Source organism: Treponema denticola, assembly GCF_024400535.1.
GTDB classification, from domain to species: domain Bacteria; phylum Spirochaetota; class Spirochaetia; order Treponematales; family Treponemataceae; genus Treponema_B; species Treponema_B denticola_C.
In genome coordinates this window covers 1268771-1384113 of record NZ_CP038800.1, presented here as the reverse complement: position 1 = coordinate 1384113, position 115343 = coordinate 1268771, and the positions used below count along the sequence as shown (strand labels likewise).

The 115343-nt window shown below is 37.1% G+C and carries 108 protein-coding genes, 1 tRNA gene, 1 other RNA gene and 1 pseudogene (1 of these 111 cut by a window edge); 19 read left to right on the top strand and 92 right to left on the bottom strand.

Annotated features, from left to right (window positions below):
- From obgE to E4N78_RS06320, 31 genes are all read right to left on the bottom strand, one after another.
- Positions 1–826: the 5' portion of a GTPase ObgE gene (obgE, locus tag E4N78_RS06470; protein WP_255812218.1), read on the bottom strand. It extends 323 nt beyond the left edge of the window; only the first 826 of its 1149 coding nucleotides appear in the window; it begins with the start codon at positions 824–826; its stop codon lies beyond the left edge, outside the window.
- 69 nt (positions 827–895) lie between these two features.
- Positions 896–1147, bottom strand: a complete 252-nt coding sequence (rpmA, locus tag E4N78_RS06465; protein WP_002669471.1) for a 50S ribosomal protein L27 — start codon at positions 1145–1147, stop codon at positions 896–898.
- 29 nt (positions 1148–1176) lie between these two features.
- On the bottom strand, positions 1177–1548 hold the full coding sequence (locus tag E4N78_RS06460; RefSeq protein WP_255812217.1) for a ribosomal-processing cysteine protease Prp: 372 nt from the start codon (positions 1546–1548) through the stop codon (positions 1177–1179).
- A gap of 5 nt (positions 1549–1553) precedes the next feature.
- Positions 1554–1865: a 50S ribosomal protein L21 gene (gene rplU / locus E4N78_RS06455; RefSeq protein ID WP_255812216.1), complete on the bottom strand. Its 312-nt coding sequence runs from the start codon at positions 1863–1865 to the stop codon at positions 1554–1556.
- A gap of 160 nt (positions 1866–2025) precedes the next feature.
- Positions 2026–3693, bottom strand: a complete 1668-nt coding sequence (locus tag E4N78_RS06450; protein WP_255812215.1) for an ATP-binding cassette domain-containing protein — start codon at positions 3691–3693, stop codon at positions 2026–2028.
- Positions 3680–5386: an ABC transporter ATP-binding protein gene (locus E4N78_RS06445; protein ID WP_370645013.1), complete on the bottom strand. Its 1707-nt coding sequence runs from the start codon at positions 5384–5386 to the stop codon at positions 3680–3682. The genes E4N78_RS06450 and E4N78_RS06445 overlap by 14 nt, the downstream gene beginning before the upstream one ends.
- Before the next feature lie 9 nt (positions 5387–5395).
- Entirely contained in the window at positions 5396–6697 is a 1302-nt protein-coding gene (gene rodA / locus E4N78_RS06440) for a rod shape-determining protein RodA (RefSeq protein ID WP_255812214.1), read from the bottom strand.
- Positions 6694–8547, bottom strand: coding sequence for a penicillin-binding protein 2 (gene mrdA / locus E4N78_RS06435; RefSeq protein ID WP_255812213.1), 1854 nt, complete (start codon positions 8545–8547; stop codon positions 6694–6696). Before mrdA ends, rodA begins: the two co-directional genes overlap by 4 nt.
- The gene (gene mreD, locus E4N78_RS06430; protein ID WP_255812212.1) at positions 8544–9053 is read right to left on the bottom strand and encodes a rod shape-determining protein MreD; all 510 of its coding nucleotides are present in this window, start codon (positions 9051–9053) and stop codon (positions 8544–8546) included. Before mreD ends, mrdA begins: the two co-directional genes overlap by 4 nt.
- 1 nt (position 9054) lies before the next feature.
- Positions 9055–9918, bottom strand: coding sequence for a rod shape-determining protein MreC (gene mreC / locus E4N78_RS06425; protein ID WP_255812211.1), 864 nt, complete (start codon positions 9916–9918; stop codon positions 9055–9057).
- Positions 9919–9927: 9 nt separating this feature from the next.
- The gene (locus E4N78_RS06420) at positions 9928–10962 is read right to left on the bottom strand and encodes a rod shape-determining protein (protein ID WP_255812210.1); all 1035 of its coding nucleotides are present in this window, start codon (positions 10960–10962) and stop codon (positions 9928–9930) included.
- Positions 10963–10979: 17 nt separating this feature from the next.
- Complete coding sequence (locus E4N78_RS06415; protein ID WP_255812209.1) at positions 10980–11915, bottom strand: tetratricopeptide repeat protein; 936 nt, start codon at positions 11913–11915, stop codon at positions 10980–10982.
- A gap of 17 nt (positions 11916–11932) precedes the next feature.
- An RNA gene (gene rnpB / locus E4N78_RS06410) (RNase P RNA component class A) lies at positions 11933–12284 on the bottom strand.
- A gap of 4 nt (positions 12285–12288) precedes the next feature.
- The gene (locus tag E4N78_RS06405; protein WP_255812208.1) at positions 12289–13119 is read right to left on the bottom strand and encodes a zinc ribbon domain-containing protein; all 831 of its coding nucleotides are present in this window, start codon (positions 13117–13119) and stop codon (positions 12289–12291) included.
- Between the two features lie 28 nt (positions 13120–13147).
- Positions 13148–15010, bottom strand: coding sequence for an RNA polymerase sigma factor RpoD (gene rpoD / locus E4N78_RS06400; RefSeq protein WP_255812207.1), 1863 nt, complete (start codon positions 15008–15010; stop codon positions 13148–13150).
- On the bottom strand, positions 15003–16790 hold the full coding sequence (gene dnaG / locus E4N78_RS06395; RefSeq protein ID WP_255812206.1) for a DNA primase: 1788 nt from the start codon (positions 16788–16790) through the stop codon (positions 15003–15005). Before dnaG ends, rpoD begins: the two co-directional genes overlap by 8 nt.
- Positions 16791–17135: 345 nt before the next feature.
- Entirely contained in the window at positions 17136–18839 is a 1704-nt protein-coding gene (locus E4N78_RS06390; protein ID WP_442267886.1) for a S1C family serine protease, read from the bottom strand.
- Positions 18832–20871 carry a tetratricopeptide repeat protein gene (locus tag E4N78_RS06385; RefSeq protein ID WP_255812204.1) on the bottom strand — a complete coding sequence of 680 codons (2040 nt, stop codon included), beginning with the start codon at positions 20869–20871 and terminating at the stop codon, positions 18832–18834. The genes E4N78_RS06390 and E4N78_RS06385 overlap by 8 nt, the downstream gene beginning before the upstream one ends.
- A 10-nt stretch (positions 20872–20881) precedes the next feature.
- Positions 20882–22249 (bottom strand): tRNA lysidine(34) synthetase TilS, encoded by a 1368-nt coding sequence (gene tilS, locus E4N78_RS06380; protein ID WP_255812203.1) that lies wholly within the window; start codon positions 22247–22249, stop codon positions 20882–20884.
- 149 nt (positions 22250–22398) lie between these two features.
- Positions 22399–23013: a 50S ribosomal protein L25 gene (locus tag E4N78_RS06375; RefSeq protein WP_255812202.1), complete on the bottom strand. Its 615-nt coding sequence runs from the start codon at positions 23011–23013 to the stop codon at positions 22399–22401.
- Positions 23014–23084: 71 nt separating this feature from the next.
- A tRNA-Gln gene (locus E4N78_RS06370) sits at positions 23085–23157 on the bottom strand.
- 77 nt (positions 23158–23234) lie between these two features.
- Complete coding sequence (spoVG, locus tag E4N78_RS06365; protein ID WP_255812201.1) at positions 23235–23522, bottom strand: septation regulator SpoVG; 288 nt, start codon at positions 23520–23522, stop codon at positions 23235–23237.
- 69 nt (positions 23523–23591) lie between these two features.
- Positions 23592–24449 (bottom strand): 4-(cytidine 5'-diphospho)-2-C-methyl-D-erythritol kinase, encoded by an 858-nt coding sequence (ispE, locus tag E4N78_RS06360; protein WP_255812200.1) that lies wholly within the window; start codon positions 24447–24449, stop codon positions 23592–23594.
- Positions 24450–24546: 97 nt separating this feature from the next.
- Entirely contained in the window at positions 24547–25788 is a 1242-nt protein-coding gene (locus tag E4N78_RS06355) for an SGNH/GDSL hydrolase family protein (protein WP_442267885.1), read from the bottom strand.
- 138 nt (positions 25789–25926) lie between these two features.
- Positions 25927–27411 carry an MBOAT family O-acyltransferase gene (locus E4N78_RS06350; RefSeq protein WP_255812198.1) on the bottom strand — a complete coding sequence of 495 codons (1485 nt, stop codon included), beginning with the start codon at positions 27409–27411 and terminating at the stop codon, positions 25927–25929.
- Positions 27412–27439: 28 nt separating this feature from the next.
- On the bottom strand, positions 27440–28066 hold the full coding sequence (locus E4N78_RS06345) for a periplasmic-type flagellar collar protein FlbB (RefSeq protein ID WP_255812329.1): 627 nt from the start codon (positions 28064–28066) through the stop codon (positions 27440–27442).
- Positions 28067–28342: 276 nt separating this feature from the next.
- Positions 28343–29407: a protease modulator HflC gene (gene hflC / locus E4N78_RS06340; RefSeq protein ID WP_255812196.1), complete on the bottom strand. Its 1065-nt coding sequence runs from the start codon at positions 29405–29407 to the stop codon at positions 28343–28345.
- A 4-nt stretch (positions 29408–29411) separates the two neighbouring features.
- A complete protein-coding gene (gene hflK / locus E4N78_RS06335; protein ID WP_255812194.1) occupies positions 29412–30368 on the bottom strand; it encodes an FtsH protease activity modulator HflK in 957 nt (318 codons plus the stop codon).
- A 48-nt stretch (positions 30369–30416) separates the two neighbouring features.
- Entirely contained in the window at positions 30417–32543 is a 2127-nt protein-coding gene (locus tag E4N78_RS06330; RefSeq protein ID WP_255812192.1) for a ribonucleoside triphosphate reductase, read from the bottom strand.
- A 29-nt stretch (positions 32544–32572) separates the two neighbouring features.
- Complete coding sequence (nrdR, locus tag E4N78_RS06325; RefSeq protein WP_255812191.1) at positions 32573–33037, bottom strand: transcriptional regulator NrdR; 465 nt, start codon at positions 33035–33037, stop codon at positions 32573–32575.
- 131 nt (positions 33038–33168) lie between these two features.
- Positions 33169–34932, bottom strand: a complete 1764-nt coding sequence (locus tag E4N78_RS06320; protein WP_255812190.1) for an ATP-binding protein — start codon at positions 34930–34932, stop codon at positions 33169–33171.
- A gap of 146 nt (positions 34933–35078) precedes the next feature.
- On the opposite strand from E4N78_RS06320, the gene E4N78_RS06315 reads away from it, so the two are divergent.
- The 5 genes from E4N78_RS06315 (at position 35079) to E4N78_RS06295 (ending at position 38948) form a co-directional block, all read left to right on the top strand.
- A complete protein-coding gene (locus E4N78_RS06315) occupies positions 35079–35519 on the top strand; it encodes a hypothetical protein (protein ID WP_255812189.1) in 441 nt (146 codons plus the stop codon).
- A complete protein-coding gene (locus E4N78_RS06310; protein ID WP_255812188.1) occupies positions 35519–36688 on the top strand; it encodes a hypothetical protein in 1170 nt (389 codons plus the stop codon). Before E4N78_RS06315 ends, E4N78_RS06310 begins: the two co-directional genes overlap by 1 nt.
- Positions 36689–37091: 403 nt before the next feature.
- Complete coding sequence (locus E4N78_RS06305; RefSeq protein WP_255812187.1) at positions 37092–38027, top strand: IS110 family RNA-guided transposase; 936 nt, start codon at positions 37092–37094, stop codon at positions 38025–38027.
- Between the two features lie 4 nt (positions 38028–38031).
- A complete protein-coding gene (locus E4N78_RS06300; RefSeq protein WP_255812186.1) occupies positions 38032–38178 on the top strand; it encodes a hypothetical protein in 147 nt (48 codons plus the stop codon).
- 74 nt (positions 38179–38252) lie between these two features.
- Positions 38253–38948, top strand: a complete 696-nt coding sequence (locus E4N78_RS06295; protein ID WP_255812185.1) for a FecR family protein — start codon at positions 38253–38255, stop codon at positions 38946–38948.
- On the opposite strand, the gene E4N78_RS06290 is transcribed toward E4N78_RS06295, so the two are convergent.
- Genes E4N78_RS06290 through E4N78_RS06275 form a run of 4 tightly spaced genes read right to left on the bottom strand, consistent with a single transcriptional unit; the run spans position 38907 to position 43406 of the window.
- Positions 38907–39527, bottom strand: a complete 621-nt coding sequence (locus tag E4N78_RS06290; RefSeq protein WP_255812183.1) for an IMPACT family protein — start codon at positions 39525–39527, stop codon at positions 38907–38909. The genes E4N78_RS06295 and E4N78_RS06290 overlap by 42 nt on opposite strands.
- Positions 39524–41095, bottom strand: coding sequence for a ComEC/Rec2 family competence protein (locus E4N78_RS06285; RefSeq protein ID WP_255812182.1), 1572 nt, complete (start codon positions 41093–41095; stop codon positions 39524–39526). Before E4N78_RS06285 ends, E4N78_RS06290 begins: the two co-directional genes overlap by 4 nt.
- Positions 41089–42261 (bottom strand): hypothetical protein, encoded by a 1173-nt coding sequence (locus E4N78_RS06280; RefSeq protein WP_255812181.1) that lies wholly within the window; start codon positions 42259–42261, stop codon positions 41089–41091. Before E4N78_RS06280 ends, E4N78_RS06285 begins: the two co-directional genes overlap by 7 nt.
- Positions 42258–43406, bottom strand: coding sequence for a PilZ domain-containing protein (locus E4N78_RS06275; RefSeq protein ID WP_255812180.1), 1149 nt, complete (start codon positions 43404–43406; stop codon positions 42258–42260). Before E4N78_RS06275 ends, E4N78_RS06280 begins: the two co-directional genes overlap by 4 nt.
- A 32-nt stretch (positions 43407–43438) precedes the next feature.
- Here E4N78_RS06275 and E4N78_RS06270 point away from each other — a divergent pair, with 32 nt between their 5' ends.
- Complete coding sequence (locus E4N78_RS06270; protein WP_255812179.1) at positions 43439–43933, top strand: CPBP family glutamic-type intramembrane protease; 495 nt, start codon at positions 43439–43441, stop codon at positions 43931–43933.
- Here E4N78_RS06270 and E4N78_RS06265 read toward each other — a convergent pair.
- The 9 genes from E4N78_RS06265 to E4N78_RS06225 are packed head-to-tail and all read right to left on the bottom strand — an operon-like array spanning position 43923 to position 56076.
- Positions 43923–45848, bottom strand: coding sequence for a motility associated factor glycosyltransferase family protein (locus E4N78_RS06265; RefSeq protein WP_255812178.1), 1926 nt, complete (start codon positions 45846–45848; stop codon positions 43923–43925). The genes E4N78_RS06270 and E4N78_RS06265 overlap by 11 nt on opposite strands.
- A complete protein-coding gene (locus tag E4N78_RS06260) occupies positions 45829–47691 on the bottom strand; it encodes a penicillin-binding protein (RefSeq protein ID WP_255812177.1) in 1863 nt (620 codons plus the stop codon). The genes E4N78_RS06265 and E4N78_RS06260 overlap by 20 nt, the downstream gene beginning before the upstream one ends.
- On the bottom strand, positions 47679–48215 hold the full coding sequence (gene lepB / locus E4N78_RS06255; protein ID WP_255812176.1) for a signal peptidase I: 537 nt from the start codon (positions 48213–48215) through the stop codon (positions 47679–47681). Before lepB ends, E4N78_RS06260 begins: the two co-directional genes overlap by 13 nt.
- Before the next feature lie 14 nt (positions 48216–48229).
- A complete protein-coding gene (locus E4N78_RS06250; RefSeq protein WP_255812175.1) occupies positions 48230–49777 on the bottom strand; it encodes a helicase HerA-like domain-containing protein in 1548 nt (515 codons plus the stop codon).
- A gap of 10 nt (positions 49778–49787) precedes the next feature.
- Positions 49788–51086 (bottom strand): metallopeptidase TldD-related protein, encoded by a 1299-nt coding sequence (locus E4N78_RS06245; protein ID WP_255812174.1) that lies wholly within the window; start codon positions 51084–51086, stop codon positions 49788–49790.
- Positions 51086–52513: a TldD/PmbA family protein gene (locus E4N78_RS06240; RefSeq protein WP_255812173.1), complete on the bottom strand. Its 1428-nt coding sequence runs from the start codon at positions 52511–52513 to the stop codon at positions 51086–51088. The genes E4N78_RS06245 and E4N78_RS06240 overlap by 1 nt, the downstream gene beginning before the upstream one ends.
- Positions 52514–52557: 44 nt before the next feature.
- Positions 52558–54585 (bottom strand): transketolase, encoded by a 2028-nt coding sequence (tkt, locus tag E4N78_RS06235; RefSeq protein WP_255812172.1) that lies wholly within the window; start codon positions 54583–54585, stop codon positions 52558–52560.
- 21 nt (positions 54586–54606) lie between these two features.
- On the bottom strand, positions 54607–55668 hold the full coding sequence (locus E4N78_RS06230; protein WP_255812171.1) for a hypothetical protein: 1062 nt from the start codon (positions 55666–55668) through the stop codon (positions 54607–54609).
- A 3-nt stretch (positions 55669–55671) separates the two neighbouring features.
- On the bottom strand, positions 55672–56076 hold the full coding sequence (locus tag E4N78_RS06225) for a hypothetical protein (protein ID WP_255812170.1): 405 nt from the start codon (positions 56074–56076) through the stop codon (positions 55672–55674).
- A gap of 138 nt (positions 56077–56214) precedes the next feature.
- Between E4N78_RS06225 and E4N78_RS06220 the strand changes: the two genes are divergently transcribed.
- Positions 56215–56664: an ASCH domain-containing protein gene (locus E4N78_RS06220; protein WP_255812169.1), complete on the top strand. Its 450-nt coding sequence runs from the start codon at positions 56215–56217 to the stop codon at positions 56662–56664.
- A gap of 372 nt (positions 56665–57036) precedes the next feature.
- A complete protein-coding gene (locus E4N78_RS06215) occupies positions 57037–57456 on the top strand; it encodes a hypothetical protein (RefSeq protein WP_255812168.1) in 420 nt (139 codons plus the stop codon).
- 154 nt (positions 57457–57610) lie between these two features.
- On the opposite strand, the gene E4N78_RS06210 is transcribed toward E4N78_RS06215, so the two are convergent.
- Positions 57611–57973: a helix-turn-helix domain-containing protein gene (locus E4N78_RS06210; protein ID WP_010691033.1), complete on the bottom strand. Its 363-nt coding sequence runs from the start codon at positions 57971–57973 to the stop codon at positions 57611–57613.
- Positions 57942–58208: a hypothetical protein gene (locus tag E4N78_RS06205; protein ID WP_255812167.1), complete on the bottom strand. Its 267-nt coding sequence runs from the start codon at positions 58206–58208 to the stop codon at positions 57942–57944. The genes E4N78_RS06210 and E4N78_RS06205 overlap by 32 nt, the downstream gene beginning before the upstream one ends.
- A 127-nt stretch (positions 58209–58335) precedes the next feature.
- On the opposite strand from E4N78_RS06205, the gene E4N78_RS06200 reads away from it, so the two are divergent.
- Complete coding sequence (locus E4N78_RS06200) at positions 58336–58767, top strand: bacteriohemerythrin (RefSeq protein ID WP_255812166.1); 432 nt, start codon at positions 58336–58338, stop codon at positions 58765–58767.
- A gap of 48 nt (positions 58768–58815) precedes the next feature.
- Here the strand turns inward: E4N78_RS06200 and E4N78_RS06195 are convergent, their stop codons facing one another.
- Positions 58816–59760: a DMT family transporter gene (locus E4N78_RS06195; RefSeq protein WP_255812165.1), complete on the bottom strand. Its 945-nt coding sequence runs from the start codon at positions 59758–59760 to the stop codon at positions 58816–58818.
- Between the two features lie 35 nt (positions 59761–59795).
- Positions 59796–60938, bottom strand: coding sequence for a hypothetical protein (locus tag E4N78_RS06190; RefSeq protein WP_255812163.1), 1143 nt, complete (start codon positions 60936–60938; stop codon positions 59796–59798).
- A 205-nt stretch (positions 60939–61143) separates the two neighbouring features.
- On the opposite strand from E4N78_RS06190, the gene pbpC reads away from it, so the two are divergent.
- Entirely contained in the window at positions 61144–63423 is a 2280-nt protein-coding gene (gene pbpC, locus E4N78_RS06185) for a penicillin-binding protein 1C (RefSeq protein ID WP_255812162.1), read from the top strand.
- On the opposite strand, the gene E4N78_RS06180 is transcribed toward pbpC, so the two are convergent.
- Positions 63420–64715, bottom strand: coding sequence for an L-cysteine desulfidase family protein (locus E4N78_RS06180; protein WP_255812161.1), 1296 nt, complete (start codon positions 64713–64715; stop codon positions 63420–63422). The genes pbpC and E4N78_RS06180 overlap by 4 nt on opposite strands.
- A 70-nt stretch (positions 64716–64785) precedes the next feature.
- Positions 64786–65883: a formylglycine-generating enzyme family protein gene (locus E4N78_RS06175; RefSeq protein ID WP_255812160.1), complete on the bottom strand. Its 1098-nt coding sequence runs from the start codon at positions 65881–65883 to the stop codon at positions 64786–64788.
- Positions 65884–66053: 170 nt separating this feature from the next.
- On the opposite strand from E4N78_RS06175, the gene E4N78_RS06170 reads away from it, so the two are divergent.
- The gene (locus E4N78_RS06170) at positions 66054–66968 is read left to right on the top strand and encodes an alpha/beta hydrolase (RefSeq protein WP_255812159.1); all 915 of its coding nucleotides are present in this window, start codon (positions 66054–66056) and stop codon (positions 66966–66968) included.
- Between the two features lie 7 nt (positions 66969–66975).
- Here E4N78_RS06170 and E4N78_RS06165 read toward each other — a convergent pair whose 3' ends face one another.
- From E4N78_RS06165 to brnQ, 14 genes are all read right to left on the bottom strand, one after another.
- Positions 66976–67365, bottom strand: a complete 390-nt coding sequence (locus E4N78_RS06165) for an outer membrane protein assembly factor BamD (protein ID WP_370645028.1) — start codon at positions 67363–67365, stop codon at positions 66976–66978.
- A gap of 168 nt (positions 67366–67533) precedes the next feature.
- Complete coding sequence (locus tag E4N78_RS06160) at positions 67534–68895, bottom strand: OmpA family protein (protein ID WP_255812156.1); 1362 nt, start codon at positions 68893–68895, stop codon at positions 67534–67536.
- Positions 68896–68912: 17 nt separating this feature from the next.
- On the bottom strand, positions 68913–70238 hold the full coding sequence (locus E4N78_RS06155) for a LysM peptidoglycan-binding domain-containing protein (RefSeq protein ID WP_255812155.1): 1326 nt from the start codon (positions 70236–70238) through the stop codon (positions 68913–68915).
- Positions 70199–71242 (bottom strand): tetratricopeptide repeat protein, encoded by a 1044-nt coding sequence (locus E4N78_RS06150; protein ID WP_255812154.1) that lies wholly within the window; start codon positions 71240–71242, stop codon positions 70199–70201. The genes E4N78_RS06155 and E4N78_RS06150 overlap by 40 nt, the downstream gene beginning before the upstream one ends.
- Before the next feature lie 65 nt (positions 71243–71307).
- Entirely contained in the window at positions 71308–71757 is a 450-nt protein-coding gene (locus tag E4N78_RS06145; RefSeq protein WP_255812153.1) for a YaiI/YqxD family protein, read from the bottom strand.
- The gene (locus E4N78_RS06140) at positions 71754–72053 is read right to left on the bottom strand and encodes a cell division protein ZapA (RefSeq protein ID WP_255812152.1); all 300 of its coding nucleotides are present in this window, start codon (positions 72051–72053) and stop codon (positions 71754–71756) included. Before E4N78_RS06140 ends, E4N78_RS06145 begins: the two co-directional genes overlap by 4 nt.
- 6 nt (positions 72054–72059) lie before the next feature.
- On the bottom strand, positions 72060–72500 hold the full coding sequence (zapB, locus tag E4N78_RS06135) for a cell division protein ZapB (protein WP_255812150.1): 441 nt from the start codon (positions 72498–72500) through the stop codon (positions 72060–72062).
- A gap of 1 nt (position 72501) precedes the next feature.
- A complete protein-coding gene (rplT, locus tag E4N78_RS06130) occupies positions 72502–72861 on the bottom strand; it encodes a 50S ribosomal protein L20 (protein WP_002668132.1) in 360 nt (119 codons plus the stop codon).
- 30 nt (positions 72862–72891) lie between these two features.
- Positions 72892–73092: a 50S ribosomal protein L35 gene (gene rpmI, locus E4N78_RS06125; protein ID WP_002668131.1), complete on the bottom strand. Its 201-nt coding sequence runs from the start codon at positions 73090–73092 to the stop codon at positions 72892–72894.
- Between the two features lie 25 nt (positions 73093–73117).
- Positions 73118–73645, bottom strand: a complete 528-nt coding sequence (gene infC / locus E4N78_RS06120; protein WP_044957732.1) for a translation initiation factor IF-3 — start codon at positions 73643–73645, stop codon at positions 73118–73120.
- Between the two features lie 109 nt (positions 73646–73754).
- Positions 73755–75155: a tRNA (N(6)-L-threonylcarbamoyladenosine(37)-C(2))-methylthiotransferase MtaB gene (gene mtaB, locus E4N78_RS06115; RefSeq protein ID WP_255812148.1), complete on the bottom strand. Its 1401-nt coding sequence runs from the start codon at positions 75153–75155 to the stop codon at positions 73755–73757.
- Between the two features lie 3 nt (positions 75156–75158).
- Positions 75159–75734 (bottom strand): tetratricopeptide repeat protein, encoded by a 576-nt coding sequence (locus tag E4N78_RS06110; RefSeq protein WP_255812147.1) that lies wholly within the window; start codon positions 75732–75734, stop codon positions 75159–75161.
- A 55-nt stretch (positions 75735–75789) separates the two neighbouring features.
- Positions 75790–76167 (bottom strand): bactofilin family protein, encoded by a 378-nt coding sequence (locus E4N78_RS06105; protein WP_255812145.1) that lies wholly within the window; start codon positions 76165–76167, stop codon positions 75790–75792.
- Positions 76167–77555: a branched-chain amino acid transport system II carrier protein gene (gene brnQ / locus E4N78_RS06100; RefSeq protein ID WP_255812144.1), complete on the bottom strand. Its 1389-nt coding sequence runs from the start codon at positions 77553–77555 to the stop codon at positions 76167–76169. The genes E4N78_RS06105 and brnQ overlap by 1 nt, the downstream gene beginning before the upstream one ends.
- A 276-nt stretch (positions 77556–77831) precedes the next feature.
- On the opposite strand from brnQ, the gene E4N78_RS06095 reads away from it, so the two are divergent.
- Positions 77832–78596, top strand: a complete 765-nt coding sequence (locus E4N78_RS06095) for an Rpn family recombination-promoting nuclease/putative transposase (protein ID WP_255812143.1) — start codon at positions 77832–77834, stop codon at positions 78594–78596.
- Positions 78597–78831: 235 nt separating this feature from the next.
- Here the strand turns inward: E4N78_RS06095 and lepA are convergent, their stop codons facing one another.
- A complete protein-coding gene (lepA, locus tag E4N78_RS06090) occupies positions 78832–80637 on the bottom strand; it encodes a translation elongation factor 4 (protein WP_255812142.1) in 1806 nt (601 codons plus the stop codon).
- Between the two features lie 148 nt (positions 80638–80785).
- On the opposite strand from lepA, the gene purL reads away from it, so the two are divergent.
- Genes purL through E4N78_RS06075 form a run of 3 tightly spaced genes read left to right on the top strand, consistent with a single transcriptional unit; the run spans position 80786 to position 85076 of the window.
- Positions 80786–83632, top strand: a complete 2847-nt coding sequence (purL, locus tag E4N78_RS06085; protein ID WP_255812141.1) for a phosphoribosylformylglycinamidine synthase subunit PurL — start codon at positions 80786–80788, stop codon at positions 83630–83632.
- 26 nt (positions 83633–83658) lie between these two features.
- Complete coding sequence (locus E4N78_RS06080) at positions 83659–84216, top strand: TIGR01440 family protein (protein WP_255812140.1); 558 nt, start codon at positions 83659–83661, stop codon at positions 84214–84216.
- Positions 84210–85076, top strand: coding sequence for a hypothetical protein (locus tag E4N78_RS06075; protein ID WP_255812139.1), 867 nt, complete (start codon positions 84210–84212; stop codon positions 85074–85076). Before E4N78_RS06080 ends, E4N78_RS06075 begins: the two co-directional genes overlap by 7 nt.
- A 33-nt stretch (positions 85077–85109) precedes the next feature.
- Here E4N78_RS06075 and E4N78_RS06070 read toward each other — a convergent pair whose 3' ends face one another.
- Positions 85110–86711 carry an ATP-binding protein gene (locus E4N78_RS06070; RefSeq protein WP_255812138.1) on the bottom strand — a complete coding sequence of 534 codons (1602 nt, stop codon included), beginning with the start codon at positions 86709–86711 and terminating at the stop codon, positions 85110–85112.
- Between the two features lie 136 nt (positions 86712–86847).
- Here E4N78_RS06070 and E4N78_RS06065 point away from each other — a divergent pair, with 136 nt between their 5' ends.
- The 4 genes from E4N78_RS06065 (at position 86848) to E4N78_RS06050 (ending at position 91915) form a co-directional block, all read left to right on the top strand.
- Positions 86848–87696: an RnfABCDGE type electron transport complex subunit B gene (locus tag E4N78_RS06065; RefSeq protein WP_255812137.1), complete on the top strand. Its 849-nt coding sequence runs from the start codon at positions 86848–86850 to the stop codon at positions 87694–87696.
- 1 nt (position 87697) lies between these two features.
- Entirely contained in the window at positions 87698–88582 is an 885-nt protein-coding gene (era, locus tag E4N78_RS06060) for a GTPase Era (protein WP_255812136.1), read from the top strand.
- 387 nt (positions 88583–88969) lie between these two features.
- Positions 88970–89680 (top strand): DNA-binding domain-containing protein, encoded by a 711-nt coding sequence (locus E4N78_RS06055; protein ID WP_255812135.1) that lies wholly within the window; start codon positions 88970–88972, stop codon positions 89678–89680.
- A 156-nt stretch (positions 89681–89836) separates the two neighbouring features.
- Entirely contained in the window at positions 89837–91915 is a 2079-nt protein-coding gene (locus E4N78_RS06050; RefSeq protein ID WP_255812134.1) for a hypothetical protein, read from the top strand.
- A gap of 91 nt (positions 91916–92006) precedes the next feature.
- Here the strand turns inward: E4N78_RS06050 and purH are convergent, their stop codons facing one another.
- The 26 genes and pseudogenes from purH to E4N78_RS05920 form a co-directional block, all read right to left on the bottom strand.
- Entirely contained in the window at positions 92007–93608 is a 1602-nt protein-coding gene (gene purH / locus E4N78_RS06045) for a bifunctional phosphoribosylaminoimidazolecarboxamide formyltransferase/IMP cyclohydrolase (protein ID WP_255812133.1), read from the bottom strand.
- A 19-nt stretch (positions 93609–93627) separates the two neighbouring features.
- The gene (gene purN / locus E4N78_RS06040; protein ID WP_255812132.1) at positions 93628–94212 is read right to left on the bottom strand and encodes a phosphoribosylglycinamide formyltransferase; all 585 of its coding nucleotides are present in this window, start codon (positions 94210–94212) and stop codon (positions 93628–93630) included.
- Positions 94213–94225: 13 nt separating this feature from the next.
- A complete protein-coding gene (locus E4N78_RS06035) occupies positions 94226–95839 on the bottom strand; it encodes an ATP-binding protein (protein ID WP_255812131.1) in 1614 nt (537 codons plus the stop codon).
- 4 nt (positions 95840–95843) lie between these two features.
- Entirely contained in the window at positions 95844–98612 is a 2769-nt protein-coding gene (gene secA, locus E4N78_RS06030; RefSeq protein ID WP_255812130.1) for a preprotein translocase subunit SecA, read from the bottom strand.
- A 65-nt stretch (positions 98613–98677) separates the two neighbouring features.
- On the bottom strand, positions 98678–99343 hold the full coding sequence (locus E4N78_RS06025) for an HD domain-containing protein (RefSeq protein ID WP_255812129.1): 666 nt from the start codon (positions 99341–99343) through the stop codon (positions 98678–98680).
- A gap of 11 nt (positions 99344–99354) precedes the next feature.
- Entirely contained in the window at positions 99355–99645 is a 291-nt protein-coding gene (locus E4N78_RS06020) for a DUF2087 domain-containing protein (RefSeq protein WP_255812128.1), read from the bottom strand.
- Positions 99646–99659: 14 nt separating this feature from the next.
- Positions 99660–100379 carry an HAD family hydrolase gene (locus E4N78_RS06015; protein ID WP_255812126.1) on the bottom strand — a complete coding sequence of 240 codons (720 nt, stop codon included), beginning with the start codon at positions 100377–100379 and terminating at the stop codon, positions 99660–99662.
- Between the two features lie 101 nt (positions 100380–100480).
- On the bottom strand, positions 100481–100843 hold the full coding sequence (locus tag E4N78_RS06010) for a class I SAM-dependent methyltransferase (RefSeq protein WP_255812124.1): 363 nt from the start codon (positions 100841–100843) through the stop codon (positions 100481–100483).
- A 155-nt stretch (positions 100844–100998) separates the two neighbouring features.
- Positions 100999–101640 carry a GNAT family N-acetyltransferase gene (locus E4N78_RS06005; protein ID WP_255812122.1) on the bottom strand — a complete coding sequence of 214 codons (642 nt, stop codon included), beginning with the start codon at positions 101638–101640 and terminating at the stop codon, positions 100999–101001.
- A gap of 139 nt (positions 101641–101779) precedes the next feature.
- Positions 101780–102238, bottom strand: coding sequence for a hypothetical protein (locus E4N78_RS06000; RefSeq protein WP_255812120.1), 459 nt, complete (start codon positions 102236–102238; stop codon positions 101780–101782).
- Between the two features lie 123 nt (positions 102239–102361).
- The gene (locus E4N78_RS05995; protein WP_255812118.1) at positions 102362–102658 is read right to left on the bottom strand and encodes a GNAT family N-acetyltransferase; all 297 of its coding nucleotides are present in this window, start codon (positions 102656–102658) and stop codon (positions 102362–102364) included.
- Between the two features lie 9 nt (positions 102659–102667).
- The gene (locus E4N78_RS05990) at positions 102668–102910 is read right to left on the bottom strand and encodes a GNAT family N-acetyltransferase (protein WP_255812117.1); all 243 of its coding nucleotides are present in this window, start codon (positions 102908–102910) and stop codon (positions 102668–102670) included.
- A 128-nt stretch (positions 102911–103038) separates the two neighbouring features.
- The gene (locus E4N78_RS05985) at positions 103039–103509 is read right to left on the bottom strand and encodes a hypothetical protein (RefSeq protein ID WP_255812116.1); all 471 of its coding nucleotides are present in this window, start codon (positions 103507–103509) and stop codon (positions 103039–103041) included.
- A 239-nt stretch (positions 103510–103748) separates the two neighbouring features.
- Positions 103749–104240, bottom strand: a complete 492-nt coding sequence (locus E4N78_RS05980) for a hypothetical protein (protein ID WP_002683304.1) — start codon at positions 104238–104240, stop codon at positions 103749–103751.
- 52 nt (positions 104241–104292) lie between these two features.
- A complete protein-coding gene (locus E4N78_RS05975; protein ID WP_255812115.1) occupies positions 104293–104817 on the bottom strand; it encodes a DUF1697 domain-containing protein in 525 nt (174 codons plus the stop codon).
- Positions 104818–105147: 330 nt separating this feature from the next.
- A pseudogene (locus E4N78_RS05970) lies at positions 105148–105255 on the bottom strand (BrnA antitoxin family protein); the annotation flags it as partial.
- A gap of 271 nt (positions 105256–105526) precedes the next feature.
- Positions 105527–105847 (bottom strand): type II toxin-antitoxin system RelE/ParE family toxin, encoded by a 321-nt coding sequence (locus E4N78_RS05965; RefSeq protein ID WP_255812114.1) that lies wholly within the window; start codon positions 105845–105847, stop codon positions 105527–105529.
- Complete coding sequence (locus tag E4N78_RS05960) at positions 105847–106092, bottom strand: type II toxin-antitoxin system prevent-host-death family antitoxin (RefSeq protein WP_002669519.1); 246 nt, start codon at positions 106090–106092, stop codon at positions 105847–105849. The genes E4N78_RS05965 and E4N78_RS05960 overlap by 1 nt, the downstream gene beginning before the upstream one ends.
- A 2445-nt stretch (positions 106093–108537) precedes the next feature.
- Positions 108538–108930, bottom strand: a complete 393-nt coding sequence (locus tag E4N78_RS05955; protein WP_255812112.1) for a hypothetical protein — start codon at positions 108928–108930, stop codon at positions 108538–108540.
- Between the two features lie 187 nt (positions 108931–109117).
- Positions 109118–109837, bottom strand: a complete 720-nt coding sequence (locus E4N78_RS05950) for an HNH endonuclease (RefSeq protein ID WP_255812111.1) — start codon at positions 109835–109837, stop codon at positions 109118–109120.
- Positions 109838–109954: 117 nt separating this feature from the next.
- Positions 109955–110911: a hypothetical protein gene (locus E4N78_RS05945; RefSeq protein ID WP_255812110.1), complete on the bottom strand. Its 957-nt coding sequence runs from the start codon at positions 110909–110911 to the stop codon at positions 109955–109957.
- Between the two features lie 4 nt (positions 110912–110915).
- Positions 110916–112217, bottom strand: coding sequence for a hypothetical protein (locus E4N78_RS05940; RefSeq protein ID WP_255812109.1), 1302 nt, complete (start codon positions 112215–112217; stop codon positions 110916–110918).
- A gap of 89 nt (positions 112218–112306) precedes the next feature.
- Positions 112307–112492, bottom strand: coding sequence for a hypothetical protein (locus E4N78_RS05935; RefSeq protein WP_255812108.1), 186 nt, complete (start codon positions 112490–112492; stop codon positions 112307–112309).
- 103 nt (positions 112493–112595) lie between these two features.
- On the bottom strand, positions 112596–113126 hold the full coding sequence (locus E4N78_RS05930) for a hypothetical protein (RefSeq protein ID WP_010697544.1): 531 nt from the start codon (positions 113124–113126) through the stop codon (positions 112596–112598).
- A 250-nt stretch (positions 113127–113376) separates the two neighbouring features.
- Positions 113377–114084, bottom strand: a complete 708-nt coding sequence (locus tag E4N78_RS05925) for a hypothetical protein (protein WP_255812106.1) — start codon at positions 114082–114084, stop codon at positions 113377–113379.
- 158 nt (positions 114085–114242) lie between these two features.
- Entirely contained in the window at positions 114243–115271 is a 1029-nt protein-coding gene (locus E4N78_RS05920) for a hypothetical protein (RefSeq protein WP_255812105.1), read from the bottom strand.
- Positions 115272–115343 lie beyond the last annotated feature (72 nt).

Genomic DNA, 115343 nt, shown 5'->3' with positions numbered 1-115343 from the left:
TCTTTTGGGCCAATTCTTTTGAATAGCTTTCCAGTTCTTTACAAAGAATACCGTAGGCCTTTAAATAATTATCGTCTGAAAGGTCTATTAAAAAGGCGAGACCTGCCGAACGGGATATGTGCTTTAAAAATCTTATGCCGAGTCCTATACCCTCGGAAGCTCCTTCAAGGATTCCCGGTATGTCGGCAATGATGACATCCCTTTCTTCGTCTACACGCAAAACTCCGAGGTTCGGAATTTTGGTGGTAAAGGGATAAGGAGCGATTTTAGGCCTTGCATTTGTAAAATAATCGAGAAGAGAGGATTTTCCCGCATTAGGGAAGCCTACCAAGCCTATATCGGCTATTATGTTAAGCTCTACGATTATTTCCCTTGTTTCCCCTTCTTGTCCGGGAAGGGCAGTTTTAGGAGCCTGATTGGTGGAGGTCTTAAAATGACAGTTTCCCCAACCGCCGTTTCCGCCTTTGAGAAAAACAAAGCGGCCTTCTTCCGCATCTCCAAAGTCCAAAATAGTTTTGCCGGTTTCAGGGTCTTTTATTACACAGCCGGGAGGAAGAGGGATTACGCAGTCATCTCCTTTTTTACCGAAGCGCTGAGAGCCTTCCCCTCCTCCGCCGTTTTTTGCCTTGTACACTCTTTTATGTCTCAAATGAACTAAAGTTCTCATATTACGGCGTATTTCAAAGATAAGGTCTCCGCCTCGGCCGCCGTCCCCTCCTGAGGGACCACCCATAGGAACATATTTTTCCCGTCTAAAGGCAATACAGCCGTTGCCGCCCTTTCCTGAGGAAACCCTTATTTTAGATTCATCTGCAAATTTTACCATAATTGCTCTTTTTTCCTACAAAAAAAGCCGGCAAAAACCGGCTTTTTTATACATTAACTCGAAGCCAAATTATTTTGCTTCGATAGATGCGAGTTTTCTACCCTTTCTTTCATGGTAGGTAACTACACCGTCAGCTTTTGCAAATAATGTATAGTCTTTTCCGCAGCCTACATTGTTCCCCGGATGGATTGAAGTACCTCTCTGGCGAACCAAAATTGAACCGGCCGATACCTCTGTTCCGCCGTAAACTTTAACACCCAAATATTTAGGATTGGAATCTCTTCCGTTTTTTGCACCGCTGCCGCCCTTTTTACGTGCCATAATAATCCTCCAAAAAAATTATCAAAATCTTACTCTATCTGTAAATCCAAACAATCGGGATATTCGGCCTCGATGGCCATCAAACCTATTGTTAAAAATTCCAGTAAATACTGCAATCTGGGCCTATCTTCCTCCGAAAAAGCTGTTACCTTTGCCGAAAGATAGCCCGGATTATCAGCCTGTATTTCGGCCTTTAAGCTTGAACTCTCTTTTTGAACCGAGCTTAAGCTTAAAACAGCCGTTTTAAGCAAAATGGTAACGGCGGCACAAACTATATTGCCGCCTTTTTCCGGCTTGCTTTCATTATCGCCAAAATCAGCGTGAGTGCCGCTGGCGTGGCCTGACGATTCAAAGGCCGAAAAACAGTTTTCAGCATTTGAAATAAGCCGAATTTTTACCACTTTTCTTATCCGACAATATTGTCAACAGTAATACAGGTATGTCCCTGTCTATGTCCTTGGGTTCTGTGGTAGTTTTTCTTAGCCTTGTGCTTGTAAACAATAACCTTTCTTTCTCGGAAAGAATCGCCTACTGTGACAGAAACCTTAGCTCCGCTTACATAGGGAGTTCCTACAGTAACCTTATCTCCATCGCTGATCAAAAGAACGGTGTCGATGTCGATTTTGCTTCCGTTTTCTGCAGAAAGCTTATCAACTACGAGTTTTACCCCTTTTTCAGCCTTATACTGTTTGCCTTTATACTCAATAAGTGCGTACATCTTTATACCTCATAAAAAAATCTTTTGCCGGCATATTAACGGGTTTATACCGGACAAATTTAAACACTAGGAACGAAGTATACCAAAAAACCGCATAAAATGTCAATAGGCCGCATTGACTCTATTTAAAGGATTAGATAGCCTTCGGCTTAACGCCCGTCTAAAACTCAAGCTGTTTTATCCTCGGAATCATTTCAAGATTTGGTTTGCGGTTGCTTATTTCGATTACCGTTAAATCATCGAGAACGGCGATGTCTTTGCGAATTTCGCCTGCGAGACCGGAATCGACGGCAGTAAAGCAATCGTCTAAAACTACAAGTTTAGTCTTACATAAAAGAGCCCTTGCAATTCCGATGCGTTGGGTTTGTCCGCCGGAAACGCCTCCCGTTAAATTACCGACTTTTGTTTCCAAGCCGTTGGGCATAGTTTCCAGATCTTTGTCTAAGCGGGTAATTCTTAAAACTTTTTGGATTTCCGCTTCGGTAATCTTTCCTTCCTTTTCAGAGCTGACACCGAGTAAAAGATTTTCACGCAAGCTTGCGTTAAAAATTTGCGGGGTCGGCGGAACATAAACGGCAAGGGGCGAAACAAAAATCGCTTCGGGATTTTCTATTATTTTTCCATTTAAGATTATTTCACCGCCGGTTTTTTTAGTAATTCCCAGCATGGACTTTATCATAGAACTTTTTCCCGAAGCAACGGCACCTGTAATAAAATAATACTCCCCGCCGTAAATATCGAACGATTTTTCTATTTTAAAATTGCTCTCGGGATACTCCACACAAAGATTTTTGACAACAATGGACTCGATATTATATTCTTGCGGAATTTTCATATCAAGCTGTGCATCCTCGTTTTTAGCTTTTGTATAAATATCTTGAACACGCTCCAGAGAAATTTTTGTTTGTTTTACGCTGACAAAAAAATCCGAAACAGAAGATGCAAAGTTAGATAGTGAAACAGATAAGCTGATAAAAAAAGCAAGATCTCCCACAGAAAAATTAATAGTCTCGATGTTTAAAGCAATAAAAATCAACATTGCCGAAGTAATCAGCTGATGCCCCAATCTAAAAAGTGATTTAATTAAAGAGCTGCCGATATTTTCCTGAAGAGCGGCTTTTGCAGCTTTTTGATTTATATTAAAATAAGCATCTATAAAGTTTTGATTTTTATAATCGGTTTTTATTTCTTGGGTGGATTGTAATGCGGCCGTTAAAAAACCTGAAGTCGCCGCAACCGCTTTGAGACTGTTTTCACGCCAGCGTTCTACCTTTGGAAGCAGCAAAGTAATAATCCCAATATTAAAAGCAATTAAAAAGAGAGCAATAAATGTAAAAGTTACATTAACGGAAAACATTAACACAACTGTTACTATAGCAACGACTAGCGATGTAGAAAAATGCGGAAAAGATCCTGTGAGTAAAAAAGAAAGTTGATCTATATCTTCACGGAATTTATAAGCGGTTTCCCCGATTGCTTCAGAAGTATCAAACTCTTTCGGTTGTAATATAATTGCCCGAAGCATTTTACTTACAAAAGGTTTTTTTATTTTTGTTCTAAAAAGCCATCCCATATTCATAGTTATATATGCAAAAGCTGTAAACAAAAATCCGGTCGCCATCAAAATAATAATAAACCAAACACCCAATGGCAAATCAATTTTATTTTCAAAAAGAGAAAACATTTGCTTTTCGATAAATGCAGGAAACAATCCGGCAGTAAACTGAAGCAAAAAAGCCGAGACCATTGCCGCCAAGAAAAAAAACGGATGCCGTTTTATAACTTTTAAGTTGACTGATAATAAGGATTCTGGTTTAATTTGTTTCATTTGCTCCTCCTTCGGAGAGGTTAGCTTTTTCTCCTTGAGATAATTTTCCATTCTCAAATAAAAATTTTACATTTGTTTTTTCTAAAGTTTCAGTTCTGTGGGCAATTATAATTGCCGTTTTGTTTTCTATAAGCTCATTAAATGCAAGCTGAATTTTTTCCTGCTCAGTGTTATCAAGTTTTGCAGTGGACTCGTCCAAAATAATAATTTTACTTTGTTTTAAGAATAACCTCGCACAAGCTAAAAGCTGAGTTTCTCCACCGGAAAAATTTGCCGCTCCGTCTTCACAAATATAATCTAAGCCTCCCGGTAGAGCCATAATTTTTTCATACATTCCGCTTTTCTTTAAAGCTTCTTTTATTTGCTCATCAGAAATGCTTTCGTCAAACATGCGGATATTATCCCGAATGCTTGCATAAAAAAGAACAATACTCTGACTAACATATCCGATATTTTCAGCAAGCGATTTTTGACTGAACTCATTTAATGGAACACCGTTTAATAAAATTTCCCCGGACTGAGGTTCGTAAAGCTTTAATAAAAGCTTTACAAGAGTCGATTTTCCGCTTCCCGTTCTTCCCTGTAAAGCACAATGATCTCCGGCATTTATTTTAAAACTTAAATTATCTAAAATCAAATCCCGCTCATCATAAGCAAAGGAAACATTTTTAAACTCGACACTGTATGTTTTATCATCGAGAGTTTTATTCCCAAAAGAAATATGGGGCTTTTCAATGTATAATTTAAAGACTCTATTTATCCTTGCACCAAGTCCTTGAAATGTAGTTGCATTTTGAGCGAGCATTTCAAGCGGCCATTCTAAAAGCACAAAATAATTATATAACATAAAAGTTTTACCGAGGCTTAGCTTCGCATCTTTTAGTAAATAAAACAAGATCACAACCAAACATGATTTTTCAATAAATGTTATAGCTTGGCTTAACATCATCGTAAAAGTAAAAAGTCTATAAAATTTTTTTTCATTTTTAAAAGATGTATCATGTAAGCTGTCTGACTTTTCAAGGATTTTACCTTTTGCGTTTAAGCTGTGAAGCTCTTCTCGTCCTGTAATACTTTCCGTAACAAGGGCATTAACCTCTGCCATGTTTTTTCGCACAGTCTCAAGAGAACTAGTATCTTTTTTAGATTGACGCAACATCATAATAATACTGATAACGGAACAAAGAACAAAAATACATCCTAATAGAACGGAATTAAAAAAAACAATTATTAAAATGCCCGATAGAATAATAATATTCGAAATTATATCAAGCACAAAAGTAGAAATATTATTTGAAAGAATTAATATATCTCCTTCAACACATTCTACCAATTCACCGATAGGATTATTATGATAAAACCCCATATCCAATTGCAAAAGATTTTTTAGCATATCGGAACGCAGTGCTTTAGTTAAACTCCAAGAAAGCTTTTGCATAAAAAAATTGCGGAAAGCATTTAATACCTCTACAAAAAAAACAAATGCCAAGTAAAAAAGAGCAATTACTAAAATGCTTTTTGTCCCAAGTCCGCCTGAAACTCCGTCTATAAACTTTTGAAAAAGCTGAGGTATGTACAAAGTAAGCCCAATATGAGAAAAAAAGAATAAACATAAACTCGCAAAAAGTATTTTATGCCTAAATAAAAAAATTTTAAAGTACGAAATAAACGATTTATGTGGTGTCATGATCATACAATACCTTTATAGCTGCCTTAAGTTTATTCCGATAACTACTCCTATAGAAATCATTGCCATCCAAAGAGAAGACCCTCCATAGGATAAAAATAATAACGGGATACCGGTAATAGGCATAATTCCCATAACCATTCCTACATTTACAAAAAAATGGAAGAAAAACATAGATAAAATACCGGAAACAATCAACTTACCAAAAAGATCATCACATCGCTTTATTGAAATAAAGAGTCTAAAAAACACTATACTGTAAAGAAAAAATACAAAAAGACCGCCTAAAAAGCCCCACTCTTCCGATAGAATACTAAATATGAAGTCCGTACTTTGCTCCGGCAGGTAACGGTAATGACTTTGTGTACCCATAAGATAACCTCTTCCGGTTAAGCCCCCTGAGCCTATCGCTGTAATAGACTGAATAATATTCCATCCGTGTTTTAGAGGATCAACTTCCGGATCCAAAAAAATAATTAAGCGCATCATCTGGTATTCTTTTAAAGCCCTCACTCCAACAATAGAGCCTGCAAAAGATAAAGTAATTATTGAAAGGACATAGGCAATCCAATAATAATATCGTTTTTTTAGTAAAACATTTCCTATCATTGCAATGACCGTCGATATCCCCATTGCAAATAGTATGATAATTGAAATTTGAGAACGCTTTAGAAGATTTGTCATAACATGACTTGTTTTTAAAATTACCTCCTCCCAAAGAGGCATAAGAGTAAAAACAATCGTCAAAACCCCAAGAAAAAATACATATAAAATAAAACGCAAGGGAATACCCGAAATAAAACACATTATCAAAAAAATCGGAATATATACACTTGCAGTTCCAAGATCAGGCTGTTTTAAAATCAGAGCAACCGGAACAAGCATTATTATAATAGCTTTTATAAACCGCTTAATAGGGGCTTCATTTTGGGATTTATCCAAATAGTAGGCTAAAAAAAGAATAAAAATCAGCTTTATAAATTCGGAGGGCTGAATACCTAAATTTTTAAAACCTATCCAGCTTCTTGCATTATGCCGAACAGCTCCAAAGATGCTAGTATAAAGAAGTAATAATAAGCCTAATAAATAAATTAAAAATGTTCTATCTTTGATACGCCTATAGTCATAAATACAAGAAAGCAAAAGCAAAAGAACTCCGGTGGATACCCATAAAATTTGTTTTATATATTCCTTAGAAACAAGGTTACCGCTTGAGTTGATACCGGAAGAATAAATAAAAAGGATACCGATAAATGACAAAGAAACAACAGCCAAAAAGAGTAAATAATCAAAGTTGGTAATTTTACGTATGTTCATTCACTCCTCCGTATAACTGCCGGAAGATGTCTAAAGCCCAAATAATCAATAGTTTCATCATATGTTTGATTTGCAAGAGTTCCGTGTAAAATTATATTAGCGGCATAAGGAGCCCACCACTCCCACTCATTTACAGCTTCAACAATAACGCAGACAACTACCATATCTTCAGGAGGGGCATCATAAGGTCCATAAGCGACCATCCAAGAATGCCATCTATCCTGTAGACCGACCTCAGCGGTTCCTGTCTTACCGGCAAACCGGAACATAGGATTTTTCATAGGTATCCTAGCCTCCCCTTGTATTGTAACAAGATTCATAGCCTGCCTTACCTGCTCAAAAATTTCCCGGCCTATATTTTCTTTATGTAAAATTTCCGGTTCTATTTTCTTTATGACCTCTCCGCTTGCAGGATCTCTTATTTCCTTTAAAAGATGAGGTTTATAAATCACCCCATTGTTTATAACCATACAAGCCATATTAGCAACCTGCATCGGAGAAGCCAGGGTAAAGCCCTGTCCTATAGACATATTCATAGTATCTCCATTAAGCCATTTTTCATGGAAGCGGCGTTCTTTCCATTTGGGGGATGGGACAAACCCTTCAGATTGGCTAGGTAAGTCCACTTCCGCCGATTGCCCCAGACCGAAACGCTTTGCATAATCTACAATTTTCTCAACCCCTAAATAATCACGGCAAACCGTCCAATAGTAAACATCACATGACTTTGCCAAAGCCTCGTTTAGCGCAAGCTTTCCATGACCGGGTTTTCGTATATGACAGCGGAATACGCGGTTTCCATATTCTATTTCTCCCAAGCAAGAAACAGTGGCCTCCGGAGAAAAGGCTTTTTCATTTAATATTGCGGTATTCATAATAACCTTAAATGTAGAAGCAGGAGGATAAGCTGCATCTATGGCTCTATTTAAAAGAGGCTTATTCGGATTATCAAAAAGTTCTTTTGTTAAAGAGCTTGTATTTTCTTTACCGAAAATATTTTGATCAAAGAAAGGATAGGATACCATCGCTAAGATCTCGCCGGTTGCAGGTTTTAAGGCTATAGCAGCTCCTATCCGTGGACCCAAAGCATCTTCTGCAAGCTTTTGAATTCTCTTATCAATCGTAAGTATAAGATTATTTCCCATTTTAGGCGGTGTTACGGCAGTAGTATTTTCAATATACCTGCCTTTAGCATCTACCGTGCGGTACTCAACCCCATCAGTTCCCCGTAAGATTTCGTCATATTGTTTTTCAATTCCCGCTTTTCCGATTATGCTGTTTGAGGTATAGCCTTTGTTATAAAAACGAGTCAATTCATCGGCAGTGATATCACCTACATATCCTATTATGTGAGAAAAAGAGCGGGTATCTACATAATTTCTGACAGGTTTAGAATGCCATGAAACACCGGGAAGATCATCAATACTTTCTGCAACCTGTACTATTGTCGTATAATCGACATTGGACTTTACTTCTATGGAGCGAAAGTCTTTTCTTATGCTTGCCGGTAATTTTTTTTCTATCTGAGAGACGGGAATTTTTAATATAGAACTTAGGCGGTTTATTACAGTATCAAAGTCTTGACGGGGAACCTCGCCCGGAACAATATCAACAGCAAATGAATCTATGTTTAAAACCATAGGCGTATTTGCTTCTCTATCAAAAATTTCTCCGCGCTGAGCCGGAATCAAAGTTGTGCGTTTTGATATATTTTGAGACTTTTGCTTAAATTGATCTCCATAGATAATCTGCATTGAAAAAAGTTTATAAGTGTACGCTATTAAAATAAAAAATACAAAAATTGAAAATAATCTAAGCCGATAATTTAATGAATCTTCGTTGTTTTTCATACATTACCATATTCCTTTAATTTAAAAGCTTGAGGAAATAAATTGAAAAATAAAAAGACCAGAGGAGAAAAAATAATATTTATAGTAATTTCTAAAACAAAATCAATAGACAAAATATTATAGGTATGTATGTTTTGTCCAAAAAAAAGCTTTAAAACAAAAAGAAGTAAGGCTTTAAATAAAAAGCTAAGCCCGCCTAAAACACAAGGAAAAATTATTTTATTTAAATTATATAAACCGTAAAATCTTCCTACAAAATATCCTGCCAATGTAAAGATAAAAGAATTAAGACCTATAGGCGCTGCCGATAAAAAATCCGACAAAAAACCGGCAATAAAACCGCAGACTAAACCTGTAAGGGATCCGTTTGAAATAGCTATATAAATAACTGTAAGCAAAGCCAAATCGGGTAAAACCATAAAAAAAGATATATGAGAAAATATAGCTGTCTGGAGCAAGCTTATAAAAAAGACACTTAAAGAAGTCCAAAAAATAACTTTTTTCAATTTAAAACTCCTTCTCTATTTTTGAAGTATCCAACACAAAAACATATTCCAAACAGGAAAAGTCAATTATAGGCTTTATGTATAGTTCAAGAGAAGACTCATAATCATGTGTTTTAATTTTTGAAATAAAGCCTATCGGAATATTTTTCGGAAAAATTGAAGAATCATCAAACCCCGAAGTAATAATCTTATCACCGACCTTTATATCGTCTCCGGCTCTTTTCTTTATATACTTCATAATTAAAGGAGAATCATCGTTACCTTGTCCGCTTACAACTCCGCGGTGTTTTACCAAATCAACCTTTGCTGCAACATGACACTGATAGTCATATATCGGTATAATCATCGAGGAACCTCTGCCGACTTGTACAATCTTTCCTACAAGGGCCATATTTCCATCTTGAAAAGCTATAACAGGCATGTCTTTTTTTATGCCATGTTTTGCTCCCCGATTGATAATCATTCCGGAATAAAGAGCGTTTGGATCATAACCTATTATTTCTGCAGGAATATTTGAAATTTGAACAGTATCGGTAAACTTAAGAAGAGTACGAAGTTCTTCATTTTCTCTTTTTATATCTGCATTGGAGCGCTCCAAAAGTTCGTATTTTTCAAGCTGTTTTGAAAGTTCATTATACTTGGATTTTAAATCCCACAACTCCCGAACAGCTGCAACGCTTTCTCCCACAAAAGAGGAAACATTATAAACAGCCTTTTCGGTTCCGGCACTGACTGAAAAAGCCACACGCTTAAAATCCAAAATAAAGGATCCTCCTGAAAAAGCCATAAAAACCGATGATATCAGAAGAAATATAATTAAAAGAAAAACCTCAAGATTCAATTTAAGAGAAAGTTTTTTCTTCATGCCGGCATCTTAATCATTTAAACTGTCATAAAGGCTGCGGTCAACAGTCATATCTCTAAAAACTTCGTAATATCTTCCGGCTCCTATAGCAACACAATCCATAGGGTTTTCTGCCAATATTACGGGAACGCGGGCTTCTTTAGCTATAAGCTTAGGTAAGCCTTTTAATAAAGAGCCTCCGCCGGTCATCACAATACCTCTTTCAACAATATCAGCTGTAAGCTCAGGAGGTGTCTGCGCCAAAGTTTTTTTAATTTCTTCAACTATTTGAGTAACAGGTTCTTTTAAGGCTTCTCTAACCTCAACCGAATCTATTTCCAAACGTCTGGGAAGACCTGTTATAGCATCGGTGCCTTTAATTTCGACCTTTTCAATTGTCTTTTCAGGGGATGCATTTCCAATACTTATCTTTACCCTTTCTGCCGTTTGTTCTCCTATTATCAGGTTATCGACCGAGCGGACATGCTTAATAATGGCTTGATCAAATTCATCGCCGCCTACACGGATAGCATTTGTTACAACCATACCGCAAAGCGAGATAACCGAAACTTCGGTTGTCCCTCCTCCGATATCGCATATCATATTACCGGCCGGCTCATGAATAGGAATATTAGCTCCTATCGCCGCAACCAATGATTCCTCCAAAACCTTAACATCTCCGGCTCCGGCCTTCATAGCACTTTCATAAACGGCCTTGCTTTCAACATCCGTAATACAGCTTGGAATACCTATAACCATTCTGGGTTTTATCAAACGATGTTTAGGTAAAATCTTAGAAACAAAATAGCGTATCATTTTTTCGGTAGTATCCATATCGGCAATAACACCGTCCTTTAAAGGGCGTATAGCCACAATATTTCCCGGTGTTTTCCAAAGCATCCGTTTAGCTTCCGAACCGACAGCAACAACTCTTTTTGTGCCTCGTTCAACAGCAACGACAGAGGGCTCGTTTACAACTATCCCTTTTCCGTTAGCATAAATAATGGTATTACAAGTTCCCAAATCTATACCTATATCAGTTGAAAATCTTTTAAAAAAGCCCATATTATCCCCCAAAAATTTTATAAATTTAGTTTAACCCGTGTCTTTGGATGCAGAGGATCAAGTTTTAATGCCCTCCTCCATTCGGCACGCGCCTTTATCATATCACCCTGAAGTTCATATATCACACCTAAACCGTAATGAGCATCCGCAGATGTGCTATCTTTTTCTAGGATTATATTAAATTCTTTTGCAGCTTCTTCTATTTTATTCTCTTCAAGAAATAAACTACCTAATAGATATCGGCATTTTAATTCTAAAAGTGTATCCTTCGTTTTATCTATGGTTTCAAATAAATACAGCTTTGCATTTTGTTTATCCGAAATTTTAATATAATTTTCGGCAAGAGCAAAAAAAAGTAAATCGGAAGGTTTATCGGCAAGAGCCTCAGTAAAAGCCTCAACAGCCCTCTCAGGATCTCCTAAAATTGAAGCCGACATGCCTCGGAATTCGGATAGGTCCTTAAACTCTTCTCCCGAATCATGTGCGATATCCAGATATTTTAATGCAAGATCTGCATAATAATAACCCTTTTGATAATAAGCCTTACCGAGTACATATGCAATCTTAGGTTGATAAGCCTTTGAAACTCTATACATGGCCTGCCTAAGATTTAAAATTGAGTCATTCAAATAGGAATAACTTATAGAAAAATCTGTCTGTTCCGCAAAAATATAATAAGCCGCAAAGCCTCTTAAAGCTAGAGCCTCTCCGTCATAGACCCGTTTCTTTAAAATACTTTCCGTCTTTTGATATACATTTTCATAATTTTGTGCGTTCCAATCGGCGTAGACTTCTTTCATTGAAGGGATATCTTTATAATTTTTTCTATAAACATATAAAGCATAGGCAGCGGCAAATAAAACCAAAAGAAAAAGTATAAAAATTAAGAATTTCTTTGAGCCTCTTTTTTTATTTGAGAAATTTCTATGTTGTTCTTCCTTTAAAAATTTCATTTTCCGCTACCAAAAATATAAAAAGGGATTAATAAGCCGGATTCTGTTTCTGTAAAACAGACGGAACCATCTTTCTTAAACCAGCTTTACAGCAAGTTTTTATCGCGGTTAACCCGTAAATTAAGAATCGGAGATTCTTTACTGCTTAACCTTGCTCCCGATGAGGTTTACATTGCCGTTTCCGTTACCGAAAACGCGGTGGGCTCTTACCCCGCCCTTTCACCCTTACCGCAAAATGCGGCGGTTTACTTTCTGTTGCACTGTCTGTAAACGGAAACTTTAATTTCCGTTCCCCGGCCGTTAGCCGGCATCGTTTCCGAAGGAGTCCGGACTTTCCTCTGCAAATGCAGCGGTTCCCTTAATCCCTAATTTTCTAATCATCATCTCCGTTTTCTTCAAGACTTGAAAAAAAATCGTCATTTGACAAATCATCCAAATCGGCCAAGCCTCCCATATCAGAGTCATTAAAAAAGGCTTCTTGTTCAGTCGTCAACTCAGATTCCTCATAGAACAAAATACGGCTGCAATAAGGACAAAATTTTATATCCAGACCTGACCTAACCTCATTCACAAACTGAGCAGGCAAAATCATATGACAGCCCATGCAGACATTTCCCTGAATAGAAACTATACCTACGCCCTGTTTGTTTTTGATGATCCTGTCAAACTTAAACATAGTTTCATCGCTCAAACCCGGAGAAAGTTTTTTTTCTTCTTCTTTCAGTTCTTCTACCTTATTTTGTTTTTCAGCTACTTCCGAGTCAAGCATGCTTTTATTTTCTTTTAATTCCTTTTCGGTCTGTTCAATCAGTTCTTCTTCCTGTTTAATGGTTGTATCTAAAATTTTAAACTGGCCTTCAAGTCTTTGCAATTCTTTTCTTATCGTTTCAGTCTTGTTGGTGGATTCATCGATTTCCTTTTGTAAAATTTCATATTCACGCTGGGTTTCGATATTATCCATAGCCTTTTCGGCCTTTTCCCTCTTTTGTTCAGCTTCAAAAAGATCTGCTTTTAATACGGCAATACATTTACGCAGCTCTTCATATTCGCTGTTCTTATCAATATAGCCGGACTTTAATTTTTCCAAAAGTTCTTCTTGATTTGTAAGAGCTTTTGGAGCATCCAATATTTCGGTTTCAAGTTCGTTCTTTCGAGCAAGAATATCCTGCAAAGCTCTCAGTTTTTCCAGTACATCATTATCCATAAACTACACCCCTTTGATTATCAACAAATCAATTATCAAGATAATCTTTTAATTTTCTGCTGCGCTTGGGATGGCGTAGACGCCTTAATCCCTTGGCTTCTATCTGCCTTATTCTTTCGCGTGTTACATCAAAATACAGCCCCACTTCTTCAAGAGTAAGAGGATAACCGCCTTCTATACCGAAACGCATTTTTAAAACTTCCTGTTCGCGATCGGGTAAGCTTGAAAGGACCATTTCAAGCTGCTCTTGTAATAAAGTAAGTTCGGTACGGTTTGAAGGGTTTTCTACACCCTTGTCTTCTATTAAATCTCCTAATAGAGTATCTTCTTCTTCGCCTATCGGAGTTTCAAGAGAAATAGGCTCGCGGGCAACATTTTTAACCTGCTTAACCTTTTCGATAGACCAGCCAAGCTGTGATGCTATTTCATCATCATTAGGTTCCCTGCCGAGCTTTTGCATCAACTGACGCGACTCCCTGTTTACCTTATTTATTTGCTCAATCATATGAACCGGAACACGAATTGTGCGGGCCTGATCCGAAATAGAACGGGTAATAGCCTGACGTATCCACCAAGTAGCATATGTAGAAAATTTATAACCTTTACGATACTCAAATTTTTCGACAGCTTTGATAAGGCCTATATTTCCTTCCTGCACCAGATCAAAAAACTGCAAACCTCTATTGATATATTTTTTAGCAATAGAAACTACAAGCCGTAAGTTTGCATTTATAAGCTTATCTTTTGCATTTTTAAGCATTACTTGACCGTTTCTGATTTCAGCTGTAAGATCGATAACCTCATCAACCTTTGCTTCAAAGTCATATTCTACCTTACGTATTTTTCGGGTTAAAATTTGAATTTGTGTATAAATATCTTTAAGTTCATTAGCTGAAATATTAAGTTCAGCTTCAAGCTTTTCCCTTTCTCTGGGAATTGCAAGACGTTTCCCCAGTTTTCTTAAATCGGCATAAGTTTTAATACCCAGCTGTTTTTCTTTACGCTCTTTTTTATTTTCATAATCCCGAACTTTCTCGGTAGCTACAAGGAAACGGTCGGAAATCTTTTCAATTTCCTCCGATTCTATGTGAATCCGTTTAAGGCTGTTAAAAATTTTTTTACGCAAAGCTTGAAGTTCAGGATTTTCTAAAAAGCTTTCTAATGTTTCACGGTCGTAGCAATGTTTTTTAAGAGCAACATATTGCTTTATTTCGGAATATATATTTCTTAAACCATCTCCATAAACCTGTTTGAGCCTTTTTTTTTCTGCCATCTCTTCACTAAGCTCTTTGCGGGGCTTGTTCGATTCAGCCGGATCCAACTTTGAAAAGGCCTTTTGTCCGATGACAAAAAATTCAGGAATTAAAATTCCGGAATTTTTAATAACTTTTTTTATTATAGCCTCTCCATCCTCCATACTTTTTGATAAAGAAACCTCTTCATCGGCAGTCAAGAGTTCTTCTTTACCTATCTCTTGTAAATAAAGTTTTATAGGATCATCAACACCTGCTTCATGTGCCGTTCTTACCAATTTTTTTGAAACTTCATTATCGGCTTTTTCTTTTTCTCCATAAGAAGTCCCAATATCTTCAGAGTAGTCCGCTTTTAAATCTATATCCTCATCATCTTTATAATCATCATCTAATAATTGGTCATCATCATCTTCATCGGTTGAAAATTCGGATTCTGTCTCTGAATTATTTTCAGAAACTCCCTCATTTTTTATTTGAATGCCTGCAGTTTCTAAAATATCCAGAATATCCGGTATAGTTTCCGGAGACATTAAGTCTTCGGGCAATAGATCGTCAAGATCACTCAATCCTATTGTGCGTTTTCTTTTGGCATATTCTAAAAGTTTAATAACCGCAGGATTTTTTTCGAGATCAGTCATACACCTTTCCCTTCAAGTTCTTTAATTGAATATCTATACTCCGCTTCTCTTCCATTAATTGATTTGTCAAGTTTATAGTATCGATACCCTTTTCTCCATGTAATAATCTAAGTCTGCCTATAATTTTGTCTCTTTGTTTTTGCAGAATGTTTTGTTTTATAAAATTTATGCCGTCATCAACTATTTTTTCAGACTTATCGGCGAATTCGCCTTTAGAAATTGTTTGCGAAATAATTTCTTTTAGCTTTTCATCACCGCATCTGTGCATCAGATTTGCATAAGTATAGGCACCTTCTCTATAACATTCTTCTAAAACAATAAACAAATACTTGGCATAAAAATCCTCAAAGTCATCGGAGCTCAATTCGGAACGCAAACGAGAAAACAGATCGATATTTGCCGCCACTGCAAGTACCAATCGTAACTCGGCATTCATTCTTATATTTATCGGCTTTTGTTTTACTTCGTCAACGATATGCCTTAGAGCTTTTTTTTCGCGGTTAATATAATCGCCGAAAATTGCTTGTTGACTGACACCAAAGGCCGATGAAAGCTTAGAAATCGCAGACTCTCTTTGAATATCGGATTCTAAAACCTCGATATACGGAAACAAAAAGGCTATAGCCCTTGCCTTACCTTCCGGACTGCTTATATCAAATCTCATGGACGCAATTTGTATAAGATAATCGTCATCGAATATAGCACATTCCAAAAGAAATTTCAAGCCGTCTTTTCCTTTTTTTTGCAAAATTTCGGATGGATCCTTACCGTCTTTTATATATAAAATCCGCACATTAAGTCCTAAGCCTCGGCAAAGTTTAATTGCTTTGTAGGAAGCCTCCTGTCCTGCTTGATCGGAATCAAAGGCAAGGTAAAATGTATCGGCAAAGGACTTTAAGAGTTTTACCTGTTCTTCGGTAAGGGCCGTCCCTAAAGGGGCTACGGCATTTTCGATTCCTGCCTGAAAAAAGGCTAAAACATCCATGTAGCCCTCACATAAGATTACCGATTTTGATTTTCGAATTTCGGGTAAGGCATGATGAAATGCAAAAGCCGTTTCTCCCTTCTTATATTGAGGCATATCGGAAGAGTTTAAATATTTAGGTCCCTCCCCTTCTAAAATGCGGCCGCCGAAGGCTATTGTTTTACCGTGACGGTCGCAAATCGGAAACATCAGCCTATCCGAAAAAAAAGCGATATTTTTATAATTTTTAGAAAAAAGGCCGGTTTTGGCCAGCAGGGCTTCAGAGTAATTTTTTGATAACAAAAATTTATAAAGCCAATACCTATCTTGAGGAGCGTAGCCCAGATTAAATTTTTCGATTATTTCGGGAGAAACATTACGGGAAAGGAGGTAGTCAAGGGCTTTTTTTCCTAGAGGATTTTGAGTTAAAAGAAAATGGAAGCTCCCTGCGACCTTGTCATAAAGCTCTAAAATATCATCTTTAAGTTTTGCATCTTCATCAGGAACATAGGAGCCGCCCTCATAGATAACCTCGATGCCTGCATTTTTTGCAAGCCGCTCTACGGCTTCCATAAAGGAAAGCTTTTCCATTTCCATCAAAAAGTTGATTGTTCCGCCCCCCTTATGGCAGCCGAAACAATAATACATCTTTTTATCGGGAACGACATTAAAAGAAGGAGTTTTTTCGTTATGAAAGGGACAGCAGCCCCACCAATTTGCCCCCCGTTTTTCCAAGCGGGTATAGTTCTCGACAAGGGATACAATATCTGTCATTTCGGTTACTGCATCGACTGTTTTTGAACTTATCTTAGGCATTTAACTCTCCTTAAGTTTTTTTAATTAAGAGATTTTACTATAAAGAGGCTTAAAAATCAAGGACTGATGTTTTATAAATTGTAAGAGGTTAGATTTAAATAAACCGCGGAGAGCGCGGCGAGCGCAAAGAACGGGTAAGAATGGATTATTATTGATAGCAAGTATTACTTTATAATCGAAAATATATAAAATTCCCCCTGCGTTCCCTGCGGCCGCTGCGGTTAAATTTTATAAACCGCGGAGGGCGCGGCGAGCGCAAAGGAGTGGTAAGAATGGATTATCTTATTAACAAGCGGAATTTTCTAATTCAAATATATATTACCTAATAATAAAAAGTTTCCATGTTTAAAAGAAAAAAGGATTATCAAGATAGGTACTCAAAATCATAAAGCTATCCATATAGCCGGCTCTAACTTTTTTTGTATAAATACGCACATGGATAATTTCTTCATTCTCATCGTCCCACTTTTTTCCGTTAAGTTCAATATAATCGTTTATACCGAAAGCGTTTTCTGAGGCATAACTTCCCGGTATTACTTCGGCGATACGGTAGGTATTTTTTTTACCCAAGGATTCAAGCTTAATGCCGAAGACGGGAAGCATGGATCTATCTATACTGTCTTTTTTAAAAACGGAATTTCCCGGATATAAGGGGCGTTCGGCACATAAAACAGGCCAAGTTTTTTCTTCATAAATACCTGCCTCATTTTTTTGATAGCCCTTAATGCTCACAATTGTTTCGGGAGCGATTGAGAGTAAATAGGCCTGTATTTCTTCAACCGAATTTACAGAAAGGCCGTTAATGCCGCTTATTATAGTTCCTTCTTTTATGCCGGAAACCGCAAATGGGCCGTCAGGAAGAACATAATTTACAAGAACACCGTTTGGAACACCGTTCGGAACTCCGTTTAAAATCTTTGAATTATCTTTTTGCTCTTGACCGTGGCAGCCAAGCCAAGAATGCCTGACTTCTCCGCCCTTATATAAATCGGGAAGAATAGATTTTAAAAGCTCTACAGGGATTGCAAAATTAAGGCCTTCGTTTCTTTCAAGGCCTGCAAATACTACGGCTTGTACAAGGCCCTTATCATCCACTATAGGACCGCCCGAATTCCCATGATTGACGGCAGCATCTATTTGCATTATATCCACCATCGAAAAAAGCCTTCGGTACTTTGCCGATACTATACCTGAGGTAAGGGTTTTTTCCAAACCAGCAGGAGAACCTATCGCATAAATACGGCTTCCGACTCCTAAGTCATTTGAAGAGCCCAGATTAAAAATAAATTTGGGAGAGTATTCCGTCTTTACCAAGGCTAAATCAAACAATGGATCCCAGCTCACAACCTTTGCAGGAATCTTTATATTGGGATTATCCGGGGACTTTATATAAAGCCGCGAATAACCCTTATATTTTTTATCGACTTCACTTTGAATAACATGGTAATTTGTAATAAAATATCCTCTCTGGTCTATAAAAAAACCTGAACCGATAATTATATCAGCGTAGGCAAAACCTTTTTCAATACGAGAGCCTCTATCTACCCAAACAGTAAGAGTACCTTTAATCATTTCTTCTATATTTTTAGGAAAAGAGGCTGAACTGCCTGAGATAGGATTTTTTTTATTTTGTAAATTTAAAAGGGGAATATCCGAATTTTTTTTCCAAAGAGTATTCCTCTCTTCAAATATACGCTCTTCAGTCCATTCCGAAGGCCGTTTTCCTATCGCAGTAAGGGATCTAAAATACCGTATAGCTTCATCCCAGTTTTTTTCATTTATGCTGTTAAAAAAAGCAGATTCAGCTTGTTCCAAAGCTTTTGATCTAATATCATCAACCTCTTCAAAATCCTTCGTATTAAGATAAAGAATCTGAGAGCGTACCAAAGCATCGGTTATTTTACCGGACTTCAAAAGTTTTTCGGTATAAGTAGTTTGATACAATATACTGGACCTATCCGAATAATCTACATATAAAGGCTTTTGGGTAGATGAACATGAAATAAAAAATAAAAACAAAAGAGAAAAACTTATATAGACTTTATTCATTAACGATTTCTGCAAAAATAAATCCTCCCGAACGCACAGCATAAACCTCGATATCGTTTACGCTAAACATATGCGAAACAACCGGAAGAGCGCTTTGGTTAAATATTTCTATAATTTTTTGGTTTACTTTTTCAATATTTGTAGGACTTCGGTTAAGCCAAAATATATTTCCACTATTGGAAGATATAATTCCAAGAGTTTCTTTCCCGTCAAATAATTGGACAGGTCTGCCGTTTTTATAGCTGACACGGATTTTTTTATTTAGCTTGGGATGAATCCATTCGGTTTTAGAGTCTCCATTTTTATATTGTGTATATGTAATTTCAAAAGAACCGTCTTCATCACTGTCCCAAACCTTTATAACCGAACCGTCTTTTTCGTAAGACTCGGAGTACTCGTATAATTTATTTTTATTTAGGTCAGTATCTATCTTTTTTAATACACCCTTTGAATCATATCCAACTCTGGTTTCAAAGTATCCGTCCCCATCTTTATCTACAATTTCAAATGCCGGAAAACCGTTTCTATAATTTGTTTGCGAATACGGATTTCCAAAAACTTTAATCTCTGCTTTTATGGGGACTCCTTTTTCAAAAAAAATCTTCTTTACTCCCCCGTCAATATATGAAGTATCTTCTTCAGAAAAGACTGAAGAATAAACTAAAGTTCCTTCATGTAAATTTTTCACTTTTTTATTAAGCTTTAACGAAAAAAAAGCATGTTCTTTTTGATGAGACCCGTATAGTCTTAAATTTAATTCTTTTAAGTCTATTGGAGCCCAGTTTAAATCCTTAGGGCGCATAGTATATTTTATACCGTCTTTTGTAAATGTCTTTATGGAAGGGTAAATATCATAAACCGCCGAGTATTCATTTTTTTTACCGTAAATTATGGACGGAATCCCAAAGTTACATTCTACAGTATATTCCGGGTATCCTGTTTGAAGACTATCGAATTCTGCACACCAAGGCCTTCCATCTTTATAATAAATTTTAGAATCGATAATCATGTCTCCGTTTTCATCATCCACAATCAAACCGTCATAAACGGTTAGAAAATTTTTGATCTCATTCCTAAGCTTTGAATTTACAACTAAGCGTAAAAGTTCAACTAAATGAGATTCATAAATAGCATTGGTAAGCATGAACTCTTTTAAAATCGGATTAAAATAATAAACTTTTATAGCCATGAATTCATTTACGGCTGTCTGCTCATCGATTATCCCATATCTAAGACATAATAAGGTAGAATAAGAACGGTTATATAGGTCATCAATATCATAAGACTCACTAAAAGGCAGATACATACTGCGGTATAATTTTAAGCGTCTAATATTTTCATCGGATCTAGTTTCAAAAGGACTTGCAAGCAAAAGCAATGACGGATCTTCATCCTGCCATGCATATAACCTTGAAATTATATGTTCCGCCAATTTTTTCCCAAAAAAACTGACCCTTTTTCCGCGCTCCCTTAAAAAAAACAATTTAGCAAAGCGGGAATCAAATGCCCATCTATCCATAGCCTCGGATATTAAGCGTTTTGCTTCTGCATCTCTCCCAAGACCGTAAAGAGCATCTGCTTTTATATAATCCCCATCAGACGATTCAAATGGTAAAAGAGAGACAAGCTCTAAGGCTTCCTTGTATTTTAGTGTCATGCAATTTATTTTAGCAGCCAGAAGCCGTCCTGTATTTATATCATATAGGCGCCAAATCATCCCATCTGCACATGCCGCTTCAGCTTTTTCTAAGATATCCTCATTAGGATAGTTCAGTTTTAAACTGCATATAGCCTGCATATATAAAAAATCTGCCGTCTTAGGATCATAAACCTCTCCAAGCTGGGCTTCAAACAAAGCTTCCTTCCATTTTTCTTCGGTAAAAAGCTTAGCGGAATTCTGCAAGCATGATAGGGCAGCAGATAAATTTACCCCCTCAGTTTGATTTGCATAAATACCTATACAAATTAAAATAAAAAAAGCACATAATCTATGCTTGAGTTTAAAATACTTGAATCTACAGGAATATTTCATCTCTTTACTCCTAACTTCCTACAACATACCAATTTTTTTTGCCGAAAACGGCTCCGTATATACCTTTAACTACCCCGCCCTCTTCGATTATCGGCAAAATATTTCTATTTTCATAGTCTATATTCCACTCATTTATAACCTTTTTTACCGATTTTTTTGAGCCTGAAGATGTCTCAATTTCATCTCCAAAGAGGCGTGAACGTACACAAAAAGGAGGCTTAAAAGGACCTATACCGCAAGTTTTATCGCTTTCATGAATCAAATAAAAACCTTGAGCCTCTTTTATGGAAGTAAACGATCCTGCAGGCGTATCAAATTTTCCGGGCATATCTACCCAAACGGAATAGCCGATCTCTTCGGACCTTTTCTCTTGATTTTGTTTAAAAAGGAATAAAACATCATTTTCTTTTTTTGCACAAAAGCCTCCTGAAAAAACTATTGTTTTTTCATTGGAAACATGCATAAGGTCATCAAAAACAGATTGAGGAATTCTTCTTTTTCCTTTCAGCATAATTAAACCTTCTTGAAGAAATTTATACTTTAAAATATCCTCAAGTCTTATAAAAAAAAGAAAATCACAACAGCAAAATAGTCCGTATTTTTCATTTTTTTGCAAAGTCCAAAATCCTATTTTCTTTTTTGCCTTATAAGAATCGGCAAGAAAATTGTTTTGAGCCTTTATTTTATTTAAAGTTTTTTCCAATCCGCTTTGCCAGCCGTCAAAGCAAAGATTTAAAGCGGGGATAAGGTTATGACGAATTTTATTTCTTAAATAGGAAGCTTCCATATTACTTGAATCTTCCCTCCATAAAATTTTCTTTTCTTTTAAGTATTCTTCTATTTCGTATCTACTGATATTAAGGAGAGGTCGTATAAATCTCCCCCGTTTAAAAGAGATCCCCATCAGAGATTCAGGATCAGAGCCTTGAAAAAGCCTCATCAATACCGTTTCATAATAATCATTTTTGTTATGAGCAGTTAAAATATAGCCGGCATTAAACTTATCAGCGGCTTTTTCAAATTCCTTATACCTTAAAAAACGGGCAGTATCTTCAATCCCCGTCTTTCTGATGCGGGCTTCCTCCAATATTTTATTTTTAGGAATCTCAGCCAAAATACATGGACACTTATTTTTACAAAAATCTAAAACAAAGGAGGCATCCCCTGAACTTTCTTTTTCAGGCCGGATATTGTGATTTACAGTCAAAACAAAAATTTCAGCATTTATTTTTTCTCGCAAGTCCAAAAAAGCAGAAAGCATGGCCATGGAATCGGCTCCGCCCGAAACAGCTAACAATATTTTTATGGGCTCATTAAACTTTTTACCGATTAAGGAGGAAAAATTTTGAAATACCTTTGTTAAAAATGATTTTGCCATACGATTATGCATAGATTTTACATAATTTACAAAAATGGTCAACTCATAAAGAAAATCATTTTTAATATAATCAAAAGAGCATAAAAAACCTTCCGATTTAGAAATTAAACCGAACCGGAAGGCTTTTTATATAAATTTAAAAATAAAAATTATTTTTCTTCTTCAGAAGGAGCAGCTTCAGCGGTCTCCTCTGCAACGGGTGCTGAAGTTTCAGCAGCAGCAAACTTAATTGCAGCTACGGTTATATCATCGCTTGTCAAAACCGTAACAGCTTCAGGAAGTTTAATATCACGAACATGCAAGGACTGGTTTACATCGAGAGATGAAACATCTACAACAATTCTAGGCGGCAAATTTTTAGGCAAACATTCCAATTCAAGTTCTGTAATACCTGTTTCCAAAATACCTCCATGGCGAACACCTTCAGGAGACCCTTGCAGCTTGATTTTAACCTTTGTGCGGAGAGGCTTACCTCGTTCTACTTCATAAAAGTCTATATGTTTAATCTTATCTGTAACAATATCATGTTGAAAATCTTTAATAAAAACTTCATAATCTTTTCCGGAAGCGTTTAATGTTACTATAGTACTCTCAGTAACAAGCTTAAACAGCCTCATAAATTCTCCTTCATCAACATCAAGAGAAACGGATTTGCCGTGCCTATCATACATTACAGCTGGAATACGGCCTGCTTTTCTCATTTTTACAGCAGCACTTTTACCGTATGCCGATCTTTCATTTGCATTTAACAGTCTCTGTTCCATAATACCAGAACTCCTCTAATACCAAGTATTTAGTTTGCAACAAGTCCTCTACTAAAAAAGCGGACTCAATACTGGGACGGTAGGATTCGAACCTACGGAATGACGGCACCAAAAGCCGTTGGCTTACCACTTGCCGACGTCCCAAAATATATACAAAATGCAAAACTGCAATTGTATCCAAAGTAAGAAAAACTAACATTCAACAAAAGCTAACGCTTAATTTAATTTTCCTGCAGCTCAGTTTTTTCAGAAAGCGGAGGAGCTTTTTCATAAGCATCCAAAACGGCTTTTGTCATCTTTTCCCGAAACTCAGAAGTTATCGGATGAGCTATATTCTTAAACTCACCATTACTTAACTTTCGGCTCGGCATTCCAATGTACAAACTATCACTGCCCTCAATAACCCTCACATTATGAAGGATAAAGCAATTATCAAATGTAATATTAGCATAAGCCTTTAAACTACTCCCAGGACTAATTCGTTGAATACGGACTTCTGTAATTTCCATAAAGCGTCTCCCTTGCATAATAATATTTGGTAAATATCTCTACCTACCAATATTTTACTACGCTTTTTATCAGAACGCAAGTAACAAGAAGAAAAAACATCTGCTATATTGCTCTAAAAGAAAAGAATAAGCATTTTTTACAGTTTTTTCATCCTTAAAAAGTCCGAAAACTGAGGAACCCGCCCCGCTCATAAGAGCAAAATCGGCCCCGTAAGTCAAAAGGTCTAGTTTTGCCTTTTTTATCTTAGGGTATTCTTTAAAAAGAACATCTTCAAAAGTATTAAAAAAAGGCCATTCACGGCAATCTTTGCCGCAAAAAAGCTCAGGATCAAAAGTAGGATTAAGGATTTCCGAGTCTTTTCGGTCCAAAAGTTTATAAGCCCTTGGAGTTGAACTCTTTATCTCCGGATAAAGCAAAATACCGAAATAACTGCTCGAAGTTATGGATATCGGCTTTATCTTATCTCCCCGGCCTCTTATAATTGCCGATCCGCCATGCAAAAAAAACGGAACATCGCTTCCTATATTCAAAGCGGCAGCCTTTAAATCTTCACTGCCTAAACCAGCAGAAAACATATCATTAAGTCCATGCAAAACGGCAGCAGCATCGGAAGAACCTCCCCCGAGACCGGCTCCTTCAGGTATTCTTTTTAAGACCTTAATGGAAATGCCGTCTTTAATACCGGTAAGATTTTTAAACTCTTTATAAGCTTTTGTAATCGTATTGTCCTCAGGCAAAGCCGTCAAAGGGGACAAAACATTACAAAAATCATTATCCGGAACCCTTTCAAGTAAAAGCTCATCGGCAAGAGAAATCGGAGCAAAAACACTTACAATATCGTGAAATCCGTCGCTTCTCTTTCCTAAAACTTCTAAATGCAGATTAATTTTTGCATGAGCTCTAAGGCTGATCGCACTTTTAATCATGTCTTAAGCATTATATCCAATTATAAAGTTTTGTCAATACAAAATAATAGAAATTTATGTAATTTATAAGAGCATTTTAAGCTGTTTTAGTGTATAATTAAGGCGTACAGGGCTCCAGATCCCAATCCTTATAAAGCAGCTCTAAAAACGGCTGCATAACATATTCGCCGCCTGAAACCGTATAATGATGCCCGTCATCTTTCATAAGCCTTATTTTTTTACCCTCGGCGGTTTTAAGGCTATCGGTATAAGGAACCCCTTCTCCGGGAGCGACACTGCTTAGAGAAAATTTATTAAGGATTAAACTCGAATACTCCGATGCTATTTTTTTATGTAAGTCTTCAAGATAGAGTAATTGGGCATTGTATATTTTATCCCGTACAATAGGCATTCCCAGCCAATACACTTTTTTTGTGTTTGCAAGTAAAACATTCAAATGAGTTTTTATCTTATCCCTATAAGCCGATTCCCAGTCTTCGGTTTCTTTTACAAGGACTTTGCCGTTATCCGCGTAAAAATTTTGATAATCATTCATTCCTAAAAAAATGACGGCGATATCATAGGGTTCGTTTTTACTTTCTTCAAAAACATTCTTTAACTTTTTAGGCCAGTTATAATAATCGCTTCTTATAAAACCTGAAGAATGAACCGAAATTTCTTTTACCCTTATGGAAGAGCTTTGACCTGTAAGCCTTAAAAAGCCAGCTGCTATACTGTGCATCTGAGAATCGCCTACCATTAAGATACGCAAGGGTTTTTCTTGATTATATGTATATATTTTTTTTACAACTTTTTCTTCTTTTTCAGGATCTGCTTCCGGCTGAACTAAGGTCTTGGCCTGCTCAAGTTCTTTTTGTTTTAAAGATAAGGCTTCTTTTTCTGCATTCAGTTTTTCCAGCTCTGCTGTCCGCTCTTGTTCAAGCATCTTTAATCTATCCAAAAGATTGTTTAAATTTTCAAGTTTTTTTTCAAGCTTGTCGACTGCATCTTTTAAAGCCTCGGTATCCTTGTTTACTGCCATTGAAGCAGCCAAACTTTCTCTTGTCTTTTCCAATTCATCCGATATATCTTTTATCGATGCTTCTTTTTTAGAAACGGCTGAGGAAGGAGATGCAATATCTGAATTTATATCCATATTATAAAAAGAATCCCAATCGCTTAAACCTTCTAATTTTGCAATACGCAAAAAAACAGCCCTGGAAGCCGGAATTAAAGCATCTAACTTAGTTTTTTGAGATATATCGGAAATAGGACTAATAAAGGCTTGATATAGTTTTGAAATATACGGATTTTTAATTTTTAATGTAAAACTTTCTAAGGATTTGCCCAAAAGCAGCATAAATAAAAAAACGGATAATAAAAAAAATAGAATACCCTTATTCGGAGAATAAAATCCGGCCCTTTTATTTTTAAGAGGAAATAAGGCTTTTATTTTTTGTATTCCATTTTTTAACTTCATATCTTAAATTACTCCAAATTAAAAGGCAAAATAAATAAACGGCGGAATGCCCGAGGTTGACACCGTATAAAGAAAGACAAAAAAAAGTACGGTAATTATCACCTTAATAATCATCGGAAGATGTGTATAAATTGTAAAAGTTTTTTTTCTTAAGTTCTCGGATGGAATTTGTAAAATAAGGCCTGCAAAAAATACCAAAAGGATAAAGGGCCTTATAATTTGAAAAGGTTTCGAAAAATCTGACAAAGCTCTTAAATATATCCCCAACTCTGAAAGTGAAGATGAAAAAAAGACAAGCCAGCTTATATTGATAAATATAAATACACAAATAACTCTTAAAGCATTTAAAACCTTATTCCCTTCGGCTTCGCTTTTTCCGGCTCCTAGAGATCTATCATCCATTTTAAAAGATTTTGTTTTTTCGTAAAATATTCTTTCTATACACAGCATAAGCCCCTGCATAGCTCCCCAAATAAGAAATGTCCACGAAGCCCCGTGCCAAAGGCCTGCGATGAGCATCGTAAAAAAAAGCGCAAAGAGGGCTCTGGCAAGGCCGAAGCGGGAACCGCCTAAGCCGAAATAAAGATAATCCCTAAGCCAAGAAGAAAAACTTATATGCCATCGTCTCCAAAACTCTGATATTGACCTTGAAATATAGGGACGGTTAAAATTAGCAGGCGTATTAAACCCTAAAAGAATACCTATGCCTATTGCCATGTCGCTGTATCCCGAAAAATCTGCGTAGATAATAATCGTATAACATAGCACTCCAAAAATAAGCTCCCATGTATTATAAAACGAAGGATTTGCAAAAATTTTATCGGTAACGAGTATGGTCAAAAAATTTGAAATTATCATTTTTTTATATAAACCTGAAATCAAGAGCACAATTGCACGGTCAAAGGCTATGGGTTTTGCTCCTTTTTCATTATCACAGTTAAGAGCTCGAGGAAGGTCTTTAAAAAAATACTCGGCCTGAACAATCGGCCCCGAGGACAGCTGGGGAAAAAACGAAACATAAAGCAAAATATCCCAAAAAGATTTTACATGCCTTATCTTACAAAGGTAAATATCGAAGACATAACTCATGCATCGGAAAGTATAATAAGAAATTCCTACAGGCAGCAAAAGAGACCAAGAGCGTATATTCGTTAAAAACGGGGAATTCGTATACATATCAGGAAAAAATTGATTTAGATATAAAAGCAATCCATAAAGATATTTAAAAAATCCGAGATATAAAAGATCCAAGATACAAATAATAATAAGGATAGCCTTACGCGGAGCATAATCTTTTTCCTTATCGAGAAGAAAACCGTAAAAATAATTTATAAGAGTAAAACCAAAAAGCAGAATACAAAAACGCCAATCCCACATCGCATAGAAAAAATACGAAGCGGCTGTCAAAAGGATTTTCCGTTCTTTTTCTTGCCTAAAAATATACCAATACAAAAAAAAGACTAAGAGAAAAAATAGGGAAAACGAAATCGTCGGAAAAAACATTTTTTAACTTTAAAACTTAAATTTCCGATTACGGGAAGGTAACAGGCTTATTTGCCATCTTACGCTGAATCTCTGCTGCCCTGGAAGCCGGCATCAAAGAAAACCAATAAGCAACCGAAGAGTTTTTACCTTCTTCTGAGGCTATTTTTTCTACAGCCCTAAGCACATCAATTATATCCTGATCGTCCATAGCTATAAGATTTGAAACGGCTTTTTCAGGGGGCATACCGTTTATATATTTCGCGATTTGGATTATGTTCGCCTCACGGGCATCCCGCTCTACAACCAAAAGATTAAAGTTCTTTTCTTTTTCTTCTATAGCCAGCCTGCGGTCATCAAGCTCTTCGGCAACCTGTTTATTTTCATTTTCCTGAGTTTGAACATCTTCTTCCCGCTTATCTAATTCCTGAGAACGCAGCTCTAAAGCCATCAAGCGTTTTTCATAGCGGTCGTTTTCCAAATTGGCCATATCATCGGCATCTATGGGAGCAATACCCTCAGGCGTTTTTAAACCGAAAAAGGAGTAAATAGGAGAAAACAAGCTCCTTGAGCTTATCAGGCCTAAGTAATCAAACCATAATAGGCCTCCGAAAACAAGTAAAACAATCAATATCAAAAGAACAATAATACGTCCTATAGTTCCGCTTCTTCTCAAAATTTTAACCCCCATAAAACCTTTTTGCAGGAAACATCAGAGCCTTTCGGCTCTGTTCTGCAAGGAAATTTTTCATCGTATCCGCTAAAGCGGATAGCGAATCAATTTGCGAAAAGAGTTTTTTCAAGTAGTTTTGCTTTATGCAAAACTACATAAAATAATGCGATGTTTTGTGCTTTGCACAAAACTCGAAGATAAACAGTGAGGCACCATTTGTGCCGAACTGTTTATCATCCCCCCTATTTCTATATAATATCGGAAAAACTTCTTCTAATGTTAATGCCTATATAGGTACTGAAAATATTCCATATCTGTTGAGAGGACTTTTTCAGTTTCGGGCAAGGAATTTTTATAAATTTCCATGCTTTTCCAAAAGCTGTAGAATTCGGGGGACTTACCGTAACTTTCGGCATAGATTGCAACAGCCTTTGCATCGGCATCTCCCTTTATCCTTTCTGCCTCGGCATAAGCTTGCGACAAGATAGTCCTTTTTTCGTTTTCCAATTCGCCTAAGATTTTAAGCTTTTCACCGTCGCCTGTAGACCTAAAGGTTCCGGCAATCTGATTCCTTTCTTTTATCATGCGGCTGAATACGGAATTTTCAAGCTCATCCGAATACTTAATTCCTTTAAAAATTAGGTCAACCACTTCCAAGCCGAATTCACCGAGCTGGCTATTGGCCTTTGCGAGAATTTCATCAGCCAGAGTTTCCCTGCCCTTTTTTATCACAGGAAAGTTTACTTTTTCCGTTTTTAAGGAACCGAGGTCAACTTCGGCATTTTCAAGGTTAAACTCTTCCGTGGTTTTACTTTCATTTATAATATTTGAGCTTCGTACAACATCGGCAAGACTGTTTACCGAAATAATATCTCTAACCGATGAATCTACAATATCCGAAAGGCGGGAATAAGCACTATCATAAGTTGTAAGGGATTCGTAAAACTTTTTTACGTCAACTATACGCCATCGGCTGGTAGTATCTACTCTAAGATATTGTTTTTCTAGGGTAAGAATCTTTTGAGGATCGCCGTCCAACCGCAAGAGTTTTGCCGTGTATTTGTTTACCGTATGAATCAAGGGCATTTTAAAATGAAGCCCAGCCTCTTTTTCCGTTTTTACTACAGCTCCGAATTTCGTTATAATGGCAACATTGCCTTCATTTAAAATATAAAACGGCTTTAGGAAAAAAAACAAAATAATGAGTATAACCACAAAGAAAAACAATCCGAAACCTTTTTTATCTTTTTTTGCTTTTTCAGGTTTTATCTTATTTTTGGAAGAAAGATTTTCAAATTTTACATCTTCAGTGTTTCCGTTTTCGGTATTTTCATAGTTTTCCATAAAATCAATTTCCTCCCTTATTTAATTCTTTTAAAGGTAAAAGGTTTTTTAAGTTTTTGTCTATTAGGGTAATATTTTCATTATTTTTAAAAATAGAATCAAGAGTTTCAAGGTAGAGCCTTCTCCTCGTAATATCGGGAGCCTTTACATATTCCGAATAAACGGCGTTAAAACGGGCAACATCTCCGTTTGCCTTGTTTATTCTTTCGGAAGCATAGCCCCTCGCTTCTTCAATCATTTTTTGAGCCTCACCCTTTGCCTTAGGAATCTCTTTATTGTAGGCTTCCTTTCCCTCGTTTATGAGCCTATTCATATCCTGAATCGCTATATTGACATCCTCAAAGGCAGCTTGAACTTCATGAGGCGGAACAATGTTTTGCAATTGTACCGATGAAACGGAAATTCCAATGCCGATCTGCTTATATTTTTCGTTCATTTTTTCTTGTGCTAAAACTGCAATGCTGTCACGATCCAAGCTGATTATGTCCATTATAGCTCTGTCCCCTACCAAGCTGTTTACAACGGATTTTGAAATATCTCTGACGGTTTTATTTCTTTGATCTTCTTCAACATTAAAAAGCCAAGCCTTAGGGTCCACTATTTTATACTGAATAACCCATTCAACATTTATGATGTTTAGGTCCCCAGTAAGCATTGAAGATTCACTTAAAATGGAATTTTGGTACTCGCTTCTTTCACTCGATCTTGCAGTGCGAAAGCCGAATTCTTCCTTTTGAACGGTTTTAACCGGAACCTTATAAACCTGATCTACAAAGGGAATTACAAAGTTAAGCCCAGGTGAAAGGGTATTTGCATATTTACCGAAACGGGTAACAACTCCGTTATCCGTTGTAGGGATAACCTTTATTCCCGAAAAAGCTATAAGAGCAATTACGACAAGTATTATTACCGTACGTAAAGCTCCTAACATCTTTGAAGGATCAACCTTTTTTTGCTTCATTTTTTCCTCCATGAAGAATTTATTTTTTTAACATTTCTTCTAAAAACCTTAAATTTTAGAAGAAGCATTCAAGACCTCAGCCCTTTCTTTTTCAAGCTCGGCCAGTTTCAGTTCAAGTTTTGCCTGTTTTTCACGCTTGCAATAAGGGCACTCAAAATGCTCGCCCTCAAGATAGCCGTGAACAGGACATATCGAAAATGTAGGCGAAACCGAAAAATAGGGAATACGGTAATTGTTTGCAACAGCCTTAACCAAATCCCTGCAAGATTCCCAATCCTTGATAGATTCACCCAAGAATATGTGAAAAACCGTACCTCCCGTATACTTACGCTGTAAACTTTCTTGATGATCCAAGGCTTCAAAAACATCGGTAGTATAGGCAACGGGAAGCTGGCTTGAGTTGGTGTAATAAGGCTCGGCATCTCCCGAACTTATTATATCGGGGAACTGATTTTTATCGTGGCGAGCCAGTCTGTAAGAAGTACTTTCAGCCGGAGTTGCTTCAAGATTGAATAAGCTGCCGGTTTCTTCTTGGAAGTCGGCAAGGCGGTTTCTCATATAGGTTAATACCTTTTCGGCAAAAGCCTTTCCCCTAGGGCTTACAATATCCTCGCCTAAAAAGTTTAGGCAGGACTCGTTCATACCGCAAATTCCTATAGTCGAAAAGTGATTGTTTAAATGATGTAAATACCTCTTTGTATACGGGAAAAGGCCGCCCTCCAAGAGCTTTTCGATTACCTTCCGCTTTATCTCAAGGCTTTGCTTTGCGATGTCCATGAGGTAGTCCAAGCGGTCAAAGTAGTCCTTTTCGGTTTTTGACAGGTACCCGATTTGAGGCATGTTTATCGTAACTACCCCTATGGAACCCGTAAACTCATCGGAGCCGAAAAGGCCTCCTCCTCTTTTACGCAATTCCCTTTTATCGAGTTGAAGACGGCAGCACATGGAACGCACATCCCCGGGATTTAGGTCGGAATTTATAAAGTTTTGAAAATAGGGTGTACCGTATCGGGCAGTCATCTCAAAAAGCAGTTTTGCATTCGGACTTGACCAGTCAAAATCGGAGGTTATATTGTAAGTGGGAATTGGATATTGGAAACCGCGTCCTGCGGCATCTCCTTCAAGCATAAGCTCAATAAAGAGCTTATTTATCATATCCATTTCTTTTTGACAGTCGCCGTATGTAAAATCCTGTGTTTCTCCGCCGACAACAGCCTTTTGGTTTGCAAGGTCGGGCGGACATACCCAGTCCAAGGTTATATTCGTAAAGGGAGCCTGAGAGCCCCAGCGGCTGGGAGTGTTTACACCGTAAACGAAGCTTTGAAGGCACTGTTTTACGTTGGCTTCACTCATATTATCTTTTTTTACAAAGGGAGCCAAATATGTGTCAAAGGAGCTGAAGGCTTGAGCTCCGGCCCACTCGTTCTGCATAATGCCTAAAAAGTTGACTATCTGCTGAATAAGGGTCGACAAATGCTTAGGCGGCTTTGAGGTAATCTTATCAGGAACCCCGCCCAAACCTTCGTGGATAAGCTGCCTAAGGGACCAGCCTGCACAGTAGCCTGAAAACATTGAAAGGTCATGAATATGAAAGGCTGCCGTTATATGGGCTTCGGCAATAGCCGGTGTATAAATATTTTTAAGCCAATAATTTGCCGTAATAGTACCGGAGTTATGAAGAATAAGACCGCCTAAAGAAAAGTTTACGTTGGCATTTTCTTTTACGCGCCAGTCGGATTGGCTTAAATAGCCGTCCATGGTGCTGTTTATATTCAGCATGAGGCTTTCTGCATCCCGTACGGCCTCCCTCTTTGCCCTGTACAGGATATAGGCCTTTGCAAGACGGGCTTCCTGCTGTTCAATTAAAACAAGCTCTACAACATCCTGAATCTCTTCTATTGCCGGAATAGAATGGGCATAACGGGATGCCATAATATTTTTAAGCTTTTCTTCGACCTTATCGGTTAAAAACACAGCCTTTTCATCGTTGGGACTGCCTTCAACTGCGGTTATAGCCTTATTAATAGCTTTTTCTATTTTTTTACGATTATACGCCTCAATTTCTCCTGAGCGCTTTACTACCGAGCGCAAGATTTCAGGCTTTGCCTTCTCCATTGTCCCTAAAAAGGACTTCCATTCAGGAAAAACCGTTTGATTTGTACTTTTTTCCTCCATAACTTTTAATACCTCCCAATTTATTTACATTATTTAGTTATTTTTCGAACCTTCTTTACCTCACTAACAAATTCATCTAAGTTGCTGAATTGCTTATAAACGGAGGCAAAGCGAATATATGCTACCTTATCTACGGAATATAAATGAGATAAAACCATTTCGCCTAAAACAGTAGTTTCTATTTCTTTGTTAAGGCCTGAATTTAAAATAGCCTGATCTTCAATTTCACTTACTATATTTTCAATTATATTTGATGAAACAGGCCTCTTTTCAAGGGCTCTTTCAATACCTTTTTCAAGCTTTTTACGGTCAAAGGGTTCCCTGCGGCCGTCCTTTTTGATAACCATAAAGGGTTTTTCTTCAATATGCTCATAGCTTGTAAAGCGGTATCCGCAGGCAAGACATTCCCTTCTTCTGCGTATACAGTCCCCTTGAGCCAGAGTTCTTGATTCCATAACCTTATCATCGCAGCTTCCGCAATGCGGACATCTCATATTTTATTTACAGGATGCCTAAAAGCCGGCATCCTTCCCTCCCAAAAATAGCGTATCTAATTATACACTACAGAATAACACACTATATATAGCGTGTCAAGCCGATATTTGATTATTTTTCACTTTATAAATTATTTTTCGCCTAAAAGCTGCTTTATCTCGAAAATTTCCGAGGACATGGCAGAGCGCTGCATAGATTGATACTTTTTCGGAACCATCTCCTTGCTTGTACATTCAATTGCTGCAACAAGGTTTTGCAGCTCTATCTCATAAGGATAAGAAGGCGGAATAAAGTCAGCTATAGTTTCTTCCAAGTCCTTTTGTATAACCATTGCCCTGCCTTCTACAGTGGCATTCATCTTAGCACGCACTAAAATAGCTTCTATATCCGCACCGGATACATCGAATTTAATCTTTTTTATTATCGAATTTAAATTTACATCATGGAGCTTGATGCGGAGCTTTCTTTGAAGGGTTTCAAAAAGGTCGAGCCTTTCGGCATCGGTTTCGGGGTAAAAAAGAGCCAGATGTTCTTCGGCCCTGCCCTGTCTTTTTAAGTCGACGGGAATCAGGTCGGGGCGGCAGGTAATCAAAAACCAGATTATCTTTCCCCTATAAGCCGTATTTCCCATAAAATTTGCTATTTGAGCAAAAACCCGTCCCGAAGTACCGGATATATCGTTAGCGGTGCGGTTTCCGAGCACAACATCGGCCTCATCTATCATCACAGCCACAGGCGACATAGCCCTCAAAATATTCAGCACTTTTTCAAGATTCGATTCGGTTGCTCCCTGCCATTGGGAGCGGAAATTGCGTAAACGCACCATAGGAATACCTATTTCGCCCGCAAAGGCCGACACTATAAATGTTTTCCCTGTGCCTATAGGCCCGGAAATAAGATAGCCCATAGGAAGAACATCGGTTCGGGCAGCCTTTAAAGCCTTTGCCGCAATTTTAAAGCGTTTTTTTACAAAGTCATGACCTGAAACAAGGGATAGGTCATAATCCGTATCTATAAATTCCAAGAGGCCTCCGGCCTCATTTTCGATAATTTCCCTTTTTTTGGTTGCCAAATAATCCAAACTTATAGGCTTGTCGTCCTGATAAGACTCTCCTACAAGCTGGTAGAGATTTAATAGGTTTAAACCGGAGGTTAAAGCGCCCATTCTTTCAGGACTCAAGCCCCGCTCGGCTAAAAGGATTTCCTCGGTACGTCTTAAATGTTCTAAAAAATTAACCCTTACGGCTGCATCAGGCAGGGGAATACGCACCTTTATTGTAGAAGGAGAAGCTGTAAGGCGGGGATTTAGGTCTGTCAGGTTTTCGGTAAGCATTATTATCGAGATATCTTCCCGAGTAAAAGAAGGCTCATGGGACCATCTGTTTAGGGTAACAAGACAGTACCTATCGGTTTCATCCAAATTTCCGATCTCATCGGCAGGAATTATGGTTTCGGCATAATCTACGATAAGAACAATCCTCAAATTCTTGCCGAAATTTAGAACAAAATACCTTTCAAGGTAAGAAAAAGCCTCCTCAGGATCGCGGGATAAAAAGTTTTCGGGAGGTACATCAGGATAAGTCGTATGCATTGTCTCAAGATAAGCTCTTTCCATATCGGAAGTACAAAAAGAAATACCGCCCGACTTATCGTAGTACACTATTATATCCTGATTTCCAAATAAAACTTCGGAAATATAGTCCCTTATTTTTACAAATAAAAAATTATGTCCGTATTCGGTTATTTGATGGGGTAAAAAATCCCTTATATTTCCATGTACAAAGTAAAGGTTTGCCGTTTTTGAGCAATATTTTCTGGAAAGCTCCTGAGCCCATTCCGGCAAAATATCTATATAGGCACTATTTTCTTTAATCAGCTGTTTTCCCGCTGCCATAATCCCTCCCGCCTTATAATCACCATACAACAAAAAAAATAAAATTTCAAGAAGAAAATAATTTCATTTTTTTTATATTTTGATTGTTGTTTTCTATTTTTTGTGATATACTTTATATAAGTAAAACTGTGATAACAGGAGGCGGTATGAAAAAAATATCAACAATTCTTATATATTTAGTTATTGGAGCAATTCTTTTTGCTCAATCAGCAGAAAAGGTGGATGAGATTTTGCAGGCTAAAACTTTGACAATAGGACAGGCTTGTTACCTTGTAGGAACAGCAACCAGCGAGGTTAATGATACCGATTCTTATCAGGCTGCTTTCGATAAATTTAAGGACCTTAAAATGTTTGAAAATAAAAAACATGATGAGCCGATAAGGTTTGATGAATTTTCTAACTTGGCTTTGCAGTATTCTTCTATAAAGCATGGCTTATGGTATGGGATTGCAAAAAATCCGCACTACGCTTTTAGACAGCTTAAAACAATGAAGCTGATTCCCCATAAAACGGTTCCGTCTTCACATATTACGCCGTTTACCGCAATTAATCTATTGGCCAAAATAATGCCTAAGGAGGATAGATAATGAAAAAAGTAAAGTTATTTATATCTTTGTTTTTAGCTATTGCATTAAACATTTCAGCCTTTGAAGGAGGCGGAGTTTTTAAAACAGGACTCGGATTTGACCTTAGCAAAGACAAAATAAATTTATCTCATTTCGATAGCCTATCTCTTTGGGCTAAACAAAATATTGATAAAGAAGGAAATTATAATTTTGCTATTCAGTCTTCATATTTGTTTAATTTAAAAAAAACTATAAAACCTGATGGAAAACTGGATTTAGATCATATTCTTAATTTGGATATGCTCAAATTCTCGTTCCTATTTCCCATAGGTAATGACAGTTTGACCATTGATGCCGGCAGGTACAATATTTCTGATATAACAGCTGTAATTTTAAATCAAAACATCGATGGTGTATATATAGCATACAAAAAAACTAATTTTTCAACATATTTTAACTTAGGATATACGGGGCTCTTAAACGCCTATATAAATCCCACCAATGTTGCGGGCATAATGTCAATATCAAAATCAAAGGAACAAACAAAAATTTACAATCTTGCACCGTCTTTTGTCCATATATCCGCTTTGTTTCATATTCCTTTTCAATCATTGCGTCATGCAATTGACATTGATTTAAACTCGTTCATTGCAACACAAAATCCAAAGGCAACGAACAATTATGTCTCCATATCGGTAAACGGACCTATAGTGAAAAATCTTTTTTATCTTACCTCAGCGTCGGCTTCAATCATAACAAGGAATAACAAAAAAGATCCTCAAATAGGTTTTTTTCTATCGGGAGAAATTAACTACTATTTTGAAAAGTATAGTTCAAAAGTAGGCTTAAAAACTCAATGGTTTTCAGGAGGAGAACTGGCATTTAAATCTTTTACACTTTCAAATGCTTCAAAAGTGGGATTTATTGAAAATAGTGATTTATTAAAAATCGGATTAAATGGGAGCATCAAGCCTATAACCGATCTATTCTTAAATTCGGAATTCAATATTATAACTCATGGATCGCCTCAAGCCAAGGGAAATGACTTTCTGAAAGGGTTTGAATGGGCAACATCGGTAAATTACGCAATACTGCAAGATATAGCAGTAAGCGGTGACCTAGGTATGTTCATAACAAAAAATGGAAATGTTAATGCCCGATTTGGTTTAAAGGGTATAATTTCCTTCTAAGATTTTTATAGGAGATATGATAAACAGCTCGGCAGGAATTCTGCCTCACTGTTTATCTGACGAGTTTTGTGCTTTGCACAAAACATCGCATTATTATATGTGTGTGCTTTCCGGCACACACTTGAAAACACTTTTTTCGCAAATTGATATTTGCTATAAAAAGTTTTTATAGGAGGTATGATAAAATAGTAAACAAACAAACGGTAATGTGATAAACTGAACTAAAAAGAAGTTCAGTGGAAACCAGGCAATAGTTCGTCATGTTTAGTGGAGGCAATGACCTCCGAATGGGAGAATGAAGAGCTTTTGCCGCATCATACAGTAGTCGTTAAAGACTGAATGGGAGATTGGAATATATTACCGAAAAGACTTTCCGCTGAAACACAAAGGGAGGGAGGTCGAAATGACATTTTTTATTGGTGTGGATTTGCACAAAACACAGTTTACAGTTCATGTAAGAACGGAAGAAAGGTCTGAAACCCTAAATCAGATAAGACAATATAAAACTGATGACAAAGGTTATGCCGACTTTATGACAAGAATAAAAGCTTACAAAGAAATCGGAGCTGTTGTAAAAATTGGAGTTGAATCAACAGGGAACACCCGTTTTTTCAAACACGAGGTAGAAAAGGCAGGAGCAGAAGTTACAGTCATAAATACTTTGAGGTTCAAGGTTATAACCGAATCTGCTAAAAAAACGGATAAGCATGATGCTTGTACAATTTCAGAGTTTCTATCAAAAGACATGCTGCCTGAAAGCTATCTTTGCAGTAAAGAAACGGAGAATATCAGACGTCTTTTAAAGTCGAGAGAAAGATTGGTTCGCTCTATAGTGGGACAAAAGAATGAAGTGCATGCTCTTTTGGTAAGCATGGGGCTAAAAGATGAAAGCCGGAGCCTGCAAAGTAAAAAAGGACGCCAGAAAGTTCTGGACGTCCTTGAGTCGAATAACGACAACGTGCTCGAGGCACAATCAGTACAACTGATGTTTGAAATTATAAGGCAAATGGAAGAAAGTGTCAAGATAATAGAAAAACAACTTACAGAATTGACAAAGGATGATCAAATGGTAAATCGTCTTTTGAGTATACGAGGTTGTGGAAAGATAACGGCATGGACCATAAGAGCCTATACTGAGGATATGGGAAGGTTTGCAAGTGCAAAAAAATATGCAGCCTTTGCGGACTTGTTCCATGGGTGTCTGATTCTAATGAAAGTATTAGGCATGGAAAATTACGAAGCGAGGCCCGCAGGAATTAAGAGTGAGCTTTGTACAATTGGTAATGGGTATAAGACGTTGCAAAGATACTGCCTGTTGGCGTTTAATGCAGCGTTATGAATATATGAAAACACATAAGGGCAGCGGAAAGTCAATCATAGCCGCTGCGAGGAAGTTGGCAGAGATTGTATGGGCAATGCTCAGCAATAAAGAAGATTTTGACTGTGAAAAGATGAAAGGAACATACAACCGTATGAATCTTGCAGTTTAATTTTTATCTGCCATCTATTTTAATTTTTTTTAAGAAAGTCGATTTTGTTTGTTGACTTTTTATGGGAGAAAAAGATGAAAAAGGTATTTTTTATTATTAGTTTGGTTTGCTTTATTTTAACTCCGCTTTTAGCGATTAGCGGGGAGGTTGTTGTAGTCAAGGGAAAGGCTGAAATAAAGCAAGGCGGAAAATGGATTCCTGCAAAGGCAGGAAACAAAATAACATCGGGACTTACGATTTCAACAGGATTTAAATCCGAACTGACTTTAAAGATTGACGGTTCCGTTATTACGGTTAAACCTATGACAAGACTTACAATTGAAGAAATTGCCGAAAAGAATGAAACCGTTTCTTCAGAAGTCTATTTAAATGTAGGTTCAGTAAAAGCCGATGTAAAACCGGCGTCAACAAAAAAGGTTGAGTTTAAGGTAAAAACACCTGTTGCAACGGCTTCTGTCCGAGGAACATCCGGCGAGATCGGCTCTGACGGCCTTTTAATCGGAACAAGCGGATCATGGTCCTATGTCAATAACGATGGAATTGAAACAAGGGTAAATATCGGAGACTCCGTTATTATAAGCGATACAGGTATGGTAACCCCAGCTCAAAACATTAAAGCCAATGAGGTTTTATCGGAGTCTGTAAAAACTCTGGCTGAAGCGGAAGCTAACTTTCAAACGCTTACTAACCAATCCCTCAGCATTGAAGAAGCAATGAATATAGCAGCTTCAGTTTCTGCAATCTCTTTGAGTATAGGTTGGGAAGACTAAACTTATACCGCCCTTTGAAGTATTTTTTATAAAAGCTTCAAAGGGTGTTCTTTTATCTAAAGGAATTTGACCGTTTATTGTTACTTTTTCACCGTAATCGGCTTGTAACATTTCAACCGAAAATTCATCAAGACCGCGTTTTAAATTTTTCCACTCGGAATAAGAACATTCAAATTGAAAAGGCTCTTTTTTGATAAGCTCTTCGGTTACAGCCTCGGTTAATACAAGTTTTGCAGAATCAGAATAAGCTTTTACCAAACCGCCCGTTCCCAAAAGGGTGCCGCCGAACCAGCGTGTAATTGTAAGCATTATGTTTGTGATTCCTGAACCCTTGAGCACTGCAAGAGCCGGTCTGCCTGCTGTTCCCGAAGGTTCACCGTCATCGGAACAGCCTAAGACTTCTCCGTTTTCGCCCGCAACAAAGGCATGGACTACATGACGGGCATCTTCATATTTCTCCTTTTGGCTTTTTAAAAGATCTCTAGCTTCAGCTGCCGAATTTATAGGAAAAATTTCGGCTAAAAATCTTGAGTTTTTTACGTTGAGCTCACTTGAAGCATATTGCATTAAAACTTTCATTTTAAAAGATTCTCTCTTCGTTTTAATTTTCTATCAGCATAAAACATAGAAATTAGACCGGCCGTAAAGGGGAGTATCGCAAAAGTCAAGCAATCAAAAAAAGAGTCTGCCGTCATCAGAGGAAAAAGGGCAAAAATTCGAATAATAAAAAATATCAAGTTATAAAAACCATTTAAAAAGTAAGAAAAAATAAAGCCGGTAAATGGGAATAAAAGAGAAATAAAAATTGCCCCTAGGCCTAAGATTAAAAAGGCAGATATCAGGGGACTTACAATAACAGAGGCAATTATACCTACGGGTACCAGAACTCCTATTTTGCTTATTACAATTGGAGCGGTAAAGGTTTGAGCTCTTATTGAGGCCGAAAAACTTCCCAATATTTTAGGAGGTATTTTTCCGTTTAAGATATCATGTACTGCACTTCCAAAAAGTAGTATACCGGCCAAGGCTCCGTAAGAAAGCATAAAGCCGAGACTTAGGGCATCATCAGGCTTTACGGCAATATGAAAAATAAGCATCGTACATAAAACAGAAATCATCTGAGGCTGAAGACCCAAAGACTTTCCTATAATAATTAAAATCATCATGCCGAGAGCACGGTTTAAAGATGGCGCCGCTCCTGCAAACCAAACAAAAAGTATAATCGAAATGAGAGAAAACTTTATCGCGAGGCTTTTTTTTCCGAATATTGTTCCCATTTGAACCGCAGTTAAGCTTACCAAAGAAACATGCATACCGGAAAGAGCCAAGACATGAGCAAGTCCTGCATTTTTAAAGGCTTCCGAAACAGGAAAAATCAAAAAATCCCTGTTTGCAGAAAGGAGGGCTAAAAGCAAGGCACCTGCACTCCCCCACCCTGACAATAATCTCATCAGATAAAACCGCAACAAAGCCCTGAATCTTAAAACGGCCGATCTCCAGCCTAAAAATTCGGGAACGAATTTGTCTCCAAAAAAGGCCAAGGGGCTCACACCGTTTTTCTTTTCTCCGAAACGGCCTGAAGCTTCAAATATTACACCCTTAGAAAAATTATGTAAAGCTTCTTTTCTTGAACCGGCCTTATAGACGACCTTGTAGGTCGAAATACCAAAAGCATTATTTTGCAATATCATGTCAGAAGGAAAAAATATTTTTATATTCCCCTTTGCTGAGAATTTAGCTCCGTTTTTATAAGATAAGGATATAAGTTTAGCATTTGCAGCATAGTATTTATCACCTGCAGGATAGGCTTCTCCCGTAAGCTCAGCTTGAAGGCTTTCAACATTATTTACTTCTGCAAGAGTCAATGGGGCGGCATATATAAAAATAAGGCGTAAGACAGCAATAGATCCTATAACAAAACCAGCAAAAATAAGCTTAACCTTATTTTTTAAGAAAAAAAAGGTCAAAAAAAGTACAAAAGAAAATAAAATAAAAAAAATTAAGATAATGCGCAATAGAAACCCGTCAAAATACGGCTCAATAAAGCAAAAAAAATAAAATGTTAAAACTGCAGCTAGTGCAGATACGACAATCGGTTTTAAAACAAAAAGATTGTGAAAATTTTTTAATTTTTTCTCATTTACCACTTTAACTCCTCTATGGCATCTCGAGAAGCTTGTTTAACCGTTTCAGAATAGTTTAAATATTCAATATACAATAGATAGTCAAATGCGGTTTTATCTCCAAGCTTTCTCAAAGCCGTAATTACACTGAGCACTAAGGGCTCATCGTATTGCTTTGTTTTTTCGGTTTCCGAATTTAACACACCTAAAAATATTGACAAATTTTGAGAACATTCGATTGTACCCAAATTTCCCATACAATCGATTATCGAAATAAGCAGCTCATTTCCCCTATCAGCTGATTTGCGTAAACTTTGAGCATAATAGAAAAATTTATTTACTTGCGGCGATGCCTTACTCCATTTTAATTCAGATAAAACGGGCAAGGTTTCGGCAATCAAATTTTCCGCATCTTGAAAATCATAGCCTTTTAGATTTTTAAGGCCGTAATCAATTACAAGCTCAGTAATTTTACCCAACTCGGCACTTTCAATACGCTTATTCTCTTTTGCCAATAAATACAGTGTCCATATATATTGTATATTTTTTTGACCTGTTTTGGCTAAAATTTCATCAAAATAATTAAAAGAAATATTATTTAATGCTGTTTTGACGGTATTTTTTAAATTAGTGCTTACAGGATAAAACAGGGTATTAAATAAAACATTAAACGAAGACGGATCGGCAAAATTGCCTAAAACCTCAGCATAAACGGTCAAGATATTTATATTAAATGTCTTACCTGAAACGAGACCGGATAATCCGTCTTCATAAAGAGAGTTTAAATAATCGATAAAGACAGAATCATTTTTGACAAGCTTACTTAAACTTCTTAAACACGCAATTTGAAAATCCTCATTTTCAACTGTAGAAAACAAATAACGTATATTTGGAGCCGATTTCAGCTCACCTAATTCTCCAAGCTTGCTGACTGCAATTATTCCTATATTCAGCAAGCGGGTATCGTTTTTTAATATTGAATAAGAATTTTTTATATATTCAACGGCATCTTTATATAGCGGAATTAAGCCTTCATCATCGGATTCCAGAGTTGAGCGTAAAATAACAAGCTTTACATCAATTCCTGCGCTAATAAAATCTCTGCGAAGACTTAAAAGCTGATCCTGGCTTACCGCAACGGCAGAAAAAGAACATAGTAGACAAATTATAATTAAAAATATTTTTTTCATATAGAACCTTCACCTTCTGCAAAATCATATAATCCAAATGGAACTTGAGCTGCACTCTCCTCTAAAGCAGAGTCTTTGCCGTTTTTTTCTTTATCATCCTTTGAAGCTGTATCGTCTAAAAGATGATTTATAAACCCATTATTATCGCCGGTAGCAATATTATATATATATGAAAGTATGGTATTTTTCATTTTTTGATCTAAGAATTCACATTTAAAATGTACCCGAGATTTATTAAGGGGCTGATCATAAATAAAGCGTACTATTTTTCCGCACATGACAATCTCAACATTCTTAAGCTGAAACTGAAGTTTCATTCTTATACCTTTTGCAGCTTTTCCGCGCACATAGAACATTGCTCCGGTTTCAGATAAGTCCTTTATATTAGTTTTTACCCCTCCTTCAGTTTCATAATTGGAATTATAAGGATCTCCTGCATGAAGAGGAAACATTAAACCTTGAAGATCACAGGAGGCTCTTACGGATTTTCGTTTTTGGGTACGGACTATTTTTTTTGAGTGTTTAATATAGATTTCCGTATGGTCTCCGATTTTTTTAGCTTTAACGGATTCCGAAGTAAAAATATATCCTGCGTCATTTTGTTTCCAAAAGTAAACTCTTACAGCCTTTCCCTGCCAATTTATCTTCTCTGCACGCTGTGCAGAAGCATCAAAAAGAGCAAAAACCAAGTAATCTTTTGTGTTAGCCATAATTTTAGCATATACAGTTGTTTCACCGGCAACAAATATAATACAAATCTGTCCGACATAAATTTCATGAGTGGACTCTAAACTTCGTTTTTTTTGAACTTCTTCCAATTCTATTTTTGTGCGATAATCATAAAGTTTATTAAGCAAAACCTGCATTTTTTCAGAGATAGCGGAATCCATAGGATTTTCAACTTGACGGGCGATAAAACGGATACATTCATCCAAGGCTGCTACCGACCAAAAAAGACGCGTTTTATCTTCAAGCCTTACATAGTTCGCAGTACGCCACAATAAAAAAAGATTAGAAAATAAAAAGCCCTTATCCTTACCTTCAACAAAAAACCTCAAAAAATCCAAGGCCTTTCTGCCCGGGAAAGTAAAGGAGAACGCTATCAGTGAAAGAAACAAAACTGCACAAATAATTATAATATACATATTTACCGCTTTGTGTTATAATAGCATAAATTATGCATTTTGATAAGAAGACTATAAGAATTTTATTGGAATTTATCTTTATTTTTAGCATTTTTGTGCTTCCTCCAATCTTAAATACAGGCAATTTTACCCTCCCTTCTAAGCCGGAAGGATTTTTTAATATACTTGCCTTTATGGGAAAAATAGTTTTTTTGGCATCTTATGAAGAAATTCTATACCGCATATACCTACCCTTTAGGATAAAAAGCTTTTATGGAGAAAATTCCGGATTCTTTAAATCATGCTTTTTAAGCTCTGAAGTTTTTCCCATACTTTGTTTTGCCTTTGCTCACCGCTACATGGGTTCTTTTAATGTGCTTTATGCTATGGCAGCAGGCATTATTTTTAGACTTTTATATATTATAATCAAAAAAAATATTGAATCCAAACGGGAGAAAAAAACAGCTTTTATAGCGGCAGCTCTTTGTATAATATTGATACATTCGTTTCATAACGGAATTGTTTATTTTTTTATATTTAGAAATTAAATCCTGTAAGGGCTGAACATACTTCATATATTTTCTTATAGAGCAAAAGATTTTCTTCATAAACGGAAATCGGCTGCTTAGCATTAGGCCCAGATTCCTTTCCGCTATCTTCTCTCAACAAAAGATCAAAACCGATTATTGCGTTTGTCTTATCGGTTTTAATTTTTTCATCGATAAGGTTCAGTTTTTTTATACTATCTTTAAAAAAATCTTCTTCGATATGTTTTTTGCTTTTTAAAAGGGATAAAATAGTTTCACAAATATTCATGGCCTCTTTCGAAATATTTTCTGTTGTTTCCATATCGGCTTTTAGTTCTTTCATTGCAGAGTCAAGGCTTCGCTTATTTTCTTTAAATCTATTTGTATTTTTAAGGAAACATAGGGCATTAAGTTTTTCCTTTTTTATCTTCGCTGAATAAGAAGAGTTATCAGCCTTCAGTAAAAATCCCTCCTTGCTTAAAGCAGGCATGTTCGGAATTTTTAAGCCCCGCGGTAAAAGCTTATAGGTTTTAATATCGGGGAATTCTGCAATCTTACTTTCAAACCACCAAGCATACATCTCCATTCTCTTGTCGCTTAAAACCTTTCCCTCATAGCCTTCTTTTAATTGAGGTGAGGCGGAATAAAGACTCAGATGAGAAGCTGTTTCCGAAGGAAAAAACCTGTTTGAAAAAGCATTTACATCTTCTTCAAAGCGGCTCCCCTTAAAGTGGGTTTGAAAATCGGAAAAGGCTAAATCGAGGCCTGCAAAAATAATTTCAGGACAGCCTAAAATTCTTGCAAAATCCCAGCAAGCTGTTGCAACGGAACCGCCTGTAACAAGTTTCCCCTTTTCGCCTATAAGATTTTCTATATATTGAGCAAGGGGAAACATAGAGGTGCATAAAAACTTGGCTTTTGTTTTAAGACGGAAAACGGCCGGATATACGGAAGATTCGGTAATAAGAATCGAATCCGAAATGTCGAGATCTGCAAGATGAAGATAGTTCCAATATTGAGCATCCATTAAAAGAATAAAGTCGGGTTTTAGGCCATGCCTATGACAAGCCCTTACAGCCGTATCTGCCGCAATGATTATAAACTTATCTTCATTTTCCTTTACAAGATTTATCGTGTCATCCAAGCCGGGGCCGGCAGCGATTATCATGCAAGGATAAGAATAAAAAAGATTTTTTAGGTGCAAGATGCCGGGAAGATTTTCTACTTGTGTTTTGTTTTTTAAAAAATTTTTAAGCCAAAGTTTTCCGAATTTTTTTAAGGTATTTTTGTTTAAATTTGTTTTTTCATTCCTCCGTTTTTTTAAGGCTTCAAACTCTGAAAACCAAGAAGCACTTACATCAATCAAGGAATGAATTTTAAAAATCGGAAGCGCAAAAAAAGATTTGCTTTCAAAAAAATCCAACACATCTTTCGGATAAAGGCCTAAAAGAAGAATCAGATTTTCGTGCATAAAAAAATCATCCAAAGGACGGCTTTGTAAAAAAAGAAAAAAAACAAAGAGGTCGGGCTCAATTATAATCAGCGAAGATTTAGGATATTTTTTTGCATAAAGTTCTTGAGTATAGCCCAAACCAAGACCGTAAAAAACACAAGAGCTTTTAGCCTTTTTATCTTCAAAAAAATCAAGGGAGATATTTTTTTCGGCCTCGCTTATAGGATTATATTTTGAATGAATGTATTTTCCGTTTATGCATGCAGTAAAAATCTTTTTATCTTTTCCTTTTAACTTTGTTTCTTCAAGATAATAGCTTTTAGAAATTCTTTCGGCAAATTGTTTAATACCGATTTCGGAGTCAAGCCCTAAGGCAGCAGAGAGCTCCGGGAACCGGCGAGTAAAAAGTTCCGCATTATAAAAAAGGTTCTTGTACAAAATTTCACGATTGCCGGCGCTTTCTTTATTCGAGATTGAGCTCAATTTTCATTCCTTTTTTAAGAGGTGTGCCGGGCGGAGGAGTTTGAGAGACGACATATCCGTTACCTGTAATTTTTACCGAAAAGTCTTTTTGTAAAAGAAGCTCAAGTAAAAGTTTTTTTGGAACTCCCGTTAAGTCCGGCATCTTATCTTTTAGAACTATTGATTTACTATCGGTTATAGATATTCTTCCCGTATGCTCCACTGTAGGAGCGTTTTCACGGGCTAAGCCCAAATAATCGATAATCTCGTTGGAGGCCTCAGAGATTGCAGGAGCGGCAATTACGGAGCCGTATATTTGTCCGACAGGTTTTATAACTGCCGTATACAAAATAATCTTTGGGTCATCTGCCGGGAAAATTCCTATACAGCTTGAAATAAAATCGGTTTTACTGTAGCCTCCGCCCTTCTCGTTTGCCATCTGAGCTGTTCCGGTTTTAACGGCAATAGGAACACCGTTGATAGATGCCCTCCAAGCTATACCCTCTATGGAGCCTGTTCGCATATAGCTTAAAAGCAGATCGGCATTTTTTTCAGAAATTACCTTGTTTATGCTTGTAGGCTTATGAAGATATACAATGTTTTCATTTTTATCCGCTATTTTTGAAATAAGGGAGAGCTTTAAAGTTGTTCCTCCGTTAGTAAAAGCTGTTGCTGCCTCCACCAGCTGTAATGCGGAAACTCCTATTTCCTGCCCCATAGCGATTGTGTGCTTTGTACGAATCGACCAATTTTGAGGAGAGGAAAAGATTCCGGCCGTTTCTCCGGGCAGGGTAATACCTGTTTTTTCGCCGAAACCGAAAAGCCGAAGTTTGTTATAAAAAGCATTTTTTTCGGTAATATCGGCAATCTGGGCAGTTGCATCATTACAGGAAAGGCGGATTATATCGCGGGGGCTTACCTTTCCATGAGACTTTAAACAGGTGATGGGTTTTACATTGGGTCTGTTAAATTCAAAAAGAGCATTGCAGTCATAGATATCCCCGTCCTTAGTAGTACCCAATTCCAAAAAGGCAGCCATAGAAAATATCTTAAAAACCGACCCCGGCTCATAAACATAGTTTGCAGGACGGTCAAAACGCTGTTCAGGAGTGCTTTCGATAAAATTTGCAAGGGAAGCAGATGGGGAATTTACATAGGCAAGGATTTCTCCCGTCTTTGCATCAACTGCAAGAAAAACAGCCGACTCCGCCTTTGTTTCTTCCATCGTTTTAGATATAATTTTTTCAAGCATGTATTGAATGTTTCCGTCTATGCTCAAATAAACATCGTAGCCCTTGCCCGTATAGCCCTTTGTTTCAGGAGGAGGAGAGAGAATATTTTGAAGAGAGTATTCAATACCTGTTTTTCCCCTGCCGTCATCTCCTAAAAAACCTACGACTGTAGAGGCTAAGGTATTTTCAGGATAGGTTCGGTTAAATACAGATTCAAACCTAAGACCGCTTAATTTATTTTCATCTATAATTGTTTTAACCAAATCCTTTTCACTTTCGCTCATTCTTTTTTTTAAATATAAAAAATTGGATTTGGAATCTTGAATTTTTTCTATGAGGTCTGATTCGTTTTGCATTAAAACAGGGGCCAAGACCTTCGCCGCCTCGGCAGGATTTTTCATAAGGGTTTTATCGGCATAAAGATTATAGATAGTTGTCTGAACTGCAAGGATTTTTTTATTTCTGTCATATATAGTCCCCCTTTCGGTCGAAACCTTAGGCGTAATAACTACAGGTTCTTTCATTATCATATACTTTGCAAATTGGAGTATAAGAAAACCTGTGAACAATATTACAAGACTTATAAAAAACCAAAACCGGGGCTTTGAAATAAAACTATCTACTTCTTCCATATAAAAACCTTACCGTAAATACCGTCAACGAGGACAAAACCGTAATCGCGGGAATCATGAGACTCTTTTAGATTATCTCCCAAGGCTAAAACATAACCCGCCGGAACCCGCACTTGTTCTTCATCGGACATACCGCCTAAATTGCGGAATTGTACAGCCGTCAAGGGTATATCTTTTCCGGAAACATTCATCGAATAATCGTAATTGTACCCTAATTTTTTAGAAAATTCTATAGGTTCTTCCGAAATACCTAAACATCTTTTTACGGTAAAATGCCCGTCTTTTCGGTACACGATTATATCGCCGCTTTTAGGCCTTGCCCAACGGAAAATATACTTATTATTTAAAGGATGTTTTATACCGTAGGCAAACTTAAAAATAAATACACAGTCCCCGTCCTTTAAAGAAGGCTCCATAGAAGGGCCTGAAACCTTCTTTACATCAAAGACACAAGCCTTGATAAAAGCAAAAAAAAATATAAAGCAAAAAAAATAAAAGAGTTTTCTTTTAGTTTTTTTAAACACCTTTTAGCCTTAACCTACTTAAACATCTTTTTTATCGAGCCGAAAACTCCGCGGGTAATTTCTCTGCCTACCGTGCGGGTCATGCTGTCAACCAAGACACGGCCCAGCCTCCCGGCTTCGCTTCTTTGTTTTTTATTTTGACTCTCTTCCAAACGGCGCCTTGCATTTTCTGCCCGTATTCGGGCATTCTCGGCCCTGATTAAGGCCGCCTCTTCTTTTGCCTTTGCAGCGGCCTCCTTAGTAAGGCGTTTTTCTTCAAGTTCTCTTTCGGCAACAAGCTTCTTTTCTTCAAACCTGCCCGTAAGAATTTCATAGGCGGATTCCCTGTCGATTATATCCTTGTACTTATAAAGAAGGGGCGACTCTTCAACAATAGCTTTGAGTTTTACCTCTCCTACGGTTCCTATCTTACTCTTAGGAGGAGCTATCAGAACCCTTTGACTTACAGATGGACTTCCGTCTTCCTGTAAGAGGGAAACAAGGGCTTCACCCGTTTTAAGCTCTGTAAGAACCTTAGCCGTATCGAATTTAGGATTAGACCTGAAAGTTTCGGCCGAAAGCTTTATGGCCTTTTGGTCCTTGGGAGTAAATGCCCTGAGAGCATGTTGAAATTTATTTCCCAACTGGCTTAAAATACTTTCAGGCAAATCGGCAGGATTTTGCGTAACAAAGAAAACTGCAACACCCTTTGAACGGATAAGCCTGATCATGGTCTCTATCTTTTCGATGAGGACTGAAGATAAATTATTAAAAAGAAGATGAGCTTCATCAAAAAAGAAAACGATTTTCGGTTTTTCCGTGTCTCCGGCTTCAGGGAGGTTTTCATAAAGCTCGGACAAAAACCAAAGCAAAAATGTCGAGTAAAGATTAGGCCGTTGATAAAGGCTCGTAGAATTTAAAATGTTTATATAGCCCCTCCCGTCCGAGGTAAGCTTAAAAAAATCGGCAATTTCCAAGGCAGGCTCTGCAAAAAAATTATCGGCACCCTCTCCTTCCAAAATGAGGAGAGCCCGTTGAATTGCTCCTATTGAAGAATCGGAAATATTACCGTATTTAAGCTTTAAGTCTTTGCTGTTTTCGCCTATATAAACCAAGATCGATTTTAGGTCTTTTATGTCCAAAAGAAGTAATCCATCCTCATCTGCTACTCTAAAGGCAATGTTTAGAACACCTGCTTGAACCTCGTTTAAATTTAAAAGTTTGGATAGAAGAAGGGGCCCCATCTCAGATATGGTAGTGCGGATGGGATGACCGGTTTCTTTTAAGATACTCCAAAGGCGTATAGGATAGGATTTAAACTCGAATTCGGAAAGCCCCAAAAGGCCAAGTCTTTCGTTTATTTTTTGATTAGCCTCGCCCTTTTCGGCAAAACTGCATAAGTCTCCCTTTACATCGGGCAAAAAAACGGGAACACCCATGTCGCTAAAAGCCTCTGCAATTACCTTTAAGGTAATAGTCTTCCCCGTTCCCGTAGCCCCCGCAATGAGGCCGTGCCTATTTGCACGATTAGGCAGAAGTTCTACCCTGCTCTCTCCTACGCCGATAAAAATTCCTTTTTCCATTATAAGCCTCCTAATCTCCCAAGACTTCCATATTCGGAATCATAATGCTTTTAGGGCCGAAATAATTTGAATGTTGCACCCTTTCCTTTGAAAAGTAAAATTGTTTTTGGGCATCAAACATGTTTCCCGAAATTGAGCCGTTATTTATTATGTGCAGAGCCTTTCCGTCAAAATAGCGGGCAAGCCTAAACTCGCCGCCGAAGTCTCCGGTTACCTCATCCTGAAAAAAATCGGAAAATGTTAATATTTCGACATAGGGCTCTTTTTTTAGGTCGGCTTCCGTTTTAGCTCCTGCACCGACTTCAAAATTTATTATATTGCCCGTGGGTTCTACATTTAAGTAATGAGCAAACTTTATAGAGCCGTGGTAAGTTTTTACAATGCCGTCCTTATAAAGCTCGTGCTCTTTTAAAAGAAGACCGTCCCCGTCGTAGGGAGCGGAATAAGGAGAGCCCGCCATATTGGGAACGAGCTTGATGTTAACCTTGTCTCCTTTTACCCCGCTTCCTTGAAAGTTTTCTCCCAACTTAGCAGCGGAAGACTTTGTATAAACCATCGAAGCGGAGGCTTGCGAAATATAAAAGTCAAAAAAAGAAGCGGCTGCCGTATTTGTGATTATTACATTGACCGATTTAAGATGCTTGGCCTTTTCGGCGAGAGCCCTTTCTTCAGTTTCCTTTAATTGCTCCGAAACCATATTGTCTATGAGCTTTTCACTTTCAGTCGAAAAAGAATTATCTCCGTAAATTTCAACTTCTTCTTTACCGATAGAACAATCCGTTATAACTTCGATATAGCCCTTGTATTTTTTAAACCGAACATCCACGCCTTCGGAGTTTACTATTTGGACTTCCATGTTGTCGATAAAGATTTCGGTAGAGTTTATTTCGGCCTTCGTATCCCGCTTTTTATAAATTGCCTTTTGAATCTTGACCAATTCTTCATTTAAGTTTTCGGTATCGAATGAAGAAGAAATACTAAAGGGCTTTTCGGAAGAAGGACGGCTAAGAGGATACCATTCGTTTTTAACAAATTGAGCGGCAAAAGCAGCCTCTTCAATTTTTTTGTTTATTTCCTCTTCGTCCATTGTGGGCGAAAGACTTACATCGGCAGAACCTCTGTATTTTTTCCCGGCCTCTTCAAAATCTTTATAAACCGTGAGCGAGGTATGAAGAACATTTTTTGCACGGTTCATATCCATCTTATCCCTTACCAAAAACATCTCGCCCGATTTTATCTTTGTAAGAACAAGCCTGTATCCGTCTATATTTTTTTTATTCTTTAAAATAGAAATTATCTTATCTTTCATTATCCAAGTCTCCCCCGTGCCTTAATATATCCGCCTCCTGCAGAGGTTCTTACATATTCTTTATAACCTTTTCCGCAAAAACCGGAACCGCCTAGCTCAAAGTCTTCATCGCCTGAAATCATAGAAATCGAGGAAAGAAGTTCGGGAACATAGCCGGTCAAAAAAATCGGGCCGACTATTTTGCCTGTAAGTTTTCCGTCCTTTATTTCGTATCCCTTTTCGACCGCACATTGAATGCCCCAGTTTTTAGGGTCTTCCATGCCGCTAAAATAGCCGTCCAAAAGATAGCCAAAATCTACGGACCTTATCATCTCATCGAGGGAAGATTTTTTTGTACTGAAAAAGGTGTTGGTCATTCGGGTGTAGGCCTTGCGTTCAAAGGATTCCCTCTTTCCGTTCCCTGTTGGTTTTATACCTAAGCTCAAGGCCGAAAGGGTGTCGCAGATTCCACGCTTTAAAATTCCTTTTTCGATAATCTGCGTATCTTGAGCCAAGACTCCTTCATCATCAAAAAGATAGGAAGAAACCTGCTCCGCAGCGGCAGCCCCGTCGTGCATATCGGTAATTTCGGAAGCGACCTTCTTGCCGATAAACTCCTTAGCCTTTGCGCGGTTTTTAACGAACATATCCATCTCGACCCCGTGCCCGAAGGCTTCATGGGCTATAAGGCCCGTAACATTTTGCTTACAGATAATATCGTAAACTCCCGGCTTAATCCTTTCGGCATCCAAAAGCTCCTTTGTTGCATCAATGCTTTTTTTGATATTGTCTTCAACTTTGTGTAAAATTTCCATGCCGCAGTTTCCCGAAAAAGCTTGGTAGCTGTACTTTACAGCCTCGCCCTTTTTTAAATAAGGAATAAGATAAGAAATTGCATAAGCATAGGCCTGTTCCAAATCTTTTTTTTGCGAAAGGAAAATTTTGCAAACGGAAACCTCTTCATACCTGACCTGAAAATCTATCATTTCGGGGCAATAGTCAAATCCCTTTTTCATTACGGATTCAAGCCTTTTTATTTTTTGCTCGTCATTCATCGAATCAAAACTTTCTTTTACTTCGGCATAAAAGCTTTTTGTTAAAGCCTCTTCCTCAACTACGGGATACTTAATTCTTTCAAGGTTTTTCGATTTTAAAAACTCAATATCGGTTTTTGCAATACGCCTGATTTCTTTTTTGATATTTTCGGCATCAATTACATCGAAAGAATACTCCGAATATCCCAGACCATTATAAACCCGCAAGACAAAACCTCTTTCGGTCGAAAAAGAATCCCCAACCGAAACAGCCGTTTTGCGTACCGAATAAGATTTTCCCTTTGAGTCACTCCCCAAAATCGAAACATATTCAAATTCTTTAGAAAGCTCTTCTATCAGTTTTTTTAAGACAGGTTTACTGTCCGTTAAAAACTTACTCATCATTTGCTTCATCTTTATAATACCTCCAAATTGGGCTTAAAGTTCAAATAAAATTATTAATTTTTCTCTATCAGCTTTGCCAAGTTTTCTGACGTGAAGCCTAGGTGTTCTGCAACCTTGGCTCCGGGGGCTGAGGTACCGAAACGCTCAATCGAAAAATTATCGCACTTACAGCCTGTCCACCCTTCCCAGCCTTGAGAGATTCCCGCTTCGGCGGTAATAACACGGATATGCTTTTTACATCCGCCCAAAACTCCATGTTTAAAATCCTTAGGCGAGTTTTCAAACCTTTCTTTAGACATGACGGAAACAACTCTGACCTTCTTATCCTTTACAAGGCTTGCAGCCTTTACTGCCATACTTACCTCGGAACCCGTAGCCAAAACCGTTACATCAGGAGTCCTATCCGGCTTGCCTACCGTACAGCCTGAGGCCGAAGCCTCTACATCCTTTACAATATATGCACCGTTTTTAATCGATTCCCTCCAAAAAAGATCGCTCTTTTCCAAGACAGGTAAATTTTGGCGGCTTAGGATTAAACATACGGGGCCGTCCTTGTGTAAGAGAGCCTGCTTCCATGCTTCCCCTGTTTCCTCTGCATCGGCAGGGCGTAAAACAAGCACATTCGGAATAGCCCGCAATGAGGCTAAAAGTTCTATGGGCTGATGGGTTGGGCCGTCCTCCCCTACAAAGATTGAATCATGGGTAAATACATAGATTGAAGGAAGCTTCATCAGGGCTGCAAGGCGGAGAGCAGGGCGTAGATAATCGGCAAAGACCAAGAAGGTAGCACAAAAAGCCCTAAAACCTCCATGAAGCTGAATGCCGTTTGTGATTGTCCCCATTGCAAATTCCCTGATACCGAAATAAATATATCTTCCCGAAGGATTTTGATGAGAAAAGGCTGAAATTCCGTCCAAGCCTACGGCATTGGGGCCTTCCAAATCGGCAGAACCTCCGACAAGATTGGGAAGAACTTTTGCAAACTCGTTTAAGGCCTTTTTTGAGGCGGCACGGGTTGCAATGCTTTCATCCTTTTTGAATTCTGGGAGCTTTACAGATTTTACAAGGGCTTCATCAGCTCCGCCTTTGGCAAAGGAAAGATCCCATTCTTTTCTTTTTTCTGGATTGGCCTTTGACCAGACTTCAAAGGTTTTATTCCATTCGGCTTCAGCAAGAGCCAGCTCTTCATTTCTCTTTTTAAAGAAAGCATAAGCCTCTTCTGCAACATAGAAATCTCCTTTTCCTTCAAGTAAAAGATTTTTCTTGGCTTCGGCAATGCCGTCTTTTCCTAAGGGAGCGCCGTGTGCCTTGTTTTTGCCTGCAACCGTCGGAGCCCCCTGACCTATAACGGACTTTAAGATAATAAGAGTCGGCCTTTCATCTTTTTTGGCTTCAAGAGTCAGGCGTTCAATATCTTCAAAGGAGTACATCGAGCCCCGCAATACCTGCCAGCCGTAGGCCTTGTACCTTTCTTCGATGTTTTCGGTAAATGTTAAGTCGGTCGAACCGTCGATAGTAATCTTATTTTCATCATAATAAACAATGAGCTTTCCTAATTTTAAGTGGCCTGCCAAACTGGAGCTTTCTGAGGAAACGCCCTCCATCAAACAGCCCTCACCCACAAGGGCATAAGTATAATGGTCTACTATTTTATGCTCGGCTGTGTTAAAGCGGGCGGCAAGCATCTTTTCGGCAATGGCCATACCTACGGCTGTAGAAATTCCCTGACCCAAGGGTCCTGTGGTAGTTTCAACACCGGGAGTGTCGCCGTATTCGGGATGCCCCGGACATTTGGAGCCGAGCTGCCTAAAACTTTTTATATCTTCTATTGAAACATCGTAGCCTGAAATATGTAAGGCTGAATACAAAAGCATCGAACCATGGCCTGCAGAAAGCACAAAGCGGTCCCTATCTTTCCAATCGGGATTTTTAGGATTGTGTTTTAAGATTTTAGCATACAGGGCAGCACCCAATTCGGCGGCTCCCAAAGGGAGCCCCGGATGCCCTGAATTGGCTTTTTCGATTGCGTCCATCGAAAGACTTCTGATTGAAAGAGCAATAGCTTCCAGTTCGTTTTTCATAAAAAACCTCCAAGATTATTTTTAGGTGAGAGCCGATATTTTATTTCTGATTTCGACCTTCACATCAGTATATACATAAGACAGATTTTCAAGAGACATAGACATTACTTCAATAAAATTGGAATCTTCCGGAGACATAGCAGCAACAAATTCGCTCCATTGGAATATCTTGTCAAAAATTTGGTAGAGCATCAAAGGGGACTGCCCATCAAAGTCGGAAGTTTTCAGTTTAGCTTCCGAAATCTCATTAAAAAATAAAAGTAGATTTTTATAAAAATAAACCAAGGCAGAACGCAAATCTTTTGCAGCATCTTCTTTAAAGGGATTATAGCTTTTAATCTCAATATCGTAATAGGCTTCTAAATAATTTTTACATTTTAAAGATATACTTTCATAATCAGGCATAAATTTAGGAATAAACAAAGAAAGGCCTTCATTTATAAAGAGGAGTTTAGTCTCCTCATTAAAGCGTTCCATATAATGTGAAGATAAAAAGTCCAGAACAAAACATCTGATCATTCCTGCCGTTACGGGTCTTCTTATCGATTCAAAAAAATCATCTATTGCATCTTCCCCGACCGGATAATCAAACCATTTATCAGGATTTTTTATAGGTTCGTTTAAAACCCAAAATTTTTCTTCTATGCCGTAGGGTACAATACCGAAAACATCCTTCCGTTCAAAAAACAATTCCATGGGTGCGGCTTTTTTACTGAAAATTATGTTTTCTCCCAAAAAATAGGAAAAAGAAACTATCTCCTGAGTGCTTGAATCCATTGGAAGAATTTGCAAGGCAGTTTTTACTGCACCCTCAAAAAGTGTAAACCAAACCGATATATCTTCTTCAGAAATTACAGGTTTCTTTTTTAAAATTTCAAACTCGGCCTTAGACCAATCCTTAATACGCACAAAAAAACGGATAGGTGAATCAAAACCGAATTGATCAAATACAGATGAAAAATCCCAAGCGCTCACGGCAAATTTAGAATTAGGAATAAAGCCTTCGTTAGAGTCGGAAAAAGATGCCATGTTTTCTTCATAGTCTTCACATAAAACATGGGAAATGTCGTTTTCGGTGTACAAAAATTAAAAAGAAGAAATTCTCTCAAAACTTAAATATAGCTTTTGTTTTGGGATTTCTTTTCCTTCATAAAAAAACTTTATATCATGGGCATACTTATCTGCAGGTAAAAAAGGTAAAAAACGGGAGCCGGGAATAAAGGATTCCATCTCTCGTTCCATTTTGGAAATTTGGACAGGGAATTCCTTACCGGAAAAAAAACAGTGCTTACTAGCCCAAATCCCATCGGGTGAATCAGGATCCGGAATAAAATAAGCTAAGGAAAAGGATATCAAAAAAGCACCTAAAATATCATCATCAATTCTTTTTAAGCCGATAGAATCTTTAAGCTCCTTGAGAGTAAAAATCTCTCCAATATTTTGTAAAAATAGATTAATTTCAGGCAATAAGGGTTCTAATTGGTCAAACATTGTCCGGCATTTTAACATATTAATCGTTTTTTTTCAAGATCGAGGGAAAAAGGAGTCGAAACTTGATTAAATGACAAAATATGGGAAAAGGAATATAATGAAGCGGAGGACAAATTTGAAGTTGAGGAGATTATTTGAATGAGTGATAAAATAAAAGAGTTTTGGATTAAATTTTGTAATGAAAAGAAATTGCCGAAAGATACAAAATATGAAGCTTGGAGTTTCGGCAATACAAAAGAGATGGCCGATGAATTGGCAAAATTAGTGAATTGTAACATCAAGACAGCTACGACCTCAGCATTTGAACTATATGAAATTGGAGAGGATATACCGCAGGTGGGAGAGTATAATATTATTCTCAATGGTTCAGAAGAGCCGGTATGTATTACGCAAACAAAGGTAGTGTATATCATGCCTTATAACTTAATTACACCAGAACATGCATGGCATGAAGGCGAAGGGGATAGGAGCTATCAATATTGGAAAGAGGTTCATGACAGCTTTTTTTGTGAAGAATATAAATCGGTTGGCAAAAATTTTTATGAACAAGCTCCTATGTTATGCGAAGTGTTTGAAAAAGTTTATTAGATAAATCCCGGTTTGTCGAAGTAAAACAATTAAATAAAATTACCAAGAGGAAGTAAAAGCAAATAGCCGATACTTTTTTTTATGTCCAAAAACCAAAAAACTTGGAAAAGAGAATTTATGGAAGCACTGAAAATACAGATAAAATATTCATCAGCACAGTAATGGATGTAATCACAACTATGTTAGAAATAAGATATGGAACAGTTTGCCAGCCGCTAAATTCTTAATCCACAACCCATAGTAGCGTATGCCGGAAGCACCATACCGGATAACGAGGACACAAGGCAAGAGTTAGGGCTATAAAACAAAGCAGAAATATGGTACAATACTACGGATATTGAGTAAGGCAAATTAGTATTATGGGAGATGGAAATGGATTTTATACATGATAGAAGCAGTAATATTCCTTTTAGCCTCCATGATAGCAAAATAAAAAAAATCATCTTTAATGACGACATATTGACATTAAAGATAGATAAATTATTTCGGTATACCAAAAATGGAGAAAAAATATATCCCGGAGATGTCGTATTTTATGGCAGTGACCTAGATGAATGTAGTGTTTGGATATTTGACAAAATTGTTTATGAGGGAGATTTTTCAGGGAAAGCCATCGGGTTAAAAGAATATATTGAAAAATTTTCCGGCATGGAGTTTGAAATTTTAACGGAAGGATACTTCGGATATAACACAACATATACAGGATTGCTTTGGGAAGAAGGAAAAGAGCCTGTGTCAGCCTCTATGTATATTTGGAATAGCGGCGATATGGTTTATAGGATTGATGAATAAATTAGAACTTTTAATAATAAAGGATGATAGACAAATATGTTATTTGAAGAAATTATGGTAAATCATAGTGAAAAGGAAATCATCAGCCTTTAAATGAGGAAATTAAAGAATATGTTAAGTGTTTAAGATAAAAAAGATCAAGCAAAAAAATCATCTATATAAACCGCCCTGCGTCTATACCGAAGATTTCAGAAAGCAAATAGGCGGTTTTGCGGCTTATAGGCTTTTGTCCTGTTTCCATGTTGGAGATAAACTGTTTTGTAACACCTAGTTTTTCAGCTAATTGTAATTGAGTAAGTTTATTAAGTGTTCGATAAAAACGCAAAGTCTTAGCAGGAGTTTGTCTTTTTTCGGCTTCTTTATACCAGTCCATCGTTGAAGCTTCGACATATTCACTTTTTTCGTCTTCAAGTATAAGATGTTTCTTATAGTAAGTTTTTAATATATTTAAAATATTTTCAGGAATATCTCCCGATACGGTAAAACTAGTATGGGGCATTTTCACGACTGCCAACATATTCGACCTCCACTATGAGTTTATTTTTTTCACATCTCCATACCGCTACCCATTTATAAAGTAAATGGCAGTGATAGGTATTTGCACTTAATTTACAGTAGTTATGATATTTAGGCTGTACGGGACCTGATTTTTTTATGTCTAAAATTAGATTATGCAGAATATCTTGAGCTTTTTCAGGCATAAGTCTGATTATTTTATCCAATTTTTTAGGCATAACTACTGTATATTCCATATCCATATAGTAATATATTTTTTATTACTTGTCAAGTCTATTTTAATTTTGATTTTTCAATCCCTTGAGCCCTTGTGCACCACGCTCCTTCCCTTGACTTTTTTTGATAATAAGTTAAAATAGTCTTATGAGTGAAATTAAATGTTTTGAGTGGGAAGACTCATTGAGTGTAGGATATAACACGATAGATTTGCATCATAAAAAGCTTTTGAACATAATGGGGCAATTTAAAGATTTGTTTGACTTACCTCAAGAAGAATACAAACTAAAAATCGGTAAAGTAATAAAAAGCTTATCCGACTACACATATTATCATTTTGAAGAAGAAGAAAAAGTAATGAAAGAATACGGTTATCCCTATTTAAAAGAACATGCAGAAATACATAAATCTTTTATAAAAAAAATCAGGGATGCAATTGTACCTCTAGCCTCCGGCGATATCGAAACGGGACTTCAATTCTACGATTTTTTGGGTAAATGGCTCGTCGAGCACATAGCCGGAGCCGATCACGAATGGTCGGAATACATCCATAAAAACCATCCCGATGCAGCCTTTTGATATTTAAGCGAATTTAACTGCAAACCTACAAAAGACCTTAATAAGTAATCATTTTTTAGAAGACCGCTTATTGAGCTTAAATTTTTCAGTCAAAAAAGAAAGCTTTGTTTCTGAAATGATAATCGAAATAAATATACAAGAACAGCCCAAAGCAAGAGCAGGTGTAAATTTTTCATCCGTAACTATTATCGAAAGAAAGATACTGAACACCGATTCAAGAGAAAAAATAAGGGCAGCCGTAGTCGGCGGAGTGTTCTTTTGTCCCACAGCTTGAAGTAAAACGCATAGAGCCGTACAAAGCACCGTTAAATAAGCAAGAGTAAAAATAGACTGAGAATTCCAAATTGTACCTGAATTGTCCTCAAACAAAAGAGAAAAAATAAGGGCATAGCTTCCTGCAAAGGCAAATTGAACAATCGTTATAAGGGCTGTATCAAGGTCTTCCATGAGTTTAGGCAAAAAAACTATATAAACGGCAAATATAAAACTGCTTATAAGAGAAAAGACATCTCCCCAATTTATGCCGCTGGAATTTTCCAAAATCAAATCCGGCATCGATATGGTAAGTATGCCTGTAAAACAAAGGAAGGCAGCAAAAAGATTGAATTTATCCGGCTTCTTTTTTAAGATAAGAGCATTTACAAAAGGAACAATAACACAATAGGTTGCTACTAAAAATGAGCTCCGTCCCGGTAAACCTCCTGCAGTAGTAATTGCAATAGCCTGCAGAGAGTAACCTGCAAACATAATAAAGCCTAAAAACATTCCGGCCTTTAAATAACGCTTGTCAAGTTTTTTAAGCCGTTTAAAAAATACGGCACAAAGAATTAAGCAGGCGGGCAAAAAACGGCAAGCCAATAAAAAATTAGGTTTAAAAAAATCATTTGTACTGCTGACAGCAACAAATGTGCTTCCCCATAAAAGAGTTGCAGAAAAAAGGGCAAGCCGTGAAAAAATTTTAACACGTCTTGCTGTTTGTAAATTCTCAGACATAAAAATCCCTAAAAACCAAATTTTAAAATTCTAATCTAATATTCAAAGGAAAGAGAAAAGTCTATCCCCAGTTTAGGCTGTTCCCAGGGCTTGTTTCCCAATTCCTTTAAAAAAGCGGAAAAATCTATTTGAAAATATGTAAAATTAAGCCCGCAGCCGAAATGAGGGTAACATTCCGTCATTCCCAAGGTAAAGCTCAAAACCTCATGAAAGATTATTTCCGTTCCAAAAGCTATGTTAAGAAAAGGGCTTTTATTTTTATTAAAAATAGGGAGAAGGAGGTTCTGATAATCCAGATAAAAAGACCATGAAGAAACCATTGGCCATACATCCTTTCCTATCGGTATAGAGCCTATTCCTATACTTAAATTCGGTAAAAGAGTCTTATATTGTGTTTTGCCGGCAGGACGGGCTTTTTTATAATCATCAAAATTATTATAAGGAGTTAAAAAAACAGGAGTATAGGCATCCCTGCATGTGATTCCTAAAATAAAGTAATCTTCACATTTATATAAAAAACCGGCATCTAAACCTACTGCATTTACCAATACAATATTTAGATCTTTAAAAGCCGAATTAGCTGCCGACGCCATATAAACTTGATTTTTATTTAAGGCATAAGAGAATGTTTGAAAAAAGCCTTTCATCTGAAAACCGAGAGATACCTTATTTACGGTATCATCATAAAGACATATACCGTAGCCTCCTGTCAAAAAAAGTTCTTCTCCTATTAGAAGTTTTTTCATAATAGAGGCTTCTACATCAGCATGAAGAATAGATCTATTAAAAAGGCCTACTGCAAAATTTTTATCGGAAAAACTAAAAGCTATTGGACCTGTAGCATTAAAATCAAAAAAAGTTTTATTGTTTTTATAAAGATGGTTTGTAAAAGTCTTTATTTTTTCAGAAGCTGTAAGGGCACTTATTCCTCCAAAACTATCTTCATTTGCATGTAAAGCAATTTTCCCAAAAGACCATTTTTTTGTTAAAAACGGAAAAACCGCAGGATTTGTAAATAGGCGGTCTCTTTCGGATTGATCAGCAGTAAAACAAGCTCCCAGTCCGTTTATTCGAGGCGAAATTACGGAAGGAGGCACAGGCTCGGGCATAGCAAACTGAGCAAAGCATAAAGAGCCCAAAACCATACAAAAAAACAAAGAACATAAACTTTTTTTCACTTCTACCTCCACTTGTATTTGCGGTAAATCTTAAATAACTTATAAAATTATTTTATCATAAAATAAGCTTATCTTCAAGATAGCGCATTGCCTAAAAATAACTAAATTATTTAAAAGTATCGGTCATAAATAATTGCAAATCATAAGGGTTGCTCAAAAATATTCCCTTGTACACATATTTATCTTATGTTATAATTCCCGTAATATGCGTTTTAACAAGATTATCAAAGCTCTGATACCGGCCTTTATTTCTTCCTTAATTGTTTTAGCTTTAATACTTTTTTTTACGCCCGGCTTTAAAGTTGATTATTCTTTTACTCTTTACAGCTCCGACGGAAAACTTTTAGGTGCATCTGCTGCAAGTGACGGGCAATGGAGATTTCCTCAAACTTCAAAACTGCCTGAAAAATACAGGGAAGCCCTTCTAAACTATGAAGATAAAAATTTTTATTTTCATTTTGGGATAGATCCTCTTTCGGTTTTTAGGGCTGCAGTTGAAAATATTTTAAAAGAAAAAATAGTTTCGGGTGCCTCTACAATTACGATGCAGACCTCCCGCCTTTCCGAAAAAAATCCGGTAAGAAGTTTTAAGCAAAAACTAAGAGAAAGTTTTTTATCTCTTTTTTTGGAGCTTTCTTATTCCAAGGAAAACATATTGAATATTTACGCCTCCCACGCACCCTACGGCGGAAATGTTGTAGGCCTTGAAGCAGCCTCATGGCGGTATTTCGGAAGGGGGCCTGAAGATTTAACATGGGCGGAAGCCGCCTGCCTTGCAGTCCTTCCCAATCAACCCTCTTTGGTACGCCCGGGAAAAGAATCCGAAATCTTAAAAGAAAAGAGGGACAGGCTCTTGTACAATCTTTTTTTACAAAAAAAAATCGATAAGGAAACCTACACTCTTTCCGTTGCAGAACCCGTTCCCGATAAACCTAAGGCCGTTCCGCAAAAGGCCTATCATTACCTTGAGTTTTTAAAACCAAAAAGCTCCAATCAAAAAAACATAAGCAGCTTGGATTATTCTTTACAGGAAATAGTTTTTGAAATTGCTGACCATCATTTTAAAAGGAATTTTTCAAGCGGTGTTTACAATACAGCCGTCTTAATTTTAGATACCGAAACGGGAAAAACTTTAGCCTATATAGGAAACACGGGTCTTCAAAGTCCGAATGCAAAAAACGAGCATGTCGATATGGTTCACGCAAGGCGGAGTTCGGGGAGTTTATTAAAACCTTTTTTGTTTGCGGCAATGCTGGATGCGGGAATGATTTTACCGGATCAACTCCTCATAGATATTCCGACAAAGATTGCAGGCTACACACCTCAAAACAGTAACTACACATATTCGGGAGCGATTCCTGCCCGCAAGGCCCTTTCCTATTCTTTAAACATTCCGTTTATAAGAGCCCTGCGTGAATTTACAATACCCGCCTTTTTGGATATCTTAAAAAGGTCAGGCTTTACAACATTTAACCGTTCGGCCGATGAATACGGTCTTCCCCTGATTTTGGGAGGAGGAGAAATAAGCCTTTACGAAATTACAAACACTTATCGAAAGATGATGCTGAAAGCTCAAAACAAACTTGACGAAAAATTTCCTTTTTCTTCGGGAGCTTGCAGAATAACAATGGATGTGCTGACCGAAGGGAACAGGCCCGAAGAAGAGGCTATATGGCAGCTCTATGCACAAAATCAAAAAATTGCATGGAAGACCGGAACCAGTTACGGGAACAAGGATGCTTGGACTATAGGGATTACGCCTAAATATTCCGTAGGCGTTTGGTGCGGAAACGCTTCGGGAGAAGGAAGGCCTGAAATTACAAGCACAAAACTGGCCGCACCAATCCTCTTTGAAATTTTTAATATCTTGCCAAAATCGGACTGGCCCGAAAAAGAATTAAAGGATTTTGAATTTATAAAAGCTTGTGCAGACTCGGGTTACCCCGCAGGAGAATTTTGTAAAAACGCAAAGGCTGTTTTAAAACCTATAGAAAGTCATACCCAAAACACCTGTCCTTATTGTAAAAAGGTATCTTTAAGTCCCGACGGCAAGTTTCAAGTTAAGGCAAATGACATAAACGAATTACCTAAAATAGAAAATAGGTTTGTCCTCCCGGCTGCTGCAGAATATTTTTATAAACAGGGACACCCGGAATATAAGAGCCTCCCCCAATGGCTTCCGGAAAGTACGGCATCAAATGCAGGCGAGTTTGAAATTTTATTTCCCGAAGACGGAACCTCGGTTTATATTCCGACAGAACTTGACGGCTCTTTTGGGGCATTGGTTGCAGAAGCCGCCCATAAAAATCCCGAGGCCGTCATCTACTGGGATTTGGACGGAGAATATTTAGGAAGTACAAAATCCTATCATCAAATGAAGATTCAGCCCTTAAGGGCGGCCCTAAGAGGGAGACATGAGCTGACCCTTACGGACAACAGGGGAAATACCCGTAAAAGAATTTTTTATGTTCTAAACGGGAATTAGTCTTTAAGCATAACCTGTAACACAACTTCGTCGGTTTTGCGCATACCTTGGGCAGCAACAACACCTATGCCGGCTATGGTTTTTTCGATATCGTCCTTGACTACGCCGTCACCTCCGGCAAAAAAATCGCCGTCCATAGCGAGTTCATGTGCAAAAAGAGCAGAGTCCAAAGCTGAGGCAATTTTAGCGGCACAGGATTGCTTGGCTCCGTCACAAAGAATTCCTGAAACGACTCCCAGCGTATTTGCTATTGTTCCGCAAACCTGTTCATAAGAGCCGCCCTTCATATAGGTAATTGCAGCAGCACAGGCAGCTCCGGCAGTTACCGCACCGCAATAAGCAGAAAGCCTGCCTATTCCGGTTTTTTGGTGGATGGCTAAAAGATTACTTACAATCAAACAGCGGATCAGTTTTTCTTCGCTTAACTTATTTTCGCGGGCATATACAACTACGGGCACCGAAACGGCTAATCCCTGATTTCCGCTTCCCGAATTGGTAATAACCGGATAAGAACAGCCGCACATACGGGCATCGGAGGCTGCTGCGACTTCACCTTCCGCTTGAACCTTAACCGAAAAACTATCACCCTTCTTCTGGTTATACTTTAAAATATTTTTCCCCGTTTCAATGCCGTAAGAAGATTTTAAACCGTCCTCTGAAACTCTCATATTATATTCAACCTGCCTCATAATGATTGGAGAAACATCATCAACCGGAACAGTGTCTGCAAACTCCAAAATATCTTTTACATTTAAACAGCTTCTATCGGTTAAAGCACCTGCGGAAGACTCCAAGCTAAAAGGCTTTTCAAAGATAACTTCGTCATTTTTTTTTAAAAGTACGATATTTGTATGCTGGTGAATGAGCTCTGCAATTCCGGTATCGCCGTTTAGTTTTCCTGTAATCCTTATGTGAAGGCTTGCAGGCGTATCCATTAGTTTAAGCTTAGTGCATGACTTGGCTAAATAGTCATGAGCAAGCTTTACATGCTCTTCGGTTACATCGGCTAATACTTCCAAGCCCTTATCTGCATTTCCTCCGATAAGCCCTATCAAGGCAGAAGCTTCCATCCCCTTCATTCCGCCGGTATTGGGCACAATAACAGACTTTGCATTTTTAATGATATTACCGCTGCTTTCAATTAAGATTTCATCGGGAATACCGCCCATAATCTTCCGCAAATTGGCAGCTGTGTAAGCAATAGCTATAGGCTCCGTGCATCCAAGGGCAGGAACCAGCTCTTCCTTCAGAATCTGAACATATTTTTCTTTTTTTGCGTTATCTAAACTCATACCATTTCTCCATATCAAAAAATAAACGGATTTATTATGTTATCCATTCAATAAAATTATGTCAACCGATTTAATTATTATTGTCAATTGTTTGGGCCAATCTAAAACCCAGAATATACCCCGGATTTACCGGAATAGCATAACCCCAAGATTTTACACGGGAAAAACTAAGACCATGCTTTACAGAACCGCTTTTTATAATTCTATGTCTGGCTCCATCTTTATTGATAGGGTCAATAAACTGACCAGTTTTTCTTTGATTATACCGATCAAAACACCACTCCCAACAATTGCCAGACATATCATAGAGCCCTAACCTATTGGGTCTTTTTTGGCCTATTGGATGAATATCTATAATTTCACCTGATGAACCTATATTAAATAGAGAACTATTACCTCTATACCAAACATAGTCTCCGGCATTTTCAATGTCGTCTGTTCCTGCAAATCCGAAATTCCAATCAGAAGCCTCTATATCTCCGCCTCTGGCAGCAAATTCCCATTCGGCCTCAGTAGGAAGGCGGTAGCCGTTATTTTTCATACGTACATCGGGATTTTCGCTTTTTGTAACATCTAAAGCATTGCGTAAAACCTTACCGTCATAGTAATAAACCGGATCCAAGCCTTCTTTTTCGCTTAAAGCATTGCACCAAATAATAGCATCGCTCCACGACATTTTTGTTACAGGATAGACACCAGCCTTTACCGTATTATAAGGCTTTCCCATTTCTTCTGCCTTTTCCTTCAGCTCTTTAATTTCATACATTTCATCAGGATCTGCCGAATGTCCCATATAAATCCCTGGCTGTCCTAAAGATTGAAACTGATATTCATGCCCGCTTTCTTTGATAATCCACTCATAGACCTCATTCCAAAATGAATAGGAAACTTCATATTTTCCGATCTTGTAAGGACTTAAAGTAATTTCTCTTCCGGAGGTAAAAAAACCTTCCGAACCTTCGCCTTTGATAATTACAGGTTTTTCAATGACGGTGATCATAGTTTTAAAATTTTCGATTGAATCATAAGGATAATTTACAACCTTCCGTCTGGTCGCAAATAAAATTCCGCCTATCAAAATAACTGAAAATAAAAAATAAAAGAAATTTTCACTTTTATAAGTTTTAGGATTTTTAATAGCCTTGAAGATATTCTTTATACACCCCATACATTCCCCATAAATAAAATTTATATGATGATTTATACCATATTAGAGCAAAAAAATCAATCAAATAGATTTTAAAAATAAAAGAAATTTCAAATTCTTAACTTTGTATCTTTGTTTTTGATTGAAAATTTTATTTTTATGGATTATACTATTTTTATGGGGGATGATTTATGCAGACAATTTATCAAACAATGAGCGATGGACAAGCTGTCGCCCTTCATCAATGGCTTTCTAAAAAAAAGTCCAAGGCTGTGATTCACATAGTACATGGTATGGCAGAACATGCCCTTAGGTATGAAGGCTTTGCCGAAGACGCCTGCGAAAGGGGCTTTACCGTATTTGCTGCCGACCACCGCGGGCATGGTAAAACAGCCGGCAAACTTATGCTCAGAGGTTATCTCGCCGACAAGGACGGCTTTCAACGAGTCGTAGAAGATCAAAAAGAAATAAATGAAGAAATTAAAAAGATTTATCCCGATATCCCCATCATAATACTTGGACACTCCTTCGGCTCTTTTATAACTCAAAATTATATAGAAAACTACGGTAAAACGGTAAGGGCAGCCATACTGGTAGGAAGCGCAGGCCCGAATCCCATGATAAAAATAGCAGGCATAGCTGTAGGTTTAAATAAATTATTTTCAGATAAAAAAAAGCCTTCCAAATTCATGGATAAACTTAGTTTTGGAGCTTACAATAAAGCAGTGGAATCCCCAAAAACAAATTTTGACTGGCTTTCGCGGGATGAAAATGAAGTCCAAAAATATATAGATGATGATTTTTGCGGTTTTGTATGTACTCTCGGTTTTTATCAGGATCTTATAAATGGTCTAAAGCAAACACATCGGCCTTCCGAAATGTCAAAAATTCCCGTCTCATTACCTATACTCATTACTTCAGGCGATAAAGATCCGGTTTCTGACTTGGGTAAGAGCGTAAAAAAATTATACGATATTTATAAGGCTAACGGCATAAAAGACCTTAGCTTAAAACTTTATGAGGGTGCACGCCACGAAATTTTAAACGAAACAAACAAAGAGGAAGTAAAAGCCGATATTTTTGAGTGGATAGAAAAAAGACTGTAGTTTTATCTTAATTCTCTTTTTTGTTAATCAAATTATGCTTTTGCATATAGTCTTGTGTTTTTGCATAATCCTTTTTTGCGAGTATCAGATATTTAGGCGCAAGTCCGGCACCGCCAGCCGTTTCGTATCTATCTATAATGGCTTTTAGCATTGTATCAGCCTCGATCCATCTCTTTTTCTTAATATAAACATGGGCGATTTCATATTCAGCAGCAGTTCTAACCGAGGGATCTGAACCATAACGCTTAATTATAATTTTATAATACTCAAGAGCGCTTCTTAGGTGACCATTATCAATTTCCTCTTGAGCTTTTTGGTTTAACTCAATAGGCGTCAAATTTGAAGATACAGTCTCATCTGTAGGGAGGCTCGAACAAGAAAACAACAAAACCGTCATTGTAATCAAACATAGAATAACACATAAACTGCAAAAAGCCGCTTTTGCCCTAATTTTTTTTATCATTTTATTCTCCAATTTTATTTAAAACAAATATTCAATATAACCTAAACAATCTATACTAAAAAAAGTATCAAATTTTTAGAATAGCTTTTATATAAACATATATTATTCCCGAATAACGGTAATTTCTACCCGCCGATTCTTTGCCATATTTTTTTCATTATTGCTTGGAGCCAAGGGTCTTGTGCTTCCGTAGCCGGCTGTCATTATCCTTGAGCGGTCAATTCCTCTCTTAGAAATTTCGTCTGCAATCCGTTCAGCCCTTTGCACCGAAAGAATTTTTTCGTCCTCGGGCCTGTTAAGATCTGCCGTGTGGCCTTCAATTAAAAATTTTGTGTAAGGACCCAACTTCAAAAGAGCTTCGGCAATTAGGTCTATCTTTCCCATCTCTTCAGGAAGGACATCGGGCATATCGGCAACAAACCGTATATCGTACATTACTATCTTTACTATATTTTTCGGATTTGATAGTGTAATCCCTTTTTCTTTATGCTTTTCAAGCAAGAGTTCAATATCATGATAGGCAAAATAATAATTTTCATCAGGGGGAGTAAAAGGCTCTGTTACTCTAAGCATGTCCTCATCACAAATTATAACTATTTTCCCTTCTTTTAAAAGCTTCAAATTCTCAGGTCTAGATAAAATACGGCCGCTGTCTTCCATAGAGATAATAGGATCTGTCCGGTTTTGACCGAAAAGCCCCCGAGCTATAATTCTCAAAGGTTCAGTGCCTATCCTATCCCTATATAATTCTTCATTTAAAGAGGAAGAATATAAGACCAAACTGTTCTTTTTTGCAATCTCAGGGTCAACCATATTTTTTTCATATATTGTAACCATATCGGTGTCCCATATTTTAGGAAAAATACATGGCTGAAGTTTTTCATTTGTGTATTCACCGTGTACAGGCAAAAGCCCTCTTGCATCAATCAAAATGCCTGTATAAGACTTACTGACTGCCGTACTGGGAGGAATGGAAGGTATGTAGGGAGTTTTATGGTTTATAAAGAGCTTTGCAATCTCATGCATCTGTGTACTTGTTTTTATTAAAGCATTTGACAAGTCAGAAGAAAAATGAGGATTTTTATAACTTCCGCTTTCAATAATTTTATTTATACTGTTTAAATTTACCTTTTCTTCTGCAAGATAATTTCCTAACCTATGCGAAGAGTCTACGATTACCGAAAGATAAATATCTTTTAAAAGCGACGGCATATATTTTTCGATTGTATTAAAAGCTGCATCTCTATCGCTTGGAAGAAAAAATCCGCTTTTGTTTATATCCAGCATTATTAAAGAATCGATTGTCCCATCTTCCCAATTTTGAACCGAAGAAGAATTAAGCACAGGCTCATAAGAATTTAAATTTACGGTAAAAAGGGTAAAAACCAAAAAAAGAAAAACGCAGATTTTATTAGAGAACTCGTCTTTTTTTAAAGCTTTAATTTTTTTTAAAATTCCATTCATTTGCTTATCTCTCCCTATCAGTCTATTATCGGCACCTTTATTTTTTGACCTAAGGAAAGTATCGAATTTACCTCAATTCCGTTTTTTTCTGCAAGAGTTTCAACTTGAACATTGTATTTTAAGGCTATAGACCATAATGTATCGCCTTTTTTTATTATATATGTATCTTTAAATTCCATGTTTTGATCATCTTCTTTGCGGCGGTATGATTTAACATCCTTTAAGGCAGGTATTTTTAATACCTGCCCTATCTGAAGAGCTTCAGGCTTAATATGAGGATTATAGTTGATTATAGATTTAATACTTACACTGTAATGTTTTGACAAAGCATAGAGGGTATCTCCGGATCTTATTTTATAATTATAGTATTTTATAAGAAGAGTATTTTTGCTAAGCAATTCCGTAGCCGCTTCTTTATGCTCAATAGGGACACGTAGATCGTATTTTATATTCGGAGGTGTAATATTAAATTTAAGAGATGGATTAAGGGCAGAAAAAAGATTCATATCTGCATCAAGTTTTTCGGCAAGAAGCATAATATCTATCGAACGCTTTATTGGAATTACCTCCGTCGCTTCATAGCCAAGAGCCATCCCCCAATCGATACCGTATTTTTCACTTTGCATAAGAATTTCAGAAATTGCTAAAAATTTGGCAACATAGAGCGATGTTTCCGTCTTTAAAAATTTCTTTTCAGCCAAATACCAATAATTGCGGCTTCCTGCCTTTTTGATAGCCTTATCTAAGGCTCCTACACCGCAGTTATAGGCAGCAAGAGCTAAGTACCAATCATTATAATAGCTGTAATTCCATTTAAGTTTTTTTACGGCAGCAACGCTGGTTTTCCAAGGATCGCGTCTTTCATCCATCCATTCATCGATATGAATATCATAACCGCCTATACTGTTCCGCATAAACTGCCAAATACCTACAGCACCCGATTTTGAAACAGCCTTAGGAGAAAAGCCTGATTCGATTACCGGTAAAAATAAAAGTTCGGCCGGAAGATTTTCTCTGCGGAGCTCTTCAATAATGAAATTTCGGTATGGAGCGGATCTTTGCATAATCGACTCTAAATATCTTAAACCGTTTTCATTTAAGTATTGATTCCTAAACCTTTCGATTAGAGGATATTTTAAAGGCACAATAACCGTACCATGAAGCGATTTTTGCCGATTATAAGACAGGGAAGTTTTATTAGATTGCCGAAGTTCAACAGGTTCATCTCCCGTAAAATTTAAGGATGCTGAATGCAATGGTTTTAAAAACAGCAAAACAAAAAAGATAAGAAGCCCTATTTTCACTAAATTTTTTCTCCGTAATAAATACCGGCCCATTCCCATCTTCCATGAATCTCGGGATCCGCAGGAAAGTTAACCTTCCTAAAATATAAATACCAAATTCTGGAATATTGATTCCAACCTGAGGTTTTAAGGTAAGCTTCATAAGGGGTTGATGACGGATCGATTTCCGGTTCAATTTTTATATAACTGCCCAGCATAAAGTTTCTTAAAGAAAAATCAGGGGAACCGTAAATATCTGAAAGTTCCTGTTTCCATGCCATCGAAAAAAAGTTTACCTTTGAGCGGTACCTTTCCAAGGTATCAAAATCTTTTCTTTGAATTGCAGCTTTGATAATTTTTAAAAGTTCATCCAGGCTTTCCATTGTCCAGTTTTTTGTCGAAGTGCTGTAATCGACAATTTTTCGAGCATAACCGTAATTATCCGGAATGCCGGGAATAACCAAATCAAAGCGTCCGAGACTTATAAATTTTGAATAAGCTTGAATAGCCGAATTCCATTCTCCCAATTTTTCATAATTTTGTGCAAGCATAAAATAAGAATAGGCAGGATCAATGCTGTCATAAAAATTTGAAAGTAAAAGAGAATAATATTCGACAAGGCGTTTAGGCTCGTTTGTTATATTTATTAAATTCTTTAGGCTTAAGTATTGAATAGATTTGCCGGAGACTTCCATATCATTATCAAGTTTTATCACCCTTTCAAAAAAGTAAGCGGCAGACTCAGGCATTTTTTGTTCCATATATTCATTTGCTAACATCAAAAGCCAATAAGCTTTATAAATATCATCGGGATTATTTTCGATAAGAGAACTTAAAAAAACAATCAGAGACTTATGCTTTTTTTTAACTTTGAGATTTTTTGCAATTCTATCTTTAACGGCAAAACTCATCTCTTTGCTTTCCGTATTTTTTAAAACCTCAATAAGCGTTTTTTGCTCATATGCCAAGTTATCCATATTATCATATAAATATAAGTCGGCATCTTGTTTACAGCTTATAAAAAAAAGACAAATCAATACCGGTAAAATAAATCTATTTTTCATTGAAGTATAGTATCATTTTCTCCTTAAAAGTACAATAAGGACTTAAGTTTTTAGTCCGGCAGTCCTTATTTTAAGATTTTTGTTAAAATACAATCCAAAAGATTTGAAAATTTTTGAATTTCTTTTTTTCCGAAAGAGCTTGTTTTTTCCGGAGCAAGACCGTTGGCCTGTAATTCATACATAAAATTTCTTGCAGATAAGTAGGTATTTATGTTATCATGGGTAAAAATCGTTCCTCTGTCGTTTATCACATAAAGCCCCTTATCTACCAAAAGTTTCGCCAATGGAATATCCCTCGTTATAGCCAAATCTCCTTCAACCGAGTTTTCGGTAATGTAAAGGTCGGCTGCCTGCTCCGTGTTTTCAGTAACAACCATCTTCACATTATCATATTTGGATAAGGGAATTTCTCTGTTCGCAGCAAAAACAACCGGAATATTAAGACGAAATCCGGCCTTAGCTGTAATCTGCCTTATTCTAACAGGACATGAATCTGCATCTACCCAGATTTTCATATCACCTCATTTATTTTTTCTATCATTCTCATAGCGGATTTTTCGATATCAAAGGCATCTTTAATTATATCTTGAGAACCTTGTTCCGATAATTCTTCTTTATATAGCTCATCCGCAATCAGAATACCTGCAAGGATTGCCAGTTTTAGCGGATCTTTAACACTTGAACTTTGTCTTACTTGATCTAAAACATGTAAATAATGATTGTAGATTTTATTTAGATATTCATCGGTCTCATTGGCTTGAATGGCAAAGGAAGTTCCCAGTAAATCTATATTTAATTGTCCCTTGCTCATTTTTAACTAAAATATATCCATCTGCTTATTTGCAGCGGCTTGCCCTAGAACATCATCAAGATCTTTTTGAAGATTATCGGAAACAGGTTCTTCCTTTAAAGCGGTTTCTTGTGCCGTCTGCTCTTTTTTAGGAGGGACTGCAGGAGCAGGTTCTTGTGAGGGCTCAGGCGTTTCTGTTTCTGCAGCTTGAGGCCTTACCTCATTCTTTCTTGTATAAGAGGCATCCTCAAACGCACTTAATTGATTAAGTGCGTTGATTATTCCTTCCTCGATCTTAGATTGGTCATCCTTAAAAGCTACTATAAGTTTCTCCAACTCGGAAATGCGTTTGTCTCTAACTTCAATTTCTTTCTTTAGAGAATCTTTTTCGGTATGAAGGCTTTTTATCATTTGTACGGCCCTTTCTACCTTGCTTTCAAGAAGTCTTACCTGATCGAGATTGAGCATATTAAACTCCCAAAGCCTTTTTTGAAGCTTCCACTACAGCTTTAAAAGCGGTAGGATCTTCGATAGCCATGTTTGAAAGAGCCTTTCGGTTTAATTGGATTCCGGCCTTATTCATTCCGGCAATAAAGCGTGAATAGGTAATACCCTCAGCCCTGACGGCTGCATTGATACGGGTAATCCATATCTGCCTCATATCGCTCTTTTTATCTTTTCTTCCTACATAGCTGTGAAGCAAGGCCTTTCGAACTGCATCGCGGGCGGCCTTAAAGTTGGTACCGCGGCGGCCTCTAAAGCCCTTGGCTTGCTTTAATATAGCTTTTCTTCTTGTAATTCTTCTATCACTGCTTGTTGATCTTGACATTATAAACTCCTGACTTCTATTTCAAATAAATTAACCGTAGGGTAATAACTGCTTGCGCATCTTCATGCTGTCAGCCTCTGAAAGAATGGCCGATTTCTTAAGACGGCGTACCCGTTTTTGAGATTTTTTAGTCATAATATGACCCTTGTTCATCTGCTTGTATTTTACCTTACCGCTTGCAGTAAGAGAAAATCTTTTTTTAGCAGCTCTTTTACTCTTCATCTTAGGCATAAGTACCTCCAAATTTATTATAAACTTATTTTTTTTGTTTGGGACTCAATGTCATAGACATTGTCCGTCCTTCCATAGCAGGTTTTTTCTCGAGGGTACAGGCTTCTTCACCCCCAAGTTTTTCCAAAACCTTGTTTAAAACTTCATAACCGAGCTCAGTATGAGCAAGTTCGCGTCCCCAAAAACGCACGGTTACCTTTACTTTATCGCCGCCGTCAAGGAATTTTTTAATATGTGCGGATTTAAACTCAAGATCATGGTCATGTATCTTAGGCTGCATTCTGATTTCTCTCATCATCTGCTGCTTTTGATTTTTCTTGGAGTCACGGAGCTTTTTCTCCATTTGAAATCGATATTTACCGTAATCTATTATTTTGCAAACCGGAGGCTTCGCGGTAGGTGCAACTTCAACAAGGTCAAGTCCGGCTTCTGCGGCCATCTTTACAGCCTCAATAGTGGGAACAATACCGGCTTGTTCTCCATTAACCCCGATTAACCTAACCTCTCTTACGCGGATTTGATCATTTATCCGCAAACCTTTTACTTCAGCCAACAATTCTCCTTCTGCACATTCCCTAAGCGTGCGATATAATAAAATTTTAGGACTAATTATATCGAAAACAAAAAAAATAGTCAAGCCGTCGCATTGCCTCTAGTTAAATCTAACCGAAAAACGGATAAGCCATTCCTTCTTTTATTAGCACAAAAATCCCTTCTCCTCCCCTATAATTTTCAGTCTCACCATGAGTTTTTAAAGGGAGGCTTAAATAGTTTTCAGTTACGACCCTTAAAGGCTGATGCTTTACAGGTTTTTCTATAACACCGAAAAATATTTTTCCGCTGCATGAAGCCAAATAAGATTGATAGTTCTTTTCGCTCAAAGCGGAAAGGATAGAAGCCCTTCTTCCGGCCTCTCTTTCAGGAACCTGAGGCCTCATTAAAAAGGCCTTTGTTCCCGGACGGGCCGAAAAAGGAAATACATGGATTCCCGGAATCTTCAGATCTTCACACATAGTAAATGTTTTTAAAAAATCTTCGTCCGTCTCGGACGGAAAACCTGTAATGATATCGCATCCGATAAAAGGATTATCCTTTACCTTGCGTAAATTATATATAGCATTTATTATATCCGCCTCCATATAGGGCCTATTCATAGCTTTTAGAATTTTATTGCTTCCTGACTGCACCGAAAGATGAAAATGGGGACAGATTCTTTTATCCTCTATAACCTTAAGCACATCTTCATCCACACATTCCGGATACATACTCGAAATACGGATTCTTATTTGTGTTGTATTTTTTAAAAGCATGGATAAAAGAGATGCGAAACCGCCATAGCGCTCATCTTTATACTGAGATAGATTAACCCCAGAAAGCACGACTTCATGCGCACCGTTTTTTTCTATTTGCACTATACGGCGTACAGCTTCTTCGGCCGGTAAAGAAATGGAAGTACCGCGAGCAAGTCTTATTCTACAATAGGCACAAGCATTATTACAGCCGTCTTGTACTTTTAAACTAGCCCGGGAATGGAAAAAAAATGTTGAAGAGCTTAGTTTAAACATCGACTTTAGGCTATCAGACTTATTGGGCAAAGAATTTTTATCCAATGAATTTTCTTTAGTTTTTTTTAAATACACATTGGAACGGAAGGATAGGATGAGATCTTTTAAAACGGTGTGGGTACTAAAATCTGCATCTTTTAAAAATACAGGTAAACCGTCAAGTTCATCTTTTTTTTTACCCGAAAAGGCTATGACCCGTTTATCAATATTTTCAATAGCTTCCGCTTCCAACTCTGCATAACAGCCGGTAACCAGAACGACAGCATCCTCATGCTGTTTTAATAAAAGCCTTATAAGACGGCGGGCTTTTTGTTCGGCCTTTCCCGTAACCGTACAAGTATTGACAATGCAAAGTTTTACAGCCAAGGATGAGTCGTTATTTTCTTTTGAAAAAACATTGAAGCCGGCCTCGGCAAAACGGACTGCAAGAGCCTCCGATTCCACTTGATTTAAGCGGCAGCCGAGAGTTTCTATCCTAACGGAAAAGAAATCATTCATAAACTAAAAACGCTGCAAGACCCTTTCACGGCCCTTTTGTGCGTCTATAAGATTTTTATTCAAACTTAGGGCCTTGTTATAAGCTTCCAGAGAATAGCTATATTCCTTCGTCTGTTCCCGTGCATAGCCTAAACGAACCCACCAAAGACTGTTAAAAGAATCCAAAGTAACGGCTACTGAAAACGAAATATCGGCATGCCTGTACTTTCCCATTCGTAAATATATTTCCCCCATAAAATAATAGGAGGAAGGAATACGCACTCCATTAGGAGCGTATGAAATATAATCCTGAAAAAGCTTAAGGGCTTCAGAATTTTTACCAAGATGAAAACAGGCCTCTGCCTGAGTGGCAATAAGACGAGGATCTGTTTGTGCAATCTTTCGGCCGTCGATTGTCATATCATAAGTTTTTTCATATTGACCTGAGGCCAATAATGCCCACGTAATTACAACATAACTATTAAGATTATTCGGATTTTCTTTTATTTCAGCCTCACAAACGGCAATCGCTTCAGCATATCTACCGTTTTTATATAATACCAAGGCATCGGGTTTATCTTGAGCAAAAATCTCAAACATTGAAAGGAAAAAAAGAACAAGTAGAAATTTAAAGATAATCTTTGATAGTATACTCTTATATGCCAACTTGGTTATCCTTTGTCATAGTACAAATTCCGTTAAAAGTACAGCCGCTTTCAAGAACTACTTCAGGAGCTGTAACATCACCTATTAAGCGCCCGCAGGAAAAAACATGAACAATTGTATCGGCTAGTACATTACCTTCAACAGAGCCCTTGATTACTACCCTATCAGCACGGATATTAGCCTTAACAACAGAATTTTCATCAACGGTTACATCGCTTGAGGAAACCAAAAGTCCGTCAACATGACCTTTAATCATAAAAGGCTTTTTACATTCTATTTTACCGCTAAAATAGATATCTGGAGCTAGAACCGTATCGTAATCTTCTTCATCCAAATCAAGTAAATCAACTTTTTCTATCTGAGCCATTATTCATCCTTTTCTTGAGATTCCTTCTTCATTGAAGGAGCCTTTTCCGTTTTTTGCATAATAATATAACCAAAACCTAACAAAAGAGAAAGCCCAAATGCAGGAAGGAGCCACGGAAATCCTATGCCTTCAAAGGGGAGAGTCTTTAATACATTGATGGTGGTATTAAAACTCATACCCACCTGATCCATAGCCGGAAATGCTTCCAGTTTTATAAGTAAGTTGTTGATAAGCTCTTGAGCCGCAACCCAACCTTGAAGGATACTTATCGAAAGAGTGCCTATTACCGCACCATGGAAAAAATACTTGTTCGGTATAAATTCTGCAAACAAATTTAAAACTATCAACACGATTGCTACAGGATAGATGACCTCAAGAATCGGTCCTGCAATAGAGATAATATTATCTACACCGAAATTTGAAAGGAAAAAACTTACGACACAGATAATTATAACGGTTGCACGATAGCTTATATCATCTTTAAATCTTTTAGAAAAATACTCTCCTGCAGTTGCAGTAAGACCTATTGAGGTAGTCAAACATGCCAAGCCTATTGCCAAACCTAAAACTATCCGTCCTCCCCGTCCCCATAATATTTCGCTGGACTGAACTACAATCTCGGTTCGAGAAAGATTGTCGGGTAAAACAGCGCTTCCTGTTGCTCCTACATATACGAGCCCGCCGTAAACAAGACCTAAGCCTATACAGGCTATAAGACCCGTCCAGATTGTCATCTTTAAAAGAGATTTTTTTTCCGTGTAGCCTTTTGCACCGATACTTGAAATAACTATAGTTGCCAATATCATGGATCCTAGAGCGTCCATAGTTTGATAGCCTTCTTTAAAGCCTCTTAAAAATATCTTATCGACTGAAGGATCTGAGGGTTTACCGATGGGAGTAAAAAAGCCTTTTATGACCAAGAGGCCTAGAACGGCTATCAAGGCAGGCGTTAAAAACTTTCCTACCCTATCGATAACATTATTAGGGGTTAAAACAAAGAAAAGAGTAACCGCAAAAAATATAAAGGACGATAGAACAGAGCTTATCCCAAAATTAGGTTTGATAGCTATCTCATAAGTGGTAGCTGCCGTTCTTGGAATAGCAAAAAGAGGCCCTATTATAAGCATAACAAAGATTATAAAAAAAGTTCCGAATAATTGGTTTATATTTTTAGTAAAATTGGAAAGTTGCCCATCGCACTTTCCCATAGATATTATACCCAAAACCGGCATTCCGACACCGGTTACCAAAAAACCTAAAAGAGAAAAAATCCAGTCTTTTCCCGATAAGTGTCCCAAAGTAGGCGGAAATATCAAGTTTCCGGCTCCTAAAAACATAGCAAATAAAGCAAAACCTATAACAATAATATCGGTGGTCTTTTTGCTCATAAATTGTTCCCATCCTTAAAAAATTATTTATTAAAACAATGGGCGATTATATCATTCTTTTGAGAAAAGAAAAAGGGGGTCGATTAAAAATGTGCGTCCATGCACATTTTTAATCTTAGAGTTTTGCTTACGCAAAACTCTCGAAGTTTGGAACCATGGACATCCTGAGTCCGATTTTTACAATTTAATTTTAATTCAATTTATAGAAATATTTTTATAATTTACTATTTTTTTCAAATAATTCTTATAAATATAATGAGGAGGCGAGATAAACAAATGCTAAAAAAATTTGAAGATTTAACATTACAGGATGACTTTATGTTTTGTAAGGTTATGCAAAATACGGATTTGTGTAAAAGACTCATCGAGATAATTCTAGCTGATACAATCGGTAAAATTGCATATATCTCGATACAGCATAATATTAACACCTACGAACAGGCAAAATCCGTAAGATTTGATGTTTTAGTACAGGCAGAAAACGGTAAATTATACGATGTGGAAATGCAGGTAAGCAACGAGAGGAATATCCCTAAACGGATGCGGTTTTACCAAGCTGCCATAGATATTTCTTTTTTGGACAAAGGCAATTCCTATAATAACTTAAACGACAGTTTTATAATTTTTATCTGTACCTTTGATGCTATAGGCAAAAATAGGCCTGTTTATACCTTTGAAAATCTTTGTATAGAGGACAAAAATACCCCTTTACAAGACGGCACACGAAAGGTTATAATAAATGCAGAGGCCTTTAATAACACTGAAGACAAAGAATTAAAAGAATTTTTAGAATACCTTAAAACAGGGGAAGCAACAAATGAATTTACAAGGGAGATAGAAACTATGATACAAGAAATAAAACAAAATGAACAGGCAAGGCAAGAATACAGGTTAATGTCTACTTTTGAGATGGACGCTAGGTATAAGGGTATTTATGAAAATAAGCGCGAAACGGCTAAAATATTAAAACAGTTGGGTGACTCGTTGCAAAAAATTATGCAAGTTACAGGTCTTACCGAATCCGAAATCGAAAAACTGTAATTTCACCCAACCTCCTTTGTATTCATCTCAACCAAAAAATAAACCATAAACTTTGTAACAATGCAGGATTCCAAAGGACTGCAAGTCCTTTGGCAGCGCGGGTATAACCAGCGTAGCTTCGAGGTCAAAAGAGGGGGTTATAGGGGGAGAGTACAGCCAGCAGAGCTTCAAGGCTAAACCCTGCTCTGACTTGAAAAGCCAGTAAGGGAACGGGGTGTTCTCTCCCCCTAATAATTTAATCCTCCTTAGTTTTCAATACTGCTAAAAATGCGGACTGCGGGAGCTCTACATCGCCTATCATTTTCATGCGCTTTTTTCCTTCCTTTTGCTTTTCGAGAAGTTTTCGCTTTCGGGTGATGTCTCCCCCATAGCACTTGGCAAGAACATCCTTACGCAAGGCCGAAATCGTTTCTCTGGCTATTACCTGGCTTCCGATAGCTCCCTGAATAGGTATCTTAAACTGTTGACGCGGAATTTCGTCTTTAAGTTTTTCGCAGACAAGACGGGCCTTGTCGTAGGCACTTGGTTTATATGCAAGCTGGGCGAGGGCATCAACCGGCTTTCCGTTAATTAAAATATCTATCTTTGCCAAGTCGGTAGGACGGGTCTCTATAACCTCGTAATCAAAGGAAGCATAACCGCGGCTTATACTTTTAAGCCTGTCATAAAAATCAAACAAGACCTCGGCTAAGGGCATCTCGTAGGTCATCTCAACCCTTTTTTCGTCCAAGTAAGTCATATTGGTCTGCACTCCCCTCTTTTCCATACAGAGGGACATAACATTTCCAAGATAATTTGTAGGCGTTATAACCGTTGCCTTTATATAGGGCTCCTCGGCAGAAGCTATAAGTCCCTCATCGGGATAATCGGCAGGGTTATCGCAAATAATTTCTTCTCCCGTACGCATGGTAAGTTTATAGCGTACCGAGGGGGCCGTAAAAATAACCGACTGATCGAATTCTCTTTCCAACCTTTCTTGTACTATTTCAAGATGAAGGAGGCCTAAAAAGCCGCACCTAAACCCGTGGCCGAGTGCAAGAGAAGAGTCCTTTTCCCATGTTAAACTTGCATCATTCAGTTTTAATTTTTCAAATGATTCGCGGAGCTCCTCATAATCGTTTGTATCCGTTGGATAGACGGAAGAAAAAACTACGGGCTTTACTTCTTTAAAGCCGGATAAGGGGGCCTTGCACGGAGCGGCGGCATCGGTAATGGTATCTCCTACACCTACATCCGAAACGGTTTTAATACCTGCAATTATATAGCCTACTTCTCCTGCCTGTAAGGAATCCTGCTTTACAAGATCGAGGACAAATGTTCCCGTTTCTTCTACCTTGTATTCGCCGCCGGTATTCATAAAGCGGATAGTCATTCCGGGTTTTATCATTCCTTCAAAAACACGCACATGGACTACAACTCCCCGATAAGGGTCGTAGTGGCAGTCGAAGATAAGGGCTTGCAATGGATTATCCTTTGAGCCCTTGGGAGGCGGAAATGTTGTTATAATCGCTTCAAAAAGAGCATCGATATTTTCGCCTGTCTTTGCAGAAACGGCCACAGCCGCATCGGAATCAAGTCCCAGGTCATGATCTATCTGATGTTTTGCAGCATCTATATCAGCCGCAGGTAAATCAATCTTGTTTATGACGGGAAGAATTTCCAAGTCATGTTCGAGGGCAAGATACATATTTGAAAGGGTTTGAGACTCAACACCCTGAGTGGCATCTACAATTAAGATAGCCCCCTCGCAAGAGGCAATGGCACGCGAAACCTCATAGGAAAAGTCTACATGCCCGGGCGTATCTACAAAGTTTAAAACATAATTTTTGCCGTCCTTAGCCGTATAAGGAATTCGAACGGCATGACTTTTTATGGTAATGCCCCGCTCCCGCTCTATATCCATATCGTCGGTCATCTGATTGCGGTGATAGCGCTCATCTATTATCTTAGTCTTTTCGATAAGCCTATCGGACAATGTAGACTTACCGTGGTCTATGTGAGCTACAATACAAAAATTGCGTATATTTTCAGGATTTAACATAGGGCTCATTATAATGAAAAAATAAGATTATGTCAATTTTTACTTTCTACACATGTCACAAATTCAAGACCTTGAATTTTTCCCTCACTTCAAGTATACTTAACCATATATAATTATCCAAAATCCATCGGAAGTTAAGAGGTTGTCTATGAATATTTACCGATTTTGTGTTAAAAGCAAGGAAGGCTTGCACTTTCAAATACCCAAAAATGAGGAGCTCTTAAAGCAGGCCCATGTTCTCGGCTTTAAAACCGTTAAAGAAATAAATACTGAAGCCCTTTATTTTGTACGCGGAAATCTTTCAAATGAAGAAAAAAAGGTACTGGCCGACTTCTTATTTTGCGATGAGCTTTATGAGTACAGCCAAACCGAAGGCTTTACAATAGAAGATAAAAAAAATATTTTCCATATCGAAACAGCCTTAAAGCCGGGAGTTACGGACTCATCTTCACGCGAGGCCTTGAGGGCGGTCAAAGAACTCGGTATTCTCGGCGTTGAAGAAATTACCAGCGGAAAAGCCTACGATATTCAGGGCGAACTAACCCAACCCGAAATAGAAAAGATTGCAAAAAGCCTTTTATGCAATGATGTCATAGAGCAGTATAAAATAGGCTTTGTAGAACCTGCATGGGCTCATGAACATGACGGAAAAAATGAGCCTAATACAAGAGTTGAACTCATAGACATAGCCTCCATGAACGATGAGGAACTTTTAGCCCTCTCAAACGAAAGGCGGGCTGCCTTGGATATTTACGAGATGAGGGCTATCAGGGAATTCTACAAGACGGAAAAGCGATCTTGTACCGATGCGGAATTTGAAACCATAGCCCAAACTTGGAGCGAGCACTGCGTTCATAAAACATTTAAGGCAAAAATAGACATTGACGGCACCTCTCTAACAGAGGAGCAAAAAAAAGCCTATCCCGGTCTTTGCGTAAACAGCATAATTAAAACCTATATCAAAAAGGCAACCGATGACATCAATGCTCCTTGGGTGCTTTCCTCCTTTGTGGACAATGCCGGTATTATCGAATTTGACGAAAAATATGAAGTTTCCTTTAAGGCGGAAACTCATAATCATCCTTCCGCTATCGAGCCCTTCGGAGGAGCCAACACGGGAGTCGGAGGCGTTATCAGAGATGTTATGGGCGTTTCAGCCCGTCCCTTCGCCGTAACCGATGTCCTTTGCTTCGGCCATCCCGACACTCCGGCAGAAAATGTTCCCAAGGGAACCCTTCATCCTAAACGCATAATCTCAGGCGTTATAGAAGGAGTTAAGGACTACGGAAACAAGATGGGCATTCCGACCGTAAACGGAGGCGTTCACTACCACGAGGCTTATGCTTCAAATCCTTTAGTCTACTGCGGATGTGCAGGCATTGCCCCCAGAGGCAAGCACCGCACAAAACCCTCGGCCGGAGATCACATTATTTCTTTAGGCGGAAAAACGGGACGGGACGGCCTTAGAGGAGCTACATTTTCTTCGATGGTAATGGATGCAAGCACCGGTGATGTTGCAGGCTCATCGGTTCAAATTGGAGAACCTATAATTCAAAAAAAGGTAGCGGAAGTTCTTATAGATGCCCGCGATCAAGGTCTTTATTCTGCAATTACCGACTGCGGAGCGGGAGGTTATTCTTCTGCCGTAGGCGAAATGGCTTCGGCCCTCGGCTGCGATGTAGACCTCGCAAAATTCCCCGTAAAATATCAGGGCCTTGCCCCGTGGGAGCTCTGGCTTTCGGAGGCACAAGAAAGAATGGTTATCGCCGTTCCCGATGATAAACTCGATGCCTTACAAAAGCTCTGCGATGCCAATGATGTGGAATTGACAAACCTCGGCCGTTTTACCGGAGATGCCGTTTTAAGGGTACGCTTCGGCGAAAAGGAAATAATAAATCTTTCATGCGGCTTTTTACATTCAGGCCCGCCTCAGAGAAAACTAAAAGCTGCTCCTCCAAAAGATGGAAAACCTTTTATAAAATATCCTGAATATAAGGAACCCGATCTGAATGAAGCTCTAAAGGCAGTGATAAATCATCATGCCGTAAATTCAAAAGAAGACATAGTAAGGCTTTACGACCATGAGGTTCAAGGCGGAACAATTCTACGCCCCTATGACGGACCTGAAGGAAATGTGCCTCAGGATGCAGCCGTTATAAAGCCTATGGAAACGGAAGGGAAAAAAGCCGTTGCTATCTCAAATGCCTTAAATCCGAGGCAGGGCCTTTTGGATCCTTATGCAGCCGCAGCAAGTGCGATAGACGAAGCTGTCCGAAATGCCGTTGCAGCCGGAGCAGACCCCGAAAAAACAGCCATCCTCGATAACTTTTGCTTGGGAGATCCCAACCGTCCCGAAACCATGTGGGCACTGATAGAGATGGCACGCTCTTGCTATGACACTGCCCTCGTCTTTAAAACCCCTTTTATTTCGGGGAAGGACTCCTTTAATAACGAATACCTGAGCTCGGAAGGAAAAAGAGTTTCCATTCCGCCGTCACTTTTAATATCGGCGATGGGAATAGTTCCCGACATCGGAAAGGTTCCGGGCTCGGACTTTAAAAAAGAAGGTTCGGCTATTTACCTCGTAGGTAAGCCTCAATTTTCTTTCGGCGGCTCGGTTTTTGCAGAACTTTTCGGCATTCCTTCAGGAGAAAGCGCTGCCGTTCCACCCTTTAAAAAAGAAGCAGCTGAGCTTTATAAAAAACTTCACTCCAATATAATGAAGGGCTTGGTGCTTTCATGCCATGACCTAAGCGAAGGAGGCCTTGCTGCCGCCCTCTACGAAATGTGTTTAAGCGGCATAGGAGCCGAATTAAAAAAAGACTTCCACACAAGGCTGGGAGCTTCAAAGATTGCAAGCCTCTTTGGGGAAACCACAGGCTGTCTTCTTGTAGAAGTAAAAGAAGAAAACCGTTCGGCCTTTGAAAAGGAAATGGAAGGTGCTTCAATTTACGAGATAGGAAAAACCTGCGGAAAGGCAGGATTAAAACTTTAAAGAAGTTAATTTAAGGGCGAGAAAATATGAGCGGGATCGATTTAGAAAAAATAAAAGAAGAAACTATAGCCGCCTTAAATGAGCTTCTTGAAGCGGCTTCTTTAAAAGCCGGAGACATACTTGTTCTAGGCTGCAGCACCAGCGAGGTTTCGGGAGGAGTAATCGGTAAGGCCTCAAATGAAGAAGCCGGAAGAACAATAGTCTCCGCCCTGCTTTCAGTCCTTGAACCTAAGGGAATCTTTTTGGCGGTTCAAGGCTGCGAACACATAAACCGAGCCCTCGTTATCGAAAAGGAATCTCAAGAAAAATACGGCTTTGAAGAGGTGTCCGTAGTTCCCGCCCTCCACGCAGGAGGAGCCGCTTCCCTCGCCGCCTACAATCTTTTTAAGTCTCCGGTTATGATAGAACATGTAAGGGCCCATGCCGGCATAGACATAGGAGACACCGAAATCGGAATGCATGTAAAATTTGTGCAAGTACCCGTAAGGCTTAAAACCAAGTACATAGGCTCGGCGAGGCTCACAGCCCTCAAAAGCCGCCCCAAATTGATCGGCGGTAAAAGGGCCGTGTATGAAAAATGTTAGAACATCTCGATAAAAAAGATTTTGATAAATATTCGGACTTTGCTTATTCTCTGGCATTGGATCAAAAAACTTCTTCATACCCAACTTACACCGACGGGATAAAAACAAAAAAAGATTTTATCTTACATGCAAAACGCGGAATAAACGATAAGACTCATCAAATCTTACTTTTTAAATATGAAAAAGAAATTGCCGGCTGGATTCATTATTATGTTTTAGAAAAAGATAAACTCATAGGCTTTGAAGCTTTTAATATTCAACATCATTTTGAAATTGCTTTTGATGAGTTTATAAAGTATATAATTCCTAAATATAAGGGGTATATGATTCATTTCGGATTTCCTGAAATAAATTATTCTGCAATCTCTCATTTAAAAAAATGTGAATTTGATTGTATCGAAAAAAGCTATGTAAATATTTTAAAACTTAAAGACTATACAACAAAAGAAGAAGATGAGTGCATTATTCCTGTAAGCAAAGATAATTTTAATGAGTTTAAAAAACTTCATGATACTTGTGAGAATATGTACTGGAATTCTGAAAGGTTATATGATGCAATTATAAATCCAAATGAAAAACACAGGTGGTATATTTATCTTTATTATCAAAATCAAAAACTTATCGGAAATATTTATTTTATCTGCATAAATTATTTTATGGAAATATTTGGCATAGATTATATAAATAAAAAATTTAATCCGGTTATTTTTAAAAACTTAACAATCAAAGCATTAAACAAAGCAAAAGAAATAAAGATTTCACACTTATATTTTTTTGCCGATAAAAATGAGCATTGTATTTTACAAGATTTAGGCTTCACTCATATCGGCAATTATGAACTATATGAAAAAGTATTATAGGCAGAGCTTACAAATAAACGACCTATACAAAATTTACCAAGATTCAACCCGCCAATCTTTAATCGTACGCTTTTCTTCATCAAAACTAGAACCGATTGCTATAATTTTTTTACCGCTTCCGGAATACTTGTCTTTGTAGCCTTTTTCTTTGATTTGTTTTACGGCATTTTCAGCCGTTTCGTTTGAGGTAAGCTTAAATTCAAAGATATAAACTTTATCTTGAAATTCAACAGTGCAGTCAGCCCGTCCTGTTGCGCAATGAACTTCCGTATGAACAAACTGATTCATAAGGGCAAACACAAGATAAACCGCTGTCTGATAATTTTGTTCACGCAAAGCTAAATCTTTTTCGGTTAAGTTATCGTAAGGTATTCCTGAAATTATTCCCTTCATTTTTTGCATAAAGCCGTCCACATCTCCGGCTTCAATTTGTTCATAGAATTCCCAAATCGAAAGTCCCGTTTTATCCGTTCTTATCGAGGTGTAAGCCGGAAGCAAATTATCTAAAAAACCGTACCTCACCTCATCATTCGGAAAACCCAAACGGTAAAGCCCCGAAAAATCGTTATAATCTTTAATTGTCAAATATCCCGATTGAAAAAGAATGGGCAAAGGATTTATTGCATCTGCTCGGTAGGCTTCCAGACCGGACTCGTTCATCTTTACATTTCCGTCAAGGTCGGGAATATTATAATAAGCTTTCTTTAAGTATTCTACCAAGAAAGTCGGCGTACCTGTTGCAAACCAATAGCTTGAAAATTCTCGGGAAGCAAAAACATTTAAAAGGCTGAACGGATTATACATTGCCTTTCCCTTTCTTGCAAAAAGGTAACCGTCATATCTTTGCTTTAATTTTGCAAGAGCTTCCTCATAAGTCAAGCTATTATTTTCTGCGAGGGCTGCAATCTCAGGTTTAAAATCGGCTTCAAGCTCTTCTTGAGAAATGCCGCAGACAGCAGAGTAATCCGACAATAGGCTTAAATCGCGTAAATTATTTAAATCGCTGAAGATGCTGACCTTACTGAATTTTGTAACTCCGGTTAAAAAGGTAAAGCGGAGGTATTGGTCTGCACTTTTGATAACGCCGAAAAAACCTTTGAGGATTGTGCGGTAGGTTTCGTTTAAGGCTTCATCCTTCCACATCGTTTGAAGGAGGGGTTTATCATATTCATCGATAAGAATAACAGCCTGCTTGCCGGTTTTTTCATAAGCGGCTTTTATTAAATTTTGAAAACGATCGGGCAGGTCAAGGCCTGTACTTCCGTATATGTTCTCATATTCGCACAAAAAAGAGCCCAGTCTATTTAAAAGACCTTCCTTTGTATCATAAATGCCTATATTAAAATCCAAATAGAGTACAGGATACTCCTGCCAGATTTCGCGTTTTCCTTTTTCGGTTTCTTCAAATTTCTCAATCGCTAAACCTTTGAAGAGTTCTTTTTGCCCTAGGAAGTAGGCTTTTAGAGTGGAAAGCAAAAGGCTTTTCCCGAAGCGGCGCGGGCGGCTTAAAAAATATGGAGCCGGATTTTTAACAAGATTCCATACATACTCGGTCTTATCAACATAAAAAAAACCACTCGTTATAAGTTTTTCAAAACTTTGAATGCCGATGGGCATTTCTCTAATCGTACTCATGGTCATAGTATAACATAAAAAAATAATTTTAACAATTAAAACCCGTATTTCCTAACCTATTTTTTAAACCCATTACTTGCACAAAATGTAAAAATATGGCATTATACAAGGGAAATAAAGTTTTATTGGAGTATGCATGAATATTATTTTATTGACCTTGGCTGTATCGCTGGTATTGTCTCTTTTGTTGGGCCTTTTGCTGGGCTTTTTTAAGAAAATCTTTTATGTAGAACCGGATAAGACGGCTGCAGCCGTAAGAGAGGTGCTTCCGGGGGCAAACTGCGGTGCCTGCGGTTATCCCGGCTGTGACGGATTTGCAGCAGCAGTTGCGGCAGGAGATGCACCCGTAAACGGATGCCCTGTAGGAGCAGCCCCTGTTGCCGAAGCCATAGGAAAAATAATGGGAGTTGATGCCTCGGCTTCCGCCAGAGTTGCGGTTTTAACCTGCCAAGGCTCTCACGATGTTTGCCGAGATAAGTGCGACTATGTAGGCGTAAAAACCTGTAAGGCTGCAAAAATTTCGATTAACGGAACAAAGGAATGCGATTGGGGTTGTATAGGCCTTGGAGACTGTGAGCGAGCATGCCCCTTTGATGCCATTCATATCAAAGAAAACGGACTTCCTGAAGTAGACTATGATAAGTGTACGGGCTGCGCTGTCTGTGTAGCCCAGTGTCCGCAGCATGTTCTAACGACAGTTCCTATCAATCAAAAAGGAGCTATAGCCCTCTGTTCATGCAGAAACCCGCGTAAGCCTCAAATTATGAAAAACTGTAAACGAGGCTGCATAAAGTGCATGAAGTGCGAAAAGAATTGTCCTACGGGAGCTATCAAGGTAATAGACGGAATACCCAAGGTAGATTATACTCTTTGCGATTCCTGCAATAAGTGTGTTGAAGGCTGCCCGACAAAGGTACTTGTGCTTACCGAAAACAAGGTAAAGTTTAACTCTTGCACATCTTGTGAAGGATGCCAAAGCGCATAAAATGAACAGCGGAGTTGTAACGATAATAGGCCGCCCTTCAGCCGGAAAGTCTACATTTTTAAATACGGCTTCAGGCGAAAAGGTTTCGATTGTCTCAGCAATTCCGCAAACCACCCGAAACGCAATCAGGGGTATCGTAAACACTACCAAGGGACAGATAGTTTTTATAGACACCCCCGGCTACCACAAATCCGGAAAAAAATTAAACCTAAAACTTCAAGAAATCGCGAAAACCCGCTTAGAAGAAGGGGATGCTGTTTTATATCTGATAGATCTTTCACGGGAATTCGGAGAAGAAGAAAAAAATATCTGCTCTCTTCTTATTCCCCTGCAAAATAAAACCGTAATAGGCCTAAACAAAGCCGACCTCAAATCTTCAAAAGCAGAACTTGTAAAAAAAGAGCTTTTAAGCCTCTTACCCGATATTCCGCAAAAAAGAATCTTTGAAATTTCCGCCCTAAAGGATGAGGGCATAAACGAAATTCTTTCCCTCCTAATAGAACTTCTTCCCGAAGGGGAAGCCCTATACCCAGAAGACATCTACACGGATCAGGATGTAGTCTTTAGGATTACAGAGATTATAAGGGAACAGGCCATTCTTCACACAAGGGAAGAAATCCCTCACGCCCTCTATGCAGGAGTAGAAGATGCCGAAATGCGTAAAAACGGCAAAGAGCTCTGGGTTCGAGCCTTCCTCTATGTCGAAAAAGAAAGCCAAAAGGCTATGCTCATAGGCAAGGGAGCCGCAGTAATTAAGAGCATAAGGATAAAATCCATGGCCGAACTGCGTAAAATTTTCCCCTACAAGGTTCAATTGGATCTTCAAGTCCGCGTAAATAAAAACTGGCGGCAAAAAGATAGGATTATACAAAAAATATCGTACTGAAAAGAATTTTAGAAAGGTCTTGTCAAAATCCCCTGATCCGTGCTAAAATACTAACCAATGAAAAGAAAGAAAGCCCAAGAACTATCAGATAAAAATATTTTCAGAAACTGCTTTAGAGTACTTGACAAAATGAAGTCTCGCCCCATAATTACTCGTTACTCGTTACTCGTTACTCGTTACTCGTTACTCGTTACTCGTTACTCGTTACTCGTTACCTAAACTCTGCACAAAGAAACTTTCATACAACCGCACAAACAATAAATCACAAAGCCTCATCTCAAAGACAGTATGTTTTTCTCATACCGTCTTTTTTTATTTTTCCTCAGCAAAAACGAATTTACAAAGCCCCATCCGGCCGGGGCTAAGGGCTCGGATAAGGAGACAGATATGTTAAAATATGCGCTTCGTGAGAATCTTCTCACACCGAACGAAAACGACTATATGGCTCAAGTTACCGATGTGCGCTCGTTTTCGTTGGACGAAATCATTGACCTTATGATGGAAAAAGGTTCAACTCTTACCAAGGCGGACACAAAGGCGGTACTTCAAGTTTACGGAGAAGTAGTAAAAGCCTTAATCGCTGACGGAGCTGCCGTAAACACTCCTCTTATGAACACTTCGCTAAGTATTTCCGGAGTCTTTGACGGAGCAGCAGACAGTTTCGACAAAAAAAGACATTCCGTTCATCTCAACCTGACTGCGGGCAGCCTATTAAAAGAAGCTATGCCCAAAATCAAAACCGAAAAGACTCAAAGCCCCGACACAAACCCATACATCACCGAAGTTACCGACATTGTTTCGGGCAAGGTAAACAGCCGTCTTACCGCAGGCGGAATAATCGAGCTTTTAGGCGCGAGGCTTAAATTCGACGCAAAAGATACAGAGCAAGGAATTTTCTTTGTACCGGAATCGGGCGAAGAAGTAAAGGCCCGCATCATAGCCGAAAATAAGCCTGCCCGATTGATGGCGGTAATCCCCGAAACATTGACATCCGGCAGCGTTTATGTAGAAGTGAGGACAAAGATCGATATGGGAGGTAAAAAACTCAAATCGATGAAAAAAGGCAGGTTTTCCGCCTCTCTAACCTGCACGGTATAAGGGAGAGTACCTGCATAATGTCAGCCGGTCTACCAACATAATGACGGATCGGCTATCGGCATAATGGTAGGCACTCTACCATTATGCCGGTAGGTATTAAAACAGGACTTTAGGCTAAAAAAGCCTTAGTAAATATTTTATAAGGAGGATAATTTTATGAAAAATTATCGCAAAACAAGAACAAGTTTAGAAAAGACTAAGTTCTTAAGCATTTGGGCGGCAGTATTTGTATTTGCTGCATCGTTAGTACTAATAGGTTGTCCCAATCAGGCAAACAGCCCTGCAGGTGGAGGAGAAAGTACCCAAGGATCAAAGATAACCATCAACTACAAGTCTGACGAGCTTACCGTAGAAAAAAAGGATACCGCCAGCGGAAACTGGACGGAAATATCTTCCGGCACAGCAGTAGATGAAGGTACTCGCTTGAGGTTTGAAGCCAAAAATGTACCTTCGGGAAATATGGTCGATAAATGGGTTTTAAATGATAAAGAAAAAACTCCAAATAGCGGCAATGATCTTTTTTACATAGTAAAAGCCGAAGATACCGTTGACGAAGGTGGGAAAAAGGTTATTAAGGTAACACGAACTTTCAAACCGGCCGCTTCAATAACAATTAAATACAACTCTGGTGAGATTACCATAGAAAAGAAGGATACCGCCAGCGGAAACTGGACGGAAATATCTTCCGACACAGAAGTAGATGAAGGCTCAGATTTATGGTTTATAGTTAAAAACAAACCTTCGGGAAAGATTCTTGATAAATGGCTTTTAAACGGCAAAAAAGAAGTTAAGCCGGGGTACATATATTCGATAAAAGCCGAAGATGCCGTTGACGAAGGCGGGAAAAAGGTTATTAAGGTAGAACGCATTTTAAAAGATGCAGCTTCAATAACCATTAACTACAACTCTGACGAGCTTACCATAAAAAAGAATACAGACGGAAATTGGATAGAAATAGCTTCAGGCTCAGCAGTAGATGAAGGTACTCGCTTGGAGTTTGGAGCCAAAAACATACCCTCCGGAAAGACGGTTGATAAATGGCTTTTAAACGGTGAAACAACAATTGCAACCGGCAGCGATTATTGTTTCTACACAGTCAAAGCCGAAGATGCCGACAGTGCAAATATCATTACGGTAACACGCATTTTAAAAGACGCGGCTTCAATAACCATTAACTACAACTCTGACGAGCTTACCGTAAAAAATACAAAAACTTGGACAGAAGTAGCTTCAGGCACAGCAGTAGATGAAGGTACTCGCTTGAGCTTTGAAGCCAAAAACATACCACCCGGAAAGATACTTGATAAATGGGTTTTAAACAATGGTAAAAAAGAAGTTAAGCCGGGGTACAGCTATTCGATAAAAACTGAAGATGCTGTTGAAGAAGGTGGTAAAAAGGTTATTAAGGTAGAACGCATTTTAAAAGATGCGGCTTTGATAACCATTAACTATAATTCTGACGAGCTTACCGTAAAAAAGAATACAGACGGAAATTGGACAGAAATCCCTTCAGGCACAGCCGTATATGAAGGCACTGAGTTATGGCTTAACGCCAAAAACATACCCTCAGGAAAGACGGTTGATAAATGGCTTTTAAACGGTGAAACAACAATTGCAACCGGCAGTGATTATTGTTTCTACACAGTCAAAGCCGAAGATGCCGACAGTGCAAATACCATTACTATAACACGAAAGTTAAAAGATGCGGCTTTGATAACCATTAACTATAATCCTGATGAGCTTGGAGTAAAAGATACAAATGGTTTTGTCATTATAAATCCGGGAGAAGCTGTATATGAAGGCTCTTACTTAGCTTTTACCGCCAAAAACATACCTCCGGGAAAAATGATTGTTAAATGGAAGATAAATTCAAAAGAATTTCCGTCTAATAATTTTGATGGCTGGTACTCTGTAAATGCTGAAGATGCCGACAGTGCAAATACCGTTACGGTAACACGCATTTTAAAAGATGCCGCTTCAATAACCATTAACTACAACTCTGACGAGCTCACCGTAAAAAAACTTATTCCCGACGTACCGTCGGTGGAAGTACCTTCAGGCACAGCCGTGGATGAAGGCTCTCTATTAGGGTTTGAACCCAAAGACGGACACTCGGTCACTAAATGGATTTTAAACGGTAAAACAGAAGTTGGGCCTCATGTTGCATACCAAGTAGATTCCAAAGATGCAGTTGATGAAGGAGATAAAAAAGTTATCAGGGTAACTTTTGAATAAATCTTTTTAAGATAAGACTTTTAAGGGAGCTTTTAAAAGTCCGGCAGGGGTTTAAACTGTCAGCTTTTATAAAGCTCCCTATTTTTTCTGCCTAATGCTTAAAATGCCTTACGCCCGTTATCAGCATGGCCATTCCGTGTTTGTTACATTCTTCGATGCTTAAGTCATCGCGGATTGAGCCGCCGGGCTGGATTACGGCTTTTATGCCGGCCTTGGCAGCTTCTTCGATCGTGTCGGGAAAGGGGAAAAAAGCATCGGAAGCTAGAACAGAGTTTTTAACTCTTTTGCCGGCTCTTTCGATGGCTTGGCGGGCTGCATCTACCCTGTTGGGTTGACCGCAGCCTATGCCGACGGAACAAAAACCTTTTTGGGGATTTGACAGGTCTATCGGGGCAGCGAGCAAAATGGCATTGGACTTAACCATAGTACAAGCCTTCATGGCAAACTGTAAAAGAGACCTTTCTAAAGGCTCAGCCTTTCTTTCCGCTGCGTCTTTATATTCAGTACCTTCAGGGTCTCCCAAGTCTTTTTCTTGCTTTAAAAAGCCGCCCAAGACAGACTTATATTCATACGCTTCTTTTTCTTGAAGAATGGGAGCTTCGATTAAGCGTAAGTTTTTTCTGCCGGATAAAAGTTCTTTTGCTTCTTCGGTAAAAAGAGGAGCTATGATGCACTCAACAAATAAGGTTCCAAGGGCTTCAACCGAAGCCTTATCAAAGGGACGGTTTAAGGCGATTATACTTCCAAAGGCCGAAACTGGATCGCAGTCGATGGCTGCCCTTAAAGCAAGAGACACTTCCGAATCAGGGGAAGCGGAGGAAGAGCTTTTTGTCAGTTCTTCATTTATTTCGGCAAGGCCGCAGGGAGTAAGGTGTTTTACCACAACGGCCGCAGGTTTTGTAAACATAGAAACAGCCCTCCATGCAGCGTCGGCATCGAGGATATTGTTATAGGAAAGAGCCTTTCCCTGTAAGACCTTTCCTCCCAAGGGGCCGGCCTTAGGCTCGTTTGTATAGAGCCAAGCCTTTTGATGAGGGTTTTCCCCGTAACGCAAATCCTGCCCGGGATAAGCACAGAGGGTAAGAGAGGTCTTTTCTTCCATACCTTCGCTAAGCCGGCTTAGCCCGCTAAGCCAAGAAGTTATTGCAGCATCGTAGCGGGTACAAAGGTCAAAGGCCTTTATTGCCAATCTTTTGCGTAAGGAAAGAGGAATCTCTCCCGTCTTTTCAATTTCGGAAGAAACTTCGTCATAGTCGGCAGGGTCGCAGATAATTGTAACACGGGAATAGTTTTTTGCGGCAGCCCTTAAAAGAGCTACACCGCCTATGTCTATGTTTTCGATACAATCGCTTTCAGTTGAATCGGGGGAATTAATAGTTTTTTCAAAAGGGTATAGGTTGGCTATCACAATGTCTATGCCGCTAAAGCCGAGCGATTTTAGCTCTGCCCTATCCTCTTCGGTATCGCGGGCTAAAATCCCGCCGTGAATCATAGGGTGAAGAGTTTTAACCCTCCCGCCTAAAATTTCAGGAGAAGATGTGTATTCCGAAACTTCTTTTACTTTAATACCGGCCTCTTGTAAGGCCTTAGCCGTTCCTCCTGAAGCAATAAAATCATAACCTGCCGCTTTTAAGCGGGAAGCAAAATCCTTTAAACCAGTCTTATCGGAAACCGATGCCAATACCAATCCCATAATCTTCTCTCCATGCTTATCAAACCTTTGATAAAAATTTTAGCGTTTTTATTACAAGGGCATGTTCCGCCTCATGCACTCTTTTTTCAAAATCTTCAAGCCTGTCTCCCTTAAAAACCGGAACTTCCTCAGTAAAAATTATAGGCCCCGAATCTACTCCTTCATCCGGGACAAAGTGGGTCATAATCCCGCAGCGTGAGATTTCCCCCTTCATAAAGGCCTCGTACTGCCTTTCGATAGCCTCTGTCCCAGGAAATGTTCCGGGCAGGGCAGGATGAAGATTTATAAGCCTATCCTTAAACGAAGATATAAAGCTGTCAGTTAAAATTCTCATCCAGCCTAATAATAAAACATAATCGGGCTTAAACTCCTTAACCTTTTCGGCAAGGAGAGCATCATATTCATTTCGAGATGAGCCTTTTTTAAAAGGAAGATAAATAGTCTTTATTCCCTCCCTTTCGGCACGGCTGAGAGCAAAGGCTTCTTTTTTGTTTGAAACCACAGCCTCAATCTTATAATCAATGGAGCCGTTTTTTATTCCGTCAATTACGGCTTGAAGATTAGACCCGTTTCCCGAAACAAGCACCGCAAGTTTTTTTTTCATTCCAAATACCTAATTAAAATTCTTCCATCAGCCAATTACCGATAGTCCGCATAGACTCATTAAATTCACAGCCGATAAGTTTTATTTTTTTACCGCTTGCTGCATAAGGCTCTGCATAGCCTTTTTCCCGTATTTGAGTAAGGGCATCATTAGCCTTTCCGGCAGCACTCGACTTAAACTCAAAGATATAAACCGTATCCTTTGTTTCTACAATGCAATCGGCCCTTCCCCTTGAGCAATGAATTTCGGTCAATACAAATTGTCCCATCAGCTTGAATATAAGGTAGACGGCTGTCTGATAGTTTTGTTCACGTAAAGAAGTTTTATCGGCAGACAAGTTATCATAAGGAACTCCTGCCAATATAGCACGCAGTCTTTCCATAAAACTTTCAACATTGCCCTTGCATATATCTTCAGCAAAACGCCAAACGGAGACACCGGCTTCATCAAGGCCTAAAGAAGTATAAGCGGGAATAAGATTCTCCAAAAAAGCGTAACGCACTTCATCATTTGGAAAGCCCAATCGGTAAATCCCGCCGCTGCGGATATATTCCTTAATAGTCAAATATCCGGTCTGAAAAAGAATCGGTATGGGGGCACCTGTTTCTACCCTGTAGGCATCAAGACCTGTTTCTGTCATTTCAATATTTCCGTCTAAATCGGGAATATTATAATAGGCATCTTTTAAATAATCTACCAAAAATGTGGGAGTTCCCGTAGTAAACCAAAAGTTTTTAAGCTCCTTTGCAGAAAAAACACTCAAAATACTAAAGGGATTGTAAACCGTATTGCCGTTAGCACTAAAACAATATCCGTCATAACGTTTTTTTAAAAGCGATAAACACTCTTCATATTTCAGATTTTCAGTTTCGCTTAAAATTTTTATTTCGGGTGCAAAATAAGTTTCCAACTCCTTCTGGCTTATACCGCATATCGTATCGTATTCTTTTAATAGGCTTAAATCCTGTAGATTGTTTAAGTCGCTGAAAATACTTACCTTACTGAATTTTGTAACGCCCGTTAAAAAGGCAAATCTTATATATTGGTCACAGGTTTTTAATACGGAGTAAAAGGCTTTAAGCATGTTTCGATATTTATCACTAAGAACCTGATCCTGTCCTATAGTCTGTAAAAGAGGTTTGTCATATTCATCAACAAGGAGTACAACCTGTCTTCCGGTCTTTTGATATGCACGGCGTATTATCCCTTCAAAACGAGTTGCAAGACTCTGTTCAGCCTCCAATCGTCCATAAATATCTTCCCATCGGCACAAATTCAGATTTATACCGATATATAATTCTTCTTCATTCCTGTAGTTTCCCGTATTAAAATCCAAATAAAGAACAGGATATTCAATCCATGGTTCAGAGCCTTCAGAAATTGCTCTTTTTTCTTCGGCTGACTCGATATAAAGCCCCTTAAAAAGCTCTTTTTTTCCTAAAAAATAATTTTTTAGCGTAGAAAGAAAAAGGCTTTTTCCGAAGCGGCGCGGACGGTTTAAAAAGTAAATGCGGTTTGAATGAGCAAGGCGGAATACATATTCCGTCTTATCTACGTACATGAACTTATCATTCCGCATAACCTCAAAACTTTGAACGCCTATAGGCAGCTTTCTTGAAAAATCCATCTCATTACCCGTTTTTTCCGCAGCAGTGTTTGTATTTTTTTCCGCTGCCGCAGGGACAGGGCTCGTTTCTTCCGACCTTTGGAACGGTACGCACAACCTGAGCATTTTCAGGACGGCTTCGTGAAGAAAGGGCTGTAGGCCCCATTCCCTGACCTGAACCCGAAAAACTTCCCATTGAGTTGTGCTGAGCATTTCCCTGAATAGAACGCATTTGGCGCGAAGCATGGGCTTCTTCTTCCGTGCTGATTTGAACACGGACAAGACGGGAGGCTATTTCGATTCTTATATCGTCAAGCATGGAATAAAAAATATCGAAGCCTTCAAGTTTGTACTCGGTTAAAGGATTTTTTTGTCCGTAGGAGCGAAGATAAACGGCTTCGCGCAAGGACTCCAAATTTTCAAGATGGTCGAGCCATTTTTTGTCGATAGCCTGCAAGTATTGGTAGCGGATAAACATGTTCAGGTTTTCTTTACCTGCAAGAGCTTCTTTTTCTTTAAGTTCCTTTGTAAAATGCTCTACAAATTCGTTTATCTCTTCTTCATGATTCTTTTTATCGATATTTGCAAAATCTTCTTCGGTCAGAGTATAGGCAAACTTTTCCCTAAAGATATCTTTTATAAGACGGGCTCTTTCTTCTTTTTCGGCCTTTGAGCTTGAACTATACTCATCGAATTTTTCGCTTATAAATTCTTCGAGGGTTGCGTAAATACGCTCGATAAGATTTTCATCTTCAAGGATTGCATTTCGCTGCTCATAGATAAAGGAGCGCTGTTCGTTCAATACATCGTCATATTCCAACAAATGTTTTCGAATATCGAAGTTGCGGTTTTCTACCTTTGTCTGAGCTTTTTCTATGCTCTTGTTTATCCAAGGATGCTCGATGGGCTCCCCTGCCCTCATTCCTATCTTGGACATAACATTTTTTAAGTTTTCGCCTCCGAAAAGCCTCATCAGGTCATCATCGAGGGAAAGGAAGAATTTGGAGCGTCCCGGATCTCCTTGACGGCCCGAACGGCCTCGAAGCTGATTATCGATTCGGCGGCTTTCATGACGCTCCGTACCTATTACATAAAGGCCTCCTAGTTCTTTTACCTCATTATAATCGCTTTGCCATTTTGCATATTCTTCGGCAAGAACTTTTTCATAATAATCGGGATTGGGATTTGTGCCCGTGCGTTTTTTAGCCCTCATTTCGGGGCTTCCGCCCAGCTTAATATCCGTACCTCGTCCCGCCATATTGGTGGCTATGGTAACGGAACCCTTTGCTCCGGCTTCTGCAATTATAAGAGCTTCCCTCTCATGATTTTTGGCGTTTAAAACCTCGTGTCTTACACCCCTCTTTGTTAAGAGTTTTGAAATAAGCTCGGATTTTTCGATAGAAACCGTACCTACGAGGACGGGCTGCCCCCTCTTATAAGCCTCGCTTATTTCGGTACAAAGGGCTTCAAATTTATCGTTTTCGTTTAGGTAGATTACATCGTGTTCATCTTTTCGGGCAACAGGGAGGTTTGTCGGGATAACGACAACATCCAAGTTATAAATCTTTGTAAACTCAACGGCTTCCGTATCTGCCGTACCGGTCATCCCGGAAAGTTTATCGTACATTCTAAAAAAGTTTTGGAATGTAATAGTCGCAAGGGTTCTATTCCTTTGAGCGATTTTAATATGCTCCTTAGCTTCAATAGCCTGATGGAGCCCGTCCGAATAACGGCGGCCCTCTAAAACACGGCCTGTGAACTCGTCTACTATCTGTACCTGACCGTCTTGAATAACATAGTCCACATCAATATGGAAAAGAACATGAGCCCTTACCGATTGGGTAAAATAGTGAATATATTCAAAGTTTTCTTCATCAAAGAGGTTTCCGCTTTTGATAAGTCCCTGCTTTTGAAGGACATCCTGAATGTGGAGCATACCTGAATCGGTAAAAGAAACCCTCTTGCTCTTTTCGTCTATCGTATAGTCTCCGATAACTTCTTCTCCCTCAAGCTCATTCGGATATTCGCCCGTCTCGGGATTTTTTTCGACTTCTTTTAATTGACCTATGAGGCGGTCAACCTCAAAAAAGCGCATTGTATCGTCTTCGGCAGCCCCCGAAATAATCAAGGGAGTTCTAGCCTCGTCTATCAAGATAGAGTCGATTTCGTCTACTATTGCAAAGGAAAATTCTCTTTGAGTCTTGTCCTTGAGCCTCATCTGCATATTGTCACGGAGGTAATCAAAGCCGAACTCGTTATTAGTACCATAGGTTATATCGCAGTTATATTCTATACGGCGGGCATCGTTTTCCATATTGGAAAGAATAACGCCGACACTTACACCCAGATAAGAATAAACGGGTCTCATCCAATCGGCATCCCGTTCTGCAAGGTAATCGTTTACCGTTACAATATGAACACCCTTCCCTGTAAGGCTGTTTAAGTAGGCGGCGGCAACGCTCATAAGGGTCTTACCTTCACCCGTTTTCATTTCAACTATCTTACCGGAATGGAGAACAAGGGAGCCTAAAATCTGAACATCGTAGGGACGCTCTCCCAAGATACGTCTGGCTGCTTCCCGTGCGAGGGCAAAGGCTTCGGGGATAAAAGAATCCAAGGATTCCCCTTTTTGATAGCGTTCCCTAAACTCATTTGTTTTTGCCTTAAACTCCTCCTCGGAGAGAGAAAGAGCCCAAGCCTCTTTTTCGTTTATCTTGTGTAAAATCGGAAGCATGGCCTTAATATCCCGCTCATGCTTTGAACCGAAAAGAATTTTAATTATAGAATCTAACATACGCCTTATAATGTATCAAAATTTAAGAAAAAAGAGAAGAGGTTGAGGAATTTTAAAATATGCATTTACATATCCTTCAAATTCCATTCATTTAAAAATTCCAAAATAAAGTCTTTCATATACAAGTCTCTCTTTTCCGCAATTTTTTTTGCCGTATCGGTATTCATCAAATCTTTAAGATAAAATAGCTTTTCATAAAAATGGTTAATTGTAGTCGATACATGATTTTGATATTCCTCTTTTCCCATACCCATACGGGGCCGGATAGACGGATCATAGATTGGTCTATTACGGCTTCCGCCATAAGCAAATGCCCTTGCTATCCCTATCGCACCTAAAGCATCTAATCTATCTGCATCTTGAACACACATTCCTTCAATTGAAGACGGTTTATTAGAATCTTTACCGATGTACGAAACTTCTTCAATAATAGAAACAATAGTTTTACATAGAACATCGCTTATTTTTTTAGATTTCATGAATGAAACAGCTCTATCTTTATTTGCTGTTGTGTGCGGAGAAAGTTTGCGGTCATCTACATCATGTAATAAGGCCGCCAATTGAACAATAAAAATATCGGCATTTTCTTTTTCTGCAAGGTAAGTTGCCGTACGAAACACTCTCATTGTATGAAAAAAATCATGACCGCTAAAGTCTTCTCTAAATATACTTTCTACATATCTTTCCGCATCTTGAATGATTTTTACTTTAAATTTTTCTTCATCAGTCATAATAATATCTTTTAAATTATAATTTTATCGGTATTAACCCAATATTCTTTACAATCCGGTGTACGTTCCAATAAAAATTTATCAAAAAGTTCACGTCTTAATAGAGCATGATCATTGAAAGTGTGCCAAGTTTTTAAAACTGCATTCACTTCAATTTCAGAATATTTTTTATCAGGGGCAAATTTTCCTTGCAAATATTTTAAGACATTTATTTTATCATAAGTTTTCTTGGGCCATCTGACAATACGGCCTTCTTCATCAAGAAATTGTGAAATTTGTTCTTTTAAAATCGGTAAATTCATAAAACTATTTTTATTTAATTATCAATAATTTCCATAAAATTATTTATATAAAAATCGGCTTGATGTTGTTTATACTTTTTATCTTTATCGTATAAACAGGTTTTTAATCCTACAGCTTTTGCACCTATAACATCGACTTTTTCATTATCGCCCACCATAAGCGTTTCCGAAATTTTTGCATCCAGCGGCATCAGAGCTCGTAAAAAAACAGAAGAATGAGGCTTCATATAGGTATTTTCATAACTGAAAGTATAATTATCAATAAATAAATCAAGCCCTTCTCTCTTAAAAATTTCAAGATATATTTCTTTGGGGTACATAATGTTTGAAACAACACCGATTTTACACTTCTTTTCTTTTAAAAATTTAAGGCAATCAATCACTCCTTCATTCGGATGAGCATAGTTATAAAAATCAAGATAATCTTTTTTCAATATTTCAATAATTTCATTATAAGAAATATGTATACCTAACTCTCCAAATTTTAAAAACAAGGCTTCACAAATACGGTATTCTATTCTTTTAATTTTACGCTCTTTTTCAACATAGTCATACCAAGGTAAAATGACTTCTTTGTCTATTTTATCGGCAATGAATTTACCGTAAATATTAGAAATATAAGCTATCATACGGTTATGACCGTTTTTAAGTATTTCACTTTCATTCAATTTTGGATTATGGAATTCCAATAAGGTAGAACCCATATCAAAAAGGTAAGATGTATATTGCTTCATATTTAACACCTAAATTAATTTAGTCTTCTTTTTTGCATATATATAATAAATGACTTGAAGAACCGAGCAGCTCTCGCTTTTCACATGTTGCTAAGTGATATTTAACAAATAGGGCCGAACAATAATGTAATATCAAATTGATTGTCTTCAAATCTATCAAGATTTAAGGCATCTCCCTTATAATAAACAATATTTTCAATACCGGTGCTGTTTCTTTTCAGCACTTCAAGATTGCTCTCTACTAATTCAACCGCTGTAACATTATATCCTTCTTTTGCCAAGGCAATCGAGTATCTACCCGTACCGGCACCAATCTCTAATATCTTTGCTCCGGCTTTTGCATAGCGATGAATATAGTTCATTGTAGTAAGATATTCCAACTGTCCCTGACGGCTTCTGTTTAACCTGCTGTCTTCATCGATATCATCATAAAATGACCTTAGTATTTCTATTCTTTTACTCATAATTAATTTCTCCCAATGTTTAATTTTATCTTACAGCCTTTAAATTGCCCTAGTTCTATTGAATTTTACACACCTGTCTTACTATTCGATTTGTATTTCTGCAATACAAGTATCGGTGTATTTTGATCAGTAAATCAAGGTTCTCAGTAAATAGTTTACTGCAACTGACCGGGTAAAACCAATTTTTCTTTATAAGGAAAAATCGATTCATACGCTTCAAAATCGCAGGGATTTTCATCAGCCGCAAAATATCCTTTCGGAGGACGATAAGTCGCTTCTACAATTCCATACATTTTAAGGTATTCGGGAATAAGTTCCAGCACAAGAAAATACGGCACTTCGGCATCTTTCGGCTCACAATAATAGTGAATATGAAACTTGCTCGCAAGATCAAACCCCGCATGACGATAAAACTCAATGTTACCTTCAATACAAACAAAACCAATTCCCATTGTTCTAGCTTTTTCAAGCGAACATTTTAACAACTTCAAGCCGTATCCCTTCTGCCTGTAATCCGGATGTATACTTATCGGTCCAAAAGTCCATGCAGAAACTTTTTCACCATTGTCGAGAGTCAGCTCTGCTTTTGAATACATCACATGCCCGATAATTTTTTCGTTTATCTCTATAACCAATGAAAGTTCCGAAATAAAATCGGGATTATTCCTGTAACAGTGCAGGATATAATGTTCCATACAGCCGGGTCTATACACATTCCAGAAAGAATCTCTAGTTAAATTTTCAACAACAGTATAATCTTGAATCTCTTCCATACGGATTACATAATTTGATTCCACTTATTTATCTCCAAATATTATATATTCATTAATTGCTATATCATCAATGCCAAGGCTATACCTGTTACTATATGCCTTTGCATCAACTAAAAATTGATATGTATAAGCTTGAGCTCTTTACAAAAATTACCAGACATTATTACTTAACTACCTTTCGAGTTTTTATAAGTTTCAACCATTTTCTTTGACGATGTCTATAAAAACAATTAGCCCAAAGCCAAACAATAAATGTTTTCCAGCCTGCTCCAATTTCAACTTCATCACTATAATCCGTTGTTCCATTTCCGTTATCAATCAATTTAATTCTATGATTCCATACAGGCACATTTGTATTGCTTTCGTTTGTATAAATTCCATCTTTATTAAAATTAATTACTTTAATTGTATGAGCTCCATAAGGAATAAAGCAAAACATTTTAAACAAAAATGAAAATGTCTGTCCTTCCTTCCAAACAAGTTCTTTATCTTCACCAATTAGTTTAAATGAAGCATATGGAGATGCAATATATTGTAAAGTTTTTACATCGGTTAATAGTTTAAATACAGAATCAATATCTGACGGAAAAGTACTTTTTACATACACTACTTTTGTTTTCATTATTCCCCCTATTAAAAGTATATACTCTACCTTCTGAAAAATGCGGATACTTATACCTGTTTACTATTTATTTCTAAGCAGCCGAAAATCCGTAAGAATAGGCAAGCTAAATTGGAACCATTGTTAGACAAAATTTCTATATACCAATCTTATTTCTTCTTTTGATTTACTACTACTTATTTCTACTCTATTATATTCTACATACTTATTTTTTGAAAATGCTTTTAGACTTCTTAAGTTATAATCAGAAATAACAGCAAATATCATATCAGCTTTTTTCTCTCTAACCCCATATTTGGTAAGCATATTTATAACTCGGCTCCCAATTCCTTTGTTCCATAATTCTTTCCTACCAATCATTAAATCGATTCTATAAATATTTTTATTTGGTAGTTTTTCCATAATATCGTTTAAATTCATTTCTTGAAGTCAGCACTCACCAATTATTTCATTTAAATATTCAATAATAAAAATATCTGCTTTTTGTGAAACATATGTATATATTTGTTTTGTTTCTTCACTAGAATATTCAGAAACATCATCGCCTTCTGAAAAATATAATATTTCTTTATCTTTATTCCATTGAAATAAATATTCCCAATCTGTTTCACATATTGGTCTTAGTTTAATATTATCTTCTTGAATTATATGATTATGGTTCTTATAGTTCATTAAAACCTTCCAAAGATATAAGCGCGCAATAGCGCACCTGTCTAACATTCGCTTAACCTTCATTTGCGGCTTGACCGTTTGTCAGCGTTGAGCGGTTATTAGAGGCTTTTTAATATGACAAAAAATTTCTACTTCTTTTTTAATATTACAGTATACTTTATCACCGGTATAGTTTCGTCAACAATCTCATATGTGTCATCAAGCGGCTTCATGGTAAAGGTTTCATAGACACCGGATGTGTCTTCTATTGTAAAATGAAATTTTTTCATCTTTGATTTGTAAGATGCTCTAATTTTTTTTGCCCACCAGTTACTATGTCCGGTTCCTAAATAATAACTCAATATTCGATAATAATTTCCATTTTCATCTATTCCTAAACCGCCGATTTTCGTTCCATCCGGTAAAGAGTCTCCAACAACTATTCCGTTAGAAGTAATACGCAAGCGTTTAAGCTCATCAGCCGTAAAAGAATTAGAATTATCCTTATATATATAGATAATTACTCCTAACGGCACAGTCACATTTCCCCCGCAAGAACATAAAGAATAGAGGATTAAAAGCAACAGCATATACACTATAACAAATTTTATTCTTTTCATATCATATTCTCCTAAAAGAAACTACAAGTCTTAATTATAATAACCAAGAGTTGCAGGCATAGTAGTATTATTTATGTTTTACAAATCCAAGCGTAAATTGGAAAATACGCCCCGATGTTTTCTAAAAACGGCCGCCATCATTGCCATTATCAAGCATGTAATACCAATTTAATTAATAATTATCAAAAAATCTCCAAATATAATTAATCTTAATTCTTTTTCCATAACAAATGAGCTTCCTAAAACAAAGTACATATCCACGCTACTGCGGCGCAAATCGGAATATATATAATGTAATGCATAACATGTGTTTTCCAATTATATCCAAATAAATGAGGACCTACGATATCCTTAACTTCCGGATAAAAATGAGGAAAGAAATTTGAATGACAGAGAAGAACCCAATCGAAAAACACAATATCGAAAGTTTCCATCCCGTAAAGCATAATTAAAAATCTTATGAAGAACCCAATAAAATTAAAATTATTATGAATTCCGTCCCATACTCCAACTATAAATGCACCCAAAAGGATAAGAAAAGCAATCGCAATTATAATCCAGCCGATTATATGGGCACCGTGAAATCTTTCTTTTCTGTCAGGAACAGCATCATAAACCTCTTTGGGGGCTGAAGAAAAAAACTTCTTGTTTTGAACAAAAGCCACTCCTCCATACAACAAAAGAAAATAAAACACCATCAGCATAAGAGTTGTTATCATTGTTATTGCCATTTGTTATACACCTTATTTATTTGTATATATTATATTTAAATTAATTTTTTTATTAGCACCTTGCAAGATATCGGGCCGTATTAACATTTCGTACTGTCATATCTTTATATACTTTATGTGATATTATTTTATTTAAATAGCTTTTATTATAATCTTCTCGTCGAACATTCCAGATTAATGCACCCTTAACATATATTAATTGTATATATTCCTTTTTTATCGGCAATTCATCTATTATGTTTTCATTATCTATTGATTCAAATAAATACGCTACATCGGTCTTTTGCTCATCATTATTTTGCCAATTATCGGGGATACTACTTGCTATTTTTACCATTTCAATTTTTGTCTTTACCAATACTTTTACTTCATTCCCCGTAGTTATATGTAATGCCTTTTCAATATTCTCCGTAATACTGTTTTTTTTGTCATTTGATTTAAAAAGGACATTTCCGGAATTGATGTATGTTGAAACGTTTGAAAAACCGCATTGTTCAAATAATATTTTCAATTCTTTCATGTTAATTTTTACCGAGTTTCCGACATTGATACCTCTGAGCAATGCTATATAATCCATAATATTCCTTATTAATTATACTTACTAAATACTATAGTCATATTTTTTAGTGATATTTTATCTACTAAAAATCCATATTTAAGAAGTTATTTTTATAATTGAGAAATGAATGTTCAATCTCACAACCATTTATTGTTTTTATTCCTTCAAATGACAAAAGCAATGCATTTTTATTTTCATGTACAACATAATTCCATAAATCATCGTATTTACTCATAGCATTAATCACTTTCAATATTTTTTTTCTCATCCGCCGAAGGCGTGTACCTAATATTTGCTTTACTTGCATTTGCGGCTTGTCTGCAATGTCAGGTTGAAGCGGGTGTTAGATTAATAATTACCTGTAGTAATTGCTTCCCATAAAATACTATTTATTCTTGTTTGATAGCCTTTACCTAGAGACTGAAGCACGGCAAGAATATCTGCATCTATTTTTATAAGTCATTTAATAAAGTCCAAATATTTTATACTTATTTTTAGTTTAATATATTAATTGTTTTTTCTTATTACTAAATCTAAAAATTACTTTTTCAGTTTTACAGTTTATTCGATAGATAATTTTCCATATCATAGGTTATTTTATAAATTCCTATAAAATTAATTCTGCACAAGCCTTTCCCGCAAGCGTAAGTTAGCTTGTCAATCTAACATTCGCTTAACCTGCATTTGCGGCTCGTCCGCAATGTCAGGTTGAAGCGGGTGTTATACGTTATTTACTATTCTCTCCAAACAAAATACGAACAAAATCTCTTCTTGAATACAAAATCCTTACAATTCTTATAACTTCGTCTTCAATTCTATAAAATATTGAATAATTATTTGAAAGCACAAACTTATAATCTGTAGGAAATGAAACATATTTTCCCACAGGAATCCCTACATTTGGAAAAGCCGTCAAATTTTCATAAGTTTCTATAATTTTTGAAATGGTATTATGTGCTGCTATGGGATTTTGAAGTTCATTCTCTATATAATTTTTGATTTCAAGTAAATCTGCTGCCGCTTGCGGAGCAATCTTTATCTCAAACATCAAAGTCCCGCCATTTTTCTGACTTGAGTTGTGTCCAGCCATCCATTTTGCAAAGCAGATTCTTCGCCTTTCTTCAATTCAGAAAAAAGAGTTTGCGTAGCCGTCAATTTTTCGTAATCTCTTATGGAAATCACAGCATAACACCCCCTACCATTTTTAGTAAGAAAAACCGGCGATTCATCAGCAACATCCTGCAAAACTTCATTATAATTACGCAAATCCGAAACAGGTTTTATAGCAATCATATACACCTCTAATATTCGTAATATTTTACTAAATAATTATCTTAAAATACTTATAAGATGTCAAGTGGATTAAACTCTCATATTTTTTACTAATTGTAAATAAAGAGCTCTCTATGACCATCCGAAGGACTTTTAGTTCGTTGATTTCCTTAATAAGTTAAAAAACACTTGGATAAAAGTTTACTTTTTTTTACTCAATTAGTCATTATGATAAAACATAACTTTAATCAAAAAACGAAGTTATTAATTTTGGTTTTAAGCCTTAATTTATAAAAATATATCACATTTTTCTAAGTTACAGTTTATCGTGCCGTTAGGCATCCGTCTAACATGCAGTTAAGCTGCAAAACGTACCGGCGTTTAGCCGGCCGCTCTTCAGAGCGGGTTTTGTCAGTCTTGAACTGCGTGTTAGACACTTTTATTTTATTTATATAACTTAATATTAACAAATAGGCTTTTAGTTTTACACTATTTTGCTTTTTATTACAATATTTAATAAATAAAAAAAACTTAAAATTTTACTATAAAGCTTTATTATTTGCATATCCAACTTTACATCACTTAATGCATATATTAAAAACCATTAATTTAACTATAATTCTATATTATTTACAAAACTAATCTTTTATAAATAATATTATCTTAAAATTATAAGCTTATTCTTAACAATAAGGCTTTAATTTTAACTATACCGCTTTTCATCGTTAAATTAAAAAAAAAATCAATAATTTTACTATAAGGCTAAAATTTTATTTTACTTAGCAAATATTTATTATAATTACCATGACCGTCCGAAGGACTTTTATTTGTAGATTTCCTTAGCTAGTTTAAAAAACCTAAGATACAAGGTTTATTTTCCTTACTAAGTTAATTATTATAATCACCATGACCGTCCGAAGGACTTTTATTCGTAGATTTTCTGAACGAGTTTAAAATCCTAAGATAAAAGTTCTATTTTCCTTAATCAAGTAAATATTATATTAAAGCACAACTTTAATCAAAGAAACTAGCTTTTAATTTGGGTTTTAAGCTTTAATTTACAAAAAATACACACCCAATTTTTCAAAGTTACAGTTTATCGTGCCGAAGGCATCGGTCTAACATTCGCTTAACCTGCATTTGCGGCTTGTCCGCAATGTCAGGTTGAAGCGGGCGTTATGTGTTAATTTTCAATTTCCCTTTTAAATAAAATTATAAGCAAAACTTTTATATCTTAATAGTTCGATTAAATTCTCGCCCCCACTCTTTTAGCTAAATATCCAAAACTTGATTATCATCATACATATTAAAAAAAATTATTTTACATTTTTTTCTACTTACTCAGCAAATTGAGTATCTGTATAGTAAAGACAATAGTAATGTAATCAATATGCGAACTATAATATGAGACCATTCTAAATTCCCAGCCACATAACCGGTAAAAATTACTAATGGAATCATTAACACTAAAGAAAGATATACAAGCCATGGTAGATTCGTAACCGCAGCCGAAATCAACAAAATAGATCCGACAAAATACAGCAAGTGAACAGTTTTAAAACCTATCCCCTTAATTTCTGCAATCACTGCAATAAGAGTCAGAATTGCATACAATCCGATAAATCCTCTAGAAAAAATATTAAGTATAGTTTTCAATTTTCTCCCTCTTTTTTCCTATAAATTTATTTTTAGATCGAAATAAATGTTATAGGTCGGTTCCGCACAAGTCTTTCCGCAAGCGGTTAGCTTGTCCACATAACATCCGCTTAATCTGCATTTGTGCCTTTACCGTCGCGCAAAGCGGCGGCAAAGTTGGCGCGAAAGTTGTGGTGCCGTATAGGCACTTTAAGCAACTTTCGTGACAAAACAAATGTCAGGTTGAAGCGGGTGTTAGATTTTTACTTTTCTTATCTCTCTTATATTAAAAAATACGATTTTAATTTTACTCTATTTTGCTTTTTATTACTATACATTTATAAATAAAAAACTTAAAATTTTACTATAAAGCTTTATTATTTGCATATCAAACTTTCATATTACTTAACGCATATATTAAAAAATATCAATTTAACTATAATTCTATATTATTTACAAAACCAATCTTTTATAAATAATATTATCTTAAATTTATAAGCTTATTCTTAACTATAAGACTTTAATTTTTAAATATACCGCTTTTCATTATTAAATTAAAAAAATCAATAATTTTACTATAAAGCTAAAATTTTATTTTCATTAACAAATATTTATTATAATTACCACGACCGTCCGAAGGACTTTTATTTCGTTGATGTCCTTAATAAGTCTTAAAATACTTAGATAAAAGTTTTATTTTATTTTCTATGAACAACATTATTGATTTACCAGTTTTCCACAACCATACTAATAGGCAAAATTACTTCAAAATACATTTCATGTCGCAAAACCAGAAAGCAGAACTTTCCTGATTTTGCAAAATAATACTAATTATGGCGATACCGGTGCATTTGCGACAAGTTGAACCAATGTATCGTTTTTAATTATAGTCCACGTAGTCCCATTAAGTATAACCGTATCTGAAGTAACTGTTGCAATGAGCTTATTACCACCACCAAAATTACATTCAGTCCCAACATAATTGCCAGCTATGCGTTTAGTTGGTGATGAACCTGAAATTTCAACGTCATAAATAGTTCCTCCAGAAAAATAATAATAGTCTCCGTTTGTACATAAAATTCCATCAAGACTTTTTTGTGAGTTTCCGCCGCCAGTATTTCCTTGCTGCGGATTATTGCCTTGATTACAACTCATAAAACTTCCAACCATAAGACTTAAAATCAGAATAACACTTGTCACTCTAACAAAAAATTTTGTCTTCATTTCAAACTCCTTTCTTGCATTTCTTATTTGCAAGAACATTAGTATTTTGAAGTCGAAAATGATGTTTTAGTTGGTTCTGCACCTGCCTGCCACAAGGCAGGTCAATCTAACTTCCGCTTAACCTGCATTGCCGTAAAGGCAATGTCAGGTTGAAGCGGGTGTTAGAAGAATTTTTCTTAAAGTCACACTACTTAATTATTTCTTTTAATTCTTCAATTGAATATGGCGGTACTCTTCTATGAATCATCGCATGGCAATTAGGACATACAGGTCTTAAATCAGTAATCGGATCAACAGTATATTCCTTTTTTATTGAGGACAATGCTTTAATATGATGAATATGTATAAAATCTCGACCTATTGCCCCATATTTATCTGAAAGTAACATTCCACAAACACAACATTTGTAACCGTAATATTCAATACATTTTTTTCGAGCATTTTGATCACGTTCATATATATTTACATAAACTTGTTTTGCTTTTCCCTCTTTATAAATATTTTCTTCTTCTTCTTCTGGATAGAGTGTCAAATCAGCATCGCTAATTAATTTACTATATTGCTCATATATTCGCCTTATTCCATTTAATTTTCCATGTCCAAGTGATTCATAATAATCCAAATGACCGAATACTGATATTAATGCTTTCTTCAGTTCTGATTGACCATCTTCTTGATAAATACTATCCAAGAAATATTTTGTTGCTGCTTCATTCATTGTACGTGCGTACTTATGAGCAAGTCTCATATATTTATAATTATTTATATAATCTTTTGCAGACGTTTCCTTCATTGAGTATTTTGTTGATAATACTTTAACAGCATCATTGATTGAGATTTTTCCATTATAAACATCTTTCGCAAACTCATACGAGTACTTAATCATTTTATCCGTTATTTTAGACATAAATATTACTCCCAGTTTTCTGTCGCCCGCAGGGTCGTTCTAACATTGTTTTAAACCGCAACACGGCTTGTCCGTGTTGTCGGCTTTGAAAACGGTGTTATGTGATTATTTTACAAATTATAACATAATGCTTACAATACTACAGATTATAGCCACAACAGAAACTGAAATAGCAACTATGCAAAGTTTTCTTCGAGAGGATTTTTTTAAAACTTCTATTTCTTCTGATTGCTGCTTGTCAATAATATCTTTTTGCTTTGTATATTCAACAAGAACCTTTATTGCTTCCGTATTTGCAGTTATTGCGGCTTCTTGCTTTTCATCGATCGAGTTTTTATTTTCAATCAAAGCCCCCAATTCTTCTAATCGCTGAGATTGTTCTGCGTCTATTCTTTCTTTTTCTAACAGCGAATTATGAATGCCAGATAATTTTTTATTTTGTTCTTTATTCTCATTGCTTAACGAAGCAATTCTTTCTGACTGCTCTTTATCAAGTTTGTCTTTTTTATTTAAACGTGAAACATTTTTTTTTACTTTTGAGGTAAGGAATTCTTGTTTTTTTAGAATATCCTCTTGTTCCTTTAACTGACGAACAACAGCAAGCATTTCTTGACGTGCAAGTTCTGACAGTTCTTCTTTGCTTGCTCCATTAAGTTTTTGTTCAATTGCCCTAACAGCTATTCTGTTTACAGTTATATTTGCACAACCGAGTTCAAAAAGGTATTTTGCCGTTTCTGCAAGTTTTTTCTGAAACTCAAAAGACTTTTTTAGAGCATTCACACTCACTTGTTGTGCAGAGGCAAGTCGCTCTACCGCTTCTTGAGTGTCCTTTATTATGTCTTTAGTATTCCCAGAACGATGTTTAAAAATCCATTTACCTTTTTCTTCATATCGAGTCATTTGTGTGCCGACATATTCCATGGCTGCTTTAGCACTTGATTCTGAATTTTCAACTTCTTTTTCAAACTGAGAAATATCTTCTATTCTTCCAGAAATAATGTCAGGAATATCATTAGTGTTTACAGACACAATTCCATTTTCTGATTCAATTTCAATTAATTCATTATTTTCCATAATTTTACCCCCATTCCAAAATATCTTTCATATCTTCAATCAATTTTGGATTTTTTTCTTTTACATCTGAAATATAATTATCCATATTGTCAATGCTTTTAGAAATATCATTGAATGAATCCATAAAATACAGTATTGAATTTTCTGCGGTATCGCATAGGTCATTCATTGTTTTTTCTGTGTCTATAGCTTCAATCCACATTCCTTCTTGCATATAAAACAATTTAGCAATTTGCAACATTCCGTTTTCACTTCTGTATTGCATTCTTTCTTTTATAAGTTTTTGCCGTTTTATTCCCATTCCGATATCTGTTCCAACTGCAATAACAAATCTTCCTACACCAACGAAGTTTACTTTTAGAACAAATTTACTCCAAAAAGCAGGTGTCGTTGGCGGACCTGCTTCTATTGCGGAACGAATAGCTGCATCTGCCAAATCTATTGCAGTAAATGTTCCTGAAGAAATTGTTAGCATTCTAACAATAGTTCTGTTTCTAAACGGAATAACATTTTCCCAATTTATAGATTTCCACTCATTATGTTCCTTATACTCTTCAATGAGATGACGAACAAAATAAAAGCTTCTTGTGATAGTTTCATTGATTAAAACTGGAATAGCTTGTTTTTTTGCAGCTGTAAAAACAACGCCTCCCCATTCACTTAGATTATTATTACCTTTACGATAAAGTTTATCTACTTTTACTTTGAAATTTGTATTACGTAAAAACGGTAACACGGAGAGTTCTTTTAATAATGACAAAAAAATACCTGGAATACCTTGAGATGTAGAAACATCACTCATCATATGCCCAGCCCAAACATCAACAGCTTTTAAGATCTCAATTATCATTGGCATAGAACCAATTGTTCTTACTATTTTCTTTAGAGGTTTAGGCATTTCTTCATCATTTATTTCTTCATATTTTTTTTCTGCAACATGAACTAACCATAAACAAATTCCTCCAATAACTGCTCCAACCCAGGCTTGCATTAAATCTTTAATTTCTCTTTTTTTTGTGATGCCTGAACTTGTATCTGAGAAAAAAATATGTGGTTTACCGTCTGTGCCATCTATAAATATAACAAGACGTAAATATCTTGATAAAATTGATGCTACTAGCCCTAAAAGAGTAGGATGATGGGCTAAATCATCTAATCTGTGATACATTGGACTGTCAACCTGATGACCATCTTTTGTTTTATGCGTAAATCCGTTGTCATTTGCCGTATGATATTTGTTCTCAAGCGTTTCTTGAATTTTATCTTTGTTTATTTCAGTTTCTCCAACAAGACAACTGTCTACCATGCCGGCAATTATTCCTGAGACAACCGCTACAAGATAATCTAATACATCTGCATGATTTGTTAGACGTTCAATTTCAGAATTAAGTGATTCTATCTTTGAATAAAGCTCTTCTGATTGTGCATCAATTTCAGCAATTTTTTTTCTATATCAGTTATTCTTGGATCTAATTTCTCTTTTTCAAACGCTGGTAATATTTCATATTCTATTTCAAAATTGTCAAAATCTTTTTCATCAGATGTTTCATATTTAAACTTTGTCAGAACTTCAGTTTCCATTTTTTTCCTACTCGCTGCCCAGTGGGCAGTCCACATAACTTCCGCTTAACCTGCATTTGCGGCTTGTCCGCAATGTCAGGTTGAAGCGGGTGTTAGACGATTTTTAATATTTTTTATCTTTAATCTGTTTATAATTATTTCTAAACATTATTGTACCAATTATCATTACTAATATTCCACCAAAAGAAACGCCCCAAATTGAGCCTCCTACCCATGCATAGCGTATCATTGCTCCAAATTCATCCGGAACTCCAATAAATGTTTTTTTATAAAATTCAGGACTGAGAACTGATAATAATATCGCAATAATTCCACCTAGCACCCAAAGTGCGATTGTTATAAGACCCATAAATAAAATCCATTTTATGCTTGAAACAACAGCTAATTCTGCTTTGTTTGAAATAATATAAACACAAGAAAATACTAATGAAAAAAACATTCCCTGTATTATTCCTTGATATATACCTTGAGCTATCGCTGTTTGTATAATATTTTTTATACTTTCCCAATGCATTATTTTAATAAAGTAGTCCGGACTTACAATAGAGTTTATTAAATTAGTAAGACCTCCAATGATGCCAGGTAGTATAATACAACTCAAAAATATAACACAAATTCTAATCATTTTTCTCATTTATATCCCCTTAACAAGTTAAAAAACACTTAGATAAAAGTTTATTTTTCCTTATTCAAATAGCCATTATAATAAAACATAACTTTATTCAAAAAACCAAGCTATTAATTTGGGTTTTAAGCTTTAATTTATAAAAATACATACTATTTTCAAAGTTACAGTTTATCGTGCCGTAAGGCATCCGTCTAACATTCGCTTAACCTGCATTTGCGGCTTGTCCGCAATGTCAGGTTGAAGCGGATGTTAGGCATTATTGTTTATATCCACTGAGCTCCATTATTTGGGATAAATATTTCCAATAATTTTCTGCACTTTTTTTATATTTTTTAATATTTCTCTCATCTAATTTATATTTAAATTTTTCATTAAAGAATAGATAGTTGAAAAAATGATATACAAGTTTTTCTTCTTCTTTTAATTCCGAATATTCTATTTTTTCTAATAGTGATTTATCTTCTAAAAAAATATATTCCTGAATTCCAGGATCTAAATCCATACAATAATAATAAAATCTTTCATCAAATGTTGTAGGATCATTTTTCGTATTTCCCCAAACTAACCATGGCCATATATCAAGTAAAAACTTATTAATTGGTTGCTCATATTTTCCATAATTAAAAGAACCCTGATTCCAATCATTAGTAACTAAATCACCATTTTTATTGAAAACTGCTTCTTCACCAGTTTCTTTTGTATAGACTACATTGTCATTTTCATTTCTCATTTTATGAATATTATTTTCATAAGTAAATTTTAAAATATAATTTATTATAGATATATTTTCTTTTGGAATTTCTTTTGTAATATCTATATTTAATTCTTTTAATCCGTCTTCCAGATATTTTTTTAAATCAATTACATTTTTTGAATCTTTGAATACAGAAATAATATTTTTTTCTGCAAAGACATTTGAAATCAACACTAACATTAATGTAATTAAAATAAATTTTTTTTTCATTTTATCTCCTGCGCCGAAGGTGTCAACCTAACATTCGCTTAACCTGCATTTGCGGCTTGTCTGCAATGTCAGGTTGAAGCGGGTGTTAGATGTCCACATTCAAATAGAAAATGCAACGGTTGCGTATTATAATATAATTAATCTCAATACTATACATATTACTTAAAACCAAAAACTTCCTCTCCAGCAACAAGATAAACAGTTTGTAACCTTCGTCTATATTTTTTTCCTCCTTTTGTTAGTGTGGATAATTTCAGTTTTATTCGTTCAATATATCTTTCATCTAAAAAAATAGAACTATTATCAATTATACAAATGGACGAAATATTTTTACTTCGATTTACAGAATCAATTATACTATCTATTTTCATCGGTAAATATTCGTTAAAAAAATGTAATGATGTTGTATTGCCATTAATTTCTGCATATTTAGTATATGAGTTTAAATCATATGGACTAGGTTTTATATCATAATTCATATCTAAAAACAATCTTACGACATATAGCTTATATATATCATATTTTACATTCGCATATGTTTGTATTTTTCCATTAATAACATAGTCATATGTTTTTATATTTTTGAAATACCATTTTGCTTCAATAATGTCACTTTCGTCATTTGAAGAATCGTCAACATTAAAATAAAATTTTAAGAAATCATCTGCAAGGCATGGAAACTTTGAATAAGACCATGCTCCTGTACCTGAAAAAATAACTCCGTCCGTTAGCTTTGCAAATGCGGCAGCTGCAAATCCGTAAGCAGGCCAAGCACGCCCATCAAAATTAAAAAAACCGCCTGCATTTATAATATGTGGCATACGCTTTTCAATATCCGAAATCATGTGCTGTTTCTCATCAAACACATAATCTGATGTGATGCATTCATCATTTTCGAATGGATAAAAATCAATGTGTGTAAAATCGGCAATTCTTTCACCGCAAACTGTAAAGTTATAACCAATCCATAGTGTTTCATTTTCTTCAGGCATTCTAAAAGACATGCTATTAGTAACTATTTTATTATGTTCCGTTTTGCTGTTATAAATTCCTGCAGAAACATTAAAGTCAATATGTATATCATTTTTTAAAAAAAAGTTTTTTATGTTTTTTTTGAACTCTGCTAACAAATCACCGAATGAAAAATTTATTTCAGTGCATGAGTATACTTCAAAATCAGCACTCATAATTATACTCCTGTATTATTAGAATATACTAATTTGGGTTAAAATAAAGTTATAATTAAATTAGGTATAGTT

Coding starts and splice junctions, on each gene's coding strand:
- E4N78_RS06080 (WP_255812140.1), top strand. CDS start 83,659: ATGAGCGGGATCGATTTAGAAAAAATAAAAGAAGAAACTATAGCCGCC.
- E4N78_RS06010 (WP_255812124.1), bottom strand. CDS start 100,843: ATGAGTAAAAGAATAGAAATACTAAGGTCATTTTATGATGATATCGAT.
- E4N78_RS06405 (WP_255812208.1), bottom strand. CDS start 13,119: ATGGATAATGATGTACTGGAAAAACTGAGAGCTTTGCAGGATATTCTT.
- E4N78_RS06275 (WP_255812180.1), bottom strand. CDS start 43,406: ATGTATATTATAATTATTTGTGCAGTTTTGTTTCTTTCACTGATAGCG.
- E4N78_RS06295 (WP_255812185.1), top strand. CDS start 38,253: ATGAAAAAGGTATTTTTTATTATTAGTTTGGTTTGCTTTATTTTAACT.
- E4N78_RS06165 (WP_370645028.1), bottom strand. CDS start 67,365: ATGACGGTTTTGTTGTTTTCTTGTTCGAGCCTCCCTACAGATGAGACT.
- E4N78_RS06450 (WP_255812215.1), bottom strand. CDS start 3,693: ATGAAACAAATTAAACCAGAATCCTTATTATCAGTCAACTTAAAAGTT.
- E4N78_RS06035 (WP_255812131.1), bottom strand. CDS start 95,839: ATGGATTTTTCAAGAAAGCTGCCTATAGGCGTTCAAAGTTTTGAGGTT.
- zapB (WP_255812150.1), bottom strand. CDS start 72,500: ATGCTCAATCTCGATCAGGTAAGACTTCTTGAAAGCAAGGTAGAAAGG.
- E4N78_RS06375 (WP_255812202.1), bottom strand. CDS start 23,013: ATGGAACAGAGACTGTTAAATGCAAATGAAAGATCGGCATACGGTAAA.
- secA (WP_255812130.1), bottom strand. CDS start 98,612: ATGTTAGATTCTATAATTAAAATTCTTTTCGGTTCAAAGCATGAGCGG.
- E4N78_RS06330 (WP_255812192.1), bottom strand. CDS start 32,543: ATGGAGGAAAAAAGTACAAATCAAACGGTTTTTCCTGAATGGAAGTCC.
- E4N78_RS06020 (WP_255812128.1), bottom strand. CDS start 99,645: ATGAATTTACCGATTTTAAAAGAACAAATTTCACAATTTCTTGATGAA.
- rodA (WP_255812214.1), bottom strand. CDS start 6,697: ATGAACATACGTAAAATTACCAACTTTGATTATTTACTCTTTTTGGCT.
- E4N78_RS05980 (WP_002683304.1), bottom strand. CDS start 104,240: ATGGCAATAACAATGATAACAACTCTTATGCTGATGGTGTTTTATTTT.
- E4N78_RS06070 (WP_255812138.1), bottom strand. CDS start 86,711: ATGAGTACGATTAGAGAAATGCCCATCGGCATTCAAAGTTTTGAAAAA.
- E4N78_RS06055 (WP_255812135.1), top strand. CDS start 88,970: ATGTTAAAATATGCGCTTCGTGAGAATCTTCTCACACCGAACGAAAAC.
- E4N78_RS05935 (WP_255812108.1), bottom strand. CDS start 112,492: ATGGAAACTGAAGTTCTGACAAAGTTTAAATATGAAACATCTGATGAA.
- E4N78_RS05965 (WP_255812114.1), bottom strand. CDS start 105,847: ATGTTTGAGATAAAGATTGCTCCGCAAGCGGCAGCAGATTTACTTGAA.
- E4N78_RS06160 (WP_255812156.1), bottom strand. CDS start 68,895: ATGAATGGAATTTTAAAAAAAATTAAAGCTTTAAAAAAAGACGAGTTC.
- lepA (WP_255812142.1), bottom strand. CDS start 80,637: ATGTTAAATCCTGAAAATATACGCAATTTTTGTATTGTAGCTCACATA.
- E4N78_RS06245 (WP_255812174.1), bottom strand. CDS start 51,086: ATGAAAGATAAGATAATTTCTATTTTAAAGAATAAAAAAAATATAGAC.
- E4N78_RS05940 (WP_255812109.1), bottom strand. CDS start 112,217: ATGGTAGACAGTTGTCTTGTTGGAGAAACTGAAATAAACAAAGATAAA.
- purN (WP_255812132.1), bottom strand. CDS start 94,212: ATGAAAAAAAAACTTGCGGTGCTTGTTTCGGGAAACGGGTCTAATCTT.
- brnQ (WP_255812144.1), bottom strand. CDS start 77,555: ATGAGCAAAAAGACCACCGATATTATTGTTATAGGTTTTGCTTTATTT.
- E4N78_RS06280 (WP_255812181.1), bottom strand. CDS start 42,261: ATGAAAAAAATATTTTTAATTATAATTTGTCTACTATGTTCTTTTTCT.
- hflK (WP_255812194.1), bottom strand. CDS start 30,368: ATGAAGCAAAAAAAGGTTGATCCTTCAAAGATGTTAGGAGCTTTACGT.
- E4N78_RS06270 (WP_255812179.1), top strand. CDS start 43,439: ATGCATTTTGATAAGAAGACTATAAGAATTTTATTGGAATTTATCTTT.
- E4N78_RS06025 (WP_255812129.1), bottom strand. CDS start 99,343: ATGACTGATGAAGAAAAATTTAAAGTAAAAATCATTCAAGATGCGGAA.
- rpmA (WP_002669471.1), bottom strand. CDS start 1,147: ATGGCACGTAAAAAGGGCGGCAGCGGTGCAAAAAACGGAAGAGATTCC.
- E4N78_RS06225 (WP_255812170.1), bottom strand. CDS start 56,076: ATGTTTGACCAATTAGAACCCTTATTGCCTGAAATTAATCTATTTTTA.
- pbpC (WP_255812162.1), top strand. CDS start 61,144: ATGCGTTTTAACAAGATTATCAAAGCTCTGATACCGGCCTTTATTTCT.
- E4N78_RS06210 (WP_010691033.1), bottom strand. CDS start 57,973: ATGTTGGCAGTCGTGAAAATGCCCCATACTAGTTTTACCGTATCGGGA.
- E4N78_RS05955 (WP_255812112.1), bottom strand. CDS start 108,930: ATGAAGACAAAATTTTTTGTTAGAGTGACAAGTGTTATTCTGATTTTA.
- E4N78_RS06175 (WP_255812160.1), bottom strand. CDS start 65,883: ATGGGGTGTATAAAGAATATCTTCAAGGCTATTAAAAATCCTAAAACT.
- purL (WP_255812141.1), top strand. CDS start 80,786: ATGAATATTTACCGATTTTGTGTTAAAAGCAAGGAAGGCTTGCACTTT.
- E4N78_RS06415 (WP_255812209.1), bottom strand. CDS start 11,915: ATGAAATTTTTAAAGGAAGAACAACATAGAAATTTCTCAAATAAAAAA.
- E4N78_RS06110 (WP_255812147.1), bottom strand. CDS start 75,734: ATGTTTGAGATTTTTGCTCAAGATAAACCCGATGCCTTGGTATTATAT.
- E4N78_RS06150 (WP_255812154.1), bottom strand. CDS start 71,242: ATGAAAAATAGATTTATTTTACCGGTATTGATTTGTCTTTTTTTTATA.
- ispE (WP_255812200.1), bottom strand. CDS start 24,449: ATGATTAAAAGTGCGATCAGCCTTAGAGCTCATGCAAAAATTAATCTG.
- mreC (WP_255812211.1), bottom strand. CDS start 9,918: ATGAAGAAAAAACTTTCTCTTAAATTGAATCTTGAGGTTTTTCTTTTA.
- dnaG (WP_255812206.1), bottom strand. CDS start 16,790: ATGCCTAAGATAAGTTCAAAAACAGTCGATGCAGTAACCGAAATGACA.
- tkt (WP_255812172.1), bottom strand. CDS start 54,585: ATGAAAAACGAACTGGAAGCTATTGCTCTTTCAATCAGAAGTCTTTCG.
- era (WP_255812136.1), top strand. CDS start 87,698: ATGAACAGCGGAGTTGTAACGATAATAGGCCGCCCTTCAGCCGGAAAG.
- E4N78_RS06290 (WP_255812183.1), bottom strand. CDS start 39,527: ATGAAAGTTTTAATGCAATATGCTTCAAGTGAGCTCAACGTAAAAAAC.
- hflC (WP_255812196.1), bottom strand. CDS start 29,407: ATGGAAAACTATGAAAATACCGAAAACGGAAACACTGAAGATGTAAAA.
- E4N78_RS06050 (WP_255812134.1), top strand. CDS start 89,837: ATGAAAAATTATCGCAAAACAAGAACAAGTTTAGAAAAGACTAAGTTC.
- tilS (WP_255812203.1), bottom strand. CDS start 22,249: ATGGCAAAATCATTTTTAACAAAGGTATTTCAAAATTTTTCCTCCTTA.
- E4N78_RS06355 (WP_442267885.1), bottom strand. CDS start 25,788: ATGCTGCTTTTGGGCAAATCCTTAGAAAGTTTTACATTAAAAATTAAA.
- E4N78_RS05995 (WP_255812118.1), bottom strand. CDS start 102,658: ATGAATTTAAACGATATTATGGAAAAACTACCAAATAAAAATATTTAT.
- mrdA (WP_255812213.1), bottom strand. CDS start 8,547: ATGAAAAACAACGAAGATTCATTAAATTATCGGCTTAGATTATTTTCA.
- E4N78_RS06105 (WP_255812145.1), bottom strand. CDS start 76,167: ATGGCTCAGATAGAAAAAGTTGATTTACTTGATTTGGATGAAGAAGAT.
- E4N78_RS06145 (WP_255812153.1), bottom strand. CDS start 71,757: ATGAAAATCTGGGTAGATGCAGATTCATGTCCTGTTAGAATAAGGCAG.
- E4N78_RS06195 (WP_255812165.1), bottom strand. CDS start 59,760: ATGTCTGAGAATTTACAAACAGCAAGACGTGTTAAAATTTTTTCACGG.
- E4N78_RS06200 (WP_255812166.1), top strand. CDS start 58,336: ATGAGTGAAATTAAATGTTTTGAGTGGGAAGACTCATTGAGTGTAGGA.
- E4N78_RS06000 (WP_255812120.1), bottom strand. CDS start 102,238: ATGAAAACAAAAGTAGTGTATGTAAAAAGTACTTTTCCGTCAGATATT.
- E4N78_RS06065 (WP_255812137.1), top strand. CDS start 86,848: ATGAATATTATTTTATTGACCTTGGCTGTATCGCTGGTATTGTCTCTT.
- E4N78_RS06260 (WP_255812177.1), bottom strand. CDS start 47,691: ATGGAAGAAGTAGATAGTTTTATTTCAAAGCCCCGGTTTTGGTTTTTT.
- rplU (WP_255812216.1), bottom strand. CDS start 1,865: ATGTACGCACTTATTGAGTATAAAGGCAAACAGTATAAGGCTGAAAAA.
- E4N78_RS06315 (WP_255812189.1), top strand. CDS start 35,079: ATGAAAAAAATATCAACAATTCTTATATATTTAGTTATTGGAGCAATT.
- E4N78_RS06385 (WP_255812204.1), bottom strand. CDS start 20,871: ATGAAATATTCCTGTAGATTCAAGTATTTTAAACTCAAGCATAGATTA.
- E4N78_RS05975 (WP_255812115.1), bottom strand. CDS start 104,817: ATGGATTATATAGCATTGCTCAGAGGTATCAATGTCGGAAACTCGGTA.
- E4N78_RS05990 (WP_255812117.1), bottom strand. CDS start 102,910: ATGAACTATAAGAACCATAATCATATAATTCAAGAAGATAATATTAAA.
- E4N78_RS06320 (WP_255812190.1), bottom strand. CDS start 34,932: ATGGCAGCGGGAAAACAGCTGATTAAAGAAAATAGTGCCTATATAGAT.
- E4N78_RS06155 (WP_255812155.1), bottom strand. CDS start 70,238: ATGGGAATGGGCCGGTATTTATTACGGAGAAAAAATTTAGTGAAAATA.
- E4N78_RS06240 (WP_255812173.1), bottom strand. CDS start 52,513: ATGAAGCAAATGATGAGTAAGTTTTTAACGGACAGTAAACCTGTCTTA.
- E4N78_RS06075 (WP_255812139.1), top strand. CDS start 84,210: ATGTTAGAACATCTCGATAAAAAAGATTTTGATAAATATTCGGACTTT.
- E4N78_RS06205 (WP_255812167.1), bottom strand. CDS start 58,208: ATGGAATATACAGTAGTTATGCCTAAAAAATTGGATAAAATAATCAGA.
- rpoD (WP_255812207.1), bottom strand. CDS start 15,010: ATGACTGATCTCGAAAAAAATCCTGCGGTTATTAAACTTTTAGAATAT.
- E4N78_RS06170 (WP_255812159.1), top strand. CDS start 66,054: ATGCAGACAATTTATCAAACAATGAGCGATGGACAAGCTGTCGCCCTT.
- E4N78_RS06095 (WP_255812143.1), top strand. CDS start 77,832: ATGCTAAAAAAATTTGAAGATTTAACATTACAGGATGACTTTATGTTT.
- spoVG (WP_255812201.1), bottom strand. CDS start 23,522: ATGGAAATTACAGAAGTCCGTATTCAACGAATTAGTCCTGGGAGTAGT.
- nrdR (WP_255812191.1), bottom strand. CDS start 33,037: ATGAGATGTCCGCATTGCGGAAGCTGCGATGATAAGGTTATGGAATCA.
- E4N78_RS06445 (WP_370645013.1), bottom strand. CDS start 5,386: ATGATCATGACACCACATAAATCGTTTATTTCGTACTTTAAAATTTTT.
- E4N78_RS06420 (WP_255812210.1), bottom strand. CDS start 10,962: ATGGGCTTTTTTAAAAGATTTTCAACTGATATAGGTATAGATTTGGGA.
- E4N78_RS05945 (WP_255812110.1), bottom strand. CDS start 110,911: ATGGAAAATAATGAATTAATTGAAATTGAATCAGAAAATGGAATTGTG.
- E4N78_RS06180 (WP_255812161.1), bottom strand. CDS start 64,715: ATGAGTTTAGATAACGCAAAAAAAGAAAAATATGTTCAGATTCTGAAG.
- E4N78_RS06220 (WP_255812169.1), top strand. CDS start 56,215: ATGAGTGATAAAATAAAAGAGTTTTGGATTAAATTTTGTAATGAAAAG.
- E4N78_RS05930 (WP_010697544.1), bottom strand. CDS start 113,126: ATGAGAAAAATGATTAGAATTTGTGTTATATTTTTGAGTTGTATTATA.
- purH (WP_255812133.1), bottom strand. CDS start 93,608: ATGGGATTGGTATTGGCATCGGTTTCCGATAAGACTGGTTTAAAGGAT.
- E4N78_RS05960 (WP_002669519.1), bottom strand. CDS start 106,092: ATGATTGCTATAAAACCTGTTTCGGATTTGCGTAATTATAATGAAGTT.
- E4N78_RS06350 (WP_255812198.1), bottom strand. CDS start 27,411: ATGTTTTTTCCGACGATTTCGTTTTCCCTATTTTTTCTCTTAGTCTTT.
- E4N78_RS05985 (WP_255812116.1), bottom strand. CDS start 103,509: ATGAAAAGAATAAAATTTGTTATAGTGTATATGCTGTTGCTTTTAATC.
- E4N78_RS05925 (WP_255812106.1), bottom strand. CDS start 114,084: ATGAAAAAAAAATTTATTTTAATTACATTAATGTTAGTGTTGATTTCA.
- E4N78_RS06300 (WP_255812186.1), top strand. CDS start 38,032: ATGAAAACACATAAGGGCAGCGGAAAGTCAATCATAGCCGCTGCGAGG.
- E4N78_RS06015 (WP_255812126.1), bottom strand. CDS start 100,379: ATGAAGCAATATACATCTTACCTTTTTGATATGGGTTCTACCTTATTG.
- mtaB (WP_255812148.1), bottom strand. CDS start 75,155: ATGAATGATTTCTTTTCCGTTAGGATAGAAACTCTCGGCTGCCGCTTA.
- E4N78_RS06390 (WP_442267886.1), bottom strand. CDS start 18,839: ATGAATAAAGTCTATATAAGTTTTTCTCTTTTGTTTTTATTTTTTATT.
- E4N78_RS05950 (WP_255812111.1), bottom strand. CDS start 109,837: ATGTCTAAAATAACGGATAAAATGATTAAGTACTCGTATGAGTTTGCG.
- E4N78_RS06250 (WP_255812175.1), bottom strand. CDS start 49,777: ATGGAAAAAGGAATTTTTATCGGCGTAGGAGAGAGCAGGGTAGAACTT.
- rpmI (WP_002668131.1), bottom strand. CDS start 73,092: ATGCCTAAGATGAAGAGTAAAAGAGCTGCTAAAAAAAGATTTTCTCTT.
- E4N78_RS05920 (WP_255812105.1), bottom strand. CDS start 115,271: ATGAGTGCTGATTTTGAAGTATACTCATGCACTGAAATAAATTTTTCA.
- rplT (WP_002668132.1), bottom strand. CDS start 72,861: ATGTCAAGATCAACAAGCAGTGATAGAAGAATTACAAGAAGAAAAGCT.
- E4N78_RS06310 (WP_255812188.1), top strand. CDS start 35,519: ATGAAAAAAGTAAAGTTATTTATATCTTTGTTTTTAGCTATTGCATTA.
- E4N78_RS06140 (WP_255812152.1), bottom strand. CDS start 72,053: ATGAGCAAGGGACAATTAAATATAGATTTACTGGGAACTTCCTTTGCC.
- E4N78_RS06305 (WP_255812187.1), top strand. CDS start 37,092: ATGACATTTTTTATTGGTGTGGATTTGCACAAAACACAGTTTACAGTT.
- E4N78_RS06215 (WP_255812168.1), top strand. CDS start 57,037: ATGGATTTTATACATGATAGAAGCAGTAATATTCCTTTTAGCCTCCAT.